The organism is Candidatus Fukatsuia endosymbiont of Tuberolachnus salignus, from assembly GCF_964030845.1.
Lineage (GTDB): Bacteria > Pseudomonadota > Gammaproteobacteria > Enterobacterales > Enterobacteriaceae > Fukatsuia > Fukatsuia symbiotica.
The window spans coordinates 1,268,440-1,383,782 of record NZ_OZ034983.1 but is presented as its reverse complement, the minus strand read 5'-3'; the positions used below and the strand labels follow the sequence as shown (position 1 = coordinate 1,383,782).

General features: G+C 44.3%; 114 protein-coding genes, 1 tRNA gene and 12 pseudogenes (2 of these 127 only partly in view). 75 read left to right on the top strand and 52 right to left on the bottom strand.

The genetic code is table 11. The features are described 5' to 3' along the window. From AAHH42_RS06840 to AAHH42_RS06825, 5 genes are all read left to right on the top strand, one after another. On the top strand, nucleotides 1-615 hold the 3' portion of the coding sequence (locus tag AAHH42_RS06840) for a helix-turn-helix transcriptional regulator (protein ID WP_342221217.1). The gene continues 72 nt to the left of window position 1, outside the view; the window shows 615 of its 687 coding nt (coding positions 73-687); its start codon lies beyond the left edge, outside the window; the stop codon is at nucleotides 613-615. 155 nt (nucleotides 616-770) lie between these two features. After that, entirely contained in the window at nucleotides 771-2,015 is a 1,245-nt protein-coding gene (locus tag AAHH42_RS06835) for an IS256 family transposase (RefSeq protein ID WP_342221106.1), read from the top strand. Between the two features lie 210 nt (nucleotides 2,016-2,225). Continuing rightward, nucleotides 2,226-2,423, top strand: a complete 198-nt coding sequence (locus AAHH42_RS06830; RefSeq protein ID WP_342221216.1) for a hypothetical protein — start codon at nucleotides 2,226-2,228, stop codon at nucleotides 2,421-2,423. A 205-nt stretch (nucleotides 2,424-2,628) separates the two neighbouring features. Continuing rightward, on the top strand, nucleotides 2,629-3,015 hold the full coding sequence (locus tag AAHH42_RS14785; protein WP_072551071.1) for a helix-turn-helix domain-containing protein: 387 nt from the start codon (nucleotides 2,629-2,631) through the stop codon (nucleotides 3,013-3,015). Continuing rightward, nucleotides 2,904-4,037, top strand: a complete 1,134-nt coding sequence (locus AAHH42_RS06825) for a tyrosine-type recombinase/integrase (protein WP_425286328.1) — start codon at nucleotides 2,904-2,906, stop codon at nucleotides 4,035-4,037. Before AAHH42_RS14785 ends, AAHH42_RS06825 begins: the two co-directional genes overlap by 112 nt. A gap of 32 nt (nucleotides 4,038-4,069) precedes the next feature. Here AAHH42_RS06825 and AAHH42_RS06820 read toward each other — a convergent pair. Together AAHH42_RS06820 and AAHH42_RS06815 are read right to left on the bottom strand one after the other, a co-directional pair. Continuing rightward, a tRNA-Ser gene (locus tag AAHH42_RS06820) sits at nucleotides 4,070-4,166 on the bottom strand. Between the two features lie 234 nt (nucleotides 4,167-4,400). Continuing rightward, nucleotides 4,401-4,586: a hypothetical protein gene (locus AAHH42_RS06815; protein WP_119797379.1), complete on the bottom strand. Its 186-nt coding sequence runs from the start codon at nucleotides 4,584-4,586 to the stop codon at nucleotides 4,401-4,403. A gap of 382 nt (nucleotides 4,587-4,968) precedes the next feature. On the opposite strand from AAHH42_RS06815, the gene AAHH42_RS06810 reads away from it, so the two are divergent. Further along, nucleotides 4,969-6,270 (top strand): YopT-type cysteine protease domain-containing protein, encoded by a 1,302-nt coding sequence (locus AAHH42_RS06810; protein ID WP_342221293.1) that lies wholly within the window; start codon nucleotides 4,969-4,971, stop codon nucleotides 6,268-6,270. A 164-nt stretch (nucleotides 6,271-6,434) separates the two neighbouring features. Here AAHH42_RS06810 and AAHH42_RS06805 read toward each other — a convergent pair. The 5 genes and pseudogenes from AAHH42_RS06805 to AAHH42_RS06785 all read right to left on the bottom strand — a co-directional run bounded on the left by AAHH42_RS06805 (nucleotide 6,435) and on the right by AAHH42_RS06785 (nucleotide 9,929). Then, nucleotides 6,435-7,258, bottom strand: a pseudogene (locus tag AAHH42_RS06805) (IS5 family transposase). A gap of 236 nt (nucleotides 7,259-7,494) precedes the next feature. Further along, nucleotides 7,495-8,145, bottom strand: a complete 651-nt coding sequence (locus AAHH42_RS06800) for a hypothetical protein (protein WP_342221138.1) — start codon at nucleotides 8,143-8,145, stop codon at nucleotides 7,495-7,497. Next, nucleotides 8,142-8,555: a type III secretion system chaperone gene (locus AAHH42_RS06795; RefSeq protein ID WP_119797086.1), complete on the bottom strand. Its 414-nt coding sequence runs from the start codon at nucleotides 8,553-8,555 to the stop codon at nucleotides 8,142-8,144. Before AAHH42_RS06795 ends, AAHH42_RS06800 begins: the two co-directional genes overlap by 4 nt. A 153-nt stretch (nucleotides 8,556-8,708) precedes the next feature. Beyond that, the gene (locus AAHH42_RS06790; RefSeq protein ID WP_119797087.1) at nucleotides 8,709-9,362 is read right to left on the bottom strand and encodes a hypothetical protein; all 654 of its coding nucleotides are present in this window, start codon (nucleotides 9,360-9,362) and stop codon (nucleotides 8,709-8,711) included. 393 nt (nucleotides 9,363-9,755) lie between these two features. Continuing rightward, nucleotides 9,756-9,929 (bottom strand): hypothetical protein, encoded by a 174-nt coding sequence (locus AAHH42_RS06785; RefSeq protein WP_162859951.1) that lies wholly within the window; start codon nucleotides 9,927-9,929, stop codon nucleotides 9,756-9,758. Nucleotides 9,930-10,040: 111 nt separating this feature from the next. Between AAHH42_RS06785 and AAHH42_RS06780 the strand changes: the two genes are divergently transcribed. After that, a complete protein-coding gene (locus AAHH42_RS06780; RefSeq protein ID WP_119797088.1) occupies nucleotides 10,041-10,502 on the top strand; it encodes a hypothetical protein in 462 nt (153 codons plus the stop codon). A 417-nt stretch (nucleotides 10,503-10,919) separates the two neighbouring features. On the opposite strand, the gene AAHH42_RS06775 is transcribed toward AAHH42_RS06780, so the two are convergent. The 6 genes and pseudogenes from AAHH42_RS06775 to AAHH42_RS06750 form a co-directional block, all read right to left on the bottom strand. After that, complete coding sequence (locus AAHH42_RS06775; protein ID WP_342221030.1) at nucleotides 10,920-11,186, bottom strand: hypothetical protein; 267 nt, start codon at nucleotides 11,184-11,186, stop codon at nucleotides 10,920-10,922. 248 nt (nucleotides 11,187-11,434) lie between these two features. Next, nucleotides 11,435-14,890 (bottom strand): annotated as a pseudogene (locus AAHH42_RS06770) (phage tail protein); the annotation flags it as partial. A 74-nt stretch (nucleotides 14,891-14,964) separates the two neighbouring features. Then, on the bottom strand, nucleotides 14,965-15,987 hold the full coding sequence (locus AAHH42_RS06765; protein WP_119797033.1) for an IS630 family transposase: 1,023 nt from the start codon (nucleotides 15,985-15,987) through the stop codon (nucleotides 14,965-14,967). 120 nt (nucleotides 15,988-16,107) lie between these two features. Further along, on the bottom strand, nucleotides 16,108-17,250 hold the full coding sequence (locus tag AAHH42_RS06760; RefSeq protein ID WP_342221929.1) for a P22 phage major capsid protein family protein: 1,143 nt from the start codon (nucleotides 17,248-17,250) through the stop codon (nucleotides 16,108-16,110). Between the two features lie 29 nt (nucleotides 17,251-17,279). Then, nucleotides 17,280-18,032 carry a DUF6651 domain-containing protein gene (locus AAHH42_RS06755; RefSeq protein ID WP_342221928.1) on the bottom strand — a complete coding sequence of 251 codons (753 nt, stop codon included), beginning with the start codon at nucleotides 18,030-18,032 and terminating at the stop codon, nucleotides 17,280-17,282. A gap of 251 nt (nucleotides 18,033-18,283) precedes the next feature. Continuing rightward, the gene (locus tag AAHH42_RS06750; RefSeq protein WP_072551162.1) at nucleotides 18,284-18,745 is read right to left on the bottom strand and encodes a DUF3757 domain-containing protein; all 462 of its coding nucleotides are present in this window, start codon (nucleotides 18,743-18,745) and stop codon (nucleotides 18,284-18,286) included. A 236-nt stretch (nucleotides 18,746-18,981) separates the two neighbouring features. Between AAHH42_RS06750 and AAHH42_RS06745 the strand changes: the two genes are divergently transcribed. Further along, on the top strand, nucleotides 18,982-19,185 hold the full coding sequence (locus AAHH42_RS06745; RefSeq protein ID WP_072551163.1) for a hypothetical protein: 204 nt from the start codon (nucleotides 18,982-18,984) through the stop codon (nucleotides 19,183-19,185). 117 nt (nucleotides 19,186-19,302) lie between these two features. On the opposite strand, the gene AAHH42_RS06740 is transcribed toward AAHH42_RS06745, so the two are convergent. Next, nucleotides 19,303-20,397: a hypothetical protein gene (locus AAHH42_RS06740; RefSeq protein ID WP_342221927.1), complete on the bottom strand. Its 1,095-nt coding sequence runs from the start codon at nucleotides 20,395-20,397 to the stop codon at nucleotides 19,303-19,305. A 94-nt stretch (nucleotides 20,398-20,491) separates the two neighbouring features. Beyond that, nucleotides 20,492-21,316, bottom strand: a pseudogene (locus AAHH42_RS06735) (DUF4055 domain-containing protein); the annotation flags it as partial. A 36-nt stretch (nucleotides 21,317-21,352) separates the two neighbouring features. Between AAHH42_RS06735 and AAHH42_RS06730 the strand changes: the two are divergent. Then, nucleotides 21,353-21,721, top strand: a complete 369-nt coding sequence (locus AAHH42_RS06730) for an IS630 transposase-related protein (protein WP_119797707.1) — start codon at nucleotides 21,353-21,355, stop codon at nucleotides 21,719-21,721. A gap of 265 nt (nucleotides 21,722-21,986) precedes the next feature. After that, complete coding sequence (locus tag AAHH42_RS06725; protein WP_342222031.1) at nucleotides 21,987-22,235, top strand: transposase; 249 nt, start codon at nucleotides 21,987-21,989, stop codon at nucleotides 22,233-22,235. Here AAHH42_RS06725 and AAHH42_RS06720 read toward each other — a convergent pair. Beyond that, nucleotides 22,186-22,755 (bottom strand): annotated as a pseudogene (locus AAHH42_RS06720) (DUF4055 domain-containing protein); the annotation flags it as partial. The gene AAHH42_RS06725 and the pseudogene AAHH42_RS06720 overlap by 50 nt on opposite strands. 98 nt (nucleotides 22,756-22,853) lie before the next feature. Here AAHH42_RS06720 and AAHH42_RS06715 point away from each other — a divergent pair. Both AAHH42_RS06715 and AAHH42_RS06710 read left to right on the top strand, forming a co-directional pair. Continuing rightward, complete coding sequence (locus tag AAHH42_RS06715; protein ID WP_119797199.1) at nucleotides 22,854-23,165, top strand: type II toxin-antitoxin system RelE/ParE family toxin; 312 nt, start codon at nucleotides 22,854-22,856, stop codon at nucleotides 23,163-23,165. A 2-nt stretch (nucleotides 23,166-23,167) separates the two neighbouring features. After that, complete coding sequence (locus tag AAHH42_RS06710; protein ID WP_119797198.1) at nucleotides 23,168-23,458, top strand: helix-turn-helix domain-containing protein; 291 nt, start codon at nucleotides 23,168-23,170, stop codon at nucleotides 23,456-23,458. 26 nt (nucleotides 23,459-23,484) lie between these two features. Here the strand turns inward: AAHH42_RS06710 and AAHH42_RS06705 are convergent. Beyond that, nucleotides 23,485-24,015, bottom strand: a pseudogene (locus AAHH42_RS06705) (terminase); the annotation flags it as partial. A 29-nt stretch (nucleotides 24,016-24,044) separates the two neighbouring features. Between AAHH42_RS06705 and AAHH42_RS06700 the strand changes: the two are divergent. The 7 genes and pseudogenes from AAHH42_RS06700 (at nucleotide 24,045) to AAHH42_RS06675 (ending at nucleotide 27,710) form a co-directional block, all read left to right on the top strand. Beyond that, entirely contained in the window at nucleotides 24,045-24,413 is a 369-nt protein-coding gene (locus AAHH42_RS06700; RefSeq protein WP_072549715.1) for an IS630 transposase-related protein, read from the top strand. Between the two features lie 265 nt (nucleotides 24,414-24,678). Beyond that, nucleotides 24,679-24,870 carry a transposase gene (locus AAHH42_RS06695; RefSeq protein ID WP_342221998.1) on the top strand — a complete coding sequence of 64 codons (192 nt, stop codon included), beginning with the start codon at nucleotides 24,679-24,681 and terminating at the stop codon, nucleotides 24,868-24,870. A 32-nt stretch (nucleotides 24,871-24,902) separates the two neighbouring features. Further along, nucleotides 24,903-25,061, top strand: a complete 159-nt coding sequence (locus AAHH42_RS14780; protein ID WP_323586526.1) for a phage antirepressor KilAC domain-containing protein — start codon at nucleotides 24,903-24,905, stop codon at nucleotides 25,059-25,061. 10 nt (nucleotides 25,062-25,071) lie between these two features. Next, nucleotides 25,072-25,950: a helix-turn-helix domain-containing protein gene (locus AAHH42_RS06690; RefSeq protein ID WP_119797011.1), complete on the top strand. Its 879-nt coding sequence runs from the start codon at nucleotides 25,072-25,074 to the stop codon at nucleotides 25,948-25,950. Next, nucleotides 25,862-26,827, top strand: coding sequence for an ATP-binding protein (locus tag AAHH42_RS06685; RefSeq protein WP_342221124.1), 966 nt, complete (start codon nucleotides 25,862-25,864; stop codon nucleotides 26,825-26,827). The genes AAHH42_RS06690 and AAHH42_RS06685 overlap by 89 nt, the downstream gene beginning before the upstream one ends. A gap of 34 nt (nucleotides 26,828-26,861) precedes the next feature. Beyond that, nucleotides 26,862-27,225: pseudogene (locus tag AAHH42_RS06680) on the top strand (RusA family crossover junction endodeoxyribonuclease). Then, entirely contained in the window at nucleotides 27,222-27,710 is a 489-nt protein-coding gene (locus tag AAHH42_RS06675) for an antiterminator Q family protein (RefSeq protein ID WP_342221926.1), read from the top strand. Before AAHH42_RS06680 ends, AAHH42_RS06675 begins: the two are co-directional and overlap by 4 nt. Nucleotides 27,711-28,016: 306 nt before the next feature. Here the strand turns inward: AAHH42_RS06675 and AAHH42_RS06670 are convergent, their stop codons facing one another. Then, nucleotides 28,017-29,075: a hypothetical protein gene (locus AAHH42_RS06670; protein ID WP_342221925.1), complete on the bottom strand. Its 1,059-nt coding sequence runs from the start codon at nucleotides 29,073-29,075 to the stop codon at nucleotides 28,017-28,019. 747 nt (nucleotides 29,076-29,822) lie between these two features. Between AAHH42_RS06670 and AAHH42_RS06665 the strand changes: the two genes are divergently transcribed. The 19 genes from AAHH42_RS06665 to AAHH42_RS06575 all read left to right on the top strand — a co-directional run bounded on the left by AAHH42_RS06665 (nucleotide 29,823) and on the right by AAHH42_RS06575 (nucleotide 42,394). Beyond that, nucleotides 29,823-30,026 carry a class II holin family protein gene (locus AAHH42_RS06665; protein WP_425286317.1) on the top strand — a complete coding sequence of 68 codons (204 nt, stop codon included), beginning with the start codon at nucleotides 29,823-29,825 and terminating at the stop codon, nucleotides 30,024-30,026. Then, nucleotides 30,023-30,541, top strand: coding sequence for a lysozyme (locus AAHH42_RS06660; protein ID WP_342221923.1), 519 nt, complete (start codon nucleotides 30,023-30,025; stop codon nucleotides 30,539-30,541). The genes AAHH42_RS06665 and AAHH42_RS06660 overlap by 4 nt, the downstream gene beginning before the upstream one ends. Beyond that, nucleotides 30,534-30,992, top strand: coding sequence for a lysis protein (locus tag AAHH42_RS06655; protein WP_342221922.1), 459 nt, complete (start codon nucleotides 30,534-30,536; stop codon nucleotides 30,990-30,992). The genes AAHH42_RS06660 and AAHH42_RS06655 overlap by 8 nt, the downstream gene beginning before the upstream one ends. Before the next feature lie 172 nt (nucleotides 30,993-31,164). Then, nucleotides 31,165-31,377: a hypothetical protein gene (locus AAHH42_RS06650; protein ID WP_342221921.1), complete on the top strand. Its 213-nt coding sequence runs from the start codon at nucleotides 31,165-31,167 to the stop codon at nucleotides 31,375-31,377. Between the two features lie 17 nt (nucleotides 31,378-31,394). After that, nucleotides 31,395-31,955, top strand: coding sequence for a hypothetical protein (locus AAHH42_RS06645; protein WP_342221919.1), 561 nt, complete (start codon nucleotides 31,395-31,397; stop codon nucleotides 31,953-31,955). Further along, nucleotides 31,918-33,408 (top strand): terminase, encoded by a 1,491-nt coding sequence (locus tag AAHH42_RS06640; RefSeq protein ID WP_342221050.1) that lies wholly within the window; start codon nucleotides 31,918-31,920, stop codon nucleotides 33,406-33,408. The genes AAHH42_RS06645 and AAHH42_RS06640 overlap by 38 nt, the downstream gene beginning before the upstream one ends. Nucleotides 33,409-33,450: 42 nt before the next feature. After that, nucleotides 33,451-34,827: a DUF4055 domain-containing protein gene (locus tag AAHH42_RS06635; protein WP_342221049.1), complete on the top strand. Its 1,377-nt coding sequence runs from the start codon at nucleotides 33,451-33,453 to the stop codon at nucleotides 34,825-34,827. A 94-nt stretch (nucleotides 34,828-34,921) separates the two neighbouring features. Next, on the top strand, nucleotides 34,922-36,016 hold the full coding sequence (locus AAHH42_RS06630; RefSeq protein WP_342221048.1) for a hypothetical protein: 1,095 nt from the start codon (nucleotides 34,922-34,924) through the stop codon (nucleotides 36,014-36,016). A 201-nt stretch (nucleotides 36,017-36,217) separates the two neighbouring features. Continuing rightward, on the top strand, nucleotides 36,218-36,970 hold the full coding sequence (locus AAHH42_RS06625; protein WP_342221047.1) for a DUF6651 domain-containing protein: 753 nt from the start codon (nucleotides 36,218-36,220) through the stop codon (nucleotides 36,968-36,970). 34 nt (nucleotides 36,971-37,004) lie between these two features. Continuing rightward, nucleotides 37,005-38,030 carry a P22 phage major capsid protein family protein gene (locus AAHH42_RS06620; protein WP_342221858.1) on the top strand — a complete coding sequence of 342 codons (1,026 nt, stop codon included), beginning with the start codon at nucleotides 37,005-37,007 and terminating at the stop codon, nucleotides 38,028-38,030. A gap of 513 nt (nucleotides 38,031-38,543) precedes the next feature. Continuing rightward, nucleotides 38,544-38,717 (top strand): hypothetical protein, encoded by a 174-nt coding sequence (locus AAHH42_RS06615; protein ID WP_342221860.1) that lies wholly within the window; start codon nucleotides 38,544-38,546, stop codon nucleotides 38,715-38,717. 1 nt (nucleotide 38,718) lies between these two features. Continuing rightward, the gene (locus tag AAHH42_RS06610) at nucleotides 38,719-39,198 is read left to right on the top strand and encodes a DnaT-like ssDNA-binding protein (protein WP_342221861.1); all 480 of its coding nucleotides are present in this window, start codon (nucleotides 38,719-38,721) and stop codon (nucleotides 39,196-39,198) included. A gap of 4 nt (nucleotides 39,199-39,202) precedes the next feature. Next, on the top strand, nucleotides 39,203-39,553 hold the full coding sequence (locus AAHH42_RS06605; protein ID WP_342221845.1) for a hypothetical protein: 351 nt from the start codon (nucleotides 39,203-39,205) through the stop codon (nucleotides 39,551-39,553). Between the two features lie 144 nt (nucleotides 39,554-39,697). Next, nucleotides 39,698-40,153, top strand: coding sequence for a hypothetical protein (locus tag AAHH42_RS06600; RefSeq protein WP_119797405.1), 456 nt, complete (start codon nucleotides 39,698-39,700; stop codon nucleotides 40,151-40,153). Then, nucleotides 40,150-40,557: a phage tail terminator-like protein gene (locus AAHH42_RS06595; RefSeq protein WP_342221846.1), complete on the top strand. Its 408-nt coding sequence runs from the start codon at nucleotides 40,150-40,152 to the stop codon at nucleotides 40,555-40,557. The genes AAHH42_RS06600 and AAHH42_RS06595 overlap by 4 nt, the downstream gene beginning before the upstream one ends. 143 nt (nucleotides 40,558-40,700) lie before the next feature. Beyond that, complete coding sequence (locus tag AAHH42_RS06590) at nucleotides 40,701-40,955, top strand: AbrB/MazE/SpoVT family DNA-binding domain-containing protein (protein ID WP_119797406.1); 255 nt, start codon at nucleotides 40,701-40,703, stop codon at nucleotides 40,953-40,955. Continuing rightward, nucleotides 40,952-41,302 (top strand): type II toxin-antitoxin system ChpB family toxin, encoded by a 351-nt coding sequence (locus AAHH42_RS06585; protein ID WP_162860101.1) that lies wholly within the window; start codon nucleotides 40,952-40,954, stop codon nucleotides 41,300-41,302. The genes AAHH42_RS06590 and AAHH42_RS06585 overlap by 4 nt, the downstream gene beginning before the upstream one ends. A 202-nt stretch (nucleotides 41,303-41,504) precedes the next feature. Further along, nucleotides 41,505-42,071, top strand: coding sequence for a phage tail protein (locus AAHH42_RS06580; RefSeq protein WP_342221862.1), 567 nt, complete (start codon nucleotides 41,505-41,507; stop codon nucleotides 42,069-42,071). 11 nt (nucleotides 42,072-42,082) lie between these two features. Further along, complete coding sequence (locus tag AAHH42_RS06575) at nucleotides 42,083-42,394, top strand: phage tail assembly chaperone (protein ID WP_072551181.1); 312 nt, start codon at nucleotides 42,083-42,085, stop codon at nucleotides 42,392-42,394. Between the two features lie 19 nt (nucleotides 42,395-42,413). On the opposite strand, the gene AAHH42_RS14775 is transcribed toward AAHH42_RS06575, so the two are convergent. After that, nucleotides 42,414-42,536 (bottom strand): hypothetical protein, encoded by a 123-nt coding sequence (locus tag AAHH42_RS14775; protein ID WP_425286316.1) that lies wholly within the window; start codon nucleotides 42,534-42,536, stop codon nucleotides 42,414-42,416. Here AAHH42_RS14775 and AAHH42_RS14770 point away from each other — a divergent pair. Continuing rightward, on the top strand, nucleotides 42,493-42,606 hold the full coding sequence (locus AAHH42_RS14770) for a DUF1799 domain-containing protein (protein WP_425286327.1): 114 nt from the start codon (nucleotides 42,493-42,495) through the stop codon (nucleotides 42,604-42,606). The two genes, AAHH42_RS14775 and AAHH42_RS14770, sit on opposite strands and share 44 nt — an antisense overlap. Nucleotide 42,607: 1 nt before the next feature. Here AAHH42_RS14770 and AAHH42_RS06565 read toward each other — a convergent pair whose 3' ends face one another. Both AAHH42_RS06565 and AAHH42_RS06560 read right to left on the bottom strand, forming a co-directional pair. Further along, entirely contained in the window at nucleotides 42,608-42,799 is a 192-nt protein-coding gene (locus AAHH42_RS06565; RefSeq protein ID WP_342221998.1) for a transposase, read from the bottom strand. A gap of 265 nt (nucleotides 42,800-43,064) precedes the next feature. Then, on the bottom strand, nucleotides 43,065-43,433 hold the full coding sequence (locus tag AAHH42_RS06560) for an IS630 transposase-related protein (RefSeq protein WP_072549715.1): 369 nt from the start codon (nucleotides 43,431-43,433) through the stop codon (nucleotides 43,065-43,067). Between the two features lie 155 nt (nucleotides 43,434-43,588). Here AAHH42_RS06560 and AAHH42_RS06555 point away from each other — a divergent pair, with 155 nt between their 5' ends. From AAHH42_RS06555 to AAHH42_RS06495, 13 genes and pseudogenes are all read left to right on the top strand, one after another. Further along, nucleotides 43,589-46,372 carry a phage tail tape measure protein gene (locus AAHH42_RS06555; protein WP_342221918.1) on the top strand — a complete coding sequence of 928 codons (2,784 nt, stop codon included), beginning with the start codon at nucleotides 43,589-43,591 and terminating at the stop codon, nucleotides 46,370-46,372. Nucleotides 46,373-46,578: 206 nt separating this feature from the next. Further along, nucleotides 46,579-47,553: an IS110 family transposase gene (locus AAHH42_RS06550; protein ID WP_342221038.1), complete on the top strand. Its 975-nt coding sequence runs from the start codon at nucleotides 46,579-46,581 to the stop codon at nucleotides 47,551-47,553. An 18-nt stretch (nucleotides 47,554-47,571) separates the two neighbouring features. Beyond that, complete coding sequence (locus tag AAHH42_RS06545) at nucleotides 47,572-47,847, top strand: hypothetical protein (RefSeq protein ID WP_342221917.1); 276 nt, start codon at nucleotides 47,572-47,574, stop codon at nucleotides 47,845-47,847. A 21-nt stretch (nucleotides 47,848-47,868) separates the two neighbouring features. Continuing rightward, on the top strand, nucleotides 47,869-48,210 hold the full coding sequence (locus AAHH42_RS06540) for a phage tail protein (protein ID WP_342221916.1): 342 nt from the start codon (nucleotides 47,869-47,871) through the stop codon (nucleotides 48,208-48,210). Between the two features lie 30 nt (nucleotides 48,211-48,240). Continuing rightward, nucleotides 48,241-48,993 carry a phage minor tail protein L gene (locus AAHH42_RS06535; RefSeq protein ID WP_342221034.1) on the top strand — a complete coding sequence of 251 codons (753 nt, stop codon included), beginning with the start codon at nucleotides 48,241-48,243 and terminating at the stop codon, nucleotides 48,991-48,993. 2 nt (nucleotides 48,994-48,995) lie between these two features. Then, nucleotides 48,996-49,715 (top strand): annotated as a pseudogene (locus AAHH42_RS06530) (C40 family peptidase). 72 nt (nucleotides 49,716-49,787) lie between these two features. Further along, nucleotides 49,788-50,771 carry a hypothetical protein gene (locus AAHH42_RS06525; RefSeq protein ID WP_342221033.1) on the top strand — a complete coding sequence of 328 codons (984 nt, stop codon included), beginning with the start codon at nucleotides 49,788-49,790 and terminating at the stop codon, nucleotides 50,769-50,771. 586 nt (nucleotides 50,772-51,357) lie between these two features. Continuing rightward, nucleotides 51,358-52,674 (top strand): hypothetical protein, encoded by a 1,317-nt coding sequence (locus AAHH42_RS06520; RefSeq protein ID WP_342221915.1) that lies wholly within the window; start codon nucleotides 51,358-51,360, stop codon nucleotides 52,672-52,674. Between the two features lie 88 nt (nucleotides 52,675-52,762). Further along, nucleotides 52,763-53,341, top strand: a complete 579-nt coding sequence (locus AAHH42_RS06515; protein WP_342221913.1) for a tail assembly protein — start codon at nucleotides 52,763-52,765, stop codon at nucleotides 53,339-53,341. 61 nt (nucleotides 53,342-53,402) lie between these two features. After that, nucleotides 53,403-56,858: pseudogene (locus AAHH42_RS06510) on the top strand (phage tail protein); the annotation flags it as partial. A gap of 248 nt (nucleotides 56,859-57,106) precedes the next feature. Continuing rightward, nucleotides 57,107-57,373 carry a hypothetical protein gene (locus AAHH42_RS06505; protein ID WP_342221030.1) on the top strand — a complete coding sequence of 89 codons (267 nt, stop codon included), beginning with the start codon at nucleotides 57,107-57,109 and terminating at the stop codon, nucleotides 57,371-57,373. 339 nt (nucleotides 57,374-57,712) lie between these two features. Beyond that, nucleotides 57,713-57,926: pseudogene (locus AAHH42_RS06500) on the top strand (IS110 family transposase); the annotation flags it as partial. 339 nt (nucleotides 57,927-58,265) lie between these two features. Next, complete coding sequence (locus AAHH42_RS06495) at nucleotides 58,266-60,827, top strand: hypothetical protein (protein WP_342221912.1); 2,562 nt, start codon at nucleotides 58,266-58,268, stop codon at nucleotides 60,825-60,827. 531 nt (nucleotides 60,828-61,358) lie between these two features. Here the strand turns inward: AAHH42_RS06495 and AAHH42_RS06490 are convergent. The 8 genes from AAHH42_RS06490 to AAHH42_RS06455 all read right to left on the bottom strand — a co-directional run bounded on the left by AAHH42_RS06490 (nucleotide 61,359) and on the right by AAHH42_RS06455 (nucleotide 70,874). Beyond that, complete coding sequence (locus tag AAHH42_RS06490) at nucleotides 61,359-61,730, bottom strand: hypothetical protein (protein WP_205411457.1); 372 nt, start codon at nucleotides 61,728-61,730, stop codon at nucleotides 61,359-61,361. Next, nucleotides 61,727-62,626, bottom strand: coding sequence for a hypothetical protein (locus AAHH42_RS06485; RefSeq protein ID WP_342221911.1), 900 nt, complete (start codon nucleotides 62,624-62,626; stop codon nucleotides 61,727-61,729). The genes AAHH42_RS06490 and AAHH42_RS06485 overlap by 4 nt, the downstream gene beginning before the upstream one ends. Nucleotides 62,627-62,764: 138 nt before the next feature. Then, complete coding sequence (locus tag AAHH42_RS06480; RefSeq protein WP_342221648.1) at nucleotides 62,765-64,441, bottom strand: hypothetical protein; 1,677 nt, start codon at nucleotides 64,439-64,441, stop codon at nucleotides 62,765-62,767. A 753-nt stretch (nucleotides 64,442-65,194) separates the two neighbouring features. Further along, on the bottom strand, nucleotides 65,195-65,377 hold the full coding sequence (locus AAHH42_RS06475; RefSeq protein ID WP_342222030.1) for an endonuclease: 183 nt from the start codon (nucleotides 65,375-65,377) through the stop codon (nucleotides 65,195-65,197). Between the two features lie 423 nt (nucleotides 65,378-65,800). Beyond that, nucleotides 65,801-66,703 carry an amidohydrolase family protein gene (locus tag AAHH42_RS06470; protein WP_072551159.1) on the bottom strand — a complete coding sequence of 301 codons (903 nt, stop codon included), beginning with the start codon at nucleotides 66,701-66,703 and terminating at the stop codon, nucleotides 65,801-65,803. A 935-nt stretch (nucleotides 66,704-67,638) separates the two neighbouring features. Then, nucleotides 67,639-69,135 (bottom strand): SH3 domain-containing protein, encoded by a 1,497-nt coding sequence (locus AAHH42_RS06465; protein ID WP_342221910.1) that lies wholly within the window; start codon nucleotides 69,133-69,135, stop codon nucleotides 67,639-67,641. Between the two features lie 356 nt (nucleotides 69,136-69,491). Further along, the gene (locus AAHH42_RS06460) at nucleotides 69,492-69,758 is read right to left on the bottom strand and encodes a hypothetical protein (protein WP_323586467.1); all 267 of its coding nucleotides are present in this window, start codon (nucleotides 69,756-69,758) and stop codon (nucleotides 69,492-69,494) included. 93 nt (nucleotides 69,759-69,851) lie between these two features. Next, nucleotides 69,852-70,874 carry an IS630 family transposase gene (locus tag AAHH42_RS06455; RefSeq protein ID WP_342221999.1) on the bottom strand — a complete coding sequence of 341 codons (1,023 nt, stop codon included), beginning with the start codon at nucleotides 70,872-70,874 and terminating at the stop codon, nucleotides 69,852-69,854. A gap of 425 nt (nucleotides 70,875-71,299) precedes the next feature. On the opposite strand from AAHH42_RS06455, the gene AAHH42_RS06450 reads away from it, so the two are divergent. From AAHH42_RS06450 to AAHH42_RS06415, 8 genes are all read left to right on the top strand, one after another. Beyond that, on the top strand, nucleotides 71,300-72,265 hold the full coding sequence (locus AAHH42_RS06450; protein ID WP_342221909.1) for an Rpn family recombination-promoting nuclease/putative transposase: 966 nt from the start codon (nucleotides 71,300-71,302) through the stop codon (nucleotides 72,263-72,265). Nucleotides 72,266-72,726: 461 nt separating this feature from the next. Continuing rightward, entirely contained in the window at nucleotides 72,727-73,491 is a 765-nt protein-coding gene (locus tag AAHH42_RS06445) for a Rha family transcriptional regulator (protein ID WP_342221908.1), read from the top strand. A 167-nt stretch (nucleotides 73,492-73,658) separates the two neighbouring features. After that, a complete protein-coding gene (locus AAHH42_RS06440; RefSeq protein ID WP_342221025.1) occupies nucleotides 73,659-73,925 on the top strand; it encodes a transcriptional regulator in 267 nt (88 codons plus the stop codon). A gap of 153 nt (nucleotides 73,926-74,078) precedes the next feature. Next, a complete protein-coding gene (locus AAHH42_RS06435) occupies nucleotides 74,079-74,495 on the top strand; it encodes a PAS domain-containing protein (RefSeq protein ID WP_342221907.1) in 417 nt (138 codons plus the stop codon). Beyond that, entirely contained in the window at nucleotides 74,456-74,764 is a 309-nt protein-coding gene (locus tag AAHH42_RS06430) for a hypothetical protein (protein ID WP_342221027.1), read from the top strand. The genes AAHH42_RS06435 and AAHH42_RS06430 overlap by 40 nt, the downstream gene beginning before the upstream one ends. 11 nt (nucleotides 74,765-74,775) lie before the next feature. Next, nucleotides 74,776-74,919: a hypothetical protein gene (locus AAHH42_RS06425; protein ID WP_162920473.1), complete on the top strand. Its 144-nt coding sequence runs from the start codon at nucleotides 74,776-74,778 to the stop codon at nucleotides 74,917-74,919. 369 nt (nucleotides 74,920-75,288) lie between these two features. Continuing rightward, nucleotides 75,289-75,519: an excisionase gene (locus AAHH42_RS06420; RefSeq protein WP_119797137.1), complete on the top strand. Its 231-nt coding sequence runs from the start codon at nucleotides 75,289-75,291 to the stop codon at nucleotides 75,517-75,519. After that, entirely contained in the window at nucleotides 75,494-76,552 is a 1,059-nt protein-coding gene (locus AAHH42_RS06415; protein WP_342221906.1) for a tyrosine-type recombinase/integrase, read from the top strand. Before AAHH42_RS06420 ends, AAHH42_RS06415 begins: the two co-directional genes overlap by 26 nt. Nucleotides 76,553-76,666: 114 nt before the next feature. Here AAHH42_RS06415 and AAHH42_RS06410 read toward each other — a convergent pair whose 3' ends face one another. Then, nucleotides 76,667-78,073: a TcfC E-set like domain-containing protein gene (locus AAHH42_RS06410; RefSeq protein ID WP_342221905.1), complete on the bottom strand. Its 1,407-nt coding sequence runs from the start codon at nucleotides 78,071-78,073 to the stop codon at nucleotides 76,667-76,669. A 253-nt stretch (nucleotides 78,074-78,326) separates the two neighbouring features. After that, nucleotides 78,327-78,914 (bottom strand): hypothetical protein, encoded by a 588-nt coding sequence (locus tag AAHH42_RS06405; protein WP_342221904.1) that lies wholly within the window; start codon nucleotides 78,912-78,914, stop codon nucleotides 78,327-78,329. A gap of 481 nt (nucleotides 78,915-79,395) precedes the next feature. On the opposite strand from AAHH42_RS06405, the gene ybfF reads away from it, so the two are divergent. The 5 genes and pseudogenes from ybfF to AAHH42_RS06380 all read left to right on the top strand — a co-directional run bounded on the left by ybfF (nucleotide 79,396) and on the right by AAHH42_RS06380 (nucleotide 85,292). Continuing rightward, entirely contained in the window at nucleotides 79,396-80,136 is a 741-nt protein-coding gene (ybfF, locus tag AAHH42_RS06400) for an esterase (protein ID WP_119797702.1), read from the top strand. A 174-nt stretch (nucleotides 80,137-80,310) separates the two neighbouring features. Next, nucleotides 80,311-82,395: pseudogene (locus tag AAHH42_RS06395) on the top strand (TonB-dependent hemoglobin/transferrin/lactoferrin family receptor). A 16-nt stretch (nucleotides 82,396-82,411) separates the two neighbouring features. Further along, the gene (locus AAHH42_RS06390; protein WP_342221902.1) at nucleotides 82,412-83,482 is read left to right on the top strand and encodes a hemin-degrading factor; all 1,071 of its coding nucleotides are present in this window, start codon (nucleotides 82,412-82,414) and stop codon (nucleotides 83,480-83,482) included. Next, nucleotides 83,479-84,312, top strand: a complete 834-nt coding sequence (locus AAHH42_RS06385) for a heme/hemin ABC transporter substrate-binding protein (protein WP_342221901.1) — start codon at nucleotides 83,479-83,481, stop codon at nucleotides 84,310-84,312. Before AAHH42_RS06390 ends, AAHH42_RS06385 begins: the two co-directional genes overlap by 4 nt. Then, on the top strand, nucleotides 84,309-85,292 hold the full coding sequence (locus tag AAHH42_RS06380) for an iron ABC transporter permease (protein ID WP_342221900.1): 984 nt from the start codon (nucleotides 84,309-84,311) through the stop codon (nucleotides 85,290-85,292). Before AAHH42_RS06385 ends, AAHH42_RS06380 begins: the two co-directional genes overlap by 4 nt. 506 nt (nucleotides 85,293-85,798) lie before the next feature. Here the strand turns inward: AAHH42_RS06380 and AAHH42_RS06375 are convergent. The 3 genes from AAHH42_RS06375 to AAHH42_RS06365 form a co-directional block, all read right to left on the bottom strand. Next, nucleotides 85,799-86,179, bottom strand: coding sequence for a transposase (locus AAHH42_RS06375; protein WP_342221899.1), 381 nt, complete (start codon nucleotides 86,177-86,179; stop codon nucleotides 85,799-85,801). Between the two features lie 91 nt (nucleotides 86,180-86,270). Then, entirely contained in the window at nucleotides 86,271-86,624 is a 354-nt protein-coding gene (locus tag AAHH42_RS06370) for an IS630 transposase-related protein (RefSeq protein WP_342221898.1), read from the bottom strand. A 596-nt stretch (nucleotides 86,625-87,220) separates the two neighbouring features. Beyond that, the gene (locus AAHH42_RS06365; protein ID WP_342221897.1) at nucleotides 87,221-87,394 is read right to left on the bottom strand and encodes a hypothetical protein; all 174 of its coding nucleotides are present in this window, start codon (nucleotides 87,392-87,394) and stop codon (nucleotides 87,221-87,223) included. A 111-nt stretch (nucleotides 87,395-87,505) separates the two neighbouring features. Between AAHH42_RS06365 and AAHH42_RS06360 the strand changes: the two genes are divergently transcribed. Continuing rightward, nucleotides 87,506-87,967: a hypothetical protein gene (locus tag AAHH42_RS06360; protein WP_342221896.1), complete on the top strand. Its 462-nt coding sequence runs from the start codon at nucleotides 87,506-87,508 to the stop codon at nucleotides 87,965-87,967. Nucleotides 87,968-88,275: 308 nt separating this feature from the next. Here AAHH42_RS06360 and AAHH42_RS06355 read toward each other — a convergent pair whose 3' ends face one another. Next, nucleotides 88,276-88,596 (bottom strand): IS4 family transposase, encoded by a 321-nt coding sequence (locus AAHH42_RS06355; RefSeq protein ID WP_342221895.1) that lies wholly within the window; start codon nucleotides 88,594-88,596, stop codon nucleotides 88,276-88,278. 93 nt (nucleotides 88,597-88,689) lie between these two features. Between AAHH42_RS06355 and AAHH42_RS06350 the strand changes: the two are divergent. From AAHH42_RS06350 to AAHH42_RS06340, 3 genes and pseudogenes are all read left to right on the top strand, one after another. After that, a pseudogene (locus AAHH42_RS06350) lies at nucleotides 88,690-89,025 on the top strand (helix-turn-helix domain-containing protein); the annotation flags it as partial. A gap of 219 nt (nucleotides 89,026-89,244) precedes the next feature. After that, on the top strand, nucleotides 89,245-90,219 hold the full coding sequence (locus AAHH42_RS06345; RefSeq protein WP_342221038.1) for an IS110 family transposase: 975 nt from the start codon (nucleotides 89,245-89,247) through the stop codon (nucleotides 90,217-90,219). Between the two features lie 17 nt (nucleotides 90,220-90,236). Then, nucleotides 90,237-90,980: pseudogene (locus AAHH42_RS06340) on the top strand (integrase core domain-containing protein); the annotation flags it as partial. Nucleotides 90,981-91,065: 85 nt separating this feature from the next. On the opposite strand, the gene mutS reads toward AAHH42_RS06340, so the two are convergent. The 3 genes from mutS to AAHH42_RS06325 all read right to left on the bottom strand — a co-directional run bounded on the left by mutS (nucleotide 91,066) and on the right by AAHH42_RS06325 (nucleotide 95,976). Further along, the gene (mutS, locus tag AAHH42_RS06335; RefSeq protein ID WP_342221894.1) at nucleotides 91,066-93,630 is read right to left on the bottom strand and encodes a DNA mismatch repair protein MutS; all 2,565 of its coding nucleotides are present in this window, start codon (nucleotides 93,628-93,630) and stop codon (nucleotides 91,066-91,068) included. Nucleotides 93,631-93,867: 237 nt separating this feature from the next. Then, entirely contained in the window at nucleotides 93,868-94,881 is a 1,014-nt protein-coding gene (locus tag AAHH42_RS06330; protein WP_342221113.1) for an IS630 family transposase, read from the bottom strand. 72 nt (nucleotides 94,882-94,953) lie between these two features. Then, nucleotides 94,954-95,976 carry an IS630 family transposase gene (locus tag AAHH42_RS06325; protein WP_342222029.1) on the bottom strand — a complete coding sequence of 341 codons (1,023 nt, stop codon included), beginning with the start codon at nucleotides 95,974-95,976 and terminating at the stop codon, nucleotides 94,954-94,956. Nucleotides 95,977-96,379: 403 nt separating this feature from the next. On the opposite strand from AAHH42_RS06325, the gene yaaA reads away from it, so the two are divergent. From yaaA to AAHH42_RS06305, 4 genes are all read left to right on the top strand, one after another. Continuing rightward, nucleotides 96,380-97,219 (top strand): peroxide stress protein YaaA, encoded by an 840-nt coding sequence (yaaA, locus tag AAHH42_RS06320; RefSeq protein ID WP_083429680.1) that lies wholly within the window; start codon nucleotides 96,380-96,382, stop codon nucleotides 97,217-97,219. A 128-nt stretch (nucleotides 97,220-97,347) separates the two neighbouring features. After that, nucleotides 97,348-98,171, top strand: a protein-coding gene (locus AAHH42_RS06315) for an IS5 family transposase (RefSeq protein ID WP_342221893.1) whose coding sequence is annotated in 2 segments (ribosomal slippage) — nucleotides 97,348-97,735 and nucleotides 97,735-98,171 — 825 coding nt in all. Because the reading frame shifts where the segments join, the coding sequence is not laid out codon by codon here. A gap of 139 nt (nucleotides 98,172-98,310) precedes the next feature. Then, complete coding sequence (locus tag AAHH42_RS06310; RefSeq protein WP_342221892.1) at nucleotides 98,311-98,676, top strand: IS630 transposase-related protein; 366 nt, start codon at nucleotides 98,311-98,313, stop codon at nucleotides 98,674-98,676. After that, on the top strand, nucleotides 98,600-99,133 hold the full coding sequence (locus tag AAHH42_RS06305; protein ID WP_342222028.1) for an IS630 family transposase: 534 nt from the start codon (nucleotides 98,600-98,602) through the stop codon (nucleotides 99,131-99,133). Before AAHH42_RS06310 ends, AAHH42_RS06305 begins: the two co-directional genes overlap by 77 nt. A gap of 188 nt (nucleotides 99,134-99,321) precedes the next feature. On the opposite strand, the gene thrC is transcribed toward AAHH42_RS06305, so the two are convergent. From thrC to thrA, 3 genes are read right to left on the bottom strand one after another with little or no spacing between them, the layout of a single operon-like run. After that, nucleotides 99,322-100,638, bottom strand: coding sequence for a threonine synthase (gene thrC / locus AAHH42_RS06300; RefSeq protein ID WP_342221891.1), 1,317 nt, complete (start codon nucleotides 100,636-100,638; stop codon nucleotides 99,322-99,324). A 3-nt stretch (nucleotides 100,639-100,641) separates the two neighbouring features. Further along, complete coding sequence (thrB, locus tag AAHH42_RS06295; RefSeq protein ID WP_342221890.1) at nucleotides 100,642-101,571, bottom strand: homoserine kinase; 930 nt, start codon at nucleotides 101,569-101,571, stop codon at nucleotides 100,642-100,644. 2 nt (nucleotides 101,572-101,573) lie between these two features. Next, nucleotides 101,574-104,042 carry a bifunctional aspartate kinase/homoserine dehydrogenase I gene (gene thrA / locus AAHH42_RS06290; protein WP_342221888.1) on the bottom strand — a complete coding sequence of 823 codons (2,469 nt, stop codon included), beginning with the start codon at nucleotides 104,040-104,042 and terminating at the stop codon, nucleotides 101,574-101,576. A 504-nt stretch (nucleotides 104,043-104,546) separates the two neighbouring features. On the opposite strand from thrA, the gene arcA reads away from it, so the two are divergent. Continuing rightward, on the top strand, nucleotides 104,547-105,263 hold the full coding sequence (arcA, locus tag AAHH42_RS06285) for a two-component system response regulator ArcA (protein ID WP_342221887.1): 717 nt from the start codon (nucleotides 104,547-104,549) through the stop codon (nucleotides 105,261-105,263). Nucleotides 105,264-105,275: 12 nt separating this feature from the next. On the opposite strand, the gene gpmB is transcribed toward arcA, so the two are convergent. From gpmB to AAHH42_RS06230, 11 genes are all read right to left on the bottom strand, one after another. Beyond that, complete coding sequence (gpmB, locus tag AAHH42_RS06280) at nucleotides 105,276-105,914, bottom strand: 2,3-diphosphoglycerate-dependent phosphoglycerate mutase GpmB (RefSeq protein WP_342221886.1); 639 nt, start codon at nucleotides 105,912-105,914, stop codon at nucleotides 105,276-105,278. 78 nt (nucleotides 105,915-105,992) lie between these two features. Then, complete coding sequence (gene trpR / locus AAHH42_RS06275; RefSeq protein WP_342221885.1) at nucleotides 105,993-106,301, bottom strand: trp operon repressor; 309 nt, start codon at nucleotides 106,299-106,301, stop codon at nucleotides 105,993-105,995. After that, entirely contained in the window at nucleotides 106,298-106,873 is a 576-nt protein-coding gene (locus tag AAHH42_RS06270) for a UbiX family flavin prenyltransferase (RefSeq protein WP_072550340.1), read from the bottom strand. The genes trpR and AAHH42_RS06270 overlap by 4 nt, the downstream gene beginning before the upstream one ends. A gap of 253 nt (nucleotides 106,874-107,126) precedes the next feature. After that, nucleotides 107,127-108,644 carry an amidophosphoribosyltransferase gene (gene purF, locus AAHH42_RS06265; protein ID WP_072550339.1) on the bottom strand — a complete coding sequence of 506 codons (1,518 nt, stop codon included), beginning with the start codon at nucleotides 108,642-108,644 and terminating at the stop codon, nucleotides 107,127-107,129. Between the two features lie 52 nt (nucleotides 108,645-108,696). After that, entirely contained in the window at nucleotides 108,697-109,185 is a 489-nt protein-coding gene (cvpA, locus tag AAHH42_RS06260) for a colicin V production protein (RefSeq protein ID WP_072550338.1), read from the bottom strand. Beyond that, nucleotides 109,172-109,681, bottom strand: coding sequence for an SPOR domain-containing protein (locus tag AAHH42_RS06255; protein ID WP_072550337.1), 510 nt, complete (start codon nucleotides 109,679-109,681; stop codon nucleotides 109,172-109,174). The genes cvpA and AAHH42_RS06255 overlap by 14 nt, the downstream gene beginning before the upstream one ends. Nucleotides 109,682-109,757: 76 nt before the next feature. Further along, the gene (gene folC / locus AAHH42_RS06250; RefSeq protein ID WP_342221884.1) at nucleotides 109,758-111,038 is read right to left on the bottom strand and encodes a bifunctional tetrahydrofolate synthase/dihydrofolate synthase; all 1,281 of its coding nucleotides are present in this window, start codon (nucleotides 111,036-111,038) and stop codon (nucleotides 109,758-109,760) included. Next, a complete protein-coding gene (gene accD, locus AAHH42_RS06245; protein WP_072550335.1) occupies nucleotides 111,031-111,936 on the bottom strand; it encodes an acetyl-CoA carboxylase, carboxyltransferase subunit beta in 906 nt (301 codons plus the stop codon). Before accD ends, folC begins: the two co-directional genes overlap by 8 nt. Before the next feature lie 65 nt (nucleotides 111,937-112,001). Then, nucleotides 112,002-112,679 carry a DedA family protein gene (locus AAHH42_RS06240; protein WP_072550334.1) on the bottom strand — a complete coding sequence of 226 codons (678 nt, stop codon included), beginning with the start codon at nucleotides 112,677-112,679 and terminating at the stop codon, nucleotides 112,002-112,004. Nucleotides 112,680-112,877: 198 nt separating this feature from the next. Continuing rightward, nucleotides 112,878-113,672, bottom strand: a complete 795-nt coding sequence (gene truA / locus AAHH42_RS06235) for a tRNA pseudouridine(38-40) synthase TruA (protein ID WP_072550333.1) — start codon at nucleotides 113,670-113,672, stop codon at nucleotides 112,878-112,880. Between the two features lie 11 nt (nucleotides 113,673-113,683). After that, entirely contained in the window at nucleotides 113,684-114,811 is a 1,128-nt protein-coding gene (locus tag AAHH42_RS06230; protein WP_072550352.1) for a DUF3410 domain-containing protein, read from the bottom strand. Nucleotides 114,812-115,032: 221 nt separating this feature from the next. Here AAHH42_RS06230 and guaB point away from each other — a divergent pair, with 221 nt between their 5' ends. Then, nucleotides 115,033-115,343, top strand: partial view of an IMP dehydrogenase gene (gene guaB, locus AAHH42_RS06225; protein ID WP_342221883.1) — the start only. The gene runs 1,159 nt beyond the window's last position; only the first 311 of its 1,470 coding nucleotides appear in the window; the start codon lies at nucleotides 115,033-115,035; its stop codon lies off the right edge, out of view.

Sequence of the window (115,343 nt, the reverse complement as noted above, 5' to 3'; positions counted from 1 at the left end):
TGGGGAATAAAAGACTGTGACTCACGTTTTATTTATACCAATCGTGCTTTTCTTGACTTTTTAAATTTGCCACAAGGATTTGATGTGATAGGGCGGCGTGATGATGAACTTCCTACGTGTATTTTAGAATTTACTTTAATCATTCAAAAACTGGAAAGAGAGGTTATAAAAAGCGGGCAAAAAATCACCCTCATTAAAACGCATTTCTTTGGTCGTGAACAGAAACTGCAACCTTATTTATACGAAACCTTTCCGTTGCATAATAAAAGAAACAAGTGCATCGGCACAGTTTTTTATGGCAGAAAACTGGCTATTATTTCACTGTCCCACTACGTAGATAAGCTAACTGCCACGCTATTATTGGACCCTCCCTCGACTCTATTTACGCAATCTGAACTGAGGATAATCTTTTATTTATTACGCACGATGAGTGCCAAGGAAATAGGTAAAAAATTGGCACGCTCCCATCGCACAATAGAAAACAGAATTCGTATTCTATACCAAAAAGCGAAAGTGCATTCATTGCGAGACTTTAAACACTTTTGTCATCAAACCGGATTTGATCGCATTGTTCCCCAAGCGTTTATACGCCCCGGGATACAGTTTATTGAGTAGGAGGTTTTCTTATGAGCAACAGACAGAGCAGAGCGAGAAAACGTGCGCTTCGTGAGCGGGAACGGGAAGCGAAAAGAAATGAAAAGAAAAATGAGCCTGTCCTGAAAATTGTGTAATTGCCTATATTTAAACAATTTGTGAATAGGATATAGACAATGGTAAGAAAGAATAAATTACCGGATACCCCGCAACAATCTCAGCTACGTCAGGTAGCTCAGGCGCTGGTAAAAGACATTAAAACTGAATCTGATCTAAACAAGATACTCAATGAATTCGTTAAGATGACAGTAGAAGCGGCATTAGGTGCTGAAATGGAACATCACCTAGGTTATGCCAAAAATGCGGCTGAAGGACGTGGCAGCGGTAATAGTCGTAATGGCTATTCTGCAAAAAATATTACCTCTCAGTACGGTGAATTAGCGATAGAAACGCCCCGTGACCGTAACGGCGAGTTTTCCCCGATAATGGTTGAAAAAGGGCAAACTCGGCTGACCCATTTTGACGATCACATTTTAGCGTTTTACGCTCAAGGCATGACCACACGGGAAATTACCGAAACCTTTAAAAAAATCTATGATGCTGAGGTATCGCCAACCTTGATATCTAAAGTCACTGATGCGGTAATTGACCGAGTAACCACCTGGCGTAGTCGCCCACTGGACAATCTGTATCCGATTGTTTATCTGGATTGTATTGTCGTTAAAGTTCACCAGGATAAGCGGGTTATCAATAAATCTGTCTATATCGCGCTAGGCATCAATATGGAAGGACATAAGGAATGCCTTGGCTTGTGGATAGCGGAGACGGAAGGAGCAAAGACCTGGTTATCGATTCTGACCGAGTTAAAGAATCGGGGCTTAAATGATATATTAATTGCTTGTATGGATGGTTTAACCGGGTTTCCTGAGGCTGTCAACACGGTCTATCCTGAGACAAAAATCCAGCTTTGCATTGTCCATTTAGTCCGTAATTCGGTCAAATACGTCAGTTGGAAAGATCGACAAGCACTCTGTGCCGACCTAAAACTCATTTACCGTTCCGCTACAGAAGAAAATGCTTTGCAAGAGCTTGATAGTTTTGAAGGACGCTGGGGTGAAAAATACCCAACACTGGTACAAATTTGGCGCAGAAATTGGGATAACCTATCCACATTTTTTACTTATCCCGACGAAATTCGCAAGGTGATTTATACAACAAATGCGATAGAATCACTCAATAGTGTGATACGTAAAGCCATAAAAAAACGCAAAATATTTGCACATGATGGGTCTGCATTAAAAGTGATTTATCTGGCAATAGAATCTGCATCAGAAAAGTGGACAATGCCGATACCAAACTGGCGTCAGGCTCTCAATCACTTTATGATCGAATACCCTGAACGGTTATCAGTGTATTTATGAGGAATCGGCAGTTACACAGAATCTTGTACAGGCTCAGAAAAATTGGTTTAACCGATTAAGAAGCTGGTTCAAGAAGAGAAAAAAGCCTAAACATCGATTGCCATAAAACCATTTTATTGCTTCTTCGAAAAACAATGCGTTTAACGTAGGGCTTCGTCTTATCAATACAAGTGGAGTACTTACATATTATCTCTAAAAAAAGGAAGCGTTATGTTACAAGACGTGATGAAAGAACCGTCAGAGAGGATTTATATTGGCGCAACCCTCTACCAAGCACTTGACACCTTTGCCGCTTCTATCAGTGCTCACTCTGAGTATAAAATCACTGCATCTCATTTTGCTCAATACCTTATCGACCACTATGGTGAAATAGCCAAAGACACAATTATTGCCACATTGAAAAATTAACAAGGTATTGACCGTCATCATGATGTTGTAATAATAGGTTTTCTAAGAACCCCAACGCGTTATAATTTTTATTATCCGCGTTTATTTATATTTATTATCCCTTCCTTTATTTTCATCACTGACAGCTTTCTCTTAGCAGAGAGAGCCTGTCATTATTTTTTATGCTTGAAATGACTTTATCTCACGCCCCCATGTGGACGGCGTGATGACGTTTTTAACCAATAAGAAGAGAGCCAGGATGAGTGAAGAAATCTTCACACTGAAAGAAGCCTGCAGATTCATGAAACTCAGTGAAAACACGCTAAAAGAGTGGATTAGAGCGGGCAGGCTGCCCTGTAACAGGACAGGCCACGATGGAAAAAGTGGGGGTTACAGAATATTAAAAACAGCGTGTATTGAATCAGTCCGTCGCAGGAATAACGACATAATCGTGAAGGCGACTGGCACACACAATGAGGAACAACGGGTATGTCAATCAAAATGCGGCACGGTGGGTGGCACTGTGATTTCGTTACGCCGGACGGTAAAAGAATTAGGCAATCTCTTGGAACAACGGACAAGCGGAAAGCACAGGAGCTGTACGATAGCTTAAAAGCTAACGCATGGAGAGAGAGTAAACTGGGCGAAATGCCACACAAAACATTTGAGGAGGCTTGTGTAAGGTGGATCAACGAAAAACAACATAAGCGATCGCTTGACGATGATAAAACGAAAATCGGGTTTTTCTTGCTGCATTTTTCAGGAAGAAATCTATCGAGTATCAATGAAGAGGAGGTGATAGAGGTGGTTTCAACCATGAAAAACCGGCGACACCGGCAACGGTGGGAATTAACCCAGAAAGCGTCATTAAAAAAGGGGAATGAGACCCCTGATTTCAAAGAAAAGCCGCCCTCGCAAGCCACCCGTAGCCAATACCTTTCTTTTATACGAGGTCTGATGCGGATTGCAGCAAATGAATGGGGATGGTTAGAAAAGCCTCTGAATTTGAAAGCCCGCAAGCCGAATGACAAGCGTGTTCGCTGGTTATCTCACGAAGAAGCCAACCGTCTGATTGCCGTGATGCATGAAAATTTCAGGCCGATAGTGGTGTTTGCGTTAGCAACCGGATTACGTCGGTCGAATATTATTAATTTAGAGTGGGACCAAATAGATATGGCAAGACAGGTTGCCTGGATCCCCCCTGAAAAGGCCAAGGCAGGCAAAGCGATAGGGGTGGCACTGAATGAAACAGCCTGTGCTGTTCTACGGGAACAGCGGGAGAGACATTCACGCTGGGTCTTCGTCAGGAGAAAAAAAGTGCCAGGTAGTGAGGGGAAAGACACGGCGATAATAACCAAATTTAGAGTCGATGATAATCGCGCGTGGCAAACTGGCTTAAAGCGCGCGGGGATCAGTGATTTCCGTTTTCATGATTTGCGGCACACCTGGGCCAGTTGGTTGGTTCAATCGGGTGTTCCCCTGTCAGCACTCCAGGAAATGGGAGGCTGGGAAAGTGTCGAGATGGTGCGTCGTTATGCTCATTTATCTCCCACTCATTTAACGGAACATGCTAAAAAGTTGGATGAGGTGATCACAATGCATGGCACGTTTCTGGCACGTGGCAAAAATAGGTAAGAAAAAAAAGGGTGCTAACCTATTGATTTACTTGGTGCGCCCTACAGGATTCGAACCTGTGACCTACGGCTTAGAAGGCCGTTGGTAAAATTATAATATATTGATTTAAAACAAAATAACTGCATTCGCAATATAACAAACCATCAAAAAACATCAATAACCATCAGTCTCCCTCAAATCGCCGTGGCACGTTTATGGCACGTAATATAATTCCCTATCATTGCACTTCCACAGACTTCCCCTCTTCGTTTTTGATTTCCCAGCCAGACTCACTCCATAAAAGTTTCCCTTTTCACTTACTATTTTTGCCGAGATTTTTACCACTTAGTTCAAAATATAAAATTCGTACTCGTCTGAGTATTCTCACAACGATTTCAAATTAACCTCCAAGACTGTATCCTCTGGCGTAGGCAATATCGACAGACTTACCTTCACATCAATAATACCAACCGGCGGTTTTTTCCAATAGGATTTAATATCCCGATGATGCGATGATGCGATGATGCGATGATGCGATGATGCGATGGTCTGATTGGCACTGACCATCATTCTGGCAGTGTCACCGGTGATGCCGAAAAAACTGTAGATTTTCGACTTAACTACAACTGTAGTATTTTGCCAAAGAAGGGCAACTGCACTGGGTAGTGTGAAGCCTGTTCCTGTAAGTCGACTCAAGAAGGCCTAGTCCTATCTCTAGTACAGCACCATAACTTACGTTCATGTTCGTGACACACATTAATTTAGTAAAACCTACTTATTATTAACCATAAAATTTATGGTATTAAATTTAATCGTGACTAATTTAATATTATATTGTGGCTTTGCCATTGTTATTCATCATATTCTTATCAGGATCATTTGTTCTCTCCTCTATTATAGTAGGCAGTAATTAATTAACCATAGATAATTTACAGTATATATCGTAAATAACATGCCAATAACAGACAATAATTTTTCATTAGCCAGAAAAGAAACAAATAAGGTATTAAGTAATCAACATCATACCTCTAAAAGTACTTTGCAAAGAATTGTTGAAGTTTCTCAAAGTGTGGAGGAACTTACAAAAAATTTAATACAAAAAGTGAAAGAAAATCCGCAACAAGATATATCCATTACAGAATATCAGGAAAATAGCCATTATCTTGATAAAGAAACTATTGCTTCTCTTAAAAAACTGGCGGAACGTTATAATGGATTCTACAAAATGGCATTTTGTCAGGCTGATTTTACTAGTCGTTCTTTAAAAAATCTAGAGCTAGCAACGCGCGGGGTGTGTTCTCCACTTGTGGAGACTTGGTTAGGTATGCGTGATCCGTTGCTGCAAAATAATTTTTTCAATTTTATAAAAACAGAAGATGGAGCTAAAAAAATAGCACAACTAAATATAAAAACATTAATTACATTCACTAAAAATGAAACACAGGATGAATATGAACTTAGATATTTTTCTGAAGACAATAGAAAATTAATTGAATTGATTAAATATTTCGGTGAGAATGATAGCGATATAATTGAATTAGCAAAAGAAAATGTTTTTATAAAAAATAAAGAAAGTATTAGAGAGCTAGTCAGTATTTTTAATAAAAATCATAAAGAATTTGTTGAGTTTGTTAAAATCATAGCCCAAGATGATAGTTTCATAAATAAATTAGTAAATAAACATAATATTATAAATGATGAAAAAATAACTGAATCATTAGTTCAATATTATAGTCTACACAAGTCAGAAATACATGATTTGGTACTAGAAGCTTACCTTACAAAAGAAGATATAATTGGATCAGCAGTTCAATATTGTTCTGATCATAATGAAAAAATAGTTAACTTATTAAAGCGATATAATAGAAATAGCAATCCAGGTGATAAAAAAATACATATAAAACACAATATAATAGATGGAATGTATGAAATAGACGAAAAAAAATACTGTTTTAGCCATATTAACGATCTAGAATCAAAATTGGGTAAGAACGCAATAGCAACATTAGAGCTACCCATTAGCGATGGTAGATATTACCTTACAATCCGTCCTTATAATGAAAAGGGACTTCATGCTGTTGGAATGTATATTGATATAAAGTCCAACACTTTTCAATTTTTTGATCCTAATTTTGGAGAATTTTTGTTTAGTTCTATTAATGATATGCAAAAATTTTTCAGGACCTTTACTATGCATAATGATACATACGACCTATCTGATTTAACTGTACAAACCTTTAGCCCGATAAACTAACCATAGGCGTTGCTGCCTGGCTCACCTTCAAAGCAACGTATTACGCTAAAAGTTCTGTCTACAACAGTCGATAATCCTTTACCTAGTAGTACATAATCTACGTAACCTGTTACTTTGTTTTTCAACTTGCTTATTCTTCAGTAGACCTCTTCGGAAACTCTCATTTATCTAATTTCCATGTTATAAATTGCTGCAATCAGATTAAATCTTAATCCAAACCGTTTTCGCCTGTTTTGATAACGATCTGATACAATTTTAAATCGTTTAATCATACCAATGACATTTTCGTTTAATACACGCAGGCTTGATAACTTACGATTGTTGCGTTTATCTTCTTGTGTTAAAGGATTTTTCTTTGTCTTTTTCTTAGGCAACGCCGAGTTTGAATGAATCTTGCCAAGCCCTTGGTAACCTGTATCTGTCACTGTTTTGATTTCAGGATGTATTCGCACACCAGACTCCTTGAACAACCTAAAATCATGGCGCCTCCCATTAGTAAATGGTTGTACAGATGACTGCGTCGCTTTTTTTATCGACGATCACTTGGGTTTTTAAGGTGGGTCGTTTCTTTTTTCCTGAGTAAAACTGCTTTTATTTTTTTTGGACGTTCAATCGGCGTTTCTGTGGCATCAATAAGAACGAGCTCATACTCCCTATCACTTTTTAATAAAGCTTTGTGTCCAGGTAGGGCAAAATCAGGATGCTTTATTAGCGTATTCTCTATCCATTTAATCGTTTCATAGCATGTGCTATCACTCACCCCATCGCTTTGGCTGACAGGAAAATAAGTGCGATATTCCCGTAGATACTCAAGGGCCATTAATAAGCGCTCTTCTAAACACAGCTTAGGTTTCCGACCTCCTTTTCCTTGCTTACACTTATCTGCTTCATTCAATATCTTTATCATCTTTTCAAATGTACTGCGTTTAATTCCGGTTAAGCGCCGAAATTTTTCCTCTTCCAGTACCTTGAGTCCCTCATATTTCATAGGGGCTCCTTGTTCAGGAGATTTTTAACAAAATTCCTACATGAATGCTAGTTTCCGAAGAAGTCTAGTGAATCCAGCGTTGTGACTTCTCTTGCAGAAGAGCTTCCTACCAACAAACTATCTACCTGCTAGTAAAAAATACAGTGGTAGCACGTTGTTACTCAGAACTCACATGATTGCCAATAAGCAATCATGTAATATTCTGCTTTTTAATTTATTTTAAAATGGAAAATAAATTAGGCGTATTGACCAGGAGGCACAGCATGTGAAGCTGGTTTTATTCCTGACGTGTTCCCTTTGGGCCAAGGGTAAACATTTCTTCCACTATTTTGGCGATTTTCAATTTGTGGACTAGAGCTTTCAGATTTTTTAACATCTTTTGCTTGACCATTACATCCAACACCATGTTGTTCGTGGAAACATTTATGAGAACGATGTCCGTTTTTTATATAGAATTCTGCTGCAGCGGCATGATCAACCATATATGGAAATTCTGAGGATCCCTTTTCCAACTGTGAAGGTGCTTTTTCTTGGGACATAGCTAAATAAGCAGTCTCTTGCGGAATGTTTGCAACATTAGGTATCTTAGAGGTGTTTTGCAAACTTCTCTTTTCGAGTACTGTTTGTTTTGTAGAGTATCCACTACTACTAGCTTGCTCTGAGCTAATTTTAGGTTTGGCTGTAAGTAGTGAAAAAGGCAAGTTATAAGCTCTTATCATCACCCTTTTCAGGTTTTCTTTGGAGGATGACTTTTTTTCATCATGACTGACTTTTATCTCAACACCGCCTGAAGATAAACGAGTCTTAGCACTGCTTTCAACACTTCTTCTTTCTGTAGTCTGCGAGCTAGAAGAACCTACTATTTCGCTAGCTGAACCGGTTTTCATAATCTTATTCCTCTAATATCTTGTCGTTTATGTGGGATGGGAGGGTTATCCATATAGGTACGCCAACCCTCGGTCACTTCTAGCAGTGATTCCAATACTTTTTTAATGTCCTTATTTTCATCGTCAATGACCTGAGCAACCAGTGATCGGCTCTCTGGATCAAACGCCAGGGTACATCCTTGAGTCGATTTCCAATACAGATTGGCCGCCAGTAATTTAGCGAAAAAATCAGCTTCAGTATTTTCCGGCAATTCAGCGATATAAATTGTCATCACCAAGCGGTCATCAATCGTTTGAAAATTAATCGGGATACCATCGAAAGTAACGATGCAACAGCCTTCTTCATCAAACACTAAGCTGGGTAGTTGTAATACATCTTTAAGATAATCAAGTCTGCTTTCGGGGTTCATTGTTAACCATTAATGCCATCATAAATTAATAGGCAGTAGATAATGTGTAGCCAAAATGCCAGAAGATGAAAGAGGCAATATTTATCTTTATTTTCTAGCACTAATGGATGCTAAGAATTAATAACATTCAGTGTTTATTTAGCGCTCATTTTTTTACCGATTGTAATGACGGAGATGAGTAAAATCTGCATGGTTGTCAACTCCTTGACGGCTAACTGGAGGGTATGACCGTTTGGGGTTATTGGTTACACATCCAGGAGGTGCCTCTTCTTCCCGAGTACAGTGTTTAGTGCTTAAAGGCATAGAAGCGGTTTCATTTTTAGCCTTAAAAATAACTACTTTCTTCTCTTCTGTACCAACTTGCTGACTTCCTCTTTCAGAAGTAGACAGCAAGGGTAGTAGAGCCTGAGCCTGACTTCCCACTAAGGCACGACAACTAGCATATTCACTGTGTGATAATTCTTCTTCCATCTTGAAAGGTTGTATTGCTAATGTTTTTAGACTTTTTCTTTGATTTTCTAGAAGGACATAAATTGTAGCGGGGGATCGATGAAATGTTGGTGCCTGGCGAATAATATTAGACGAAACTTGAGCAGTATCACGATGTGCTGTTCTACTCACACTAAGTAAATTTGCCACACCGTTATGCCCAAATGCATGACGCCATTTTTTCTCTCTTGCAAAGTCTAACAGAGAAAAAGAACGATCAGTGGACCCCTTTCTTAAGGATATCCGAGAGCTTTGAAACTTTGGAGTGTCTTGATGAGATTGGGGGTGAGTAACTTCAGAGGAAACAGGTGCTACCACGGTTCGTTCCTTTAATGCTTTGTTGGTCGTTAAACATCCATTAGCGTCGTGCAATAAAATGAGCTAATAGCTTAATGTATAAAAAACACATTCATCGTTTCTGTACGTATCAAATCGTCTTATTTATCGTCAAAAAGTATTTTATACTCTATTTTAATTTGCTAAGATAATTATTTATTTTTTAATGATAATTATTATGAATAGATAATAGAATAATAATATATATTAAAATAGGTTAATACTAAATTTTAAAAAATTTTTTCCCATGCTTGTTGCTTAAGGCTAGTATCGCTACTGCCAGCCTTAATGGTTCCACGGTGTAACAGCTGACCGATGGGGATCCCCATAAGTGGTCGTAACTAGCAACCAATCTACCTGTTTCAGCCAAGATGCCTACGCGACACACATGGTCATAAATTCCATGTGTTGAATGTCGGTGAAGGGCTGCTTGTTAATCGAATAGTTAATCAAGGTCAGTTTGTGAGTGGTAATAATAAACACATTTCGCAGTTGACCCGCTGTGGTGGCAAGTTTTTTTCTTCTACTGTCCATTCCTTGCCGTTCCATTTATATCAGCTCTAACGGTAACAGTTGACAATCAAGATGGTAGCTTATTACATTAATCTAGTGATGGATCACTATGCAAATGAGGGATAACTTACTAATATGGAACCTATTATGAAACTAAAGAAAATGTCTTATCTTGCCATCGTACTTTTCGCTCTCACCAATACTGCATTTGCAACTACATCCGAGGAACTTGCTCAACAACGTCAGGAAGTCGTTAAAAAATACGTTAATGGTTTGGGAGCAGCAAAGTATCAAGAAATCGCTACAATTTTTACTAAAGAGTCCGTCGTTTTCTCAACAGGTAAAGGTAAATTCAACGCCCAAGAATTCTTTAAAGATTTTTTACCAAAGGTTCGTTCTGCTAGTACTAAATTTAAGCAATATTTCATCAACACAGAGGATACTGATCGTGTTGCAGCCAGATTTTATTTAGCTTTTACTTTGAAAGAAGGTGATGGAGAGAGGCATGAAGGTGAGTATATGGATGAGTTTGTATTTGAAAAAAATTCAGATAAATTATTAGCAGTTTATATGTTTGAGAATCTTAAAGCATATAATCAGCTCAAATGACGAAAAGGCGACTTACGTAAAAGTAAGCCCCTATAAATAGTGATGTTACATATACTCATTTGACCAGAAGATACTGGTTTTTGTGTTTAGAATAATATTATAAATTTTTCATAAAAATTATAATTTCACATATTATTTAGTAATCTAATTTTTCCAGTGTTTCGAATGATAATGAATACATACAGCACCTACTATAGGTTTAGGGAATATTTAAGGACTTATTTTTCCCGTCAGTAGGGAAGGCTAAATACAGTCGTATGTATTCCATGCTTATCTTGACGAACGATACTCTATATCAGACCATCTTTATTTTCGTAATTTGTGTGGTTATTTGTCATCTGTTTTTATATAAAATTTTAGATGACAGAAAACGTCATCTTACATACGGTAAAATTCATAGGCGGGTAGTTATTTTAATCAGGCTATTTTGATACTGGCTGCGTTTTTCATGGTGTAGATATCACCGCTTGCCGTCCAGTTGAACATTCTAAGCTTACCCCGTGTAGATTGTAATCTTAAACCAATTAATACCTCCCCTTCACCTGCCGGGAGGGTGATATCAATATCTTCGTTGACAGCGTTAACATACTCTCCTAATAGCCCCGCCCCGGCTTTCCCAAGGTATTGCACATCCATGCCATCACGGGTTATCGTTGCTCTAACCCAATCGGGTGATACGCTCAAGGCTATCCCTTTCTCTTTTCTCCCTAATAGCAACACTCTTCGTGGTGAGGCTGTTTTTTTATATAAAACAAAGGGAATATTACAGATTGGCTATCGGGAATGCTGCCTTTTTTTGTTTTAAAAAAATTAGGAGACATGTCCAGAATATCCCCTTCTATTTTATCCGCAGACACCGTCCCTTTAAACCAGCCATCGGTGGCATATATTGTCCCTCTGAAGGTAGCATCGTTAAACTCGGCGTTGCCGGCTTTCTCTATTTTCCATCCTGAACGGCCTGCTGCCCAGTTGGTCGACTGGAGAGGTCCACCAATTTTTGTATTAGTGATGGCGGCCTCTTTTATTTTAGCCGTGTCAATGGTCGCATCTTGAATAAAGCCCTCACGTATAAAGACCTGATTATTTTTTACCGCAAAGGGCGAGAACTTTTTGCCATTTTGCCCACTTAATAAAATAAAATTATCGGCATTAAAACCTATCTGTGATTTTACACTCCCGTTACGGGTTTCCACGCCGACCACCATGCCCGCATCATAATATTTGCCCTGGTGATGAATGCCCGCTTTTATGCTGTACAGGGCGTTACCGCCTGATGAGGTAAATTGTGTTGTGGCTTTGGTTTCAATGGCAGCGTCGTTGTCACGGAATCGCGCGGCAATCATGTTTTGATATTCCGCTAACGCCTGGGTCGCCGTGGTTTGAGCGCGTTTGACCCGGCTTATCGCCGTTTCATTTTTGCCGAATCGGGCACTTATCCGGTTTTGATAGTCGGCCAGGGCCTGGGTCGCCGTGGCGTGCGCCGTGTGGATGTCGGTTATTAACGCGTCATTTTTATCAAAGCGGGCAGTGATATCCAGGCGGTAAAGGCTGAACGCCTGCTGCGCATCGGATTGAGCCTGTCTGAGTGCCAGCATATCCGCGTTAGCACGGTCAAATTGCGTGTCCATCTCCTCTTTGTAGGTGACAAATGCGGTATCCAGATGCGTGGCGGTCTTTTGCACGTCTTGTGTTTGTAATTGGCTTATTTTGAAGCGGGATTTAAGTCCCTGGTTATACCGTTGCAATGTTTTGTCTTGTCGCTCTAGTCGTTCATTCACCTGCAGCAGCGTTTCTTCTACCCGGTCTTTGACCTCCTTTTGGAGTGTGATACGACTGTGTTCCTGTTTTCTTTCATTGGCTTGGCTGGTTTTTATGAGGGTATCGAGTTGAGAGGTGAGTCTTTTACCGGCCTGCGTGGTCATGATGTCATCACGAATGTGATCGAGCACAATATCTGCATCGTCACTCGATGTCCCCTGGACCCACGGTGTCCAGGCACCTTGATTGCCCAGTCGATCGACCAGACGGGCACGAAAGTAAAAGGTTTTCCCCGCAGCCAGACCCTGCATCGTGTAATGACGCTGCGGGTAGGCAATGTCAATCAGTGGCTTCTGATGGGCGTCATGAGCAAAACGGCTGCATTCCACCTCGGTTTTTAAGGTATCTTCAGCGCCCGCAGGAAAGGCCCAATTGAGTGTGATGCCAAACACAATTGGCGTGGTGGTCAAGCTAACCGGTTGGGGTGGCGGGTTTGCTTTCCCCTGGAGAGGGATTTCTGGCGTCGTGACCCACAGGCTAGCCATGCCTGCTGCGTTAATGGCCCTCACCCGTGCTTGATACTGTCCCGCAGTGCTGTTGGGGACCTCAAAGCCGCAAGTCAATACCCGCAGTAGCGGCGTCCAGTTGCCCTTGTCCCGCCGCCATTGTGCGTCGTAAGCGGTCGCACCGCTGGCTGCCTGCCAATTAACCTGTAAAGTGGTGACGGCTAAACCTTGAGCAATCACCGCATGGCTGGTCAACGTGATGTGTGTCGGAGGGGGTTGAAGGGTCAACGGAATCACACTGATAGGCCGCTCGTCGAGGCGCGTGCCGCTGTCGATACGTTCATATTTATCAGGGTCATGTTGGACAGCATTAATGCGATAAGTGTTGTCGTTATTGTCCTCGATACGGGTCACCCGGTAGTGCTGAAGGGCTACGTCATCGGCCTCCGCCGACCAAATCGCCTCCGGTTGCGGCGTTTCACTGTAAGCCACACTGACGGTGATAAGTTGACCGTTAACCGCGTGGACGGTGCGTGCTTGGGCGGACCCACGGGGTAAGTTGACGATAAGTCGATCGCCGGGTTTGACGTCAGCGGGTCTATCTAAGGTAATGTCGCAGCCTGCGGCTTGATTGATGCGCCCCCCGATTTTTCTTCCTGATAACATTTCATCGGCAACCGCAATGATGTGCCCTGGTAACGGAATCGCGCCATCTAAGCCAACATCAAAGGTCACCAAGCGGTCTTTGGCATTGGTGAGCAGCGCCCAACGACCACGCCGGTGGGCTTCTGTCTGACGGATACAACCGATTGCCGTGGTACTCAGTTGATTGATGCCATAGCGTCGCACCAAGGCTTCATCCGAGACCGCTTCAAGGGTATCCTGATAGCCGTTAGCCGGGTCGCTCCAGCTGACCATTGCCGTACTGTAGCGGCTTTTTTCTGAGCTGCTGGCGTAGGAAAAACGTCCCTCAATGACATTGGCGCGGGTGTACAGGTAATCTCGGTCACGGGGCATGTCGGCCAGGGCACAGAGTTGATTATTCGCCCAGTAGGTCATGCCGCGGAATATCGCCGCCAAATCCCGCAGTACGATAAAGGCTTCAGCCTGGGATTGGATATACACATCACACAGAAAGCGCGGTTCGGTCCCGTTACCCCCTTTGCCATCGGGGACGAATTGGTCACAGTATTGCGCGATGCGATACAGCTCCCATTTATCCACCTGTGCAGCGGTTAAGCGATGGCCGAGGCCAAAGCGCTCGGCAAGCAAAATATCATAGAACACCCAGGCCGGATTATTGCTGTACGCCCATTTGAAAGTGCCATCCCACGTGCCCTTATACGTCCTCGTTGCGGGGCCGTAGGTCGTGGGCACCCGTATTATCCGCATCTTGGGCTCACAGGCAATCACGGGAATGTGCTGAAACTGGCTGGCATCAAATTCGATATACAGCAGAGCGGTGTTGGGATAACGCAACTTGGCATCAATGATTTCGGCCAATGCCTCAATGTGCATGTTATCGGCGAGTCGGTTACTGGTGCTGTTCGGTGTCAGACGACGGACACGGAGTTGCCAACCGGTTTTCGCGTCAGGCAAGTTAATACGGTGTGAACGCTGATACCCTGTACTGGTTTTGCCCTCCACTGCGGTCTTGAGGACAGTATGGTAAGCCCCGCCATCGGTCGCCATCTCTATCTCATACTCAACGCGAGTGCCGTTAACATCGCCGTTATCAGTCTGACGTTGCAGCGCCGGCCAGCTAAATCGAATACGCAGCGCAGATAACTGGGTGTTGCTGATAGCCCGCACCCACGGGGTGTCGGCCTTTAACTCGGTGTTGACCGTAACTTCATTTTCAACGTTCGGCATCCCGGGAATGTAGTCTTGCGATGGGGTGCCGGGGCGGTAGTCCCAGGTGACACCGGTAAAATTAGCGCTGCCGTCTGCATTATTAAGCGGGGTGCCATCCAAATAAATACGGGTGCCGTCTAATTCGCTCGCAAATTCCCCTTCACCCAGGGCCAATAATATTTTAGCTTTGGCGGTAGAATGCAGGCTGTCCGGGGATTCTGTGGGCGTAGGTGGCCGCTGGCTACCGCCTTTGTTTCCTGTGATGACCATAGTTTACCCATAAAAAAAGATCGCCTTGGCGACCTGGATTGTGTTCGCTGTTCTGGTATTATACCCAAGTGAAATCAAGATGCAGGATTTAGCGCCTGGAAATTATCGTTTAAGCGAGATACCAGAGAACTTGCCATTTGTGGTAGCTTCACTTCAAAGAAGTTTAAGATATCGTTCTTAAAACTCTGTTTAGATGGGTAATATCTATTGTTTCGTGTTTGCTCATTCATCACCTTCCACAATCGCTCTATCGGGTTTAGATTCGGGCTATACGGCGGAAGGTAATGAAGCTGGATATTCAACGTAAGCGCGGCGTCTTGCACAAGCTGTGAACGGTGATAGCCTGCACCCTCGAGGATCACATGTGCCGTTGTCGTGATGGGATAATGCGCGCGAATGGCAGACAGGAAGTGAACCACATTTTCGCTGTTAATCGTCTCATCATCACGGATTATGGGGTTAGCCACATTCTGGATGTTCAAGGCTCCCATGATATTCAACCGCGTTCTGCTCCCGGTGGTCTCTATCGTTTTATCCTGGCCTTTTCGTATCCAGCCGTAGCTTATTTTGGTGGCTTGTGTCGGATGAACGGCATCAATAAACAGTATGGGGTCATTACCCGCGGCGTCTTTCAATTCGCTGTAGGTCTTTATAAATTGCTGCTGTTTCTCAACGGCAAATTTATGCGGAACACCTTTCGGCTTTTTATAGCTAAAGCCATGCTGCTTCAACCCTTTATACAGACCTGATACGGTAAAGGTGATGTTCCAGCGTCCAGCGATATACGCCACAATTTGGTGATTGTGGTGGTAGAGCGGCTGGGTGAGATGTTCAACCAGCGACGTGGTCTGTTCCGCATTGAGATAGCCATCGGAGCCGCCATTTTCAGGCTTGAGCTTGTTGAGTTTATGATAGTCTGTAAGGTGGCGCCGCACCGTGGTTTCATTAATGAGCTGTGAGTGAGCAATCATAGGGGGAGTCCAGCCGTCTGCGGACAACAAAACACACCGGATCCTGTCACAGACACGGCGGTCATGGCTTTGACGATGTTGGGCTTCGAGGGTAATTTTCTGGTCAGCAGTCAGCTCTATTTTCATGGCTATGAGCATGATCCTTATCGACTTCAAAATCAAGCATCTTCATTGATCACGGGTATATGAGTTAGACTTATGCTTATCTCTATTCAGTTAAAATAAAGCGGCTATCACGCCGCGGTCTTAGCCTAAAATCAGCGCACTGTGCTCCGGTTTCACTGCCGTGACACCCCAGGCTAGCCCGACTTCATAGCGTATCTGATGATACTGACGGTAGAGCGCCACCTGGAAAGTCATGCCGGAGACCGGATCGGTGACATTCATCACATCATCGGCGATATCCCCGCCTTGAGGCATCGCCGGTGTCCGCGACGCCAGCAGGAATGCATTGCGATCGAATGCCATGTTAGCGGTGTAGTGACCAACCAGCGTGACAGCGGTGTTGTCCGCCAGGTCTTGCAACAAGCCCGGTGCAGACAGGGTGATAGTCGAGGCGCTGGCCGCGGCCACCACGTATTGATGCGTATCGCCGGTAAAGGTGACAATATCCCCTCGGTTTACTGTGCCAGTTCCACTGTCTACGGTAATGAGCTGATTGCCGACGTGATAACCGCCCGCTTTGTTGACCAGAAAACCACTGCCGGTCCCTGCTGTGACCCGTTTGATGCCCGCGGAATTGTGCAAATTAAAGCCTTCGATACGCCCGATGGTCCCTTCCCGCAACAGGGCTTCGCTGCCTGCTTCGTTGACTTTAAACAAGACGGATTGTTTGCCGCGAATGTTGGAAATAGCGGCGGAACCCAAGACCATTTGCAAATCGGTGGTCGGGGCCCCGTTATCTTCCAGCACGCGACGCGCATCAGCAAAATCGGCCAGGTCTTCTTTAACGTCAAAGGGGGTGCTCCTTGCTTTGCCAACAGCCCGTGCCGAGCCGGTGTACAGTGCGCCAAGATCGTGATCGACTTCGTTCGCTAAAGCGCGGAAAGCCTGTTTGAACTGGTCGGCCAACAGCAGGTTATAAGTACCGGCAGACCCGATAGCCATTTGTTCTTCGCCGTTCCATTGCACCGGTGCCATTTTAGATTTGCTGATTTTAACTTCCACTGTACTGATGGTTTGTTCCGCACTGCCTGCCGCCGTGGGACCGGGTACGATATCCACCGTTTTGGCTATCGGTGCCACCGGTGCGGTGATATTTTGATCGAGAGCGGCGGCTTCCGCTTTGCTGTTACGGGCAACGGCGGGAATAAAACCGACTTGCTCACGGGAAACGCTGTCTAATGCGGTATAAATCGTGGGGATCAACCCCGTTAAGGTATTTGCCATGCTATTGCTCCAGGGTAACGTGTGTAAAATTAATCGACGATCGAGATACCGTCTTTGAGTGCGGCTTGTTTGCTGCCGATGTCCAAGGCATCAAAGGCGCTGCGTTTGAGTGTTTTTTGTCCGTGCTGCTGGGGTGTGGGTTGTGAGCCGCCGCCACGGTGGCCGGAGGCTTTCAGAATGTGGTCTTTGTGCGGATACTGTTCGATGAGGTATTCTAAGGCTTCCTCAAACTCCGCGATTTCCCCGGGCTGACGGCGTGAGAATACCTTGTTGCCTGCCGCATCCGTGGCGACCACTTTACCTGCGTCAATGCTGAATGCGTGACCGAACCGGGCTTGCACCAAATCCGCCGGGATCGCCAGGTTATCCTGGATAAACGTCGAGCTGCTGAAACGTCCGCCAATCATCTCTTGATACAACTGGGCTTCCAGGGTTTTATTTTTGCTGCTGGCCTCGTCAAGCTGAGTTTGAAAAGCTTGAGTGATTTGTGCTTTCACCTGGTCGACCGCACCGGCCTCGATTAATTTCTTTTGATCGATGTGGGTGAGCGTTTGCAGTGCTTCACGGGCTTTCGCCGGGTCGTCAATGCCGGCAAACGCCTTGAGCTTGGCTTCGAGTGCTTCCTTGGCCTCACGGTGGCTTTTGGCTTCCCCATTGAGGGCGCTAATTTTGTTCAAGGCTGCCACCGCATCAAAGGGGATCGCTTTGCCGTCCTCATGCAAATACACCGGCATGCCGTTTTCCAGTACTGCTTTTCCTTCTGTATCGAGGTGCAATTTCATCGCTATTGTCTCCGCCCGCAGGCTGGGTTAATAGGTCATCCGACCCGGGCGCTGTGTCGCCTCCGCTCACAGCTGTTCATAAAAAAAGCCACCCTGGGGTGGCCTGTGTAAAGTTGAGTGGTGTTCACTAATCTATCCCGTGGTAACCTGACATCCCCTATTTAATGCGAACTACCCAATAGTTTTTTGCTCAATTTCGTCACTACTATTCAATAAAATTATCACTTAACATCCGTTTTTCCAGACGCATATTATTTAATTTCATCGGTAGTAAGCAGTGTAAACGAACAATCTTCTAATTTCTCTTTATTACATTTGTATTCATTCTTGTCTATTGTTTCCCAATCTTTCTGCCTCGTTAATGAAACATAAGGATCGATGTTGCTTTTATTACTTACAAGAAATAAAAACATTTCTTTATTTTTTTTATTATTTCTAGTGTTTTCCAAAGTATAACGACATGCAGGAATACCTTTCCCTTTATCAGAGTATGACACTTCTTTTAACTTCATAGTGTTAAAAGTTACTTGACTCGATAAAGTGCCAAGCCACTGAAATTTATTATCGATTTCTGCTGTATAAGTTAGACCTTCTTTTTTTATATTTTTATATTTCGGACAGGTTATAAAATCATTTTTCGATACGGATTGCGCCAATACTGACTGTGCCGATAACAATAAAAAACAGGTAAAAAGTAGATTAATTTTTTTCATTTAATACCTCATAGTGAAAAAACAGGTACAAAAAATCACACTAATAAATTAATGTGCAGAAATATTACGATAACACGATGAAAAATAACTCATTATGTCAAATAATAATACGGTCTTGTTTATCTCTGTTTGCAACACTCCACTCTATTATTCACTCTGTTTCAAAAATGATGGGAGGGTTAGGTTGCTGTACATAATTATTTACCGATATATTTGACAACAAAATAAGTGAAATAATGAATTCTTCTACAGGCTCCGCTAATAAAATTTTTACTGAAATGGAAGTAGCACTGTTGATTTTATGGTTACAATCTCCTGAAGATTTCAATCGAAAATTTGAGCATCGTTCTCCTCGTTCAGTACAGGAAAAGGTGATGGATACAATCGCAAAAATATCCAAACCTCCCGGGGCTGTTCCTCCTGTAGATTTTATGGTGTGACACGAGGTTATTCCTGTGATTTTTTCAGCGAGTCAATGATGTCAACGCTACTTTAATCTGTCCGGTTTTTGATACTTCAGGCAAACACAGGTTAAGTTGTGCTGACATGTTGATTTTTTACTCTGTTTGGGTGATTTTACGCAGCTGTTCCAAGGTGAGCCATTCTCCTTTGTCGCTGAAAAAGTCATCGGGACGCCGTCCCTCCTCTCGCAGCATTTTTGCGCGGGTTTTACCTAGGACTTGGATTTGCCGCGCGTAGGGTTGTTGCTGTAACCAGTCAGAATAGGTGGTATCCGCAGGGACTTGCCCGTCCAGGCTGGCCCGTGTGCCTGTGTCCAGCTCATCCAAGTCAATGCCCAGGGCACGCCAGGATTTGATGACCAGTGTCTCCGTTGAGCGACAGCAAAAGTGCAGGCGTCCCGGTCCTTGCAGATAGGGGATTTTGTGGCCGAGTGGCTGGCCGGCTAGGGTGTAGCACAAACGGTCACGGATAACACAGGGTGATGAGGTTTTGTTATCCAGCGTACTGAGCCACTGTTTTCTGTCTATCATTGCGGCGTTATTTTCAGCAAATTTATCCCGTGCTACCGCTGAAACATGGTTAACAGCGGTTTTGACCACACTGGTGAGATTTTTGCGACTGATGTCCAGTACCCCATCTTGATACTGTTTTGCCCTGCTCCCGCGTACTTTGCGTGTAATTTGCTCGACGGTATCACCCAAGAGAAACCCGTTTTTTACCGCGTTGTTGATACGCTGAAAGCGATCGCTTTCCAGATGACTGACCCAGTCGCGCAGTAAACGCCCTTGAAAGGGCTGCGCCATCGCTGCCGCGTAAACCTGTTCTGCGGTGATAATCGCTAAGGGATAGCGGTGTAGCACCCCATCAGGCAGCAGGGTATCAAAGAGACGGCAGTGATAACCCGCTTCGTGCTCAGCAAAGGCTAGCAATTCCTCGCTGAGCGATAAATACAGGGTACTCATTGCCTGCTGATTCACCTCTTGGACACAGGCTAACAAGCGGGCTAACTGTTTGACTTCGATGTGTTGCGGATTAACCTTCTCCAATTTCCCGAAAAGTCGGGCGGTTAGTTCAGCATCATATTGGTTGAGTAGTGCCACCTTTTCTTTAACCACCCCGAGAGCATAGCGTGATTGAAACAGACTGTGTGCCAGGGCTTCATCACGCAGACGTTGGTTGACTGTGGACATGGTAACCCCTTAATAGAAAAACCGGTTTGATGGCATGAGGATAACGGGGTGTTTTTATACAGCCTGCGCGTCACCTCACGATGCCACGCGGGCGTTACAGTAAATCCGGTGGCAAATTGTTAAGTTCATCACACAGGGTTTCCGGGTTGGCATCGGCATCAATAAGGTTCAGTGCCTGTAAGGCGCGGATGGCATCCACCTGACGAATATCCCCGCCTTGCCGCAGTGCCTGTATCGCCAGGGCGGCCGGGGCATTGAAGGCTTGCTGGGTGGTTTCAAGCTCGGTGCGAATGTCCACCTTGCCGCCGTCTTTTTCGCCTGACCAGTCTGCCATCAGTTGCAACAGGGTATCGAGGGCATCTTCTAGCGAGTTAGACAGGGTGTAGAGCGGGGATTGTTCTTGTAGGCGCTCTTCGCTCACTTGGTCGAGGGTCTTGGTGCTACTGTTTTGACTGCGCAACAGCTTGCCACCGGCTTGACGCATCTGCTCGACCAAATCCGTCAGTGCCTCTTTGCCTGCTCCTACGGCGGCGCCCGAATGTTCGGTGTACGCACTGCCCTGTTTGGTGCGGTCAGTAAAGTGTGTCGCGCTTGAGGCACCAATGGTCAACTTTTCGCCGGTTTCAAGACCAAACACATTGAGGATGGGCACCCGGGCCACATGCAAAATATTGTCTTGCTCACTCTGACTTTGCCAATGTTTGATATTGAGTAACGCCAGATTCAATAGCGGCGGGGCGCCACACATAAAACCGGTGCGTTTGCTGTACAACGTGACCAGCGGAATACGCGGGCAAGAGGTGGCCCAGCTGTCGTGCAGTATCCAGGTTTCCCTGCCATCGGCTTGCCTGATTTTACGGTAGAGTTCAACCCGACCGGGCGTCAGTTTGCGGATTTGTGCGATTTTCTGTTGGCGGTATAGCGTAGGCTGTATAAATTGATGTATAATTTCAAGATGACTTATCCATTAAAATTTCGCCAACATGTATTGGCTATTAAAGAGCAAGAAAAGCTTACATATGCCCAAACGGCCACACGTTTTTGTATTGGGACCGCAAGTCTGATGCGCTGGGCTAAACGAATAGAACCTTGTCTGACACGTGATAAACCCGCCAGTAAAATAGCTCGAGCGGCGTTGATTCTTGATGTGGAAACCTACCCTGACGCGTCTCAATACGAGCGAGCCCAACGTATGGGAGTGAGCGCTAGAGGTATCTGCCATGCGTTGAAACGGGCAGGGTTTAGCTATAAAAAAAACATTTTATCATCCAAAAGCCAACGCCCAATCCCGAGAAGATTTTCAGGTCAAGATCCAGGCCTATGAAGCCAGCGAGACCCCTATTATTTACGTTGATGAAAGCGGTTTTGCTCATGACATGCCCCGCCTCTACGGCTATTGAGCTAAAGGTAAGCGGTGTTACGGTCAACATGATTGGCACGCTAAAGCATGTACCAATGTCATTGGCGCTCAGCTTAACGGAAAATTAACCACCGTTTGTGCCTTTGAATACAATATCAATAGCGATATTTTTCATGCGTGGGTAACCCAAGACTGACTGCCAAAAATCCCTCAAGGGGCTGTTATCGTGATGGATAATGTGAGCTTTCACAAACGCCAGGATATCCAGTCTACTAGACAAAAATCTGGTTTTATTCTGGAATATCTCCCGACGTATTCTCCTGACCTCAACCCGATTGAGCACAAATGGGCTCAGGCTAAAGCCCTTCGTAGGAAACGACAATGCGATATCGACACTCTCTTTTCTGACCCTTTGTTTTTAATCAATTTATACGGCTACAGCCATAAGGGGCGGTCTCGACGACAATCTCTTCTTTAATCCGCAGTTCTGTCAGCTGGACCGGCCCTCCCTGGTGGCTGGATTGCCAGCCGATGACCTGACGGGGATTAATCAACACCGCATAGGGACGGGCGCCACGGGCTTTTTCCTCAGCACGGGTTTTCAATGCTTCCACACGGGGGTAGTCAACCAGCGCATGTGCCACGCCGTATTGCAGCGCCAGACTAAAATACGCTTGCGCCCAGACATCCAGTCGGTTGCCCAGCAAATCTATATCCTGGCAGTACTCGACCATCACGACCGGGGTGGACTCACTCAATTGGGTGGGTTCTGAAAAAACACGACCTAAGTTATTTTTGAGGGTTTCCTCGTAAGCCGGCAGCAGCGTGGCGACGGAGAGACGTTGCTGATAGCTGTGTTTATCTTCATTCGTCCAGCGCGGTAAATAAGTTTCACCCTGTTGCCGTAGGCATAACGTGCCACCCATCAGGGCATCGTTAATATCCCAGGCGGCCAGCAGGCTGGGGTAGTCGAGATGGGGGGTGGAAATATCGAACATAATAGCTTTCCAGAGAATAAAATAGCGCCATATATCGGATTGACGTCGTCATTTTAATCTGTACACTGTGTTTACAGTACACCAATGACGTATAAACAATGATTTTTATTGAAACCGATATATTCACAGAAGATTGCAAAGCATTACTTCGCGACGATGAGTATCGGGAATTACAACAATATCTTACTGATAATCCAGAAGTCGGCGATGTCATTACACATACTGGCGGATTACGTAAAGTACGCTGGGCGGCAAAAGGTAAAGGTAAGCGCAGTGGTGTTAGAATTATTTACTATCATAAGGTCGCTGTGTCTCACATCAGGTTGTTGCTGATTTACAAAAAAGGGATAAAAGACGACTTAAGTACGGATGAAAAAAAAGTATTACGTATTCTGAATGAAAGGTGGTAACAATGGATAAAAAACTCTTTTCTCGATTAACCGAAAGCATGAAGCAGATGAACAACATTATCGAGGGTAATGCCTCTCCTTCTCGTGAAACTGTTTGCAGTAATGTCAAGGTAAAAACTATCAGACAGGCAACCGGTTTGACTCAAAGCGGGTTTGCTCGGTTACTGGCTGTTAATGTGGGCACGTTACGTAACTGGGAACAGGGACGACGTGAACCCACAGGCCCAGCTAAAGCTTTATTACGAGCCATTGATAACGATCCGACGCATGTACTAAAAGCACTGTCAGCCTGATGATACCGCGCTAATGGTATTCTCCTCTACATTCTTAATGGTGTCACTTGCCCCCGAAGCTGACGGTGATTTCTTTTGGCGACGGCAAAATAACGAAAGGCATCGGCGGCGTGGGAACTGGCATCGTGCAACGGTTTGTCTTTCCAGCAGCCGTACTGGTTATCCCAGGCTTTGCGGTAGCGCTCCAGGTGGCTGAGGCCTTGTTCACAGGTCACGCTATCAAACGCACAACGTGGCAGGATTTCGCGTACCGATTCAATGCCTTCATCGACACGCAATCGGGGGACTACCTTGAAATTGATGCGGTAAATGTCACCGTCCAGCGCATAACCTTCGTAAGCCAGTTGCCGACGGCTTTTGCCGTCGCCAGCCAATTCTCGATTATCAATATCGTGTGGTGCCCAATGTTCACCGTAGTGATAGGCGCGGGCTTTCAATACCTGCATGTAATGCCGTAGGCCTTCGCCACTGTTTTCGTAATAATCCATCAGGTGAAATTCACTGCCGACTTCACGGACAAACCAGATAACCGTGGCATCGCCTACTCCTATAGCGTAGGCTGTATAAATTGATGTATAATTTCAAGATGACTTATCCATTAAAATTTCGCCAACATGTATTGGCTATTAAAGAGCAAGAAAAGCTTACATATGCCCAAACGGCCACACGTTTTTGTATTGGGACCGCAAGTCTGATGCGCTGGGCTAAACGAATAGAACCTTGTCTGACACGTGATAAACCCGCCAGTAAAATAGCTCGAGCGGCGTTGATTCTTGATGTGGAAACCTACCCTGACGCGTCTCAATACGAGCGAGCCCAACGTATGGGAGTGAGCGCTAGAGGTATCTGCCATGCGTTGAAACGGGCAGGGTTTAGCTATAAAAAAAACATTTTATCATCCAAAAGCCAACGCCCAATCCCGAGAAGATTTTCAGATCAAGATCCAGGCCTATGAAGCCAGCGAGACCCCTATTATTTACGTTGATGAAAGCGGTTTTGCTCATGACATGCCCCGCCTCTACGGCTATTGAGCTAAAGGTAAGCGGTGTTACGGTCAACATGATTGGCACGCTAAAGCATGTACCAATGTCATTGGCGCTCAGCTTAACGGAAAATTAACCACCGTTTGTGCCTTTGAATACAATATCAATAGCGATATTTTTCATGCGTGGGTAACCCAAGACTGACTGCCAAAAATCCCTCAAGGGGCTGTTATCGTGATGGATAATGTGAGCTTTCACAAACGCCAGGATATCCAGTCTACTAGACAAAAATCTGGTTTTATTCTGGAATATCTCCCGACGTATTCTCCTGACCTCAACCCGATTGAGCACAAATGGGCTCAGGCTAAAGCCCTTCGTAGGAAACGACAATGCGATATCGACACTCTCTTTTCTGACCCTTTATTTTGAATCAATTTATACGGCTACAGCCATAGGAGTACCTGGAGCGGGACTATTTCACCTTCAGAGAAACGCCCATCGAGACGGAGCACGGGATGAAAATCACCTTCACCCCGCTACTGACCGGCAAGGGCCAAGCGTGGCTAACAAAAAAGCTATGTGAAGCAGGCTTATTGAAAACGATCACAAACGCGGCATAGGGAATAGACAATGAGTATGAAATTAATGACACACGCCATGAGTATCAAAGTGGGGAATCCGCTGAGAAAACTGATTTTACTCAAATTGGCTGATAATGCCAACGACCAAGGCGAATGCTGGCCGTCAGTGCCCTATATCGCTCATCAGTGTGAAATGACAGATCGCTCGGTACAAAAACATCTTCACCAGTTGGCAGTAGACGGCTTGCTGTGGATTGAATATCGTAAAAATGAGCAGGGCGTGAATAAATCGAATGTTTATCATTTGACGTTAAACAATGCCCCAAAAGTGAAGGGTGAAAATAAGTCACCCGGGGAGGATACAGGTTCACCTCCTGGTGAATCAAGAACGCTGGGTGGAGTATCTGGCACACGGGGTAGCGCATCTGGAACACCAGGAAGGGGTGAATCAGGAACACCCAGAATCAGTCATTCTTTTGAACCAGTCATAGAACCTGTCATAGAACCTAACACCCCAACTGCGAGCAAAATTTGTGCAATCAAAGTCGATGAGTGTCCTGCCAAGCGAGAAGACCCCATCCCCCACCCTGACTGTTTTCCTGCTCAGCGTAATTCCCCTCACGTTGACACTCAGACCAGCCTAGCGAGCCGTTACGCCTTCGAAGGGAAGATAATCCGCCTGACCCCGCAAGATTTCGACAGCTGGCAAACGCTATTCCCGCATTTGGACTTGGTCTACGAGCTGACACGATTGGATTTAGAGTTTCGTCACGACACGCCTAAAAGCTGGTTTTGCACCGCCAGTCAGAAACTGAATTACCAGAACAAACGGGCAGTGGATGGCACCACCTTCAAACGGGTTTCTGGCGACCGCTTCGCCAAAAAAGACTACGGCACCACGGTATTTCCGGCGTGGATGGAAGGGTAATGTGATGAATGTCATTGAAAAAATAGAAAATTCGCGTCAGCAGCAAGACCTCACTTTTCTTGAAGACCGGTTGAAAAGTGCCCGTGCCCCGCTGAAGGAAATAGCAGGGGTTCGGGTTGATGTAGCAGAGGTCCTCTGCCCACAACACGGGGCTTTTGAACAACGCTGTCGAACCCTGCAGGGCTTTGCCAACGTGCAACAGAAAACGGACTGTCCGGCGTGTTTACACGAAAAAATCACCGTATTGAAAAAGAATATCGCCTCAGACCAGCAGCGAAATCAGGCCCAATTGATTAAAAATTTGCTGAGCCAGACGGGTATCCCTGCGCGCTTTACCACTGCCAGTTTTGAGTCTTATCAGCCGATTAATGCTGAATCCTTGCGTTGCCAGAAGGTATGCCAGGCCTATGCACAAAAATGGCATGAGCGTTTAGCGCAAGGCGGTGGGTTGGTGATGTGCGGCAAACCCGGGACAGGAAAAAATCATCTGGCGGTTGCGATTGCTAAACACATCATTACGACACACCACGCCTCGGTTGTTCTGACATCCGCGCTACGTATTACTCGAGAGGTCAAGAGCACCTGGGCGAAAGACGCCACCCAAACCGAATCCGAGGTGATTAAGCACTACACCGGTGTCGACATGTTGATTATCGATGAAATCGGTGTGCAGTTTGGCAGTGAGGCCGAAAAGCTGATTTTATTTGAAATCATCAACACCCGCTATGAAAACATGAAACCGACGCTGCTGCTGAGCAATTTGCCGAAAGAAGACTTAACGACTTACCTCGGTGAGCGAGTACTGGACAGAATGAACGAAGGTGGCGGTTGTACTTTGGCGTTTACCTGGGAGAGCTATCGGGTCAGGACGGCATAACACATCAACCGGCGCCAGTAGAGACAGATGAAACATGAATGAATATCGAATAGTGCTGCCTTACCCGCCGACAGTGAATACCTATTGGCGACATGCCAGAGGCCGACATTACATCAGCAAACAGGGCAGGCAGTACCGTACCGAGGTTATTGCGTTAATTGTACGTAAGGGGCTTACCCTGTGCCTAAAAAGTAAACTTCGTGTCAAGGGTACGAGTTCATGTCCCAGACCGTAGGAAACGCGATTTAGATAACCTGCTAAAGGCACCGCTGGATGCGTTAGTACACGCAGGCATGATTGCCGATGACAGTGTGATTGATGACCTACACATCATTCGGGGTGAACAGGTAAAAGGCGGCAGGATGGAAATAATCATAACGGAACAGGAGGCAGCATGAACGTCACACAACTTAGGCTCAATAATGAGCAGTATCACTGGGTTAACAGCTGGTTGGAATGCTGGGGAGCCTGGGTATACAGCGGTCGATTGGAGAAGCCACAGAGCAGCCTCATCGCCCACTGTATGGCGACAAAAAAGCCACAAGAAAGTCCTACCAGGCCAATGTGTAATGATGATGACGGGTTGTTGATTTCTCGGGTGGTGGATACGGTGATACCGGTGGATAACCAGGCTTTTGGCATCCTGCTCAGTTACTACGTACAACGCCTTTCCCGTTATTCGATAGCGGTTTATAGCCAGAAAGCCGCTATACCGCGCAATATCAGCACACGAGGGGGCAACCGATTTAAAACCCCCTCACTGGCTACCTGCCGTAGGGAAATTGATCAAATACTCGAAGAAAGTCTGTATCTACTCCATCCTTCCCTCGAACAGGCATTTAAAAGTCGTAAACGTGTCGATAAAATTAAAAAAGTGGCGTAATGCTATTGACTGAAAAGAGCAAATGAGCAATGATTGCAGGGTACCCTGCCGTGTCTATGTATTGATAACGAACAACCGTAAAACCCTGACCTTCGCTGTCGGGGTTTTCGCCTTTGATTATAATAAGTACTCGGAGCGACATTGATCTCGTAACCGTGAAATCGGCTACCGAGATTGGTAGCTCGGATATCAACAGAAAAAACGAACGTGTAAAATGTTTTTTACTCTCACATCACGGCCACATTTCGAGAAAGAGTAACTATCTACTTACTCTATAATGCCTTAATTCCAGTCAAAAGGATTAATTTATATATAGAATTGTCCACTATTGTAACTGTGGAATAATATTTCGGCAGAATTCTCTTTCTCTCTAGATACACCTAAATAGAATGCCATCTTGGTAAAGGATGGAATGTTTTTTTCTGTTAATTTGCAAAAAAATAACTTAAATAGGGTTGGAGATGTAATTATATCTAGATTACGTCCATCCTGACACTTAATAATTTCCTGAGACCAGTCTTTCAAAATACTGAATTGCTCTTCTAGACTGTACGCATTCAAACTTTCATTCATCTTAGGAATTTTCTGAGATAGTATCTGCTCTTCATCTTGTCCTTTCGGCAATTCAGCTATTAATTCATCTCTACTTGAGCGGCTCGTTAAATAATTCTCAAATTCTTTACACAGGACTGATGGTTCCTTTCCACCCCTTTTCGCAAGTTCTAAAAAAATAGTGTTTAATTTATCAGACCCCAACGGCAACAATTCTTTTGGATCTAGGTTATTAGCTAGTAATTTATTTATAACATTGTTTATATTATCCTCCGTTAATACTGCTTCCCTGGGGAGTACTTGTTTAGTATTTCCTTGACAAAGAGATTGTTTTTTTATATCCAAGATTTTTAATGCCATAGAACTGATTCTATCTTTTTTACACTGTTCCAATTCCTGGACCTTTGATAAACCTTTAAAAGGTTCATCTAGAGTTTTAGAAACCATATTCCCGGATTCATTTTGCTTTGGGGTAGTTGTCTCTACCGTATATAAGGAACTGGTTTGTAGATCATGTGTGTGTGGATTTGCCACTTGAGACACAAAACGTAGCGATCTACTATAAGGATGATAACGATAATCTCCGTGCGTACTCGATCCTACAAAACCTTTATGAAAAGCAGGTACATCTGTTGCACTAGTTTGATAATCTGTAGGAAGACAGGGATATATTTGAGTATTCTCATTATTATTATTTGTAAAAATGGTTGATGAAATTTCTTCAGACCTTCTAGAAAGTTCTTTAACAATTATGGTTAGCGTCTCGGCTCCTAAAGATAGAAAATATTCCGATTTGAAGTTATCAACTACCAATAGTTATATAACCTCCTCTGTCGTTAATGCTTTTAATTTGATTTCCTTTTGTACGGTATAATTTGTTTGGTCCGAGGAGTAAGCTTTATCGTTAAGTTTTCTTATTATATTTATTAAGTTGCATGCAATCATTTGCATTTTAATAGGAAGGCGAATACCGTTAACAACACTTGGATGGTCTCGATGGAAAGTAGCCATGGATTCCGGTGAGAGTGGTGTATTATCTACGGACCGGAATTCTTGTGAAAATGGCAGTTTGTCAGATTGCCTCTCCGACGAAGAAGAGAAATTTTGTATATGATTAGTTTGGGATGAATGTGATACGTTACCTGGCATTTTACTCTTCTCTATTGTAATTTAATGAACGTGAACGATAAATTTTTATGTAGTTAAATGAAAAAATTAATTGCCTTTATTTATTCGATGATAATTAAAGATATTTAAAAATAGCAATCCAACCGAGCATAATTGATAAAACTCTTCTTTCAAATAGCATATTTACGTTTGGAGATGTAATAATTACGTATCTTTACATATTAATACAAAGAAACGTTATACAGAATATTTTTGTAACATGCTTGCAAAAAACGCTTATTTAAGGCTGTGCATCACGTGGCCTTTTTCATTTTAGCGCCTACCCAAAATACCCATCAGTGCTCAACCCTTTTATTCACAGGGAGGTGACGCTATTTCTATGACACCCCCCCGACCCCTAGCGGGAAACGGTATCCCCACTCAGAGACGAGAATGAGCATGGAAAAACTGACCACCGGCGTTGCCTATGGTGCTTCCGCCGGTAGCATCCTGAATGGTTTGCTAAACAGCTACAGCCCGGAACAATGGAACGCCATTGGCGTGCTCGCGGGCGTCTCTCTGGCGGTGCTGACCTATTTGACCAATCTGTATTTCAAAATTAAAGAAGACAGACGCAAGAGCGGGACACGCCAATGAGTAAGTTAAGCAAACCCATGCTGGGACTGATTTTGGCAGGTGCCACTGCAACCGCTCTTCTTACGCAATTTCTGCATGAAAAAGAAGGTAATCGGCTGACGGCCTATCGAGATGGCGCGAATGTGTGGATAATTTGCCGCGGTGCGACACGAGTTGATGACAAGCCAGTGGTGCAAGGCCTGCAACTCAGCGCTGAAAAATGCGAGCAGGTTAACAAATTTGAGGTGAATAAGGCGATTGCCTGGGTAGAACACCATGTTCAGGTACCGTTAACCGACGCACAGAAAGCCGGTATTGCTTCATTTTGTCCGTATAACATCGGTGCAGGCAAATGCCTTTCCTCTACCTTTTATCGCAAACTCAATGCCGGTGACTACCGTGGGGCCTGTACTGAAATCAAACGCTGGCTATTTGATGGTGGTAAAGATTGTCGCATTCGAGCTAATAACTGTGCGGGTCAAGTGATGAGACGCGCGCAAGAAAGTGAACTCACCTGTTGGGGACTCGATGTTTAATCGCTTATTTTTTATCCTGATGAGTTTCATTCTGCTCGTCAGTCTGGTGGCGCTTTATTACCACACTGAATCAGTAAAAAAAGACAACATCATCAAAACGATAAGGGATGAGCGCGATAACCTCTTTATCACGCTCCAAACAACGCAAAAGCAACACCAACAAATAGCCGTGCTCGATAACAAACACACCCAGGAATTAACCGATGCTAAAACTCAGCTCGCTGTCCTTGAACGTGATGTTCTTGTTGGCAAGCGTCGGGTGCAGCTCGCTGCCCGCTGTGAAACATTGCCCGCCACCCCCACGGCCACCCGCCTGGATGATGCTGCCGGTGCCCGACTTGACGACGCCGTTGTCAACGATTATTTCCGTCTCCGAAAAGGCATTGAAATAGTCACGCAGCAAATTGCAGGCTTGCAGGCGTACGTTACCCAGGTCTGTTTGGCTCAATAAATAATCAAGAAGATGAAGTTGGGTTACGGTGTTAACGTCATGTGCATTTGAAATGCCGAGGGTAAATTCACCCGTAATAACCATGATTCAAGCTATTTCTTCATGTTCATGAAATTCACTTTTATCGACATAACACGACGACATGTCGATCGCATCAACACAGGAGCACCCTATGTACACCATCAAAGTTAATTTCGGCAACGGTCAAGGCGAAGTTGGCTATCCGAGCGCCCATTGGGGCTGGAACCGCAATGCTCAACGCCTTGATATCGCCTCCAACGGTATCAGTGATGCCATTCATCTTGCCTCCTCTGATACTGCCTTTGTGCTGAACGCCGCAGGCCAGACGGTAGCGACCTATACCCATCTCGATAAATCCCCCTAACCCAAGGAATGCTCATCATGGCAAAACCTGACTGGGAGGCCATCGAATCGGCTTACCGCGCGGGTGTGTTGTCTGTCCGTGCGATAGCAAAACGCTATCAGGTACCTGAATCGACCCTCAGGAAATTTGCAGTAAGAAACGCGTGGCAAAGAGACCTGACCGAGAAAGTGGCGGCGGCCACAAAAGATAAAGTGGTGCGCAGTGCGGCTGTGCGCACTTTTTCTACTAAAAATACTGTGCGCACCGACCACGATATTATTGAACAAGCTTCGGATGAAGCTTTGTCTGTCGTTTTATCCCATCGTGTGGCCTTAGCCGGTTGGCGGCAGATTGCTAACCATCTGAAAGCCTTCCTCAGCAGTACCGTTATCACCGAAGACAACCATGCTGCTCTTGCGAGAACGCTCAGCGCCGGGGTGGATGCCCAGCTGAAACTGATTAAAGGTGAGCGCGATGCCTATGGCTTGAACAACGAGACGGCGCCAGGGGCCGAGAAAGAGTTGGCACAATGGATGAAAGACCTCGCGGAAGGCAACGCCCATGGCATTCGATCCAACGCTGAAAACAAAATTAGCTGATCGCTTTTGGCGCTTAAACCACCTGTATTTTATTACCGATAAACACGGACGTAAAATCCGTTTTACGATGACGGCGCAGCAGCGTGCCTATTTCACGGGGATGCATACACGCAATCTGATTTTGAAAGCCCGTCAGCTGGGCTTTACCACCGAGGTGTGCCTTATCCAACTGGATGCCGCACTCTTTGAGTCAGCCAAATGTGCCTTGATTGCACATACCTTAAACGATGCCAAACGCCTGTTCCGCGAGAAAGTGAAATACGCCTACGACCATTTGCCTGACCTTCTTAAACGTGCTAATCCCGCCCGCAATGATTCCGCAGGCGAATTGGTGTTTCACAACGGCGGCTCACTGTACATCAGCACCTCCTTTCGCGGTGGCACCTTGCGCTATTTGCATATTTCCGAATTCGGCAAGCTGTGTGCCAAATTTCCTGAGAAAGCCCGTGAAATCGTCACTGGTGCCTTTGAAGCGGTCGCCACAGACTGCGTGGTCACCATTGAATCGACGGCAGAGGGCCGTGCGGGGTATTTTTTCGATTACTGCCAAACGGCGGAAAAAGCCTTACTCAGCAACAAACCCTTAGGCCCATTGGATTGGAAGTTCTTCTTCTTTTCCTGGTGGAACAATCCGCAGTATGCCTTGCCGGTGAGCAGTCCGTTGCCGCCGCGCTTGCAAGCCTACTTTAGCGAGCTGCAAACCAAACAGTCGATTAGGCTAACGGCGGAACAAAAAGCCTGGTATTACGCCAAAGAAAGCACACTGGGTGACGACATGAAACGCGAGTATCCGTCAATCCCGAGCGAGGCCTTTCAGCAATCGATTGAGGGCGCATATTACGCCAATCAGTTCCGTTATCTCTATGAGAATCAGCGCATTGGTACCTTACCGGCTAATCCGCACCTGCCGGTGCACACCTTTTGGGATTTAGGAGTAGGCGATGCCACGGTTATCTGGTTTGTCCGTGAGGTCGGCAGTGAATTTCACCTGATGGATTATTACGAAAACAGTGGCGAAGGCCTGCGGCATTACATGCAGGTATTGAAAGCCCGCGCCTATCACTATGGCGAACACTGGGCCCCGCACGATATTGATAATCGAGAATTAGCGGGCGACGGCAAAAGCCGTCGGCAACTGGCTTATGAAGGTTATGCGCTGGACGGTGACATTTACCGCATCAATTTCAAGGTGGTCCCCCGATTGCGTGTCGATGAAGGCATTGAGTCGGTACGGGAAATCCTGCCGCGCTGTGCCTTTGATAGCGTGACCTGTGAACAAGGCCTCAGTCATTTGGAGCGCTACCGCAAAGCCTGGGATAACCAGTACGGCTGCTGGAAAGACAAACCGCTGCACGATGCCAGTTCCCACGCCGCCGATGCCTTTCGTTATTTTGCCGTCGCCAAAAGAAATCACCGTCAGCTTCGGGGGCAGGTAACCCCCTTAAGACTGTAACGGCCCTCTACAGTCGCGTTAACAACCCATGAGAGTCAAACCATGTCCGATATTTCCACGCCCCATCTTGACTACAACAGCCTGCTAGCTGCCTGGGACATCAATGACGCCCTGATGGGCGGCACCTTATGCCTACGGCAACAGGGCGAAACCTATTTACCGCGCTGGACGAATGAAGATAAACACAGCTATCAGCAACGTCTCTCCGTCGCCACGCTGCTGCCGGCTTACGAGGAAACCCTCAAAAATAACTTAGGTCGTGTCTTTTCAGAACCGACCCAATTGAGTGAGTCCACCCCCGCCGTGATTGTCGAGTACTGCCAGGATATGGATTTGCTGGGCAACCGGCTGGATGTTTGGGCGCAAGCGTATTTCAGCCTGGCGCTGCAATACGGCGTGGCGCATGCGCTGGTTGACTACCCCCGTGTGGAAGCATTGAAAACCCGTGCTGAGGAAAAAGCCCGTGGCGCCCGTCCCTATGCGGTGTTGATTAACCCCCGCCAGGTCATCGGCTGGCAATCCAGCCACCAAGGAGGGCCGGTCCAGCTGACAGAATTGCGAATTAGAGAAGAGATTGTCGTCGAGACCGCCCCTTACCGCCAACAGAAAATCGCGCAAATCCGCAAGTTGACGCCCGGTCGGGTTGAACTCTACCGTAAAATCAGGCAAGCCGATGGCAGGGAAACCTGGATACTGCACGACAGCTGGGCAACCTCCTGCCCTCGCATTCCGTTGGTGACATTGTACAGCAAACGCACCGGTTTTATGTGTGGCGCCCCGCCGCTATTGAATCTGGCGTTACTCAATATCAAACATTGGCAAAGCCAGAGTGAGCAAGACAATATTTTGCATGTGGCCCGGGTGCCCATCCTCAATGTGTTTGGTCTTGAAACCGGCGAAAAGTTGACCATTGGTGCCTCAAGCGCGACACACTTTACTGACCGCACCAAACAGGGCAGTGCGTACACCGAACATTCGGGCGCCGCCGTAGGAGCAGGCAAAGAGGCACTGACGGATTTGGTCGAGCAGATGCGTCAAGCCGGTGGCAAGCTGTTGCGCAGTCAAAACAGTAGCACCAAGACCCTCGACCAAGTGAGCGAAGAGCGCCTACAAGAACAATCCCCGCTCTACACCCTGTCTAACTCGCTAGAAGATGCCCTCGATACCCTGTTGCAACTGATGGCAGACTGGTCAGGCGAAAAAGACGGCGGCAAGGTGGACATTCGCACCGAGCTTGAAACCACCCAGCAAGCCTTCAATGCCCCGGCCGCCCTGGCGATACAGGCACTGCGGCAAGGCGGGGATATTCGTCAGGTGGATGCCATCCGCGCCTTACAGGCACTGAACCTTATTGATGCCGATGCCAACCCGGAAACCCTGTGTGATGAACTTAACAATTTGCCACCGGATTTACTGTAACGCCCGCGTGGCATCGTGAGGTGACGCGCAGGCTGTATAAAAACACCCCGTTATCCTCATGCCATCAAACCGGTTTTTCTATTAAGGGGTTACCATGTCCACAGTCAACCAACGTCTGCGTGATGAAGCCCTGGCACACAGTCTGTTTCAATCACGCTATGCTCTCGGGGTGGTTAAAGAAAAGGTGGCACTACTCAACCAATATGATGCTGAACTAACCGCCCGACTTTTCGGGAAATTGGAGAAGGTTAATCCGCAACACATCGAAGTCAAACAGTTAGCCCGCTTGTTAGCCTGTGTCCAAGAGGTGAATCAGCAGGCAATGAGTACCCTGTATTTATCGCTCAGCGAGGAATTGCTAGCCTTTGCTGAGCACGAAGCGGGTTATCACTGCCGTCTCTTTGATACCCTGCTGCCTGATGGGGTGCTACACCGCTATCCCTTAGCGATTATCACCGCAGAACAGGTTTACGCGGCAGCGATGGCGCAGCCCTTTCAAGGGCGTTTACTGCGCGACTGGGTCAGTCATCTGGAAAGCGATCGCTTTCAGCGTATCAACAACGCGGTAAAAAACGGGTTTCTCTTGGGTGATACCGTCGAGCAAATTACACGCAAAGTACGCGGGAGCAGGGCAAAACAGTATCAAGATGGGGTACTGGACATCAGTCGCAAAAATCTCACCAGTGTGGTCAAAACCGCTGTTAACCATGTTTCAGCGGTAGCACGGGATAAATTTGCTGAAAATAACGCCGCAATGATAGACAGAAAACAGTGGCTCAGTACGCTGGATAACAAAACCTCATCACCCTGTGTTATCCGTGACCGTTTGTGCTACACCCTAGCCGGCCAGCCACTCGGCCACAAAATCCCCTATCTGCAAGGACCGGGACGCCTGCACTTTTGCTGTCGCTCAACGGAGACACTGGTCATCAAATCCTGGCGCGCCCTGGGCATTGACTTAGATGAGCTGGACCCGGGCACACGCGCCAGCCTGGACGGGCAAGTGCCTGCGGATACCACGTATTCTGACTGGTTACAGCAACAACCTTACGCGCGGCAAATCCAAGTCCTGGGTAAAACCCGCGCTAAAATGCTGCGAGAGGAGGGACGGCGTCCCGACGCATTTTTTAGCGACAAAGGGGAATGGCTCACGTTAGAACAGCTGCGCGAAACCCTCCATATAGAGTAAAAAATCAACATGTCAGCACAACTTAACATGTTCTCTCATCACGTAAAGTAGCAAAAACTGGACATTTTAAAATAGCGTTGATAACCAACTTCACACAGGCCACCCCAGGGTGGCTTTTTTTATGAACAGCTGTGAGCGGAAGCGACACAGCGCCCGGGTCGGATGACCGGTTAACCCAGCCTGCGGGCGGAGACAATAGCAATGAAATTGCACCTCGATACAGAAGGAAAAGCGGTACTGGAAAACGGCATGCCGGTGTATTTGCATGAGGACGGCAAAGCGATCCCCTTTGATGCGGTGGCAGCCTTGAACAAAATTAGCGCCCTCAATGGGGAAGCCAAAAGCCACCGTGAGGCCAAGGAAGCACTCGAAGCCAAGCTCAAGGCGTTTGCCGGCATTGACGACCCAGCGAAAGCCCGTGAAGCACTGCAAACGCTCACCCACATCGATCAAAAGAAATTAATCGAGGCCGGTGCGGTCGACCAGGTGAAAGCACAAATCACTCAAGCTTTTCAAACTCAGCTTGACGAGGCCAGCAGCAAAAATAAAACCCTGGAAGCCCAGTTGTATCAAGAGATGATTGGCGGACGTTTCAGCAGCTCGACGTTTATCCAGGATAACCTGGCGATCCCGGCGGATTTGGTGCAAGCCCGGTTCGGTCACGCATTCAGCATTGACGCAGGTAAAGTGGTCGCCACGGATGCGGCAGGCAACAAGGTATTCTCACGCCGTCAGCCCGGGGAAATCGCGGAGTTTGAGGAAGCCTTAGAATACCTCATCGAACAGTATCCGCACAAAGACCACATTCTGAAAGCCTCCGGCCACCGTGGCGGCGGTTCACAACCCACACCCCAGCAGCACGGACACAAAACACTCAAACGCAGCGCCTTTGATGCCTTGGACATCGGCAGCAAACAGGCCGCACTCAAAGACGGTATCTCGATCGTCGATTAATTACACACCTTACCCTTAACCCTGGAGCAACAGCATGGCAGGCAATACCTTAACGGGGTTGATCCCCACCATTTATACCGCATTAGACAGCGTTTCCCGTGAGCAAGTCGGTTTTATTCCCGCCGTCGCCCGTAACAGCAAAGCGGAAACCGCCGCCCTCGATCAAAATATCACCGCACCGGTGGCCCCCATCGCTAAAACGGTGGACATCGTGCCCGGTCCCACGGCGGCAGGCAGTGCGGAACAAACACTCAGTACGGTGGAAGTTAAAATCAGCAAATCCAAAATGGCGCCCGTGCAATGGAACGGGGAAGAACAACTGGCTGTCGGAAAGGCAGGGAGCACTCCCTTTGGCGTCAAAGAAGACCTGGCCGATTTTGCCGATGCGCGTCGCGTGCTGGAAGATAACGGGGCCCCGACCACCGATTTGCAAATGGTCTTGGGGTCAGCGGCTATTTCCAACATTCGTGGCAAACAATCCGTCTTGTTTAAAGTCAACGAAGCGGGCAGCGAAGCCCTGTTACGTGAAGGCACCATCGGGCGTATCGAAGGCTTTAATTTGCACAATTCCGCGGGCATCAAACGGGTCACAGCAGGGACGGGTAGCGGGTTTCTGGTCAACAAAGCGGGCGGTTATCACGTCGGCAATCAGCTCATTGCCGTAGACAGTGGAAGCGGCACGATAAACCGAGGGGATATTGTCACCTTTACCGGCGATACGCATCAATACGTGGTGGCAGCAGCCAGCGCCTCGACTATCACCTTGTCTGCACCGGGCTTGTTGCAAGACCTGGCGGACAACACCGCTGTCACGCTGGTTGGTCACTACACCGCTAACATGGCATTCGATCGCAATGCATTCCTGCTGGCGTCACGGACACCGGCGATGCCTCAAGGCGGGGATATCGCCGATGATGTGATGAATGTCACCGATCCGGTCTCCGGCATGACTTTCCAGGTGGCGCTCTACCGTCAGTATCATCAGATACGCTATGAAGTCGGGCTAGCCTGGGGTGTCGCGGCAGTGAAACCGGAGCACAGTGCGCTGATTTTAGGCTAAGACAGCGGCGTGATAGCCGCTTTATTTTAACTGAATAGAGATAAGCATAAGTCTAACTCATATACAAAAAAGCGGGTCACCCGATTCTTGGGGGCATCATGATATCCTGTCGATCAGTAATCTGTTGAGATAAAGGACACGAGGGGGTTGTTTTCTGTTGAGAACAAACGAGCAGGCGTGAAAGCCACGGACCTTCAGGTACCATCCAAACTTTACAACCCGCAGGAACCGCAGCAGGGGAAGCAAAGGTAAACATTGGCGATAATAAAATTGGTAATAGTGTCAAAAGTTTCTTGGTCCTTTTCATGTAAATATCCTTTTTTTCCGTAACAATCCAAATGTTGTATTTAATGTCACTGTACCATGATGCAATATAAACAGGGTTGCAAGTAAAGGTACGTAATTAAAATACACGACTAACATATTGATTGTAAAGTATATTTTGTGTGAATATGTGGTCTACTTAGTGAGGCTTATGCTTATCCCGAATCGAGGTTATGTTAGGAAAAAAGCATGACGAAAAACAAAAAAGACAATACAGCAGTAACACCACCGCCTTCAGCACTTATCCCGATGATGCATCCTTCCCCTCTTCACCCTGATGATCCGATAACCGCCAATGTGCATCCCGATGAAATCACCCGCTGGCTGGATGAAGGCTGGCAACACAGTGAACAGGAAAAATAACATGCTCATCACGGATATCAATTCACCCGAAAGGGAAAGTTATGCCCGTGTCGCCGATTTGCGACGACTCGCCAGCAAACGAGGTGAGCCGCTCCCCGAGGAGGACATTGCCTGTGAAACCTTGTTGATAAAAGCTCTGGATTACCTGGCGGGACTGAACTGGCAAGGCGAACGGACCACCGCTTCTCAGCCCCTGGCCTGGCCGCGCTCAGGGGTTATCTTCGATGGCTATTTATTGCCCAAAGAGTGCATTCCATCACAAGTCCTTCAGGCGCAATGCCGTCTGGCGTTGGCCGCACAGGCTATCGATTTGACGCCGTCGTTTTCAGGTGGCAAGGAAGTTATTCAGGAAAGTGTTTCAGGGGCAATCAGTGTGACCTATGCGTCGGGGTCTGCTTCGTCACCTCATTTTAGCTGGTTGCCTGGCTTACTGCACGGCCTGCTCATCAGCAGCTGCCAAATCCAGCTCGTCAGGGGGTGATGACATGGCGATCAATGATGCAGGCTTACGCCGTGCTGCCGACCGTTTATTGCGTGACAATGGTGTCCCTTATACCCTACAGCGAGGCGGGGGTGTTCAGGTCATCAAAGGCGTTGAAATCGCTGTTCCGCTAGAAAATCACAGGCTGACGGGTGTCATGGCGCGTTACACCACCGGTGAAATTGATGGCACGCTTATCCAACAAGGTGACAGTAAAATGATGGCAACCGCTGAGACGGAAATTTATCAGGGCGATCGCCTTCTTATCGAGGGCAAAGCCCATCGGGTGATACAGGTCACTCCCGTGAAACCTGCTGCATTGCTGCTGTGTTATCAATTGCAACTGAGAGCCTAAGAACCTGTTCTAAATCTCTTGTGCTTGCTGATACTTCGTCAAAAACGCGCTCAAAATGCTCATTTACTCTCTGTAAACTGCGCTTTTTCACACGTTTTTTCCTCGTCTGAGCGTCGCTCAAGAAGATTTGGAACAGGCTCTAAGATGACGGATAACAAACCTTTTATGGCCTCCATGACTGCCTTTATTAACCAGAGTAAACAGGCGCATCAGGCACTCCCCCAGGTGCTGGGCATGAAAATATTGGCAAGATTGGTGACAATGTCGCCAGTGGGTAACGCGGACACCTGGCAAGGCAAAGCGCCACCCGGCTATACCGGTGGTCGATTTCGCGGCAATTGGCAGGTGACCTTTGATGTGCCCGCAGAAACAGAAACCGGACGCATTGACCCCCGTGGCAATCTGACGCTAACGGAGGGAATGCAGCAATTAACGCAGTTTACGCCGGGTACGCAGGCCATCTATTTCAGCAACACCGTGCCCTATGCCTATCGGCTGGAGTTCGGTCACTCGAAACAGGCGCCCAACGGTATGGTTCGTGTCACCGCGGAAGCATTCCAGACGCTGTTTAACCAGGCGGTTAAGGAGATGAAAAAATGAGCACGGGACGTATCATGGCGCTACTTGAGCACCATCTGGGCACCTGGGCAGCAAAAAAAGGGGTTCCCGTCGCCAGTCAAAACGTGCAGTTTAGTGACACCGGCAGCCTGTATCTGCAATCGTATCTCTTGCCTGCCACCACAGAATGCCTGGATTTAGCGCAAGTTTCCCGGGTTTATCACGGGGTCTATCAAATGACCCTCTGTGTCCCGACGGGTAGCGGCCAGGCTCAAGTTCAAGCTGTCGCTGATGACCTCATCAATCTGTTTGATTTGGGCACCACGTTAACCGATGGCCTTATCCGCTGTGCAATCATTAGTGTCCTCACAGTATTTGCGGGTATCACGCACTGTCACACCTACAGTCTGCCCCTCAGTCTGCGCTATCGGGCGCATATGATTTGATCGGCGACTACCCCGTAGTGAATTGTTAGAGTGCTTCACATTTGTCAGAGGGTATCTTCACATATAATGTATAGACTAAATATAATTATTGACTTCTTCTGTCACTATTATACGCTGTATAAACATCAATGTTCGGAGGTCTTATGACAGTAGCCATCAAAAAATGGGGCAATAGCAACGGTATCGTCATACCGGCGCTCTTTCTGAAAAAAATTGGGGTCTCTGTAGGTCAAGAACTGGATCTGGAAATCAAAGACGGCACCTTGGTTCTGACGCCCAAACCTAAGCGTTACACCCTGGCCGAACTGATTAAACAATGTGATGCCAGTGCCCCACTTGAAACGGAAGAAAGTGTATGGGGTGACGATCACTCCCCCGTAGGGGAAGAAATATGGTGACACGTAGAAAAGGATTTTCGCGCGGTGATATCGTATTGTTAACACTCAACCCGACTCGAGGAAAAGAACAGCAAGGTGACAGACGACCAGTATTGGTACTCTCTCCTAAAAACTTCAATGATCTTGGCATGGTTTTGATTGCCCCGATCACACAAGGCGGTGCTTTCTCAAGGTATCAGGGTTTCACGGTAACATTATCAGGGAGTGGCGCGCAAACCCAAGGCGTCGTGTTATTAAATCAAAGCAGAATGGTTGATATCACTGCCCGAGACGGTGAATTCATTGAAAAAGCTGATCACATCGTGATTGAAGAAGCGCTCATTAAACTACACACCCTCATCGAATAAAAAAGTCGGACAGCGACCTTATCTTGATCAACTGCCCTCGAAAATTATTTCGTTATCAATTTATTTCTAAACATCCTCTTATTCTCTCAACACTCGGAGACAGCTTATGGGCTTTGCCTTACCAAATGGTGCCCAGGTTTACCTGGCCTCAGACTACGAAACCGCGCTACCGTTTACGGCTATCACGAATGCTGCCCATGCGGTGCTCACGGTGGTCGGCAACGACAAAATTAAAAAGGATGACCTTGTTCACCTGTCTTCCGGCTGGACGGGGCTCAATGAACGGGTTGCTCGCGTGTCGGCGGCGACGGCAACCAGCCTCACCCTGGAAAATATCGACACCCGCCAGACCACACAATTTGTTGCCGGTGGCGGCGCGGGCAGTCTGCGCAAAATAAAAACCTGGACAGAAATCCCGCAAATCAAAGAGGTTGCCAGTTCTGGCGGCGATCAACAAACGGTCAGCCTGCAATTTTTATCCGATACCGTGCAACGCAATATCAACACCGTGAAAGCCCCGCGCACCCTGACCTATACCTTGGGACATGATCCTGCTTTGGCGATTTATCCGCTATTACGGGAGACCGATCAGCGTCAGGACGTGGTCGCCTTCTCGATGTTCGTGCCGCAGGCCAAAGAAAAGCGCTACTGGTCAGCGACGGTGGCTTTTAACGAGGTGCCTCATACTGAAGTTAACGCCGTGGAAACGGTCTCATTGGTACTGAATATGCAGAGTCCCGCCATGACATTTTACAAAGAACCCGCTTAAGGAGACACCGTATGTCGATCGAATTTACGTTGCAACCTCAGCCCAGATTTAAAGCCGATGTGGCGATTCCACGCGCGGGCCTGGAGGCAGGTATCGTGACCTTTACCTTCAAACATGTGCCACTCAACGAGATGGCGGAGCGGGAAAAACGCAAAAACCAAACGGGATTGGATTTTGTTGAGCACATTACCGCCGCCTGGGCGCTGCCCGATGAGTTAAATCGTGACAATCTGACCAAGCTGGCGAATAACTATCCCCAAGCCATTGAAGCTATCATTCACACCTTTTACCGTGAGCTCCTGGGTCAACGCGAAAAAAACTGAGGGCGGTTGCGACGGCGCTCTACACCCCAGCGCCTTGTGCGGAAGAATTAGCCAGCGCAGGCTTACGCCCTGAGGATTTTTCCCCGCAGCCTCTTGAGATTTGGCCTGACATCTGGCCGTCTTTCCTCGTCATGCGTGCCATGTCAACCCAATGGCGCACGGGGATGGCGGGTCCGACTGGCCTGGATTATGGCTGTAGCCGTATAAATTGATTCAAAATAAAGGGTCAGAAAAGAGAGTGTCGATATCGCATTGTCGTTTCCTACGAAGGGCTTTAGCCTGAGCCCATTTGTGCTCAATCGGGTTGAGGTCAGGAGAATACGTCGGGAGATATTCCAGAATAAAACCAGATTTTTGTCTAGTAGACTGGATATCCTGGCGTTTGTGAAAGCTCACATTATCCATCACGATAACAGCACCTTGAGGGATTTTTGGCAGTCAGTCTTGGGTTACCCACGCATGAAAAATATCGCTATTGATATTGTATTCAAAGGCACAAACGGTGGTTAATTTTCCGTTAAGCTGAGCGCCAATGACATTGGTACGTGCTTTAGCGTGCCAATCATGTTGACCGTAACACCGCTTACCTTTAGCTCAATAGCCGTAGAGGCGGGGCATGTCATGAGCAAAACCGCTTTCATCAACGTAAATAATAGGGGTCTCGCTGGCTTCATAGGCCTGGATCTTGATCTGAAAATCTTCTCGGGATTGGGCGTTGGCTTTTGGATGATAAAATGTTTTTTTTATAGCTAAACCCTGCCCGTTTCAACGCATGGCAGATACCTCTAGCGCTCACTCCCATACGTTGGGCTCGCTCGTATTGAGACGCGTCAGGGTAGGTTTCCACATCAAGAATCAACGCCGCTCGAGCTATTTTACTGGCGGGTTTATCACGTGTCAGACAAGGTTCTATTCGTTTAGCCCAGCGCATCAGACTTGCGGTCCCAATACAAAAACGTGTGGCCGTTTGGGCATATGTAAGCTTTTCTTGCTCTTTAATAGCCAATACATGTTGGCGAAATTTTAATGGATAAGTCATCTTGAAATTATACATCAATTTATACAGCCTACGCTATATGGCTGCCTACTCCACGTGATGACTCTACTAGGCGTAGAACCCCGCGCAACCGTTTTTGACGATATTCGCACCCTGGAAAGTATCGCCTTGTCCCTGATCCACTCACGGAGTGCCACATGACAGAGATTGCAACGATTTCGCTACGTGTCGACACCTCAAACCTGGAAAAAGGGGACAGGGCACTGGCTCACTTTGGCGACACGGCCGCGCGTACTGCCGCGCAAGCCGAGGATTTCAATTCATCGTTTACACCGGCCACCCGTACGCTCAATGCGTTCGGCCATCAAACACATCAAGCCAATCTTAGCCTGCAACAACAGCGTGATGAGCTGCACCGCTTATTGGGTAAAATTCATCCGGTCACCGCGGCCTTTGGCAAGCTTGATGAGAGGGAAGCGCAGCTCAGGCGGTATAAAAACTTGCCGTTCCTTGACAAGGACACCTTTGACCAAGCCGCCCGGGCAATTCATCAGGCGCGTGATGAACTCGCTCAAGCTGCCCAAGCGAGAACCGCTGAAGGTCGTGCCGCGGCGGCGCAAGCCGCTGCAGACAAAGTCGCCGCTCAGGCAAAAAACGCCTTTATTGCTAAACTGCGTGAACAAAGTGAATGTCAGGGGAAAACCACTGCGGAGATTTTGGCCTACAAAGCCGCACAATTGGGCGTCACCCAACAGGCTGCACCTTTCATTGCCACACTCAGGGAACAAGAAAACAGCTGGAAAAAAGGCACGATATCGGCGGGTCAATACCGGATGGCATTACGTCAATTGCCGATGCAGTTTACCGACATTGCGACCTCGATTGCCGGGGGGATGCCGCTGTACCTGATTGCCATTCAGCAAGGAGGACAAATCCGGGACAGCTTTGGTGGCATCGCCAATGCACTCAAAGCCATGGGACAGTGGCTGACACCGACCAAAATCCTGCTCGGGGGCGCCGCGACCGCGCTGGCAAGCGTCGGACTGGCCTACTACCGGGGTGCACAAGAAAGCAGCACCTTCAATAAGCAGCTGATTTTGACCGGCCAGTATGCGGGCAAAACCGCCACTCAATTACAACAGTTGGCTAAACGACTCTCCGGTGACGGGTTAACCCAATCGGCGTTATCGGCAGCTCTGGCACAGGTGGTGGGCAGCGGCGCGTTTGACAGCACACAAATTGAACAGGTCAGCGTGGCGGCCGCCAAAATGGCGGCGGCAACGGGACAATCCGTCGATGACACCGTCAAACATTTTACCCGCTTACAGGAGGAACCGCTTACTGCGGTCAAAGCGCTCGACAAGCAATTGCATTTTCTGACGGCTTCCGAGTATGAACAGATAGCCGCCCTGGAACGCGCGGGCAATACCTTGGGTGCCGCACGTCTGGCGATGGAGGCCTATGCCAATGCCCTGAAAACCCGGGCGGATGACATCGTCGCTAATCTGGGCACGATGGAAAAAGCCTGGTACAGCCTGAAAAACACGGCCAAGAGCGCCTGGAATGCCATGCTGGATATCGGCAGAGACAAAACGATACAGGATGAACTGGCCCTGGCGGAGGCGCATTTAAATGCGGCGCGCAAAGGGTTTTTTAATCGCACCCGTATCAAAGAGCTGGAAAATAAAAAAACGGCCTTACTGGAAAAGCAATTTCAGGATGAATTAACCGCGGCGCGTAAAAAAGCCCATCACACCACCGAAGCAATCGAAAAAGCGGCGCTGCAACGCCGTGACCACTGGCGTGAACGCTATGCCAACCAAGCCCAGCAGCGCAGCAAAGAGCTGAAAAAATTTAACGAGATTGCTACCCGATTCAGCCCGCAGGAACAAGTGCGTATCCGTGCGGCTATCGAAGCACGATTTCCCGACGAGAAGCGCAAAAAATCACCCAACATCCGCCAGGCAACAGGCCGTCCAGCCGCAGTCTATCGCGATGATGCTGCCACCCGTGCTTTACTGGAAAGCCGTCAGCGGGTCGCGATGTTACGTGAACAGGCAACGCTCACGGCTTCAATGAATGAGCAGGAAAAGCAGCAGGTGAGATTCACACAGCAGATAGCGGATTTAAAAACCAAATCGTTATTGACTGCTGACCAACAATCTCTGTTAGCCCGTGCCAAAGAAATCAATGCCAGCCTGCAACTGGAAGCTCAGTTATCCCGTGAGAACAGCCAGCGCCAAAAAGCGCTCGCCGCACTCAAACAGATGGAAGACACCAGCCAGTCTCTTGCCCGTCGTAACGCTCAGCAGCAGGCTAGATTTGGACTCACCGATAAACAGGCAAAACGCGTTGACCAGACCTTTCAGCTGGATAATACCTATCAGAAACAAAAAGAAGGCATCACCGATGCCGAGCAACTAGAAAAAATCACCGCCGCCTATCTCAGGGCAAAACAAGAATTACATACCGGTTTTCATCAGGAAAAAATGAACGAGGGCAACTGGCTGGCGGGCATGAAACAAGGAATAACCGAATACGGTGAAACCGCCACTCACGTCTTCGCGGCAACACAAAAACTCGCCAATCACACCCTGGGCAACTTGTCCTCGATGATGACCGAATTGACCACCACCGGTCAGGCCAATCTAAAAAGCTTTGCCACGGCGTTTTTGACAAATATCGTCGATATCATTAATCGCCTATTAATTGCCCAAGCGATACAAGCGGCTATGGGCTGGATAGGGGGGGCGTTTACAACTCACCCTGTAAATGCAGCCAGTAGCAATGCACTGGGAACCGGTGTTATGGGCATAAATACTCGCTGGAGCAGTAATGTGCCCAGTCATGCGAAGGGTGGCTACACCGGTGAAGGCGACAAATACCAGCCTGCGGGTATCGTCCACAAAGGCGAATTTGTGATGACTAAAGACGCCACCGAGCGTATTGGCGTCGATAATCTTTATGCCCTTATATCTTGATTATTAACTTTCAAAGGTTGATGATCCCCAACTGATCATTGGGATGTCACCGGAGAGTTTGTTTGCGCCCTTAGGCTTAAAGCTTGTGCAGTCAGATAAAACCCCGGTGACATATTTATCGTCGCCTGTAAGACCGAACGGTATCTTGTGCTAAGAGCACGTATTTATAAGGAAGGTCGGGGCGATCATTTAATTATCTGTTTTTCATGGGAGAATCAGCCATGGACAAGACCGCAGTGGGTATTGATGTTGCCAAATTAAAATTCGATGTTGCAGTGTGGGTAGAGAGAAAAAAGTATAAAACAAAAGCATTCCCGAATACCCCCTCTGGATTTAGCCAACTACTGAAATGGCTTATCCCTTACGGGGATTGTCATATTTGTCTCGAAGCCACAGGGAGTTACAGTGTTCCACTGGCTATGTTCTTAGTTGATAATGGCATTGACGTCAGCCTAGAAAACCCATCACGTATTCATGCCTTTGGTGAGAGTGAACTGAGTCGGAACAAGACGGATCAGGGGGATGCAAAAATGATAGTGCGCTACTGCGCACTGCATACACCTGTCCTCTGGACTCCTCCTCCCTTGAGCGAACGTCAATTAACCGCGCTAGTACGCCATCTAAAGAGTTTAGAGGAAATGAGGCAAATGCAAGAAAATCGGCAATCAGTGGCTGACGATGTCGTTCAATCCTCACTGCTTGAAATCATTTCTGCACTTAAACAACAAATCCAGGCCACCAAAGAAAAAATAAAAAACCATATCGATAACGATCCTGACTTAAAGAAAAATAAAGCGTTGCTGGAGAGTATTCCTGGTATCGGTGAAATACTAAGTGCCAGTTTGCTGGCGTATGTGGGTAATGTGTCAAAATTCACTAACAGTAAGGCAGTGGTGGCCTATGCCGGGCTTAACCCAAAACTTTGTGAATCAGGTTTATTTAAAGGACGGAGCCGCCTATCAAAACGGGGTCATACCGAGCTCAGGAAAGCGTTGTATATGCCCGCTCTGGCTGCCCTTTCTTGTAATCCGATAGTGAAAGCACAGTGGCAACGACTCGTATCACGCCATAAAGGGGGTAAAATGGGCGTCTGTGCGGCAATGCGCAAATTACTCCAACTGGCGTATGGTGTGCTGAAATCAGGCATCCCATTCGATACAAAAATAGCACTTGCATCATGATGGGCAAGACGGTATCTGATGCGCGGTTATGCGGAAGGGGGCTTGGTCAGTCATCGCCAAACAAAATCGCCGTGCCTCCCTTCATTGGGGAGGCAAGGGAAAGCTACAGCGGTAGCAATCAACGTGGGGGATATTAATATTTTGAATCAAGGGATGGGACAGCAATCCAGCCCAAGCACACAGGATAGCGCTGCCCTGCGAAAACAAATCAAAACAGCGATTACCACGACTATCAGTGAACAGCTTAGCAAGCCCGGTACGCCTTTATGGATGGCGATGCACGGGCGGGGGTGATTAAATAATCAGGATACAATTATGGCAATCGATACCTTCACCTGGCGTACTCAGGGTACCCCGGAGGGCAGTTTTTTACATCGCGTCAGGGTGGCGCAGTTCGGTGATGGCTACAAACAGGTTGCGGGCGACGGAATCAATCCCGAAAGCCAATCTTGGCCGCTAACCTTTCAGGGCACTGAAAAAAACATGCTGCCGTTACTCACCTTTATTCGCCAGCACTGCACACAATCTTGCTTATGGACGCCACCCTATGGGGTGCTGGGTCTCTACCGCGTGGCAGCAGATTCCATCAGAGTCACTCCCTTAGGTGGCAATATCCTGTCCATCAGCTTTACCTTTGAGCAAACCTTCCAGCCTTAGTAGCACATAACCCCACTAGCGAGTAACACCATGACAACCCACATTGACCTGCAACGTCTGTTGCCAGGCAATCGCATTCGTCTGTTCGAAGTCGATGGCACGGCGTTCCAGGCAACTATTTTACGCTTCCACGCGGATACCTTAGCCCATACACCGGAAGAACTGACCACCGCTGCAGCTGATGAAACCAAGCTCAACGCAAAATCCATCTGGTGGCAAGGTAAGGAATATGCTCCCTGGCCGGTACAGATAGAAGGACTGGAAACCGCCAGTGATGGACAACAAGCACAGCCCAGATTAACCGTTGCCAACCTCGATGGCAGCATCACTGCGCTGTGCCTGAAATTTGACGACATGGTACAAGCCAAGGTGATTATTCACGACACCTTCAAACATTATCTGGATGCGCGTAATTTTCCACAAGGCAATCCTGAAGACGATCCGACACAAGAAAAAGTCCAGGTCTACACCATTGACAGTAAATCCATGGAAACCAGCGAGATGGTTGAGTTTACCCTCTCCAGCCCGGCGGATTTGCAAGGGTTGTTAATTCCTACACGGCAAATTCATTCGCTGTGCACCTGGGCGATGCGTGGTGACTACCGCAGCGGCAGCGGCTGTGATTATGCGGGTAGCCAGTATTTTGATGAGCAGGGTGATCCCACCGATGATCTGACCCAGGACAGATGCACTGGCCGGTTAGTGGAATGTAAAAACCGTTTCGGCAGACATAATCCGTTACCTTTTGGCGGGTTTCCAGGCTCCGCGCTGATCAAGAGGTGAGGATGCGTAAAAAAACGCTACAGGCGATGCTGGCTCATGCTGCTGCCGCTTATCCTTTTGAGTGTTGTGGTGTCATCGCACAGCAATCACGGCGAGAACGTTATTTTCCTTGCCGCAATTTAGCCGCTAAACCAACAGAACAGTTTTATCTCGATCCTCAGGGTTACATGGAGGCCGAAAATTGGGGCACCGTCATGGCGATCGTGCACAGTCATCCCGATGCCACGAGTCAACCCTAGGAGCTGGACAGAGCACAATGTGACCATACCGAACTGCCCTGGCATATCGTCAGTTGGCCCGAAGGCGATGTGCGCACCATTCAGCCACGGGGTGAGCTACCACTGGTAGGGCGTGAATTTGTCCTTGGGCATACCGACTGTTGGGGGTTGATACTGTCTTATTTTCGCCAGACGCATGGCATTGAATTGCATGATTATCGGGTAGATCACCCTTGGTGGGAATCAGGTCAGGAAAACAGGTATCTGGATAATTGGTATCAATGTGGATTTCGTGAATTTAGCGGAGAATACCAGCCAGGTGATGTAGTGATGATGCAGGTATCCGCACCGGTCGCCAATCATGCGGGAATTTTGCTGGCAGACGGCATGTTACTGCATCATCTGTATGGTAAACCCAGCCAGCGCGTGCCTTACGGCGGGTATTGGCAAGAGCGTACGGTGAAAGTGGTGAGGCATCGGACACTGCAACATCATTTAGCGTGAATTATATTGCATGTAGTATGCTAGATTGGATATTATCATATCTTATATCATATTGAATTAAAAGAGATTAAAATGCATCAATCACCTAGTTGTTCTTTTCAACCCCAGCCCCCCGGCAATACCTCAACTAATCAACTTCTTCCTCGTCTTCCTGCTAGCCTAAGGAATATTGAGAGTATTGGTAATCAAAATATAAACTTAACACCGCCTGGTCTAACGGTTGTATCGACAAGCAATTTTCAATTACAGGAGGGCGAATTGGGCGAATTGATTGCAAATGTCGCTTTGGCTAATTATTCCTATATGAGAAGTGAGGGAGACTTAAAAGATTATGGTCCAAACTGGACACTGCAAAAAGAACTTGCCAACAGTTTGGCTACAAAGGAACTAACGTTTAACGCTGCTAACGGCATGTTAATGGATAAAAGTTCAGGATTGGTTGCTTATGTGTTTTATAACAAAAATGATAAAGAAATACGCGTTGTTTTTGGTGGTTCCAGTAGTGGTGAAACTGCTGGAGAAATTTTAACACGCTCTTGGGGCAATGCGGTGAGCACCTCACAACAATGGATAAACAACATAACCAACGCAATAGACAACAAAATGCCTAGAAGCTATTGTCAAGCAGCAATCTTAACAGGAAGGCTTATCAATATCTTGAATACGGATCCTCGATATGAAGGTTTCAATGTATCGACGTCAGGCCATTCTAAAGGAGGTGGAGAAGCTGCTTATGCTGCGGTGATGAACTATACAGAGGGAAAACCAATAAAAGCAGAATGTTTTTGTAGCGCAAAATGGGGTACGGCTACTCAGAAAGAAGTGTGCAGGAAATTGGGGACTCTAGACCACGCTAAAAAAGGGACAGCGAAGATAAGACATTATCTGATCGAGGGAGATGTAATAAATACTGTTCAGCGATGGTTTAGTTGGTTAATTCATGTAGGTAACAATACTACTTTGCAGACGAACGTTTCTAGGAAAAACGCGGGGGCAGCTCGTCACGTTCATTTTTTTGAACACGTTCTATCATATAGCAGGGGCCGTATAAGTTGATTATAAAAATCAGCAATAACATATTGATATTAAATAATATTTATTAACAAAAGAGATCACGTTACATGGCGCCTGCTATATGGTGTCGTCAATGGGATTTAGATACGATTACCTTGATATAGCTGTAAGATTTAATTTTGATTTCTTAACGGATACATTGAGGATTAAATCTACAGAGTGGCTCATATTTGTATGCCAATTAAAATTAAATCGTGCCGCTATATCAATACCCGCGTGTTTTGCCTGTGGAACAAATTGAATCATTGTCACTCTTTGACAGTGAAACTTATGCGGCTTTTAAAGTTAACAAACCAGCTTTACCTATCGTGGCAAGTAAGACAGAGTAAACAGCGTCTCCCTACCTGATATTCAAGTGTTCTCGCTGAGGGTTCTGTAACATTCGTTATATTTTATTACGTAATTCTATTGTACATAATATGATCAAACAGGGCATTATTGTTGATAATCCATACAATTAAGAGAGATTAACATTTTGCCTTTTTCTACTATTGCACCTACTGCATCTACTACACCCCCCAACCCCTCAAGCTCGAGTAGTGAACAGGGAAATGGCCCCTTAGGGGACGTGAGAGAAACTGGTAATATTAATGATGAGCCAACAACCAGTACGCTTGCCCCCAAAAAAAGACATATGCAAAGATATATGATTAATCATCCCGGACAGCGACAGGATGGCGGCAGTATAGGAGTTCAAGCTTTCTCTCAGACTCCACCTGCTCCGCATGGTGCATGTTTAGTTGGTACTTCAGAAAGTAACGGAAATCCCTCCGGTCAAAGAGCAAACACTCTATCATCACACCAACCAGTTGGGCAGGTTGAAGAACAGCGTCCAATTGTAAAAGCGAATTTAAGGTTGAACAGGCTCCTTGGTCCTGAATTTTCACATCCACCTGAAAAGGGTGAATGTGCGCTTTTTGTCTCAACAAATATAATGACAAGGTCGAAACTGACTTTGGTTAGCAAGCCAAATAATCATAGTTCAGCTACATCTTCCAACCCATATCGTGTTGCTAATAGTAACTTAAAACTGCACAGCAAGTGCACGCCAAAGAATCCGGAAACCACCACACTTTTAAAGGCTAAACGACAATTAGACATATTAAATAAACTGCCACCTGAAAAACAAGCTGACGTAGAGTCTACGCTAAATGAAATAAGCCTACTATTAGTGGAGAAATCTAAAACCAAGTCTAGATTTTATTCCAAAGATATCAAAACTAAAATCGCTACACTCCTGAAGAACCATAACATAATTCCGTCAGAGCTTGCAGAGCTCTATAATATACCCTTCTCTACTATCAATTCCTGTGTAACTACATTTGCTCAAAATCCAGGATTTGCTATATCTTCAGCTAGTGCAAAGAGACGATTGAGAGATCATATATTGGCTAAAGGTAATCACACTTTACCAAGACCACAACACGGTACTGAAGAGGGATCTCCATTATCTAAACGTGTTAGATTTGAGCAAGCTCCCCATCAAATTACCCTTGGTGCAGATGGTCGTGCTCCTCATGGCCCATTAGAATTGGAGAGAGGTAATAATATCAGTGATTCACTAGCTGGGGTTTCTACTCCACTAACAAGAACTCTAAATACTTATTTAATATCTCAAATAAAAGATACATACCACGAAGAACACCCTGAAATAGATAAAAGAATAACAAAAATAGAAATATTATTGGGTAAAGATGATCAGACGGTTAGTGATAATGCAACACATCACGCTCGAGATGTTTACAAGCCACCTCATTCCTCCGATACAAAAAAGGAAATATGCGACTTCATCACGCGTTATAAAGTATTAGGTGTGCCATTCTATGCATGCTTATTCTGGATAGAGGACGATGATCTCAATGATTGGCTAAAATATAACCAATAGACTGAAAACTGTCAGAATTAATATTATCTTTTTTTTAAAACCCTTCCGGCTGCCCCTGCAGCCTTTTTTATTATCAGGAGCCAATAACATGGCAGTATTCCACCAACCGTTACGAACAATCCGTCTGTACGGAAAACTCGGGCACCTGTTTGGCCGTGTGCATCAACTCGCGGTCGAGACCCCCAGAGAAGCGATAAAAGCGCTGTCGGTTATCCTGCCTGGGTTTGAGCAATTTATGTTACGCAGTCAAGCACAAGGCCTGACCTTTGCAGTATTTAACGGCCAGCACAATATTAGCAGAGAAGAATTAGCCAGCGCCCACGGCAGCCAGGATATTCGCATTGCCCCGGTGATTATCGGCAGCAAACGGGGTGGCGTGTTTCAAACCATTATCGGTGCGATGTTAGTGGCAGCATCCTTCATTCCTAGTGCTCAATTTTTGGCCCCTGTTGGCATTTCCATGATGGTCGGCGGGGTTATCCAAATGCTATCCCCACAACAAAGTGGGTTATCACGCCGTGAGGACCCTGATAACAAGCCCAGCTACGCCTTCGGGGAGCCCGTCAATTCCACCGCACAAGGCAATCCGGTGCCGATTGGCTACGGCAAGCGGCGTATCGGGGGTGCAGTGATTTCGGCGGGCATTTACGCGGAAGACCAGATGTAAAAATAACAGAACAGCGAACACAATCCAGGTCGCCAAGGCGATCTTTTTTTATGGGTAAACTATGGTCATCACAGGAAACAAAGGCGGTAGCCAGCGGCCACCTACGCCCACAGAATCCCCGGACAGCCTGCATTCTACCGCCAAAGCTAAAATATTATTGGCCCTGGGTGAAGGGGAATTTGCGAGCGAATTAGACGGCACCCGTATTTATTTGGATGGCACCCCGCTTAATAATGCAGACGGCAGCGCTAATTTTACCGGTGTCACCTGGGACTACCGCCCCGGCACCCCATCGCAAGACTACATTCCCGGGATGCCGAACGTTGAAAATGAAGTTACGGTCAACACCGAGTTAAAGGCCGACACCCCGTGGGTGCGGGCTATCAGCAACACCCAGTTATCTGCGCTGCGTATTCGATTTAGCTGGCCGGCGCTGCAACGTCAGACTGATAACGGCGATGTTAACGGCACTCGCGTTGAGTATGAGATAGAGATGGCGACCGATGGCGGGGCTTACCATACTGTCCTCAAGACCGCAGTGGAGGGCAAAACCAGTACAGGGTATCAGCGTTCACACCGTATTAACTTGCCTGACGCGAAAACCGGTTGGCAACTCCGTGTCCGTCGTCTGACACCGAACAGCACCAGTAACCGACTCGCCGATAACATGCACATTGAGGCATTGGCCGAAATCATTGATGCCAAGTTGCGTTATCCCAACACCGCTCTGCTGTATATCGAATTTGATGCCAGCCAGTTTCAGCACATTCCCGTGATTGCCTGTGAGCCCAAGATGCGGATAATACGGGTGCCCACGACCTACGGCCCCGCAACGAGGACGTATAAGGGCACGTGGGATGGCACTTTCAAATGGGCGTACAGCAATAATCCGGCCTGGGTGTTCTATGATATTTTGCTTGCCGAGCGCTTTGGCCTCGGCCATCGCTTAACCGCTGCACAGGTGGATAAATGGGAGCTGTATCGCATCGCGCAATACTGTGACCAATTCGTCCCCGATGGCAAAGGGGGTAACGGGACCGAACCGCGCTTTCTGTGTGATGTGTATATCCAATCCCAGGCTGAAGCCTTTATCGTACTGCGGGATTTGGCGGCGATATTCCGCGGCATGACCTACTGGGCGAATAATCAACTCTGTGCCCTGGCCGACATGCCCCGTGACCGAGATTACCTGTACACCCGCGCCAATGTCATTGAGGGACGTTTTTCCTACGCCAGCAGCTCAGAAAAAAGCCGCTACAGTACGGCAATGGTCAGCTGGAGCGACCCGGCTAACGGCTATCAGGATACCCTTGAAGCGGTCTCGGATGAAGCCTTGGTGCGACGCTATGGCATCAATCAACTGAGTACCACGGCAATCGGTTGTATCCGTCAGACAGAAGCCCACCGGCGTGGTCGTTGGGCGCTGCTCACCAATGCCAAAGACCGCTTGGTGACCTTTGATGTTGGCTTAGATGGCGCGATTCCGTTACCAGGGCACATCATTGCGGTTGCCGATGAAATGTTATCAGGAAGAAAAATCGGGGGGCGCATCAATCAAGCCGCAGGCTGCGACATTACCTTAGATAGACCCGCTGACGTCAAACCCGGCGATCGACTTATCGTCAACTTACCCCGTGGGTCCGCCCAAGCACGCACCGTCCACGCGGTTAACGGTCAACTTATCACCGTCAGTGTGGCTTACAGTGAAACGCCGCAACCGGAGGCGATTTGGTCGGCGGAGGCCGATGACGTAGCCCTTCAGCACTACCGGGTGACCCGTATCGAGGACAATAACGACAACACTTATCGCATTAATGCTGTCCAACATGACCCTGATAAATATGAACGTATCGACAGCGGCACGCGCCTCGACGAGCGGCCTATCAGTGTGATTCCGTTGACCCTTCAACCCCCTCCGACACACATCACGTTGACCAGCCATGCGGTGATTGCTCAAGGTTTAGCCGTCACCACTTTACAGGTTAATTGGCAGGCAGCCAGCGGTGCGACCGCTTACGACGCACAATGGCGGCGGGACAAGGGCAACTGGACGCCGCTACTGCGGGTATTGACTTGCGGCTTTGAGGTCCCCAACAGCACTGCGGGACAGTATCAAGCACGGGTGAGGGCCATTAACGCAGCAGGCATGGCTAGCCTGTGGGTCACGACGCCAGAAATCCCTCTCCAGGGGAAAGCAAACCCGCCACCCCAACCGGTTAGCTTGACCACCACGCCAATTGTGTTTGGCATCACACTCAATTGGGCCTTTCCTGCGGGCGCTGAAGATACCTTAAAAACCGAGGTGGAATGCAGCCGTTTTGCTCATGACGCCCATCAGAAGCCACTGATTGACATTGCCTACCCGCAGCGTCATTACACGATGCAGGGTCTGGCTGCGGGGAAAACCTTTTACTTTCGTGCCCGTCTGGTCGATCGACTGGGCAATCAAGGTGCCTGGACACCGTGGGTCCAGGGGACATCGAGTGACGATGCAGATATTGTGCTCGATCACATTCGTGATGACATCATGACCACGCAGGCCGGTAAAAGACTCACCTCTCAACTCGATACCCTCATAAAAACCAGCCAAGCCAATGAAAGAAAACAGGAACACAGTCGTATCACACTCCAAAAGGAGGTCAAAGACCGGGTAGAAGAAACGCTGCTGCAGGTGAATGAACGACTAGAGCGACAAGACAAAACATTGCAACGGTATAACCAGGGACTTAAATCCCGCTTCAAAATAAGCCAATTACAAACACAAGACGTGCAAAAGACCGCCACGCATCTGGATACCGCATTTGTCACCTACAAAGAGGAGATGGACACGCAATTTGACCGTGCTAACGCGGATATGCTGGCACTCAGACAGGCTCAATCCGATGCGCAGCAGGCGTTCAGCCTTTACCGCCTGGATATCACTGCCCGCTTTGATAAAAATGACGCGTTAATAACCGACATCCACACGGCGCACGCCACGGCGACCCAGGCCCTGGCCGACTATCAAAACCGGATAAGTGCCCGATTCGGCAAAAATGAAACGGCGATAAGCCGGGTCAAACGCGCTCAAACCACGGCGACCCAGGCGTTAGCGGAATATCAAAACATGATTGCCGCGCGATTCCGTGACAACGACGCTGCCATTGAAACCAAAGCCACAACACAATTTACCTCATCAGGCGGTAACGCCCTGTACAGCATAAAAGCGGGCATTCATCACCAGGGCAAATATTATGATGCGGGCATGGTGGTCGGCGTGGAAACCCGTAACGGGAGTGTAAAATCACAGATAGGTTTTAATGCCGATAATTTTATTTTATTAAGTGGGCAAAATGGCAAAAAGTTCTCGCCCTTTGCGGTAAAAAATAATCAGGTCTTTATACGTGAGGGCTTTATTCAAGATGCGACCATTGACACGGCTAAAATAAAAGAGGCCGCCATCACTAATACAAAAATTGGTGGACCTCTCCAGTCGACCAACTGGGCAGCAGGCCGTTCAGGATGGAAAATAGAGAAAGCCGGCAACGCCGAGTTTAACGATGCTACCTTCAGAGGGACAATATATGCCACCGATGGCTGGTTTAAAGGGACGGTGTCTGCGGATAAAATAGAAGGGGATATTCTGGACATGTCTCCTAATTTTTTTAAAACAAAAAAAGGCAGCATTCCCGATAGCCAATCTGTAATATTCCCTTTGTTTTATATAAAAAAACAGCCTCACCACGAAGAGTGTTGCTATTAGGGAGAAAAGAGAAAGGGATAGCCTTGAGCGTATCACCCGATTGGGTCAGAGCAACGATAACCCGTGATGGCATGGATGTGCAATACCTTGGGAAAGCCGGGGCGGGGCTATTAGGAGAGTATGTTAACGCTGTCAACGAAGATATTGATATCACCCTCCCGGCAGGTGAAGGGGAGGTATTAATTGGTTTAAGATTACAATCTACACGGGGTAAGCTTAGAATGTTCAACTGGACGGCAAGCGGTGATATCTACACCATGAAAAACGCAGCCAGTATCAAAATAGCCTGATTAAAATAACTACCCGCCTATGAATTTTATCGTAGGTTAACAAATAGGAATAATTTTCCTTCGCATCATACAATACTCTCCCGACCTGTTGGCTCATGGGTGTCTTGCACATCCTGTTAGCTATTAACTGTATTCAAACTCAAATCTGATTAGCAAGAAAATTAAGCCATGCTAATCGGTCATTTCGGTGGAGCTAGTATTGAAGCTATCTTTTGATATGGAAAGATAATTCTCTCATTGAAATTAAATGATATTAAATCAATGAGTTATTTTTTAACATAAATGGAGACCTAGCTTAGGTTCCTTGCTAATCAGGAAATTAAATTGTATAGCTATATCAAAGCAGGCCCCTCAGAAATTCTTGCAAAATTGTACATAGCGGAATTGAGCGCTATTCGCTTTAATCCCCATGTTAAAGCACAATATGGAGCGTTTATTGCTGCGTGGTAAGGCCAAAATATCAGTGTTAGGGGCAGCAATGCGCAAACTGGTACATCTTTGTTATGGCGTTTTACATAACCAGTACTCATATAGCAGGTGCCATGTAACGTGATCACTTTTGTTAATAAATATTATTTAATATCAATATGTTATTGCTTGTTTTTATAATCAACTTATACGGCCTCTGCTATACGATGTAAATTATAACCGTAACGATTAACAATCAAGACGGTAGCTTTCGCCCTGACAGCTATAGTACTAAATCAAGGTAGAAATATGTCTAAAAAACGGTCATGATTTCGCCTAGTTTCAAACGTAGATGAATTTACGAAATATTTATTGTTACAAATTTTTCGATTCTATTTTATGAAAAATGCTTTTTCTGAAAGAATTTCATTCTTTTTTTTCTTACAATTCCTTATCTTAAAATAAAAAATTTAATGGGATAATTATGCCGTTAGTACATCCTTCTCCTACTATTGGTCTTACGCTGAGTCAATCTAATATACGTTTTAATATGACCGGTAACGGAGGTGTCAAATTTGAATTGACTTCTTGGGATACTCTTCAAGATTTTTTTCGTCGTCTATATGACATGTTGAGGGGAACAAACAGTTCACCAGGTAACCTCCAGGAGCAGCTCAATAAATTACAAACGCGTTTAGATAATCCTCATTTAGAGATATCTCATAATCCATTTAAAGGAGTATTTGATCCATTTATTGATCTAAAAAATCTGCTTCCAGGAAAGATGCAAAAAGAATTTTCTGTAATCATTGACTATAATCAAACGGATCTTTCTGCTGGTAAGATTTCTGTCAGTATAAAATATGATAATTACCTATTAAAGACAATTGTAGTAGAGAATGCTGTACGCTTAAATAACGATGATATTAAAGAATATATTGAAGAGCATTTCAATGTCGTGACATCTGAATATAATTTTTCTGGAAACTTTCCTATTGAAAATGCTAATACTGATTTAGAGGGAATAAGAAAACGATCTGAACAGTATTTAGAGAAAAGTAAAGAAAAGCACATGTCAGTACCCGATCAGATATTACAAGATCACAAGAACCTGAGAAAAGACATCTGCCAATTTCTTTTACGCTTTCGTATGGATACTAATATATTAATTAGGTCTCAGTCATCTCTTTCTAGAGTCGAACAGATAGAACTAGAAAACGAAATTCAAGTTTATTTATTTCAGGTGGAAGAAGATTTTTCTAGAAAATTAGATAACATTTTGAATGTTAAGGAAGCTATAGAATCGGGCATACCTAATAAAGAATTAATCGAATGTATTAAAGAGGTTAATCAAATACAAATTTCTTTTTTTAAAGAAAAATTAAATAACTCGATAATAAATGAAAAAGATTCGGATCCTATAGATAAATTCGTTGAAGTTCTTTCTGAAAAAAATAGACTTTATATGTGTATAGATTCTACTCTCCTTTTAGAAGAGATAGATAAAAAGACAATACTCTCTAAGATTCAAAATGAAATAGATTCTCTTGCTATCTGTATTTTTAAAAGAAATTTATTTAAATTTAAACCAGATAAAGAAGATAAAGAAGATAAAGAAGAATACATGTATTCCTCAATATTAAAATTATCTGATAATCTTGTTGCAGCATTTGAAAATAAAAATTTAAGTGAAAAAACAAAAAATGAAATGCTAAATCTTGCTCAACAAGAAATACTTCATATATGTACAATTGTGGATCCCTCTACAATAGAAGAATATAGAGTATTATTAGATACATTAATAAAATGTCGTATATCCATACATAAGAATATGTCATTAAATGACGCTGATAAAGATAAACTTAAAAATATTTTTAACGAAGAAATAAAGACTACAGCTCGCAAGATTTTTGATGAACAATCACGTATATCACCAAGGAAAGATGACGATACTATAGAAGATCTTGTTTCTTGGCATATTGCATTTAATGAATATATAAAATCTGCATCTTGTATAATTCATGATCCTCGTTTAGAGGAAGGCATTAAAGAAATTCTTAGTTCTGATATTGATGAAATTAATGCAATAACATTAAAGTTTATTCTATCTAAAGTGAGAGATAAACTAGAAAATGCCAAGGCAGCCGAAGATTATAATGCTTTATGGAAAACCTATGAGAAACTCTTTAAGTATCCAGCACCAATAGAAATTACAAATAAGTACTTAGAAATAAAGGGCGAGATACTTGAGCATATTTTCAAACCTTTTCAATTTTTACCCATAATGGAAGAAAAAGAAGCAACACCAAAACATATTGGCTGGTTAGACCGTTACATTACAATGTTGGGCAAGAATACTATTATTAACTATCCAAATTTAGGTGAGAATATAAAGCATTTTATTGATATTAAAAAGAAAGAAATAGTTAGTGATAGATGGAGTTCTATTCTCAATAGAATACAAAACGAAGTAGAAAAAACAAGTAGTATAGACGATCTTAATCATTTGAGAAAACAATGTAATGACTGTATTCAGTTTATAGAAAATGATAGTATTACTCGTCTAATCAAAAAAATAGAAGAAACTATAATTGGCCGTGAAATTTATCTTATCTTTCTAAAGAAATTAGATAAAAAAGAAACTGATCAAATAATTTTTAAAAAATTCATAAAAGGAAGTGAATATTTTTTTGCACAACTCAATCAGGATATTGACGCCTTACTTCAACGGAATAGTAATAAATCGAAAATAGACTCCGCCATAGGGATACAACATTTCATTGATAATATTTTAAAAACATCCCCCTCCGCAGACTCGAGGATAAGATCTTATCAAGAGTCTCTCTATAAATTGTGGAAAACATTGAAAAATACAATAGTGGAAATCAGTGGTCACTCTGAAGAGTATGAAGACAATATCTTATGTAGTATGCAAATAACAATGAAGGCAATGAATCAACGTATAGAGGAGTACCGTATGGAAGAGTCTAAATTTAGTGCTACTTATCAGCAACATGGTGAAAGATATACACCCATATTGACTTGAAGATGCTAGTTTTTTAGAGAGTGTTGATAGTTTTGCGTCAGGATAAATTGCTAGGATCATAGTAAGGTTATTATTGAGTCTTCATTAAAAGTCAATTGCGACAATGCCAAATTCTGTTCATGAATCGGCATTGTCTCTTTTTTTTTGAGCATTAAGGAAACCCGAATTAAAGATAATATGGCTTTGTGAAAATGTCTAAGTGTAGAAAATGACTGTGTCGTATTTGTGTCGTCACTGAACCGCGTTGAATGCCGTTCAAGGGCATTAGAGTGCACTTAATGACAAAAACCAAGAAGCAAAAGATAGCATTACCGATGTCTATGAAACAGGTTTCAAACAAGGCTACCTTGGATGCTGGGAAAGTGAGTTATTTTACGATGAATGACAGAAAGGAACCTTCGCTCGGTGCAAGACGACAGGTCGAAATGAAGAGGCAACGTATTGATAAATAGTGACTGAAAAGTTGTGCTTTGTCGTGTTTTGTCGCCTATTATATAAGCAATAATATTTTATCTTTTTGTTTTTAATGGGTTATTTTATCACAGGGGTAATATATAGGCGATATAACGTTTCCTGTATTGGCACGGTCAAGGGAGACAAATTAATATTGCGTTCCTGTTTTGCTCCTAAAGTAATACGAATCGGATTGAACATCATTTCAGGTTTTTGGATCCGCCCTATCGGCGTTTTGCGTTCTGGATCCTGTCCCGGATTTTCAATACGTTCTAATGTCACTGTTAAATAGAGTGGTGTATCACCTTTGTTGATCACCCTGATTATTTGATCTGTCTGTAATGCTTCTACAGTAGTGCGAGTTGGCATCACCAGTAGTTGTGTCTGTACCTTTGTAGTAAAAAAAAGTAATAGTGTAATACTAAGTAATAACCCTTTGAGTTTCATCATTTTTCCTTCTGTTTTTCAGTAAATGTATCAGGTTGACAAAAATAATAATGGCCAGATTGTTGACTCATATCACAGAGATAAAACGCCGATTTATGCTTAATTGTGAGGTATTTCAATACGAGGTCAGAATTGATGGAAAACATGCCATTGGGATAAACAATATCGCCTGTCTCTTGGACAATACCCTCTATCGGCTGACGATTGGCATCAACAAAAAAACCATAATAAAGCAGACTTAATTTGACGTTAGCTGCTACCGAAAATACCTGGCCCGGGTGAGCTTGCACGATATTTGCGGGGAGCTGCACCGCTATATCATGCAAGCTTCCCTCGCTCTGCGTACGGACAAAGGCGTGATCCTGGTAGCGAGAGATTGGCACCGCATAGGTTCCACCATTTGCAACTGGAGAACCTTCAACGTTGAAGCTATAAGCGGTTCCTGCCAAACGGGGTACTTTCACCAGCATTGCCACGCCACTGTAATTGCTACGCCCCAAGGCAATACCACTGGTATTGGCTGCCAATATACTACCGTAATGAAAACTGCTACTGGCTACCTGGTTATTGAGAGCAACTCGTAGTCCTACATTTCCTCGGGTACCATTGCGGTGAATATCACTGCTAAAATAATAATCGCGCTCCAGGGTTTCACTCTCGACATTGAGAGTAGTAACACCATAGTTATCGTTGAATTGCCGCTGATATTGGGTATGAGTTGCCACTTGTTTATCTCTGTACAGGGTATCAATGCTCAAATCACTGTGATTAAAGGTCAGTCTGGCATTGGCAAATAGAGAATAATTCGCGCCGTTTTTCTCTGCTCTGACAGTAAACACCGTATTGAAAGCCGGTTGCATCCATTGCCAACTGCTCTCTATACTCTGTTGTAGTGACACCAAAATTAAATAACCCATTAAAAACAAATAGATAAAATATTTTTGCTTATATAATAGGCAACAAAACACGACAAAACACAACTTTTCAGTCACTATTTATCAATATGTTGCCTCTTCATTTCGACCTGTTCTTCTATGCTAAAAGTTCTGTACAAATTGACCATTCTGAATGGATAGCATGTCGGCTAAATATTTTCGATCAGGTGATTCATCTGCAGCTTTAGCAGGGTTTGTTAAAAATTTTTTAACATGCTCACGAAATTCAAGTTGTACATAATGATCGATCCAATCCGAAATAATATCTTGGTTTTTATAATTCATTATTCCATGATGGTTCCATTTCTCTCCAACGTTACTAGGTGATGGACTACGAAAAACACGATCTCCTGTAGTAGATTGCATCATACATATAAGAATAGCATATTCGTCCGCTACTCTTAGATAGTGATAATTACTATCATGCATTTCTTCACTGTTTGGGTCAACTCGCTCAGTACAATAAGAATATACTTGAACAGTAACATATCTGTTAGTGTGTCCTATTTTTTTGTGCTTTTCTCCTTTTCTAACCCTATTTTGTACATCAATCATTCTAACTTCTTCACTTTTTTCATCATAGGTCAAATTTCCAAGTTTAATATCTGTTATATAAATACCGTTGGTATGCAATTTTTTTAATTCGAATAACACATTCGTAAAACTCATAATACCAATAATAATTTTATCATCGAATATTAATCTATATAAGTTATCACCTGCATTACGCATAATTATCAAACCATGATCTACCACTAAACCATCTATTATGGCATTTAGCTCTGATAACTCGTTATAATATTTATTATTCTCATGTTTGAATTCGTTAAAATGACCAAGGTCAGAAGAATTATCAGGAAGGTTATCTTGAGATTCTAAGTTAGGGATTAACGTCACAAATCGGTGATCCATTTTTTTTACCTGTTTAGACTTTCCTGTTAATTTACTTTCTGGCTCTGTACCTGGTGCATAAATAACACTCTTACAATACTTTTTCTCCACATCATAATAATATATTATACCCTCATGTTTAAGATAAGTACCGGCATATACTAATTTCACAAATTCCTTCATAGTATTGATAGCATGATTTTTTATTTCTACTAATCTTTTTCCATACGGGATGAAATAATTTCTAATTTTTTCATCCATTATTTTTTTGATTGGTATTATTAATTCTTCTGTATCTAGCATAGTTTGATTAAAGCCTAAAAGACTATTTTGGATAAATTGACTAGAATGCTCTGAGATAGACTCAGTATGAATAGACACTCCAGAAATGGAAAACACCATTTTACCCTCTCTTACAGAGACCATAAATTTATCTTTTTTATTATGAGGAGCTAAATCTCTTATTTGAGAAAAAATCATTACATTACATATATTTCTAAACGTTACTATTTTAAATTTATTTTCATTTTTTTTATGTAGCTTATTATATAATAAATTAAATTCTTCTAATTTATTAGCATCTTTTATAAGATATGAATCAGAATTTGGGATGGATAAATTATGTTCTAAAAAAATATTTAGTATTATGGCATGAGAAGTATTATCAATAACCTGACTGAAAATAGATTTTCCATTGATATAGAATATTATTCCTCCATGATTATTTAGAAAAACTGTACATTTGTCTTTTTTATCATTTGTAGCCATATTGATCATAGCTGAAAAAATTATTAATTTTTCGATACTATCGTCTTCTCTCCCCTCCGAATTTTTATGTAATTTATCATATAATTGCTCAAGTTTCGCTTTTCCGCTTTCATATTCCAAATAAATCAAAAAAATCAAAAAGAAAATTCATATGCATAGCTTTTTCTGTATTGCCACTCAGACTACCCTCTAGTCCTTCATAGCTTACTTCTACAAATGTACTTCTACTCCTAATCATGTCTGCCTTCTATTAAACTATTTGTCACAAAAACCATCTCATTATTAATTAGACTCTTCTTGAAAAAATTATCTTCTAATAAAATGTAATTTATTTTATTTATAGTAAATTTTTTTCATTTTGCAGGTCAATGAACTATTCAGAGTGAGAGTACGAGTTGGCAAAAAATGAACAAATTGATTAATATTTAATCTAACTAGCACCTAAGAAGTCATGCTGTCTTCCATTTAACTGAATTAATAAAATGTAAATTATGCGTATTTTTAGATTAAAAAACATTCGTGCTCTCACCCTGATTCAATTGTGTAACTACCTATTCATCATAAATACTTTTATACTTGTTATAAGTATTGCGTGCCTGACGCACGTTTTATACGGGCGGTGACTATTATATGTACGATTGAAAAGGTTATTTTAAGCAATAGTCAGCGAAAAAATTTGAAAAGTTAAATCAATAGACTTGTTGCCTAATAAAAAAAGAACGGTTTTTAGGCATTTTTTGCATTACCTTGTGCGAAAAAATCGCGTAGAAGCCCTTCTATGGTGCCTATTGTTGCTTAACAAGCAACAAGTTTGCTGTTCCCAATCAGAAACAGAGTCTTGCCTGTGCCACTTTAGCAACGTGCAGAGTTTTCCTAATTCATTATAGCTAGGCGACGACAACTAGTACCTATTAAGCTCAAATTACCCACTTTGGAATCAACGTCTCCTTGATAGCGTACATCCATATAAAACAGCATTCGACTGACATCACCTTTGACATTATCGGCAGGCTCAAAACTGTCGCGATCTATTTTATTCTCCGGTGACTCTGCCAAGGGGGGGGGCCGCCCCAATCAAAATCCTTGTTCCAGCGTGTATTATTCACGCTGATATCAGCCGGTCGTAAATGGTGAATATCAGTATAAGCAAATTGATTGGGTTTAGGTGCCCTACCATCTTCAAAAGGCTCACAGTATATGTAACAGACAGCACACTCACTCGTTCCGTGGATGGAGGCAGGACTGACTAAAATGCTTTTTTATTAGACAAACAGCGGCAATATTGACGTATAATGGCACAAATGACAGGTCAAAATGAAAAGGCAACGTATTGATAAATAGTGAATTAAAAATCGTGTTTTGTCGTCTTTTATTGCCTGCCATTTAAGCAAAAAATATTTTATCTGATTGTTTTCAATGTGCTATTTAATATTGTGGTTACTAAATAGATTTAGTTCCTGGACGATTAGCCATGGGCATTTAAAAGCCGTACAGGCAAGCGGGATTATCAACAAGGATTTTTTTACGTATTTCTTTTGAGGGAACCCATTCTTGCAATAATCTCAAGATATACTGATCGTCGACAACCCTAAACGGACTTGGCTCTGTCGTTGAATTTCCACATGTTCGACGGGTATGCGGCCAGTCACTTGCCCACAGCATACGATCAGGATGTGCCTCAATAAATGCACTTGCAAAAGGTAACACGTCGGAATAATCAGGAACAGCTTGTGAAATACGATAGGGGGCGGAAAGTTTCACATACACTTTACCGGTTTGTACAAGTTCAAGAATAGACAAAAAATCAGGCTGGTTAAGCCCTTTTTTCGGCTGAATCATAGCGAAATGATCCAAAACAACGTGCACCGGAAGCGTCGAAATCTGGTTTATAGAAGCAGCGATTACATGCGACGATGCATAGATTTGAATATGCCATCCATAAGGCGCGATGCGTGTAGCAAGTGAATTTAGCTCACGGTGTGCAGCTTGTGGGCTGCGTACACCAATCGATTCCAAGTTCATCCGTACCCCGCGTACACCATTTATGGTGAGCATTGAAAGCTCTTTATCGGAAGTTTTTTCATCAATAACTACGACACCACGTGCGATATTTCCGAGCTGTTGTAGTGCGGCAACCAGACAGCGATTATCTGATCCATAGAAACTGGGTTGAATTAGTACAACACGCGACATGTGTAGTGTAGACAAATGCGCCTGTAAATCCGCAACCTGTGCTTCTGGTGGTGTATAAGCACGAGAGGATAGCATAGGGTAGCGATCTTGTGACCCTATGACATGAACATGAGAATCACATGCATCCCAGGGAATCAGAAATCTCTTTTTATGATCTAATGTTGTTTCTTGAGGTGTTGGTATTGGCATGGTGATTCTCAAAATTAAAGGCAATATCATTAATTTCTGATGATGGCATAAAATAAACTAGATCCATTGATAAAGAACAATATTTTACAAAAGTAAGTGATTCCAATTCTTTAGCCAAGCTAAGCAGCATTTTATCAGAAAGATTTGCTTTTACATCAAAAAAATCAGAAAATTGTTCGAATAGAGGGCTAAATTCAGTCTGTTTTTTGATATCTTTATGAGTTAAAGCTTTGAACTAATTTTATTCTATCCTTCCATTTTGTATAAACAGGAACTGCATGCGGTGATTTTTTTTGTAAGGTTTGCAGATAATTAATTCATTGGGAAAAAACATCACACTAAGAATGTTACTTTTTCACTGTCTAGTTTTAGTCCTCCTTTTAGATTATTCTGGCCCAATAAATTTGGACACTAGAAAAGGCAAACACTTTCCTGTAAAGACAAATTATCAGAAGGTGTCTACAGAAGAATCTAGCACGAGTTTCGCACTGAGCCAGTGGTATTAGGCTAATAGTAATATTGTATGGTCAATAATGGCGTATTTGGTGACATTCCATTTTTTCTGATAAGCATGTAGTAACTCAAACTTAATCTGACAGACACAGATTAAGTTTGAGTTACTACACTAATTGGCGTTTAACCTCGAGCCGACATCCTTGATAACGATAGTCGCGCAAAAATGTTTTTGTGTGACAATGAGTACTGCGACAACGATAACACTGAATCTCTCGTATGTACCCGGATTTCATAATGTCGTCTCCATTGCAGGCAGGACAGATAACTTTTTCGTAACAGGCCATCTCTAAAATCTACCAAATACAAATGAATGTACCACGGATAAATTACAGATCTAGCCCACTACCAAAATTCGATTACCGACCACATTAGGTTATTCGTAACCTATCCCACATGGGGCTCGTATCTTAAACAATACATTAATCAAGATAGATGAGTTTAAATAATTCTTTACTCGCAAATGATTCTAATGACGGATCTTCTGGATAAATACTCAAAAGTGGTAAAAATACAGAACCACCGATAATACTTCTGCTCTCTTCCTTTTCTGGCTTGATCCCCCAGACATTTTGATATGTCATAGGTGTAACTTTACCATTAACTTTAGCATTGCCCGTATACAACATCACGTGCCCCTTTATATATATGATGGTAGTAAATGGTTTTCCGTTTCTTACCAGATATGCCAATCTGCCTGCACTATCGTAGTGGCTAAGGTCTATTTGTCGTCCTACCTTAGCCTGATTAGTCGAGCTTCTAGGAAAAAACACACCAAAAGGCAGCATCAGATTACGAATTTCTGCAGAACAATCGTTATTTAAATAAAGGTTTCCCCAACCATAGGGTTTTCCATGCATAGATTTAATCAATTTGGCAAAATTTTTAGGGGTTGTTTTTATTGGCATAAGTGAAAACGCGTCTTCTGTAACAACAGAATAAGCTATTTTTGCATAACCTTCTTCATTTCTAATCGGTATCACTACCAAATTACCCTTTGTCTCATCACTCTTTATTGGAAGTAGTGTCCCTATCTTCGCAATAAATCTAAAATGACCTTGTAAATCATTGACTGATACAGGCTCTTTTGTAAAAGCCCCCAATGCTTGTTCAGCATAAGCTCTCCACTGTGAGATAAATTTTTCGTCTGTTTTAGCTAAATCATTATTCTTCACCCAGCCTGTAACCGATGGAGAAATAATCAGTTTCCATGCTTTATCTTTACTTTCGCCGAAAATATAAACTGGTGTACCAGGCTTAACAGATGAAATCTGCAGCATATCAAATGGATAGCCCTCTCCTGCCTTTTTGAAATCATCAAATGCTGGCGTTTCAGTCGGAAGTATTCTTACTGAAGACTCGGTAATCATTATCGCTCTGTTGTGGGAATTAAATTGCTTATCAATATCAATACTTGCATTTTCTCTTAACCATTGTTTCCAAGAATTTGTCCTTTTTCTAAAGTTTTCTCCATAAACATGACTATTATTATTTGTGAATTTTTCAATAGATTTTTCCACGTCATTTTTTATTTTATTTTCACCCACGATGCCTAATTCTTTTGTAATAAAAGTAGGATTCCATGGCGACTCATCGTTTTCTGTAATACCAAAATAACGTGATTTAAGATAGGAAAAATACAAATTTTGGGATTTATCCATTAATATGGGGATATGGTAATTTTTTGCATTAGGGGGTATCCACGAATCAATATTTTGATCATATCCATCCAAAGGAAAAATTCTTTTTGTGGGATCTACGACATTATAGTTATAAACTGCTTTAGAATTGTGATCTTTTTCATCAATTCTGAGGCGTTGAATTTGAAAGATATAGCCAATCAACGCTAAAAATAAAATTATAGAAATAATTTTTTTCATAATTTTTACCAAATTTTTTATTAAACCAAAAGCATTCATAATGCTCTAAACACAATCATTCTGTCGTATTTTTTCACAGCACAAAATGATATATTGTGTAGCATAACCTGAGTTTCGAATAAGATGCTAATGTTTAATTAATGCGATTTGAGGCTTTGTCGAATTATTGGCCTGAATCACAGGTAACAAAAATAACAAAATAAGAATTGTTCTAAATATTTATCAATTAATTATCTTTTAATTTTGACCTGTTATTCACATCCTAGTGTTGTCAATATTGCTATAGTAAACGTCATGTGACGTGATGGTTTTTGTTAATAAATATTAATTTATATCAATATGTTATTATTAACTTCCATAATCAACTTATACGGTGCTTGTTATGAGCCTATTAATCAGGCCAGTTTTATACTGGCTGCGTTTTTCATGGTGTAGATATCACCGCTTGCCGTCCAGTTGAACATTCTAAGCTTACCCCTTGTAGATTGTAATCTTAAGCCAATTAATACCTCCCCTTCACCCGCCGGGATGGTGATATCAATATCTTCGTTGACAGCGTTAACATACTCTCCTAATAGCCCCGCCCCGGCTTTCCCAAGGTATTGCACATCCATGCCATCACGGGTTATCGTTGCTCTGACCCAATCAGGTGATACGTTCAAAGATATCCCTTTCCCTTCTCTTCCTAATAGCAATACTCTTCTCGGTGAATGTGATTTTTTTACATAAAACAAAGGGAATATACCCAAGTGAAATCAAGATGCAGGATTTAGCGCCTGGCAATTATCGTTTAAGCGAGATACCAGAGAACTTGCCATTTGTGGTAGCTTCACTTCAAAGAAGTTTAAGATATCGTTCTTAAAACTCTGTTTAGATGGGTAATATCTATTGTTTCGTGTTTGCTCATTCATCACCTTCCACAATCGCTCTATCGGGTTTAGATTCGGGCTATACGGCGGAAGGTAATGAAGCTGGATATTCAACGTAAGCGCGGCGTCTTGCACAAGCTGTGAACGGTGATAGCCTGCACCCTCGAGGATCACATGTGCCGTTGTCGTGATGGGATAATGCGCGCGAATGGCAGACAGGAAGTGAACCACATTTTCGCTGTTAATCGTCTCATCATCACGGATTATGGGGTTAGCCACATTCTGGATGTTCAAGGCTCCCATGATATTCAACCGCGTTCTGCTCCCGGTGGTCTCTATCGTTTTATCCTGGCCTTTTCGTATCCAGCCGTAGCTTATTTTGGTGGCTTGTGTCGGATGAACGGCATCAATAAACAGTATGGGGTCATTACCCGCGGCGTCTTTCAATTCGCTGTAGGTCTTTATAAATTGCTGCTGTTTCTCAACGGCAAATTTATGCGGAACACCTTTCGGCTTTTTATAGCTAAAGCCATGCTGCTTCAACCCTTTATACAGACCTGATACGGTAAAGGTGATGTTCCAGCGTCCAGCGATATACGCCACAATTTGGTGATTGTGGTGGTAGAGCGGCTGGGTGAGATGTTCAACCAGCGACGTGGTCTGTTCCGCATTGAGATAGCCATCGGAGCCGCCATTTTCAGGCTTGAGCTTGTTGAGTTTATGATAGTCTGTAAGGTGGCGCCGCACCGTGGTTTCATTAATGAGCTGTGAGTGAGCAATCATAGGGGGAGTCCAGCCGTCTGCGGACAACAAAACACACCGGATCCTGTCACAGACACGGCGGTCATGGCTTTGACGATGTTGGGCTTCGAGGGTAATTTTCTGGTCAGCAGTCAGCTCTATTTTCATGGCTATGAGCATGATCCTTATCGACTTCAAAATCAAGCATCTTCATTGATCACGGGTATAGAGCAAATCTGTAAAAATAGCCCTACCTCCCTACGCGCCATTTTATGTGATAACGCTATCTCTGACGCTAGAAAAGAAAATTGTATCATTTATAGCGTATATCGTGACCAGATCCCACTCAACGAAGTGAGAGAACATTTATTATCCTAAAAAAAATGAGACGCCTTACCGTAGATTACTGTGTCTTTATGATTATAAGATATCAAGTCAAATCCAAAGCGCCCGTTGAGCATTAAAACCCTATGGAAAAGTGGCATGAAGATAACGCCACTGAAAAAAGTGATCGTCTACCGGATGAAATACGCGTAGAGTTGCCTGTCGATAATATCGACGCCACATTGTAGAGAGAACCACAGGGAGAGACCGTGCCTGACATATCGAAGCCTCATGACAAATTATTTAAAGGGACCCTACAGCATCAACAGATTACGTTGGATTGGTTGAAGGCACATCTTCCAAAGAGGATCCTGAAGTTAATTGATATCTCCACGTTAAAGATGGTACCCAACGAGTTATCCCCTAAATGGCCTGATACACTGTATAGCGATGTGGTTTTCAGTTGTAAGATTAAAGGCCAACTGAGCTACATCTATATTTTGGCGGAACATCAAAGCAGTGATGATGAAATGATGGCATTTCGTATCCTCTGTTACGTTGTCGAGTTGATGAACTACCACTTAAAGCAGGGTCATAAAAAATTGCCGATTGTGTTGCCCTTAGTGCTCTATCACGGAGAAAAATCGCCTTATCCCCACTCACGAGCAATCTGGGAATGTTTTGAGGAGCCAAAATTAGCAAAAAAATTGGCCCTGAAGCCCTTTCAATTGATTGATTTAACAGTCATGTCAGATGAAGAGATAAATCGACATGGTTTAGCGTCAGTGATGGAAATCTTATTCAAACACTACCGTGAAAAGCAATCTCCCCTCACCTGGTTAGAGGCGTTGTTATCTGAAGAGAAAATGACTACAATTTACACACAAGTGAGCCGTGACTATTTCAAAGACGTACTGAGGTACTTTATTGAAATATGTGGTAGAGCCAGTGATTTGGCAGAATCAGATGAGCTGGACAAGTCATTAGCACTGTGGCTTAATTCCGTTCCACAAGCAAAGGAAGACATTATGACATTTGCACAACAACTCGAAAAACGGGGCGAAAAACGGGGTATAGAACAGGGAATACAACAGGGCATGCAACAGGGAGAAAAACAAGCATCCTTAAAAATTGCGAAAGAACTTCTCTCTCGAGGGATAAATCGCGATGTAATTAAAACGTCTACTGGACTTTCTGACCAAGATATTAAAGATATTGAAGTATTGCTACATTAAGGTGTCTTAACACCTGCTATACCCGGACGGGCTGAATGATGATCCAGCCTCGGGGAATATTTCGTTAAAGGTGTTAAATACCTTTAACTAGCGAATGCCGCATACGCAAGTAGTGCGGTTTTTTTACGCCCATAGCGTGTAATGGTCAGATAGTGAACAACTATACGCCTTCAATAAAACTATAGCAGGGGCCGTATAAGTTGATTGTAAAAATTTACACTAAATATTGATATTAAATAATATTTACTGGTCAAGTAAATCATGTTACATGGCCCCTGCTATAAATTCACCTTTAGCCTGCCGTCTTTGTGACTGTTTCAAAGATGGGATGGTATTCGTTAATTTTGTTAATAGAAGCAAAGCCCAACCTCCCGCTGACGCAACATCAAAGCTTAATTAATCTTCTGCTCCGGTAACATACCGGAGGTCATTAATCGCAATTCACTTGCAAGGAATTCTCCATGTCAAATGTCATCACTCTCTATCAACAGGTAAAAATGTCTAGCCGTGAAATTGCTCGACTAACGGATAAACAACATAAACATGTTCTCGATGATTGTCGCAAAATGTTCGAATCGATCAACATTCAATCGGCCGAGTTTTCGGCTGATTATAAAGACACCAGTGGTCGCACCTATCAAGAGTATTTGCTTGACCAGGATTTAACCATGACACTGGTCATGGGTTACAGTATTCCATTTCGCCATAGAGTTGCCACTCGCTGGCGGGAGCTGGAGGAGAAAACAACACAGCCTGTCTGTGTATTGCCTAATTTCGAAGACCCCCCTGTTGCGGCTATGGCATGGGCAGAGCAGTTTCGTGAAAAAACCAAGTTGGCTTTAGTAAACAAAGAACAGGAAGCGGAATTACAGGAGTTGAAAAACCTGTTTAAGGAAGGAATAACGACGACTCAGTTTTGCAAAATGCTCAACGGTATTAACACACAACAGATTAATCACTGTTTAGCGGACAGAAATTGGCTCTATAACGAAAGTAAATCCCATATCCGCTGGCGTGCAACCTCTTATGCACGTGACCGATATTTGACGGAACATCAACATAAAATCAGCATTCATAGCGGTGATGACTTTATCAAATACCAACCGGTTTTACTACGCAAAGGGGCAATCCGATTATTTGACCTCTACCGCAAAAATAAGCTGCCGATGAAAACCCATTGGGACGGGCAATTCACCCACGCCAAAGAACTCAACATTGCGTCATAAATCATAAACCAACGGAGTCATACACCATGAAAACATAAATAGCCACAACAACTTACAAATAGCGACGGTGACGCAATCACCGTTTACATCACTTAACCCTAGCGCTAACAGCGGTGGCGTGAACCACCCCTGTCAGCTAACCACCATAACCTCTCTCGGAGGCTACAATGGCTAACATCGATATTACCCAATTTCCTGAATTACGGGAAGTGTTTCCTGAATTAACACCGGTGCAATTTGAAACGGCGATGCTTTTCGCGTTAGGCGTGTCACAAAAAGACATCGCCTTATTACGTTCTGTGTCCTATCCCGCAGTGAAACAGACGTTGGCAAGTGCAAAACTCAAATTTGAACCGTATTCGCTGCATGGTCTGTTTACCGTATTTCATGTCCGCCTTGCGCTTTTTGCTTTGAAGGGATGTAGAAAGCGATAGCGTCTAGCATGATAAAAATAGAAAAGAGAGTCTCTCTCGTGGAGACTATTCCATTTTATTTTTCTAATTAGACTTTCACACTGACTAAGTAATTTACCCTCATCCTAGATGGGCGTCATCCACGATGAAAGGGACTGAATAGGGTTAGGACAGATGATGAAAAAAATAACAAAGGTATCACGTTCATTACCTCTGACATCTATGATGGAAAATAGTCAAGATGTTTGGGGAATAAAAGACTGTGACTCACGTTTTATTTATACCAATCGTGCTTTTCTTGACTTTTTAAATTTGCCACAAGGATTTGATGTGATAGGGCGGCGTGATGATGAACTTCCTACGTGTATTGCAGAATTTGCTTTAATAATTCAAAAACTGGAAAGAGAGGTTATAAAAAGCGGACAGAAAATTACCCTCATTAAAACGCATTTCTTTGGTCGTGAGCAGAAACTGCAACCTTATTTATACGAAACCTTTCCGTTGCATAATAAAGAAAGAAATGCATCGGCACCGTTTTTTATGGCAGAAAATTGGCTATTATTTCACTGCCACACTACGTGGATAAGCTGACTGCCACGCTATTATTGGAACCGCCCTCGAATCTCTTCACACAATCTGAACTGAGGATAGTCTTTTATTTATTACGCACGATGAGTGCCAAGGAAATAGGTAAAAAATTGGCACGTTCTCATCGCACAATAGAAAATAGAATTCGTATTCTATACCAAAAAGCGAAAGTGCATTCATTGCTGGACTTTAAACATTTTTGTCATCAAACCGGCTTTGACCGCACTGTTCCCCACGCGTTTATACGCCCCGGGATACAGTTTATTGAGTAGGAGGTTTTCTTATGAGCAACAGACAGAGCAGAGCGAGAAAAAAAGAGTTAAAAAATAAGCTCTTGGAAGCTAAGAGAAATGAAAATAAAAATTGGTTTAATCGATTAAGAAGTTGGTTCAAGAAGAGAAAAAAGCCTGCACGCAGATTACCATAAATATATTTTATTGATGCTTCATAAAATAATGGGTTTAACATAGCCAAAGACACGATTATTGCCACATTGAAAAATTAAAAATGGATTTTATTACAGAATCAATAAAATAGAATAGCCTTCCTCGTCAAGGCTATTTTTTTTGGATAAATTTTATATGATTGCCTCATTATTAGGACTATGAAGAGAGGACCCTATTTTAATACTACCCCTCATAACAATGAAAGACGCTATTATTTATTGATATTGATTATCCCTCTCATTATTTTTTATTCTTAAAATAAAGTTATTCACATGACCCTCTATAACTCTTCCGTCTAAAACACGGACGCCGTGATGACATTTTTAACGTTTGATAAGGAAAGCACTGCTATGGAAATCAGCCTCAAGCAATGGAATCAAAACCAGCCTCGCCCGCGTTGCATGGAACAAGTACGTCGATGGGTCCGCTCTGGCGTCATCCAACCGCCACCGCGTCGCGATGGCCGAGAATATCTTGTCGAGGCGCATGCCGTAAAAATTGACCCAACAAACCCCGCCAGTTACGCCGGAAAACGCTTAATGGAGAGACTGTATCATGGCACGCAAAAGAAAGCCGGCTAACCGAGACCTGCCGCCCAATCTGTATGTCCGTAATAACGGCTACTATTGCTACCGAGACCCCCGCACAGGTAAGGAATACGGCGTAGGGAGCGTGAAACGTATCGCGATTAACGAAGCGATTGCCATGAACATGCAGATTTTTGACCAACGTGATAGTTTAATAAACAGAATCAACGAGGTTAATACGTTGTCGGTGACAGAATGGGTTGTTAAATTTACGGAAAAATTGCATCAACGCGGCCTTCGTCCTAAGACATTCTCAGACTACCAATCAAGATTAGCCGTCATCACCCGTGCTTTTCCTGGTAAGGCGCTCAATTCCCTCACAACCAAAGAGATTGCTGAATTTCTAAATAGTTACAGTAATCAAGGTAAAACGACCACCGCCAAATTAATCCGCAATTCTTTGATAGATATGTTTAAAGAAGCCATTGCAGAAGGGCATTTGACAACTAATCCGGTTACAGCGACGAGGAACCCTCGCATACAGATACAGCGAGAACGCTTATCGCTGGAAAATTTTCTGGTGATCAGAGAGGTAGCAAACCAGCAGCAACCGTGGGTGGGATTAAGCATGGATTTAGCCTTGCTCACTGGTCAAAGAGTAGGGGATATTCAACGGATGCGGTGGCAAGATATTTATGAGGGGAAATGGTGGGTAGAGCAACAGAAGACCGGGATGAAATTGGCGATACCCTTAACCTTAAGTTTGGAGATAATTAATAAAGACCTTGCAGGCATTCTCAATGATTGTCGGCAACAAATAAGGGGTGAAGAGTCCGTATTTATAGGGAAGAAAAAAACTCACCTCAGTTCTAAAAGCTTGTCTCGAGGCTTTGCAGGGTCAAGAGAAAAATCCGGTTTGGAATGGCAGGGTAAACCGCCTTCATTTCACGAAATCAGAAGTTTATCCGCGAGGCTACACAGTGAAGCCAGAGGTAAGGATTTTGCACAGAAATTACTGGGACACAAATCCGCTATCATGACGGACAAATACCGTGATAGCAGAGGGAGTGAGTGGGACGAAATTTGATACAAAGTATGATTTTTTGCGTTATCGAGTAAGACGTTAAGAGATGAGATAATCCCTTGGCATTGTGACCTAATTTCGATCGATTGTGACTTTTTGTTTTTAATTTATTGATTTTTATGACAAATAAAATACGTTCACTATACTCTGTTGTAGACGACGGTTAGTGTCGTTTAAGCGATAATTCAGCTGGACTGAACCGACATTGCGGCTGTAAGAAAGATGGCTATTTTGCCGTCCAGATACGTAGATAGAAATATCAGGGTGTTGGTAATGGGATAAGGTCAGATAACCTAGGGTCCGATTACCGCTGCGCAAATGGCCATAGCCGCCGCTGTTTTTTTCGCCTGAAAGCACCCCAAAAGTTGGGCTGAACTTGATGCCATTGGCTTCCATTGGACGCGATATATTACCTTCAGTTGCCCATTGGTGATCACTATTACCAACCAATGTAAAATTGTATTGGAAATAACGCGTATTTATACTCTGACCAAACTGTAATAGATTTTCTGCGTGCTGTCCGCGACCGCTGGTAATGAACCAACCTTGACTACCTTGATAATCGATATTACTGATGGCAATCTTCTCTTGGCTAACTTGGTGACCGATACTATCTATTAAACGGATATCGAGATCGTAATATCCGCCAGGTAACTGATCATAATCAATGGTATTACGTCCTACTTGAGCAGGAATACGGTGAATTAAACGCCCCTCGTGATAAAATTCATAATCACCTGAGCTAACGGCATAAAGCACTAAGGTATTGTTTACAGGTTTATCCTGTGTAAAATAATGCTGGCTACCCAAGGTAATAAACTGGTCCAACCAGGGATTGACCAGGGTATGAACAACACTTGCTTGGCTATCCAGATTATTTTTCTGTCCCAGTCGAAGATAAGTTCGTGGAAAATTTTTTTGTAAATACCAATTACTAATGCCCTGACGAGTAAAATTATTATTTTCTTGATGCGTCCTGTTATAAAACCAGTTGATATAACTAAAAGACTGTGCAGGTAGACCAATATAACCCTGACCATTGATTGACATAGCGCGATAATGATTAGTAGCAGCACCTAAATAAATAGATTGATTATGAACGAATCCCCAAGTAGTCGCTGGCATTACAATTTCGTGGGTACCATCGATGATATTCAGCGATTGATTAATTTTGTCTAGGGTAATACGATAACCAATTAACATATAGTCACAGCCATTTACACATTGCATATAAGGTAATTGAGATAATATTCTTTCTAATAATTGTATCGTGGATTCACTGATAGCATTATCACGATAAAGTTGTGTATTGAAACTCAGCCTTTTTAATTCTTCTGAAAAATAAAATGGACCAGGCAAAGCTTTGCCGTTTAGCATCACAAATAATTTCATGTCAATATTTTGTTCAGCGGCAGAAAATCCATCTGGCACCAAATATTCAATATCTATTTCTTTTGCATTAATATTAACAGTTAGCATATAGAATAAAAAAACCAGCACTATTTTATATCTATACCTAGCCATGAAACATCCATTTCATTATTTATCCTTATAATAGACTTCTTGCATAACCTGCTGCGTGGTGTGAATTCGGTGTTACGTGGTGCTCGCAGCACCGTGCAGTCTACTGCGCGTCAGGTGCTTTGACTTCACATAACGAACGATGGTTTTGCAAAAAGTCTAATCAATATTATTTTAAAAGAGATACAGCAAGAAATATGTATACCTTCTGTATCTATACAGCACTATTTAAGTGGATTTTATCTGTGATCAGTGATTAAGCCACTTCTTCTAGTTGCAGTACTAAGTCACCTTTAAAAACGCCTTTTTTGGTATTATTAGACGCCCAAGCATCGATTTTCAATAAACCAGTGACCTTGTTTTCTACCGGATCATAATTTACTGGATTAGCAACGCTCAATTTTTTGTTATCAAAGAAAACACCCACTCTCGTTAATTGCTGATCGTCATGGCTGAGTTCCAGTTCTTTTCCTAGAGATACCTTTAATTGATTATTCATGCCTAAGGTCGTTATTTCTATGTTTTGGTAAAATGAATAATGACCTAAATTTTGAGCGTTAGGTAACATTTTAATTTTAGTGATGGGTCTACCATCGGTAGTCGTCATTTTTATGTCTACAGATGAATTTACTTTTACTTCTATGGGTATAACTTGTTCTTTTATTATATTTTCTGCGTAAACAGAAGTTGTTATCAAAGCAGCAGAAATTAAAGAAAAAGTCATTAATTTTTTCATCGTTAATATTTCATGTATTTTTTCATAAATGAATTCCTTATTTAGTGGAGAATACATTGCGATTACTGCCGGCTTAAAAATAATACATTTTTGGTCTTTTTTTTTCAATTAGATATTATAAAGTGAAGCACGCTAAAATATAGTTATACTCTTTCTTTTCTACTGACATTCAACTAATAAAATATTAATGAGCTATCAGTTACAAATTAATTTTCACGCCAAGTAAACATTTTATTAGGAAATTATTTTTATATTTTAAATAACGAGTAATATAATTCGTGTGATCATGGAGATACACAGCATCATCTGCTTATGATACCCTTTGCTTTTGTTTATTAGACTTCTTGCATAACCTACTGGAGTGGTGTGAATTCGGCGTTACGCGGTGCTCGCAATCCTCATGTATTCGTATGTACCGCGCGATTACTGCGCGCCAGGCACTTTGACTTCACACCACTGGTTATACGGTTTGGCAAGAAGTCTGTTGTATAAATCTGGCGATAATATTAGCTTTATGAAATTAAATTTCCGCTCACAAAATATGCAAGATACCCTGTCAACCCAAAGTACTGTGCCAGTACAGGGTACGATGCCTGCGGCATCAATACGACCAGTGGTACTGATCCACGGTCTGTTTGGCAACCTTGATAATCTCGGCGTTCTGGCGCGGGATTTACAAAAAAATCATCCGGTTATACAGCTTGACCTACGCAACCACGGTCTTTCTCCACGTTCGCCACAGATGAATTATCCCGCTATGGCGCAAGATGTGGTGCAATTATTGACGCAGCTAGAGATAGAGAAAGCGATTGTTATTGGTCATTCTATGGGCGGCAAAGTAGCGATGGCAATGACAGCTATCGCTCCACAACGTGTCGAAAAACTCATCGTCATTGATATTGCCCCAGTGGCTTATCAGGAGCACCGCCATGACCAAATATTTTTAGCACTTAAGGAAGTCACAGCTGCTGGCATTAAGCAACGTCAAGCCGCTGCCAGTCTGATGCATGAATTTATAACAGAAGAACAAGATATCATTCCCTTTTTAGTGAAATCCTTTCACGATGGAGAGTGGCGTTTTGACGTCCCGATACTCTGTGATCAATATAGTCATATCGCTGGCTGGCAACCGGTTCCGATGTGGCCACATCCTGTCTTATTTATTCGTGGTGAATCGTCGCCTTATATTCAAGATAGTTACCGCGCGGACATTGTTCGACAGTTCCCGCAAGCACGTGTCCATGTTATCTCAGGTTGCGGTCATGCAGTACATGCCGAAAAACCCGATGCCGTATTACGTGCTATCCACCGTTTTATTTACCACCGATAGCCCAAAAGCTGTACCACAAAATTTCGCTTGATGTGATCATAATAATTAAATAATAATAGTTATAAAATTGATAATTATTATCATTAATAGTAGATTGTATCGCAGGTGTTGTGTTAACCAATGCAACAGATCTTGAACAGATTATATATTTCACCACAACGGAGAAATGGCACCATGCCTTCTGTTTTATCCAAACTATTGCGTGTTTCATCTTTAAGTCTAGCGTTTGTTTGTGCATTACCATCACTTGCTAATGTTACAAACGATCTCCTTAACAAGGGTTCTAACAGCAGCAGTAGCTCTCCTGAAGAGAAGAAAAAAGCTCGGTATAAAAATGAAACCATGACGGTAATTTCCACCGGTAATGCTCGTGACAGTTTCAGTGTACCTATGATGGTGACAGTGATTGCAGGTGATGTGTCAACGAGTCAAGGTGTTTCTTCCGCTGCTAACATGCTGCGCCCGATACCCGGGATCACTCTTGCGGGAGGAGGGCGTACTAATGGTCAAGATGTCAGTATGCGTGGTTATGATAATCGCGGTGTATTAACGCTCGTAGACGGCGTCCGTCAAGGGATTGGAGCCGGTCATAGCAGCAGCATTTTTCTTGATCCTAGCTTGATAAAACAGGCAGAGATCGTACGTGGTCCTTTAGCATTACTGTATGGCGGAGGGGCATTGGGTGGGGTGGTGTCATATTAAACCGTTGATGCCGCCGATCTGTTGCGTCCCGATAAAAATATTGGCTATCGGGTATTTAGCTTGGCGGCCAGTGGCAATCATAGCCTAGGGATGGGAGCCGCTGTATTCGGCAAAACCGCCGATTTAGACGGTTTAATTGCCTTTAGCAGTCGTGATGTTGGCAATATCAATCAAGGTAATGGTTTTGCGGCACCAAACGATGAAGCTATCAATAACTTGATGACCAAAGGAACCTGGGTTATTGATGATCATCAGGCTCTCAGTGCCAACCTGCGTTACTACAATAACCGCTCACGAGAACCGGAAGATCCGCGAAAACCTGAAGTCACATTAAAAAGTCCAATGACCAAGCGCTCCACCATTCAACGTGATGCACAAGTGAACTATCGCTTAAATCCGCAGGATTTAGCCTGGTTGGATGCCACGACAACATTGTACTACTCCGATATTAATATTAATGATGATGTGGAAAAAAAAGCCAAGGGAGGATATAAACAAACCACCCATGACATAAAATTGGAAAACCGCAGTCGATTGTTGGCTAACAGCCCGACAACACATTTATTAACCTACGGTGCCGAGACCTATCATCAGCGACAAGACCCAAGTGGTGCAGCAAAAAGTTTTCCACAAGCGAAAATTGACGTTCGCTCTGCCTGGGCGCAGGACGAAATCACCGTACGCGATTTACCGGTATCTCTGTTGTTGGGCACGCGTTTTGATAGCTATCACGCTGAAAATCCCAAAAATCCCGATGTATCAGCAGATAAATGGTCATCACGTGGTGCAATCACTGTCACCCCTCGTGATTGGTTGATGATATTTGGTTCTTACGCTCAGGCTTTCCGCGCTCCCACAATAGGCGAGATGTATAATGATGATAAACATCGTCCTATTATCAAACGTGGTAGAGTAGTAGGTTGGCACATGTGGCAGCCTAATCCTAATTTGAAACCAGAAACCAATGCGACCCAAGAATACGGTTTCGGATTACAGTTCGACGATGTATTGGCTAACAGTGATGCCTTACAGTTTAAAACCAGTTACTTTGATACCCAAGCGAAAGATTACATTGTTCCTCATGTGTCTGGGCATGATACAAAAATGAGCTACATAAATATTAAGCGCGCTAAAATATGGGGCTGGGATATTATGATGGATTACCAAACGGACTGGTTTGGCTGGAATCTGGCTTACAACCGTACCCGAGGCAAAAATCAAAATGATGGTAACTACATCTCCAGTATCAATCCCGACACCGTGACTAGCACGCTGGATCTTCCCATTGCACAAACCGGCTTTTCTGCCGGTTGGGTGGTCACCATGGCGCAAAATAACCATTTTATGGCCACTCCTCCAAAAGTCAAACCCGAGATAAAACCGCAAGCAGGCTACGGCGTTAATGATTTTTATCTAAGTTATAAAGGCCGAGGTAGCTTTCAGGGAATGACCACCACTGTAGTGTTAGCGAATGCTTTCGACAAAGAATACTACTCACCCCAGGGTATCTCACAAGATGGCCGTAGCGCTAAATTGTTTGTCAGCTATCAATGGTAACGAAAAGGAAATAACGATGGAATCGTCACTATATCAACAGTATCTTCAGGCAAAACAAAACAATCCGCACCTGTTGACACGAGATATCGCCAACATGCTCAAAGTGAAAGAAGTCGAACTCACTCATTCCCGTGTAGGGTATGATGCACAACGACTGCAAGTCGATGCCTTAACTTTATTAACCAAGTTAGAAACTGTAGGTTTCGTCAAATCTGTTACCGCTAACCAATATGCAATACATCAGTTAATAGGGCGTTATCAGAATCAAAAATTTACGGCTCATGGAGGGTTAATACTCAATCCTCGTGAATTGGATCTACGTCTATTTTTAGCTAAGTGGGACAGCATCTTTAGTGTGCGAGAATACGATGAGACACAAGGTGAGCAACACAGTATTCATTTCTACGATTTACAAGGCAATGCCGCGCATGAGGTTTATCCAATGAATGAAACGGATCAACTGAATTGGCAGTCATTGATAAAAGAATACGCCAGTGATGATAATCCCGAGCTAGTACTACAACCCGTCCTGGCACCTCGAGAGGATACGGATAACAACTTGCTGATCAACAATGCTGCACAAATTGAAGATGAATGGCGCAAGATGACAGATATTCACCAATTTTTCAGATTACTGGAGCGATATAATGCGACCCGTCAGCAATTATTTCGTGTGGTCGCCGACGATCTTGCCTATCAAGTCAACAACTCAGCGTTGACCCAAATCCTCAATGCTGCCCATCAAAACCAGAACGAGGTTATGATTTTCGTCAGTAATGGTGCCTGTGTGCAGATTTTTACCGGTCTAATTGAGCAAAGCGTCTTACTGCAGGAAACAACAAAAGATAATTGGATTAAGGTTGATAATCGGCGCTTTACTCTGCAGCTTAACGAAAGTGCTATCGCTGAAAGCTGGATCACGCGCAAACCGACAAGAGATGGCTTTGTTACCAGTTTGAAATTATTCTCCACGGAGGGTATACAGATCGCGCAACTATTCGGACAGCGCACGGAAGGGCAACCGGAGCAAAATCAATGGCGTGAGCAGTTGGCAGCACTGGCAGTCAAAAAGGATGTCGCCGTATGAAAACCTGGCTGCTGTCATTCATATTGGCATTGCTGCTGTTCAACATTACGACGGTTGGCATTGCCAAGGAGCGTATCGTTACTATCGGAGGTGATGTTTCTGAGATTAGCTATGCGCTCGGCGTGGGTGAAAAGATAGTCGGCCGTGACAGCACTAGCTTACAACCTTCAGCAATCAGGGCACTGCCGGATATTGGTTATATGCGTCAAATCAATGCGGAAGGAATCTTAGCAATGAAACCGACACTGGTGCTTAGCAGTGCGCTGGCTGAACCGTCATTAGTCTTGCAACAAATCGCCGACAGTGGTGTCGAGGTGGTCTCCATTCCTGGAGATGCGACGTTAGATACCGTGCCTAAAAAGATTGCGGCCATCGCAGCTGCCATCGATCAGTTTGATAAAGGACTGCAACTCACGCAAACCTATCGGCAAAAAATAGCCGCGATTGACAATCATCCGCTTGCCGTGCATGTACTCTGTATTATGAGTCACGGTGGCAATTCTCCACTGGCGGCAGGGCAACATACCGCCGCTGACGCCATGATACGAGCGGCAGGTGCTAAAAATGCAATGCAAGGATTTAACCGCTATCAACCGTTGTCTCAAGAAGGTGCGATTGCCAGTGCTCCAGATTTGTTATTAGTCACCACCGACGGGGTGAAATCGCTCGGAGGGGTGGATAAAATCTGGCAACTACCCGGGATCGCGCTGACACCAGCAGGCAAACATCGGCGGATATTAGTGCTGGATGATATGGCGCTACTTGGCTTTGGTCTGCAGACGCCAGACGTTCTCGGGCAATTACGTCACGCTGCGGAACAAAGCTTATGAGATACCTTGCGCCCAATTATGCACTGGGCGGTTTGCTAGCATTATTAATTTTCCTCATCATAGGGTCAGTCAATTTGGGTGCGCTGACTCTCTCTTTTCATACCTTATGGTACAGTTCATTCGATGATATCCCTTGGCAAATTTGGTTACAGATCCGTTTACCGCGCGTACTACTGGCTATTTTAGTAGGTTGTGCACTAGCGACATCCGGAGCCGTGATGCAAGGACTGTTCCGTAACCCCTTGGCTGATCCCAGTTTATTAGGTATCAGTAGTGGTGCAGCATTGTTAGTCGCACTGGTTATTATTATGCCGTGTACTTTACCGACAGCCTTGAGCTTTTACTCGCATATTATTGCTGCTTTTATCGGTAGTCTGCTAATTTCTTTCCTTATCTTATCGCTAAGCCGTGTAAGTCATGGCAATCTATCACGCTTGTTGTTAGCGGGCATCGCCATCAATGCCCTTTGTGGTGCCGCTATCGGTATACTAAATTATCTCAGTAGTGATCAACAGCTGCGACAATTTTCTTTGTGGATGATGGGGAGCCTAAGCCAGGTACAGTGGTCGACACTATTGGTTGCAGCGGCATTAATTATTCCTGCCACGATGATGACGCTATTGCAAGCACGCAAACTGAATTTATTGCAACTCGGTGATGAAGAGGCTCATTACCTTGGTATCGATGTCCAGCGGACTAAAAAACTCCTACTATTACTCAGTGCGTTATTAGTCGCTGCTGCCGTGGCATTAAGCGGTGTTATTGGTTTCATCGGCCTGGTTATTCCACATTTGATCCGTATGAATTTAGGAGCCGATCATCGTTGGCTATTGCCAGGTGCGGCCTTAGGTGGGGCTTGCTTGTTACTCAGCGCCGACACGCTGGCACGAACATTGGTCGCTCCGGCAGAAATGCCAGTCGGCCTGATCACCAGCTTGATAGGAGGTCCTTATTTTCTATGGCTAGTATTACGTCAATAGGATGCATATTTTATTTATCATAAAAATCAATAAATTAAAAACAAAAGGTCACAACCGATCGAAATTAGGTCAAAATGCCGAATGGATTCTCTCGTCTCTAACGTCTCATTCGATAACCCAAGGATCATAAATTGGTATCAGATTTCGTCCCATTCACTCCCTCTGCTGTCACTGTATTTATCCGTCATGACAGAGGATTTGCGTCCCAGTCATTTTTGTGCAAAATCCTTACCTCTAGCTTCACTATGCCGCCTCGCTGATGAACTTCTACTTCTGATTTCGTGAAAAGAAGGCGCCGTACCCTGCCATTTCAAACCGAATTTTTTTCTTGATCCTGTAAAACTCCGAGATAAGCTTTTAGGACTGCGGTGAGTTTTTTCTTCTCTATAAATACATACTCTTCACCCCTTATTCGTTGCCGACAATCATTGAGAGCACCTTCAAAGTTCTTATCAATCGCTTTCAGACTCAAGGTTAAGGGTATGGCATAGGCAGTATAAATTGATTTAAAATAAAGGGTCAGAAAACAAGGTATCGATATCACATTGCCGCTTTCTGCGAAGGGCTTTAGCTTGAGCCCATTTGTGCTCAATGGAGTTCATATCAGGAGAATAAGTAGGAAGATATTCCAGAATAAAGCCGGCTTTCTGTCTAGCAGACTGGATGTCTTGGCGTTTATGCAAACTCACATTATCCATCACAAGGACCGCGCCTGGAGGGGATTTTGGCAGTAAATCTTGGGTGACCCAGGCATAAAAAATATCGCTGTTGATATGGCAGTCGAAGGTACAAACCGTGGTTAATGTTCCGTTAAGCTGGGCGCCAATGACGTTAGTACGCGCTTTGGCATGCCAATCGTGTTGGCCGTAACAGCGCTTACCTTTCACTCAATAACCATAAAGACGCGGCATATCATGGGCAAAACCGCTTTCATCCACGTAAATTATCGGGGTACCACAGGCTTCATAAGCCTGTATCTTAGTCTGAAAATCTTTTCGTGCTTGGACGTCGATTTTGGGATGATAAAATGTTTTTTTTATAGCTAAACCCAGCCCGTTTTAACGCATCGCCTATCCCTCGAGCACTGACCCCCATACGTTGAGCGCGTTCGTATTGAGACGCGTCAGGATAGGTTTCCACATCAAGGAGCAACGCGGCGCGATTTATTTTGGTCGCCGGTTTATCACGAGTTAGGCAAGGGTCGATACGTTTAGCCCAGCGCATTAGGCTCGCTATCCCCACACAAAAACGGGTGGCTGTTTCGGCATAGGTGAGCTTTTCTTGCTCTTTAATAGTCAACACATGTTGGCGGAATTTTAAGGGATAAGTCATCTATAGAAAGTGAAACTTTAATGGAGAGTTCATCTCAACAGTATAAATCAATTTATACTGCCGATGCTATATCGTTATTTGTTACATGATAATCTATTTTTTATTACGTGACGACACTATTTAAGGATACCTGAGATCTTTGAAACTCTGGAGTGTCTTGATGAGATTGGTTGTGAGTAATTTCAGAGGAAACAGGTGCAATCACGGTTCGTTCCTTTCATGCTTTGTTGGTCGTTAAACATCCATTAGCGTCGTGCAATAAAATGAGCTAACAGCTTAATGCACAAAAACACATTCATCGCTTCTGTACGTATCAAATCGTCTTATTTATCGTCAAAGAGTATTTTATACTCTATTTTAATTTGCTAAGCTAATTATTCATTTTTAATGATAATTATTATGAATAGATAATAGAATAATAATATATATTGAAATAGGTTAATGCTAAATTTTAAAAATTTTTTTCCCATGCTTGTTGCTTAAGGCTGGTATCACTACTGCCAGCCTTAATGGTTCCACGGTGTAACAGCTGACCGATGGGGATCCCCATAAGTGGTCGTAACTAGCAACCAATCTACCTGTTTCAGCCAAGACGCCTACGAGACACGCATGGTCATAAATTCCATGTGTTGAATGTCGGTGAAGGGTTGCTCGTTAATCACGTAGTCAATCAAGGTCAGTTTGTGAGTGGTGATAATAAACACATTTCGCAGTTGACCCGCTGTGGTGGCAAGTTTTTTTCTTCTACTATCCATTCCTTGCCCTTCCATTTATATCAGCTCTAACGGTAACAGTTGACAATCAAGATGGTAGCTTATTACATTAACCTAGTGATGGATCACTATGAAAATGAGGGATAACTTACTAATATGGAACCTATTATGAAACTAAAGAAAATGTCTTATCTTGCCATCGTACTTTTCGCTCTCACCAATACTGCATTTGCAACTACATCCGAGGAACTTGCTCAACAACGTGAGAAAGTCGTTAAAAAATACGTTAATGGTTTGGGAGCAGCAAAGTATCAAGAAATCACTACAATTTTTACTAAAGAGTCTGTCGTTTTCTCAACAGGTAAAGGTAAATTCAACGCCCAAGAATTCTTTAAAGATTTTTTACCAAAGGTTCGTTCTGCTAGTACTGAATTTAAGCAATATTTCATTAACACACAGGATGCTGATCGTGTTGCAGCCAGATTTTATTTAGCTTTTACTTTGAAAGAAGGTAATGGTGAGAAACATGAAGGTGAGTATATGGATGAGTTTGTATTTGAAAAAAATTCAGATAAATTATTAGCAGTTTATATGTTTGAGAATCTTAAAACATATAATCAGCTCAAATGACAAAAAGGGGACTTACATAAAAGTAAGCCCCTAATAAATAATGATGTTACATATACTCATTTGACCCGCAAATGCTGGTTTTTGTGTTTAGAAGAATATTATCAATTTTTCATAAAAATCATAATTTTGTGCACTATTAAATAATCTGATTTTTCCAGTGTTTTGAGCGATGATGAGTATATATATGAAAGACACAATAATAATCACATCATATATTCTGAAAATAAGGTATCGATGTCACAATTGAGGTCTTTTTTCTTACTTTTAGCCTGAGCCCATTGATGTTCAATGGGATTGAGGTCTTACTTTTACCCACAATTTTTGTTATTAAGAATAATGAACAATCTCACATTTTCTTGTAGGATCTCATACCCTCGCCAAAGCGACATGATTCCCGGTAAACCCTCGGCACGTCGGTTAAGAAATCCTCCCAATTGACCCAGCCATGTTATTGCCTGAAGCACTGTGGGGGGATGCTCGGGAAGGCGGCTTGTTGTCTGTATTCTACAATACAACGTTTGCCATTCTATCTTTGACAACACATCGGTGCAGGTAGCCTCAGGACACAACGCTGCCATTTTGGTCATATGCATCAGTTTGAAGGCGATAATGCTTTTGAGTGTGATCATTTTCGTTAATTGGGTTGCCGTATTTAAAATGTAAAAGTTTGAATTTAATCTGACATTTCAATATATTTAATATGAAATGAAGGCGTGTTAGAAATGAATCAAACAGCAAAAATAATCAAACCGAAACTCGGCTTACTTGACCTGGCAAAACAGCTGTGTAATGTTCAGTCAGCGTGTAAAGTCATGGGCTACAGCAGAGACAGTTATTAGCGTTTTAAAAAGCTGTATGAGCAGGGAGGTGAGCCAGCCTTGGTGGAAATAAGCCGTAAAAAACCACTCGAAAAAAATCGAGTGGAGCCGCATATAGAACAAGCGGTGGTGAATATGGCTTACGACTATCCTGCTTATGGTCAGCACCGTGTGGCGAATGAACTTAACCGACAGGGGATAATGATTTCCGGCAGTGGTGTTCGCTCGGTTTGGTTGCGCCCTTATATCTTGATTATTAACTTTCAAAGGTTGATGATCCCCAACTGATCATTGGGATGTCACCGGAGAGTTTGTTTGCGCCCTTAGGCTTAAAGCTTGTGCAGTCAGATAAAACCCCGGTGACATATTTATCGTCGCCTGTAAGACCGAACGGTATCTTGTGCTAAGAGCACGTATTTATAAGGAAGGTCGGGGCGATCATTTAATTATCTGTTTTTCATGGGAGAATCAGCCATGGACAAGACCGCAGTGGGTATTGATGTTGCCAAATTAAAATTCGATGTTGCAGTGTGGGTAGAGAGAAAAAAGTATAAAACAAAAGCATTCCCGAATACCCCCTCTGGATTTAGCCAACTACTGAAATGGCTTATCCCTTACGGGGATTGTCATATTTGTCTCGAAGCCACAGGGAGTTACAGTGTTCCACTGGCTATGTTCTTAGTTGATAATGGCATTGACGTCAGCCTAGAAAACCCATCACGTATTCATGCCTTTGGTGAGAGTGAACTGAGTCGGAACAAGACGGATCAGGGGGATGCAAAAATGATAGTGCGCTACTGCGCACTGCATACACCTGTCCTCTGGACTCCTCCTCCCTTGAGCGAACGTCAATTAACCGCGCTAGTACGCCATCTAAAGAGTTTAGAGGAAATGAGGCAAATGCAAGAAAATCGGCAATCAGTGGCTGACGATGTCGTTCAATCCTCACTGCTTGAAATCATTTCTGCACTTAAACAACAAATCCAGGCCACCAAAGAAAAAATAAAAAACCATATCGATAACGATCCTGACTTAAAGAAAAATAAAGCGTTGCTGGAGAGTATTCCTGGTATCGGTGAAATACTAAGTGCCAGTTTGCTGGCGTATGTGGGTAATGTGTCAAAATTCACTAACAGTAAGGCAGTGGTGGCCTATGCCGGGCTTAACCCAAAACTTTGTGAATCAGGTTTATTTAAAGGACGGAGCCGCCTATCAAAACGGGGTCATACCGAGCTCAGGAAAGCGTTGTATATGCCCGCTCTGGCTGCCCTTTCTTGTAATCCGATAGTGAAAGCACAGTGGCAACGACTCGTATCACGCCATAAAGGGGGTAAAATGGGCGTCTGTGCGGCAATGCGCAAATTACTCCAACTGGCGTATGGTGTGCTGAAATCAGGCATCCCATTCGATACAAAAATAGCACTTGCATCATGATGGGCAAGACGGTATCTGACCTGGAAAATATCAAGAAACGCCTTTCTGCCTTGGAAGCCAAAGTAGCGCAGGAGGGGTACTTACTGACGGAAGCCCAACTGCAAGCATTAGAAAAAGTGCAGGATAAACGAGAAGCTCATGGACAAATTGAAACGCAACATCCGGGCTATCTCGGCTCTCAGGATACTTACTACGTGGGGCACATTAAAGGTGTGGGTAAAATTTATCAGCAGACCTTTGTTGATACCTATTCCAAAGTCGCTTTTGCCAAGGTCTATACAGAGAAAAATGCCTTGGTTGCCGCAGATATGTTAAACGATCAGGTGCTGCCATTATATGATGAGCAAGCGGTTCCCTTATTGCGTATCCTGACCGACAGAGGGTCAGAATACTCGGGGAAAAAGGAAACCCATGCGTATCAGCTTTACCTGGAGCTAGAAGATATCGAGCATACGCGGACCAAGGCATACAGCCCGCAGACTAATGGTATCTGTGAGCGGTTTCATAAGACGATGAAAAATGAAGGCTATGACGTGATGTTTCGGCGTAAAATTTATTCATCATTGGAAGACATTCAGCAAGACATCGATAAATGGCTCGCATTCTACAACAGAGAGCGACCTCATTCAGGCTGGTATTGTTATGGCAAAACCCCCTGGGAAACTTGGATTGCATCAAAAGAGTTAGTAAAAGAAAAACAACTCGATAATTTATTTGAACCATCGCACACTCAGACTACTCTGACAAATTCGATCGCTTAGCTTGTGTCTGCCAGGTTAAGTTTGAGCTACTACAATTATACCGCATGGTACTAGCCACACACCTGGTGTATGCCCAAAATCTATTTCATTCAATCATGTTTTTCAAGCGATATAGCCATTCTAAAGCTTGACGAGGGTTTAATATATCTGGATCTAAATCTTCGAGTGCTTTTAGCGCTGGGGAAACTTCCTCGTTTAATAAAATCGCAGGAGAGCTGTCGATACTATTTACTGTGGCATTATTGGTAAGCGATTCCAGCTCTTTTAACTTTTGCCGTGCACGCTTTACTACTTCACGTGGTACACCCGCTAAGGCAGCCACTGCCAGACCATAACTTTTACTGGCGGCACCCTCCTGTACACTGTGCATAAAAGCGATAGTCTCACCGTGCTCTCTGGCGTCAAGATGAATATTCACTACAGCTGCCGTTTTTTCTGGCAAAGTTGTTAGCTCAAAATAATGAGTAGCAAACAATGTCATTGCTTGAATACGGTTGGCGAGGTCTTCTGCGCAGGCCCAAGCGAGAGATAAACCATCATAGGTCGATGTTCCACGACCAATTTCATCCATTAATACCAAGCTTTGCTGCGTTGCATTATGCAGGATATTTGCTGTTTCCGTCATTTCTACCATAAAGGTTGAACGCCCAGACGCGAGATCATCTGCTGCGCCAACGCGCGTGAAAATACGATCTATGGATCCAATGGTCGCCTGTTCTGCGGGAACAAAACTACCTATATGGGCAAGCAGCACTATCAGCGCAGTTTGACGCATATAGGTACTTTTCCCTCCCATATTAGGCCCGGTAATAATCAGCATGCGACGTTGTGGAGAAAGTAATAGAGGGTTGGAAATAAAAGGTTCTTTTAATACTTGCTCAACAACAGGATGGCGCCCAGCGATAATAGTAATCTCCGGCTTATTGCTCAAAATCGGGCAAACATAATTGAGTGTTTCCGCTCTTTCAGCCAGATTGGTCAATACATCTAATTCAGCTAGGGCACCAGCACTACATTGCAGTGCAGCCAAATAGAGCAATAAAAGATCGAAAATTTCTTCATATAAGCTTTTTTCAATGGCTAACGCTTTACTTTTGGCGGTTAACACTTTGTCTTCGTATTCTTTCAATTCAGGAATGATATAACGTTCCGCATTTTTGAGTGTTTGTCTACGCACATAATGAATGGGAACCGCATGGCTTTGGGCACGGCTAACCTGAATATAATAGCCATGCACACCGTTAAAACCCACTTTAAGCGTATCTAGTCCTAGTTTTTCACGTTCACGGATCTCCAAGCGATCCAAATAGTCAGTAGCACCATCTGCTAGTGCTCGCCATTCATCTAATTCAACGTTGTAGCCGGGCGCAATAACACCGCCATCACGCACTAATACCGGCGGTGTTTCAACGATAGCATGTTCCAATAAAGCCAGTAAATCATCAAATTGACCAATTTTTGATCGTAGGGTCTGTATATGAGGCACTTCAATTAATGCTAACGAAAGATGGATCCCAGGAAACTGCTGGAAGGCATGGCGTATTCTTGCTAGATCTCGTGGTCGAGCGGTACACAATGCCAAACGAGCTAAGATACGTTCTAAATCGCCTACCTGGCGCAGAAGCGGTTGCAAATCAGCAGTAATATTTTGTAATCCACTGATAGCCTGCTGGCGATGAGTTAACACTTCGCTATCTCTAATCGGCATATGTAACCAACGTTTCAGCATCCGACTACCCATTGGAGTGACACTACAATCCACAATAGCGGCGAGCGTATTCTCGCTACCACCGGATAAATTTTGTGTGATTTCCAGATTACGACGAGTAGCAGCATCCATAATAATGCCATCTTGCTGACGCACCATAATAAGATCGCGGATATGTGGTAAAGCAGTCAGTTGCGTACTTTTGACATATTGTAACAAGCAGCCCGCTGCCCGTAGTGCCAGAGGAGCTTGCTCTACACCAAAACCGTTTAGATCTTGCGTACCAAATTGTTGGTTTAGCTGTTGCCGTGCCGTCGCAAGCCCAAACTCCCATGCGGGACGACGACGTAACCCGTGGTGATTTTCTATCAACCACATTGCTTTTTGTGAAAAATCTTCAGAATATAATAATTCAGCCGGATTTGTGCGCTGCAACTCTGCGGCTACAGTCGTAGCGTCTACCAGTTCAGTCAACAAAAATTGACCCGAGCTAATGTCTAATGTGGCATAACCAAAACCTTGTGCATCCTGCCAAATAGCTGCCAATAAATTATCTTGTCGTTCTGGTAACAAAGCTTCGTCACTGATTGTGCCCGGAGTAACAATACGAACGACTTTGCGTTCTAGCGGCCCCTTACTCGTCGAAGGATCGCCCATTTGTTCACAGATAGCGACGGATTCACCTAATTGAACCAGCTTTGCTAAATAATTTTCTACCGCATGATAAGGTACACCCGCCATAGGGATGGGATCACCCGCAGATTGACCCCGTTTGGTCAGTGAAATATCTAACAGTTTCGATGCCCGTTTAGCGTCGTCATAAAATAGTTCATAAAAATCTCCCATACGGTAAAACAATAATATCTCAGGATGTTTCGCTTTTAAACGAAGGTACTGTTGCATCATAGGTGTGTGAGCATCTAATTTTTTATTATTATTCATAAGGTTATTTTATCTAATCCATTGAATTTAAAATTAACTGCAATTTTTTAGTACAACCTGCAATGTTATCCTAGTGATTAGTAAACTAACACCGGAAAAAATGCGAAATTTCTCGCAAATTTCGTTTGTAACAACGAATCATGTTGTAGGAGCCTATTTTTGACGACGTATCAGCGAGCACAAGAGATTTCAAACAGGCTCATAGGCATTTATACTCATTCAACTTGAAGGTCTGGATTAGATGGTTTGGAAATTATCGTTAATTCTGCCCCTGAGAAAGGGAGCAATTTTTGCCAATGTACTATCAAAAAATTCGGCTATAGCCCCACGAAACTCTTTGGCTGAAGAGAAAAATCGGTTGTTTCTGACACGCTCGTTCATGACCTTCCATAATCGCTCGATGGGATTAAGATTAGGGCTATAAGGGGGTAAATAATGGAGTACGATAGCCTTCTCTAATGCGGCGTCTTTGACTCGCTGACGGCAATGATAGCCAGAATTATCTAAAATAATGTGTATCTTTTGTGCATCAGGATAAGCAGCTTTGAGCTGCTCAAAAAAAGCGACGGTGGTTTCTGAATTCACCTGCTCAGGACGGGCACTGACCACCTTCATGGTGCTCAATTCAATGGCTCCCATGACATTAACCCGTGTTTTTGCCCCTGTTTTGACCAGCGGCTTATCTTTGCCTTTCCTTATCCAACCGCAGACCACTTTAGTAGCCATCGTTGGAGGGGCTGAATCCATAAAAACAATCGGTTCATTCTTAAGAGCACTCTCTAGCAAAGTGAAATAAGACGCGATAAACGCTTCTTGCTGAGCAACATCCACTTTAACCGGCGTCGCTTTGGGCTGCTTATAGCTAAAACAATGCGCTTTCAGCCATTTTGTCATGCCAGATACGGTGTAACAGACGCCAAATTGGGTTTCCACATAAGCACAGATATCGATGACACGGCTATAAGTCGTGCTTTCAATGTGTTTTTCAAGCAATAAAGATTCATGCACGCTCAACTTACTATACGAGCCGCCATTTTCAGGCTTTAATTTTTCGTCTGAAAGCCAATCTGTTACATGTTGCCTCACTGTTTCTTCATGAATACGTAATGCTTGGGCAATCGCTTTGTTATTCCAGCCTTCATTTTTCAACAACACCGCTTTGATTCGATCTCGAACACGGCCATCGTGTTCGTAACGATTAAGGCGTTCCAAATCTTGTTTTTGAGAGGCTGTCAGTGAGTTTATTTTCATGACCTTATTTTTAATCTAGTTGAGCAAATTTTCCAGTGGTTTTAATGGCGATGGGTATATACCCAAGTGAAATCAAGATGCAGGATTTAGCGCCTGGAAATTATCGTTTAAGCGAGATACCAGAGAACTTGCCATTTGTGGTAGCTTCACCTCAAAGAAGTTTAAGATATCGTTCTTAAAACTCTGTTTAGATGGGTAATATCTATTGTTTCGTGTTTGCTCATTCATCACCTTCCACAATCGCTCTATCAGGTTTAGATTCGGGCTATACGGCGGAAGGTAATGAAGCTGGATATTCAACGTAAGCGCGGCGTCTTGCACAAGCTGTGAACGGTGATAGCCTGCACCCTCGAGGATCACATGTGCCGTTGTCGTGATGGGATAATGCGCGCGAATGGCAGACAGGAAGTGAACCACATTTTCGCTGTTAATCGTCTCATCATCACGGATTATGGGGTTAGCCACATTCTGGATGTTCAAGGCTCCCATGATATTCAACCGCGTTCTGCTCCCGGTGGTCTCTATCGTTTTATCCTGGCCTTTTCGTATCCAGCCGTAGCTTATTTTGGTGGCTTGTGTCGGATGAACGGCATCAATAAACAGTATGGGGTCATTACCCGCGGCGTCTTTCAATTCGCTGTAGGTCTTTATAAATTGCTGCTGTTTCTCAACGGCAAATTTATGCGGAACACCTTTCGGCTTTTTATAGCTAAAGCCATGCTGCTTCAACCCTTTATACAGACCTGATACGGTAAAGGTGATGTTCCAGCGTCCAGCGATATAGGCCACAATTTGGTGATTGTGGTGGTAGAGCGGCTGGGTGAGATGTTCAACCAGCGACGTGGTCTGTTCCGCATTGAGATAGCCATCGGAGCCGCCATTTTCAGGCTTGAGCTTGTTGAGTTTATGATAGTCTGTAAGGTGGCGCCGCACCGTGGTTTCATTAATGAGCTGTGAGTGAGCAATCATAGGGGGAGTCCAGCCGTCTGCGGACAACAAAACACACCGGATCCTGTCACAGACACGGCGGTCATGGCTTTGACGATGTTGGGCTTCGAGGGTAATTTTCTGGTCAGCAGTCAGCTCTATTTTCATGGCTATGAGCATGATCCTTATCGACTTCAAAATCAAGCATCTTCATTGATCACGGGTATATATAGCAGGTGCCGTATAAGTTGATTATGAAAGTTAACAATAATATATTGATTTTAATGAATATTTGTTAACAAAATCGCTCAGGTTACATGGCGCCTGCTATACCTAATGAATTTCGAGTTACGGCAAGGCGGCAATCAATCGAATCCCAGGAGTGTACAGACTGGAATGAGTGCGGGCAGCCAACGCCGCCGTAACTTGAAAGGCGAAGGGTATAGGGTACAAAAAATTATTGATGCGAAGCAGTTCAGGCATGTTGTTGCATGGAGAACAGGGTGCAACTACCTATTCTTGTCGACTGTTTGCTACAGTGTCCTCTTATGTTGATCAACTGGATGTTATTATGCTAATTATTATTTCTCCGGCAAAAACGCTTGATTATCAAAGCCCGTTAGCCACCGATAAATTTACTCAACCTCAATTGCTGGATCAATCCCAGGCGTTAATCAAAATTTGCCGTACACTAACACCGTCACAAATCGCCAGTCTAATGGGGATAAGTGATAAACTCGCCACGTTAAATACTGTCCGTTTTAATGAGTGGCATCCTGAATTTACCTTGGAAAACGCACGTCAAGCTATTTTGGCTTTTAAAGGCGATCTGTATAGCGGTCTCCAGGCTATAGACTTTACTGACGCTGATTTTGGTTTCGCGCAAAGCCATCTGCGTATATTGTCTGGATTATACGGTTTATTGCGTCCACTCGATCTAATGCAACCTTATCGTCTTGAAATGGGGACTAAACTGACAAACCCGCGAGGTAAAGATCTGTACGCTTTCTGGAGATATAGCCTAAACGAACAATTAAATCAGGCGTTAGAACAGCAAGGAGATGATGTGCTGATTAATCTCGCCTCTGATGAATATTTTAAAGCGGTGGATACGAAAAAATTGACAGGAAAATTGATCAAACCCGTGTTTCTTGATGAAAAGAGTGGTAAATACAAAGTCATCAGTTTTTACGCAAAAAAAGCCCGTGGATTGATGAGCCGTTTTATTATCCAAAATCGCTTGAGTAAAGTAGAACAACTCCTCGATTTTGATTTGCAGGGTTATCGCTTTGATCCCTTGTTGTCGCTAGAAAATCAGCTGGTATTTAAACGACCTGAACACAGATCACTTGCTACGATTTCAAATACATTAGACCTCTTCGGAAACTATAGCAGGCGCCATGTAACGTGATCACTTTTGTTAATAAATATTAATTAATATCAATATGTTATTTCTGATTTTCATAATCAACTGATACGGCGCCTGCTATAGCATTCATGTAGGAATGTTGTTAAAAATCTCCTGAACAAGGAGCCCCCATGAAATATGAACAAATAAAGGTATTGGAAGAGGAAAAATTTCGGCGCTTAACCGGAGTTAAACGCAGTACATTTGAAAAGATGATAAAGATATTGAATGAAGCAGATAAATGTAAGCAAGGGAACGGAGGTCGGAAAACCAAGCTGGGTTTAGAAGATCGCTTATTAATGGCCCTTGAGTATCTACGGGAATATCGCACTTATTTTCATGTTAGCCGAAGCGATGGGGTGAGTGAGAGCACCTGCTATGAAACGATTAAATGGATAGAAAATACGCTAATAAAGCATCCTGATTTTGCACTCCCTGGACGCAAAGCTTTATTAAAAAGTGATAGGGAGTATGAGCTCGTTCTTATTGATGCCACAGAAACGCCGATTGAACGTCCCCAAAAAAACAAAAGCAGTTTTACTCAGGAAAAAAGAAACGACCCACCTTAAAAACCCAAGTGATCGTCGATAAAAAAAGCAAAGCAGTCATCTGTACAAGCTTTACTCATGGGAGGCGTCATGATTTTAGGTTGTTCAAAGAGTCTGGCGTGCGAATACATCCTGAAATCAAAACAGTGACAGATACAGGTTACCAAGGGCTTGGCAAGATCCATTCAAACTCGGCGTTGCCTAAGAAAAAGACAAAGAAAAATCCCTTAACACAAGAAGATAAACGCAACAATCGTGAGTTATCAAGCCAGCGTGTATTAAACGAAAATGTCATTGGTATGATTAAACGATTTAAAATCGTATCAGATCGTTATCGAAACAGGCGAAAACGTTTTGGATTACGATTTAATCTGATTGCAGCAATTTATAACATGGAAATTAGATAAATCAGAGTTTCCGAAGAGGTCTATTCTAATAAAAAAACCGCGCCACCGGGAGCTACCCAGGTGGCGCGCTTGCTTTTATAGCGTAACGTATTAATTTTGATTACAATGTATAGCTAAATTATTTAACAGGGAGTTAGCGATGAGCCACTCTGTCGATTTTCGCCGTAAAGTTCTGGGTATTCGAGAGCAAGAAAAATTGAGTATCAGAGAGACCGCTAAACGCTTCCACATTGGTTCAGCTTCCGTTACTCGCTGGCTCAGTCGTATCGAGGTTAAACCTTCTTCCCCCCGTCGGCGTAAGCTTGATAAAGTGGCGTTAGCTGAAGATGTTGCACTTTATCCCGATGCTTACCAACGGGAACGGGCGGCGCGCTTTCAGGTGTGCCAGAAAGCCATTTGGCAGGCACTGAAAAACCTGGGCGTCACCTATAAAAAAAACCCTGCGTCATCCCAAGGCAGACGAAGAGACACGGCGTGCCTTCCAGGACACGATAGCCTGCTATAAAAAGCAGGGAAAACCGGTCGTTTATCTGGATGAAAGCGGTTTCGCACACGATAGGCCACGAACCCACGGTTATGCTGCACGAGGTCAACGCTGTTGGGGTACCCAGGATTGGCAGGCCAAGGGCCGAACAAATGTCATTGGCGCGTTACTGGGAACCGTCCTGATGGCGGTCGGATTATTTTTTTGTTCCATTAACAGTGATGTTTTTTACGCCTGGGTTACCCAGCGCCTTTTGCCTACTCTTCCTCCTCATTGTGTCATCGTGATGGATAACGCCAGTTTCCACAAACGTCTCGACATTCAGCAGGCTATCAGTAAAGCCGGGCATCGGATTGAATATCTCCCTCCCTACCCACCTGATCTCAATCCCATTGAACATAAATGGGCACAAGCCAAAAGCAAAAGAAGGGACTTAAATTGCAGCCTTGACGCCTTATTCTCTCAATATAGTGCATAATCATTATTATGTCGTTCATCCATATTACACTCTGGCAATAGACTCCTCGCATAACCCGCTTGCGTAGTGTGAATTCGGCGTTACGCGGTGCTCGCAATCCTCATATACTCGTATGTACCCTGTCATTACTGTGCTTCAGATGCCTTGACTTCACATAGCGAATTACCGTTTTGCAAGAAGTCTAGTATCTATTTTTTTATCGATTCCGTTGATGTTGCCGATGCCAGCAGGAAGGCCCGTAATTGGGTATATTTTGCGGGCAAATGGTGAGAAAGCAATGGCAAAGTTGCCCGTGTTTCCAAGGCTTGCGGTAATGGCAGCGTTTGTTGCAAAATGTCTTCGACGCTTTCTTTGAATTTCGCCGGATGCGCGGTACCGAGAAACAAACCAAACTCTCCTTCCTGTAGCTGATCACGCAATACGCGGTAAGCAATGGCCGTATGAGGTTCAGAGATATACCCCAAATCGGCAAGCTCACGCATTGTTTCTTTGGTTTCTTGATCGCTAACAGTACCATGCGCTAAATCTTTTAAGCGCCAAATTTTACGGTGAAATAACTCTTCAATGCGCGGCCAGTTATTGGGTGAACTGACATCCATAGCGTTAGATAAAGTGGCAACCGTCTGGTTAGGCTGCCATTGTCCGCTCTTTAAGAAACGCGGGACAGTGTCGTTGGCGTTGGTGGCGGCAATAAAACGTCTGATCGGCAGCCCCAGTGATTTTGCGAGTAGTCCGGCAGTTAAATTGCCAAAGTTGCCACTGGGCACGGAGATAACCAATTGTTTACGTGCTTCAACCGGTAATTGTGCTACTGCTTCAAAGTAATAACAGATTTGTGCCAGTAACCGGCTGATATTGATCGAATTTGCTGAATTAAGACTGAGTGTCTCCTTAACTTCTGTATCATCAAAAGCTTGCTTGACTAACGCTTGGCAAGCATCAAAATCACCGTCGATAGCGACAGTATGAATATTACCACCCAATGTACAAAATAGTTTTTCCTGTAATGGACTGATTTTACCTCGAGGATAGAGGATCACCACGCGTACATTTTTCAAGCCATAAAAAGCATGAGCGCCCGCCGCACCAGTATCACCGGATGTCGCCGTTAAAATGGTGACGGGCTGATCAGTTGCCACTTCAGCCAGCATCTGTGCCATAAAACGGGCACCAAAGTCCTTAAATGCCAGTGTAGGACCGTGAAACAATTCCAGTGCCGCAACATCTTGATCTTTCCCTATCATGACCAGAGGCGCAGGAAACGTAAAGGCTGCTTCAACTCTTTTGGTCATCACTTGCGAAACAATTTCATCACCGATAAAGGCAGAGAGGATACGACTACTGCGGGTAATAAAATCCTGTTTTAATAGATCCTCGATTTCTGTCAAGGTAAATTCAGGCAGTTCTAGTGGGAAAAATAACCCCTGCTGCTTGCCAAGACCCTGTTGCAGTGCCTCTATGAAGCTAACATGTTGTTTGTGATCTTTCAGATTATACAGTTTCATACCTTATCCCAGTAATCGTGCGCCTTTTTTGTCCAGACGGCAAATATGAATAAAACCTTCCTCGTTGTTTTGCAGATAGACTTCTTGCAGGCAGTCTGCAACACATTTTGCTGTTTCTTTGTCACGACAAACGGCAAACATAGTTGAGCCAGAGCCAGAAATTCCACAGGCCAGAGCACCTTTAGCCTGTGCGGCCTGACGTGCCTTAATAAAATTAGGCAGCAACTCGGTGCGGTAGGGTTCGGCAATCACATCTTTCATTAATTTAACAGCTAAATCCGTGTTCTTGCTATGACAGGCATGGATAAAACCGGCAAGATGACGTCCATGATTGATACAATCTTGCAGTTTGTATTTCTCCGGTAAAACGCCCCGTGCGGCAGCAGTAGAAACTTTGATTCCCGGATAGGCCATTACCCAAAACCAATCTAAATCAGGAACCTGTTCGATAATGTCGCCGTCTTCTTCCAATATCAATTGCATGCCACCGAGATAACAGGGGGCAACATTGTCGTAGTGAACACCGTTAGAAATTTTTCCTTCCAGTGCGCCCATCATGGTGAGTAGTGTCATTTTATCGAATCGCTGACCACAATATTCATTCAGTGCCATCAGCGCCGCCACTATTGAACAAGCACTCGAACCCAGCCCAGATCCGATTGGCATGTTTTTTTCCAATATTATTTCTACCGCTATGTCTTTGCCGATTTTTTGACAAAAACTCTGCCAACACCGATAGACGATATTTTCTTGCATTTCTTGTGGCAGCTTAGCTGCAAAGCGTCCTGTATTAAATAAGCTGAATTTGTCGGCCGCTTTGACCGTGACGCAATCACCGAGCAGAGTACCATCAATGGGCGAGACTGCGGCACCCAAAACATCAAAACCCACGCTGACATTACCTATTGACGCTGGCGCAAAGACTCTAACCATGATTAATTTCCTTGTTTCCAGGATAAGGTACGTAAAAGATCGGCAAAGACCCCCGCGGCGGTAACGTTATTGCCAGCACCATAGCCACGCAATACCAAGGGTAAAGGTTGATAGTAACGGCTATAAAATGCTAATGCATTTTCACCATTTTTGACTTTATACAGCGGATCATTGCTATCAACCGCCTCAATCTTTACCTGGCAGCAACCCTTCTCGATAACACCGACATAACGCAATACTTTACCCTGTTGCCGCGCTTCTGTTATTTTTTTGTTAAAATCTTCATCCAGTGATGGCAAACGATCCAAAAAGGTTGCTACATCTCCCGACGCATCAAAGCTAGCGGGTAACACCGATTCAACGACGATATCGCACAATTCTAATTGATAACCCGCTTCTCTAGCAATAATCAGTAGCTTACGGGCAACATCCATACCTGACAGATCGTCACGTGGATCCGGCTCGGTGTAGCCTTGCTTCTGTGCTGCTAGGGTGGCGGCAGACAAGGTCATGCCTTCTTCATCTAATTGGCCGAAAATAAAGGAAAGCGAGCCGGATAAAATACCGCAGAATCGCTCCAATTGATCACCGGCATTGAGCAGATTTTGCAAATTTTCGATAACCGGTAAGCTAGCACCGACATTGGTATCGTACAGAAATTTACGGCAGGATTGCGCTGCTGTCGTCCGCAACTGGCGGTAATAATCCATTGAAGCAGTATTGGCTTTTTTATTCGCTGTCACTACATGGCAACCTGCAGCCAGAAAATCGGCATATTGCTTGGCAACAACCTCACTGGAAGTACAATCGACAATGACCGGGTTGAGCAGATAATTTGTTTTCACTAGATGAATCAACTGGCTCATGTTAAAAAGTTGTAGAGAGAGCTTGAGTTGCTCTCTCCAGCCAGTCAGATCGATGCCTCGGATATCCGTCAACATGCTTTTGGAGTTGGCGATACCACACACCCGTAAGTCAATATGTTTTTGTTTCAACCAACGTTGCTGACGACAAATTTGCTCGACTAACGCACCGCCGACACCGCCAGCACCAATGACAAAAACTTCAATCACTTGATCAGTATTGAACATCATTTGGTGACAAATACGCACGGCAGTGGTTGCCATATCGTTATTGATCACCGCAGAAATAGATCGTTCAGAAGAACCTTGCGCGATAGCAATAATATTAATGTTGGCATGCGCCAGTGCCGAGAAAAAGCGGGCGGAAATACCACGTTGTGTACGCATACCATCGCCGATGACCGAAATAATGCTGAGTTGTTCCACTATCGCCAGTGGATCCAGCACTCCCTGTTTGCGTTCCAAATAAAATTCTTCCTGCAGAGCATTATCGGCGCGTAATAATTCACTCTGTGGCACACAAAAACTGATGCTATATTCAGAGGATGATTGCGTTATTAAAGCCACGGAGATACCGCTGCGTGACATGGCAGAAAATACCCGTGCTGCCATGCCAACCATCCCTTTCATGCCTGAGCCGGATACATTAATCATCACCATATTACTGAGATTAGTGATCCCTTTTACTAAATGACCATCATCACTTTTTTTACCGCTAATCAGTGTGCCAGGTGCCTCGGGATTAGTGGTATTTTTGATCAAACAGGGGATCTCAAATTGAGCAATGGGAGTGATGGTACGCGGGTGCAAAACTTTGGCACCGAAATAAGATAGTTCCATTGCTTCCTGATATGACAGTGATTGCAGTAATTTTGCATCTGGTACTGTCTGCGGATCACAGGTGTAGATGCCATCGACATCCGTCCAGATTTCACAACCTTCCGCTTTTAAGCAGGCAGCGAGTACAGCCGCTGAATAATCCGAACCGTTGCGGCCCAGTAGCACCAATTCACCTTTATCATTACCCGCGATAAAACCCGCCATCAAAATAATATGATCACAGGGTATTTTGTGTACGTTAATGCGTAAGGTCGATGCCGCAATGTCAACGGTCGATCCAAGATAGTGCCCACGTGCCAGTAAGTTTTCAACAGGGTTGATAACGGTGACGAGACAATCTTCCGTTCGTAATAATGCGGCCATGATGGCGACAGAAAGTTTTTCACCACGGCTGATAATGGCGGCATTAATGGCTGCTGGACACTGCCCTAGTAAAGAGATGCCACGTAACAGTTGGTTAAGTTGATCGAATTCTTGTTTTAGCAAGTCGTTTAATGGCTCTTTAGCAAGCTTTGGCTGTGCTTCAGTCAGGCCACACAATAAATCAGAAAAAATTTGTTGCGTCTCTCCGATCATCAGAGAAATATCTTGTTCAGGTTTGGCGATGGCACTCTCGATCATCGCAACCAGGTGATTGGTGATTTTTGCCGGTGCAGATAATACACTCGCGATCTGTTCCTGACCCGCCCTGTCTTCAATAATCTTAGCAACGGACATAAACCGTTTTGCATTCGCCACCGAGGTTCCGCCAAATTTCAGCACTCGCATTTTCCATTTCCTCCTGTATTAATTTGAACCACGAGTATCATGGCATTGTTAACCTATAATTTATAACTAGTTGATAAATATACGCACTATTAATATTGCTTACCAGAAAAATAAGTATATATTTCAGATTGTTAATTTTATATACTAACAGCGCCATAATAATTAGCTTGCTATAAACATTATCTAGCCATTTATTAGACTGCTTGCATAACCGTCATTCGTTCTGTGAAGTCAGGGGCGCCCGGCAACCGCCGTGTACGTACGAGTACATGAGTATTACGATCACTGCGTAACGCCGAGTTCACATCACGCGGAGGTTATGCAAGCGATTTATTTTATTTTCCTCGTCTGAACGTCATTGATGGCGATTTGGAACAGGTTCTAAGTGTTTTTCACCAAAGTGTTCACGTGCTACAATTCAACTTCCTCTCGTTCTGTTATATTACCGTTAACACAGTGAAGGGTCGCGCTTTTTTATTTTGTTGGCAATTTTAGGTCGTAAACATGCAAACCCCGCACATTTTGATTGTAGAAGACGAGTTGATCACTCGTGATACCTTAAAGAGCATTTTCGGAGCGGAGGGCTATGTCGTTCACGAGGCCAATGATGGTGTAGAAATGCACCGTATTCTGTCTGAAAATCTCATCAATCTGGTTATCATGGACATCAACCTGCCAGGTAAGAATGGGCTGCTACTCGCTCGGGAATTGCGTGAACAAGTCAGTGTCGCCTTAATTTTTCTGACCGGTCGCGATAATGAAATCGATAAGATCCTCGGTTTAGAAATTGGTGCTGATGACTACATCACCAAGCCTTTTAATCCGCGCGAGTTGACCATTCGTGCTCGTAATCTGCTCTCACGAACCATGAACTTGAGCAGCGTCCGTGAAGAACCAAAGCAGGTAGAAAGTTATAAGTTCAATGGCTGGGAGCTAGATATTAACAGCCGTTCGCTGATAGATCCCACCGGCGAACACTACAAACTACCACGCAGCGAATTTCGTGCCATCCTGCATTTTTGTGAAAATCCGGGAAAAATCCAATCTCGCGACGAATTATTGAAAAAAATGACGGGGCGTGAACTCAAACCTCATGATCGCACCGTTGATGTCACTATCCGCCGTATTCGTAAGCATTTTGAGTCGATGTCAGGTACACCAGAAATCATTACCACCGTTCATGGTGAGGGCTATCGCTTTTGTGGTGATCTGGCGGGATAAGCCAATATTAATTTAGTGGCCAGAGATAGGTGAGAAATGCGCAACGTCTCCGGTGCTTTCAACAATCCAGCCGTCAGCAAGCCACAAACTTTGTTGGTAATCAACCCGGGACAGTGAGCCATTGCGTAAACGCAAGCGGCGCTCAGAGTGAGCCGGTAACCCGAGCAGGGTGTTTATCAGGCAGCTCAACGCGATACCATGACTAACCAGCAATGGCCGACTACCCGGCGGTAGGTTGTGGCAACTGTCCAGTGCGCTGCGCATCCGTGACGCTAATTCTGCCATCGACTCACCGCCCCCGGGAACCCGGGCATCAACAGTGCCATCCACCATATGCCGACGCCATGATTCTTGTTCTTTTGTTAGGCTGTCAATTGTACACCCTTCCAGTTCTCCCATGCGCAGCTCACGCAGACGAGAATCAAAACTAAGCTCGCAACGGCAGATATTAGCAATAATTTCTGCGGTTTGCTTGGTGCGTCCTAAATCACTGCTGATAACATGAGTTATGCCTTCAGAGCGAACCCTTTCAGCCACCGAGTTGATCTGATTTTTACCTTGGATGGTTAGTGGGCTATCAGAGCAGCCCTGAATACGGCCATCGGTATTAAATTCCGTTTCGCCGTGACGAACGAGATATACCTGTAGCATTTCTGTTTCCCGTTATAGTGCATCAAATAAGCTTTCTAATTCATTATGTATCATGTTGTGGTTGCCTGCTAGCTCTGTTCATAGTAAATGAATCGCAAGCCATTCTTTAAGCTCAGACGAAGCTGCCTTGAGGCTATGAGATCCTCGAGTTATGGTGGCAATCCCTGCACCCAGTTGATCTTTTAATTCACGTTGGCTCAGATCACCGTTAATTAACTCTCCAATAATACGCACACGCGTACCCAAAGCAGCACGTTCATCTTCCGTCAGCATCAATTCTAGTAGCGCTTGATGGCAGTCTTGCTGCACTGCATGTTTCAATAGCGTAACAAAATCTACCCAGTTTTTATCCTCTCCAGGGGAAGATCTAGGGTCAGTTTGCATCATAGTCCACTACCTTGCCAACGCTGAAAGAGATCATTGGGTAACTCGATGTCGAATTGATCAATGACTCGGTTGACATTTTGATTGATGATCTCGTCTATAGTCTGTGGCCGATGATAGAAAGCGGGTAGCGGTGGCATAATAACAGCACCTAATTCAGCTGCCTGTACCATCAAACGTAAATGCCCCAGATGCAATGGTGTTTCTCGCAAACCGAGCACTAAGGGACGTCGCTCTTTCAATATTATATCCGCCGCACGGATCAATAAATTATCAGTATAACCATGAACAATGCCTGATAGCGTTTTAATCGAGCAGGGTAATATTACCATCCCCGCAGTTCTAAACGAACCCGAAGAAAGCGAAGCGGCAAGGTTGCGCACATCATGTACCATATTGGCCAAGGATTGTACATCTTTTAAGCAAATATCGGTTTCTGAAGCAAGTGTCCGCCGCGCCGCATTGCTAATAATTAAATGCGTTTCTATTTCGGAAACATTTTTTAATATCTCTAACAAGCGGATACCGTAAATTGCCCCGCTAGCACCTGAAATACCAATAATAAGTCGTTTCATGATACATTGCCTCAATAGACCTCTTTCCAAACCCTAGCGAGTGATACGAAGTCAAGGCGCACGGCGCACAGCAACCTTCGTTAACACACAGTACATGAGGATTGCGCGCACCGGGGGCAACGCAGGATTCGAGTCACGCAGCAGGTTTGGAAAGAGGTCTAATGTCAGATTGCCTCAAACCGGCCAAATACACGACCATCGAAAGCGGGGATGCCCCTATTTGAGTTTAAAAACGTTAATCCGCGAAAAAAAATTAGCCTTCGTTGTACATTTCAAGATTTTCTGCTTCATTTTGGCGATGTAATGCCTGAGCATCATCACGGCGTAGTAATGCAAGAGAATCCAGATAATTCTGATCGACATCTTTGGTGATGTAACTGCCATCGAACACTGAGCACTCAAATTGAGTAATATTGGGATCATTTTCTCTCACCGCATCGATAAGATCAGCCAGGTCCTGAAAAATCAACCCATCTGCGCCTATTAGCTCCCTGATTTTATCCACTTCACGACCATGAGCGATAAGTTCATTGACACTTGGCATATCAATACCATACACATTAGGAAAACGGATTTCTGGCGCCGCTGAGGCAAAATAAACCTGTGTCGCGCCCGCGTCACGTGCCATTGTCACAATTTGTTCTGAAGTAGTACCACGTACAATAGAATCATCCACCAATAATACTTTTTTATCTTTAAACTCTGCCCGATTAACATTCAGCTTACGGCGTACTGATTTACGGCGCTCCTGTTGACCTGGCATAATAAAAGTGCGACCTACATAACGGTTTTTTACAAATCCCTGACGGTAGGGCTTATCTAGAATACGCGCGATTTCTAACGCGATATCACAGGAGGTCTCAGGGATAGGAATAACCACGTCAATGTCTAACTCTGCCCATTTATCAGCGATTTTTTTACCCAGCCTCTGTCCCATACGCACCCGAGCACTGTAGACAGAAATGTTATCCATATAAGAATCTGGGCGAGCAAAGTAAACGTACTCAAACAGGCAAGGATGATACTGAGGATCAGCAGCACATTGGCGAGTAAATAACCCGCCTTTTTCAGTGATGTATACTGCTTCACCTGGTGCGAGATCGCGCAATAATTTGAAGCCTAATGTATCAAGAGCGACGCTTTCTGAGGCGACCATGTATTCAATGCGATCATCTTCTAAAATGCGGTTACCCATCACCAAGGGTCGTATGCCATTAGGATCACGAAAAGCGACCATGCCATGACCGATGATCATCGCCACGCAAGCATAGGCACCCTTTACCAACTCGTGAGTTCTGGTTACGGCGGCAAAAATATCCTCCTCTGTTAAAGGATAGTTCTGCGAGCTATCCAGTGCACTGGCAAAAATATTCAATAAAACTTCTGAATCAGAAGTAGTATTCACATGACGACGCTTTTTTTTGAATAGGTATTCTCTCATTTCCTTCGCGTTAGTTAGATTGCCATTGTGCGCCAAGGTAATGCCAAATGGGGAATTCACGTAAAAAGGCTGTGCTTCTGAAACGCTGGCACAGCCCGCCGTTGGATAACGTACATGACCCAGCCCCATAGTACCCTGTAAGCGCAGCATGTGGCGGATTTCAAAGACATCCTTCACTAAACCATTAGCTTTACGCAAACGGAACCTATTATTGGCGTCAAGGGTAACGATGCCAGCAGCATCTTGCCCCCGGTGCTGAAGCACCATCAAGGCATCGTAAATCGACTGGTTTACCGGTGTAAAACCAGTGATGCCGACAATACCGCACATATTGTTTTTCCTTATCAGCGTTAACGGATCCTTACAAGGTTACGTACGAGCTTTACCGATCCGGCAAGAAATTCGACGTGTTCTGCAAGTAGTTAAAGAACCCTCTGATTATATCACTGAACTGCGGGATTAATTGTGACTGTTTCCACTCTATGCTTTGCGCAAAGTCGGTGAAGGTATCCACAAAGAATAATATGGCGGCGACGATGAGAACACCACGTAACGCCCCGAAGCATACGCCAAGCACCCTATCGGTTCCTGATAATCCGGTGCGTACAACCAGGCAGCTCATCACCGAGTTAACAACAGCACCGATAATTAAGGTAGCGATGAACAGGATACCGATGGCAGTACCGTTGCGAATCAATTCATTCTCAAAAGAGGTGAAATAAACTGCAAGGTAGGGATAAAAATGACGAGCGATAAAAAATGCACATCCCCATATCACCAGCGATAACGCCTCACGGACAAATCCCCGGTTCAGGCTGACCAAAGCTGAAAATACGATAATGCCGATAATAACGTAATCAATCCAGACCATGATAAGACTCCAATGCTTTTACCTGGCCGTTGAGGCCACTAAGCGCATTAAGCTCAGGTAGCGCTGCCTGTAATTTCTGTTTCGAATTATTTACCTCTACCATAATACGGGTTATTTGACCGTTCACCGGTGTAGGTGGCAAGGTATAGACGTGATAGCCCGATAAGCGTAATTTCGCGACAATTTCGTTGACATTAGCGGCGTTCTTCAAGGCACCCAATTGCACCACATAAGCGGCACCTCGCTCTGATTTCTCCTCCCGTTGCAGTTTGGCGGCGTTGGCGGCACCCTCCGGTGGTTGCACCGGTAAGGATTGGTTAAGCGGCATTCCCACATCGATTTCTTCGGGATCACCGGGTCTGGATACCAGTGGAATAGCGGCAAATTGATCCTCGTAATGCTTCTTTTTACCGTCAAATAACATCGGCAGTACTGTGATCCCCACAGCGACCAAAATGACAGTACCAACCAAACGGTTCTGAAATTGACTTGCCACTCACCCCCCTCACAGCTAAAAAAGTGTTTACCGCCTGTTGTGTTCGATAAATTACCAATTTTGATGACGACGGCCATTAAACCGTTTTTAACGCTGTCATGACATAAGCAACAGTGTGAAAGGATCCGCAGACAATAATGACATCCTGTGGATCTGCATCCTGCATTGCCTGATGCCAGGCATGGGTAACATCAGCAAATAAACAAGGCACATCTTGATTTGCACGTTGCTCTGGTAAATGTTGTGCTAACCATTCCACGGATGCACCGCGCAGATCGGTTAATGATGCACAGTACCATTTATCGACTTGTTGAGATAAGCAAGCGAGGGTCGCCGCAATATCTTTATCAGCTAGCATCGCCACAACAGCACGTACTTTACCTAATCTTTCTGGCAACTGAGCAAGCCGTCGAGCCAGATAAGCAGCTGCATGAGGATTATGGGCAACATCCAGGATCAACATGGGTTGTTCACTGACGATCTGAAAACGCCCTGGCAAATAAGCGGCCTGCAAACCTTGATGAATAGCTAACTCACTGATCGAAAAAGTAGAATAATGCAGTACCGCCAATGCCGTCGCGGCATTTTGTAGGGGTACTTTGGGCAAAGGCAAATTGGCTAATCGGTATGAGCCACTCTGCCAGCACCAACCGTTATCCTGTTGGCTAAATTGCCAAGCGTCATGACAGCGATAAAGCCTAGCCCCTAACGTTGTGGCAACTGTCTCAATGGAATGAAGCCTATCAGGTTCACCCACTATTGCCGGTTTATCGCGGCGGAATATCCCCGATTTCTCACGCGCAATACTTTCTCGATCAGTGCCTAACCGATCAGTATGATCAAGACCGATACTGGTGATCGCAGCGACGTCGGAATCAATAATATTGGTGGCGTCTAAACGTCCGCCAAGTCCAACTTCTAGGATAACGACATCAAGTGCTGCCTGTTTAAACAGATGCAACGCTGACAAAGTGCCAAATTCAAAATAAGTCAATGAAATATCACCGCGTGCCGCTTCAATCTCAGCGAAAGAGTAACAGTGTGCTGTTTCACTGAGTTCCCGCCCCTGAATACGCACACGCTCGGTGTAACGTAAAAGATGCGGTGAACTGTAGACTCCTACCCGTAAACCTGCAGCAAGTAGAATCTTCTCCAATACGCAGCAGGTTGTACCCTTACCGTTGGTACCCGCGATAGTGAATACATGAGTTGCAGGCTTTAGCAGATCGATACGTTCGGCAACCTTTTTGATGCGTTCCAGGCCTAAATCAATCTCCTGATGGTGCAATGATCCTACATAGGACAACCAGGTTGCCAGAGAAGAAGTCGGCTGAGGGAGAGGAGGAGGATTATTCATTTGGCATCACTGCAAGCTGTTCAACGTTAGCGGCAGTGATGACTGGCTGCGGTTGATGAGTAAGTTTAGATAGGAGACTTGCCAGGGTTTGGCGCATTTGCAGGCGATGCACGATCATATCAATCGCCCCTGTTTCGATCAAAAATTCGCTGCGTTGAAAACCAGAGGGTAATACTTCTCTTACTGTTTGTTCAATCACCCTGGGGCCAGCAAAACCGATCAGTGCTTTTGGCTCCGCGATATTAATATCACCTAGCATTCCCAGACTAGCAGAAACGCCTCCCATCGTTGGATCGGTCAGTACCGAAATATACGGCAGGCCCGCTTCTTGCATTTTGGCCAGCGCGGCGCTGGTCTTTGCCATTTGCATCAGTGACATCAACGCTTCTTGCATACGTGCGCCACCACTGGAAGAAAAACAGACTAATGGGCAGTGATCTTGCAACGCCTGTTCAACCGCGCGCACAAAACGTGCTCCAACGACAGATCCCATCGACCCTCCCATAAAAGAGAACTCAAAACAGGCCGCCACGAGAGGCATAGTAAACAAGGTTCCTTTCATGACGACGAGAGCATCTTTCTCATTGGTTGCTTTTTGTGCCGCAGTATATCTGTCACTGTATTTTTTAATATCTTTGAATTTTAAAGTATCCTTTGGCGTCAGTTCTTCTCCCAGCTCTATCATATCGCTATCTTTGTCCAGGAAGGCGAGTAAACGCACACGTGCGGAAATACGCATATGATGATTACAATTAGGACAAACTTCCAGATTATGCGTCAATTCGATACGGTAGAGAACTTTCTCGCAACCGCTGCATTTGGTCCATACCCCTTCAGGAATATTCGCTTTACGGGAGAATGCAATTTTATTAGTAAGAATTCGTTCAATCCAGCTCATCGTTAATTTCCTATCACAATATTGCTTATAAAACCGCTCCGGGCGTACCGGTTTCACAGCACAAGCTACGGTTTCGCAAAAGGTTTATTTTTTTGATGTATTGCTGCGCGCCGATGTCGATAAATTTCAAGCACCGCCGGCAGAATTGAAAACACAATAATCATAACAATTAATAACTTAAGATTTTTCTGTACTATCGGCAAATGACCAAAAAGATAACCAGCATAGGTAAATGACAGCACCCATACTAGCGCCCCAATCAGGTTGTAGGCAGTAAAGCGACGATAGGACATTTTGCCCATTCCGGCGACAAAAGGAGCAAACGTACGAATTATAGGCGCAAAACGTGCCAAAATGATGGTTTTCCCACCGTATTTTTTATAAAAATCATGGGTTTTATCCAGGTAAGCCTGGCGAAATAGTTTGGAATGGGGGTCACTGAAAAGTTTTTTGCCGAATAAATGACCAATAGTGTAGTTGAGTGCATCACCTGCAATAGCCGCAATGACCATCAAAGCAACCATCAGATGGACATTCAAATCATTAGAAGGCAGTGTCGCCAGCGCGCCAGCGGCAAACAATAATGAGTCCCCCGGCAGAAAAGGTGTCACTACCAGGCCGGTTTCACAAAACAGGATCAAAAAAAGTATAGCGTAGACCCAAAGGCCGTATTGCGTCACTAGCTCCGCCAGATGGACATCAATATGTAAAATAAAATTGATCACTAAGCCTATAAATTCCATGTGCTACTCTCAGGTTAAATAAACGCTCGTCGAATAGACCTCTTGCATAATCTACTGCGTGGTATGAATTCGGCGTTACCTGGTGCTCGCAATCTTCATGTACTCGTATATTAACGAAGGTTGTAGTGCACCAGCGCCTTAACTTCACATAACGAACGCCGGTTTTCAAGAAGTCTAATGAATCAATTATCGCTACCGTTAGCCATAAAAAAAGGGTACTGATGTGCTTTGTGGCAACGCAAATCTCGTTGGATAATCAACACCCACTAAATACAGGCCATTTGCTTTTGCCGTCGCGGCAGCTTGGGTACGATCTTTTAACATGAGTAGCTGTGCTAACCAATTCTCATTTTTATGACCCACACCAATTTCTATTAAACTACCAACGATATTACGCACCATATGATGTAAAAACGCGTTAGCTTTGATATCTATCATAATATAATCACCATAGCGACTTACTATGACATGTTTCACCTCCCGTCGCGCAGTTTTCGCTTGGCATTGTAACGCTCTAAATGAGGTGAAATCATGCTCTCCCAACAGATATTGTGCTGCGCGTGCCATTTTTTGTGCATCGAGTGATTTCGGGTAATGGGTAACCCCGTGCGCAAGAATAGCGGGACGATAGCGATGATTAAAAATAATATAATGATAACGTCGAGCGTTGGCACTAAAACGGGCATGAAAATCTTCAGTGACAGTTTTCATCCAGCGAACGGTAATATCTGCAGGCAGATGCGTATTAGTTCCTATCGTCCAGGCAGATTCTTCACGTGAAGTCGTAGTGACAAAATGAACCACTTGACCTGTAGCATGGACACCTGCATCAGTGCGCCCAGCACAAAATACGTTTATTGATTGATCAGCGATCTTGGATAAAGCCGCCTCAAGACAACCCTGTATGCTGGCACTCTGTTTTTGGCGTTGCCAACCATGATAGCCGTTGCCATTATATTCAATTCCCAAGGCAATATTATAGTGCTTAGACATGTTGCTTAAAATTATTCCAGTTGAGTATTAAAACCCAGTCGTTGCAAAAGGTCAGCGCTAGCAGCGTCGTCACACTGCACACAGAGAGATGACCATTCCCGTCGCTCCTGATAGTGTTTTCGTAAGCTATCAAACTGAGAAACGTCCCCCGTTATGCGGCACAAAGCACTATCGTCAAGGCGCACATCATACACTAAGTGCATTAATCGTCTTAATTTGCTTTCATCCAATACCGCATGAAGCCGTAGCAGATTCAGCTTTGCGGGCGGTAATAAAGAGGTCAAGGCAATCGACTGGGCCTGACCACAATAATGGCTAAAGGCTTCGAAAAGTTGCGTGGTTCCTCGGGTCTTACCTTCCAAAGTGTAACCGGCAATGTGAGGTGTACCGATATCTACTCGGGCTAGCAAGGGTAAGGAAAGTTGCGGCTCATTTTCCCAAACATCCAAGACCACACTGAGTTTTTTACCTTTTTGTAAGGCCTGTAACAGTGCATTGTTATCTACTACAGCACCACGACAGCTGTTAATCAAAATACGGTTATCCGGTAGTGCTGCCAACAACTCGTGATCAACCAGGTGCAGGCTACGGTAAGCGCCATCTTTATGCAACGGAGTATGAAAGGTAAGTATATCGGCTTCACACACCAGTTTTTCTAGTGGTAGGAACGTTCCCTTATCTCCACGATCAGCACGTGGTGGATCACACAATAAGGTAGTAACACCCCATGCATTGAGGCGTGCATTCAACCGCGATCCCACATTGCCAACACCGATAATACCGACCGTTTTATCTCGTAATGCGAAACCATCACGCTCCGCCAGTGCCATGAGCGCAGAGAAAACGTATTCTACCACTGCAATAGCATTACAACCTGGTGCAGAGGCAAAGTGGATCTCTTGCTGATGTAACCAACTCTCATCCACATGATCCGTACCGGCAGTGGCAGTTCCAACAAATTGGATCTTGGTGTTCTGCAGTAGTTCCGCATTGACTGTCGTCACTGAACGTACCATCAAAGCATCAGCGTCAACCAATGCTGATTGTGGTATCGGACGACCGGGCACAGTCTCAACAACACCCATGCGCTGAAACAAGGGTTTTGCATATGGCATATTTTCATCAACTACAATTTTCACTTTATGCTCCAACAAGATACTGCTTGCTCGATAGATAACGGGGAAACCATTTTGCCACGCCATGAGCGGAAACCCAATCGTCCTACTAAACTCCACAGCACAGCCTTATTTTGGGATCCGTAAAAAATTATATAAAAATGCTGGAGGCAACAGGTGACGCTCTGTATAATGCCACGGCAATATTTTGTCTTTTCTACCTCCACTCTGGTGAGATATTGCCCATGTTGCGTATTTTGAAAGAAGCACTAACCTTTGATGACCTTCTCCTGGTTCCCGCCCATTCGACTGTTTTACCTAATAACGCGAAGCTTGAGACTCAGCTAACCCAAACCATCCAATTGAATATTCCTATGCTCTCCGCGGCTATGGATACCGTCACCGAGTCTCGTCTCGCCATTGCATTAGCACAAGAAGGCGGTTTGGGCTTTATCCATAAAAATATGTCTATTGAACGGCAGGCTGAAGAAGTCCGCCACGTGAAAAAACACGAAAGCGGTGTGGTCACTGAACCGCAAACCGTCACCCCAACAAC

Excerpts from the sequence above, each read along its gene's own strand:
- AAHH42_RS06835 (WP_342221106.1), top strand. The coding sequence starts at position 771 with ATGGTAAGAAAGAATAAATTACCGGATACCCCGCAACAATCTCAGCTA.
- AAHH42_RS06830 (WP_342221216.1), top strand. The coding sequence starts at position 2,226 with ATGTTACAAGACGTGATGAAAGAACCGTCAGAGAGGATTTATATTGGC.
- AAHH42_RS14785 (WP_072551071.1), top strand. The coding sequence starts at position 2,629 with ATGACGTTTTTAACCAATAAGAAGAGAGCCAGGATGAGTGAAGAAATC.
- AAHH42_RS06825 (WP_425286328.1), top strand. The coding sequence starts at position 2,904 with ATGCGGCACGGTGGGTGGCACTGTGATTTCGTTACGCCGGACGGTAAA.
- AAHH42_RS06815 (WP_119797379.1), bottom strand. The coding sequence starts at position 4,586 with ATGATGGTCAGTGCCAATCAGACCATCGCATCATCGCATCATCGCATC.
- AAHH42_RS06810 (WP_342221293.1), top strand. The coding sequence starts at position 4,969 with ATGCCAATAACAGACAATAATTTTTCATTAGCCAGAAAAGAAACAAAT.
- AAHH42_RS06800 (WP_342221138.1), bottom strand. The coding sequence starts at position 8,145 with ATGAAAACCGGTTCAGCTAGCGAAATAGTAGGTTCTTCTAGCTCGCAG.
- AAHH42_RS06795 (WP_119797086.1), bottom strand. The coding sequence starts at position 8,555 with ATGAACCCCGAAAGCAGACTTGATTATCTTAAAGATGTATTACAACTA.
- AAHH42_RS06785 (WP_162859951.1), bottom strand. The coding sequence starts at position 9,929 with ATGGAACGGCAAGGAATGGACAGTAGAAGAAAAAAACTTGCCACCACA.
- AAHH42_RS06780 (WP_119797088.1), top strand. The coding sequence starts at position 10,041 with ATGAAACTAAAGAAAATGTCTTATCTTGCCATCGTACTTTTCGCTCTC.
- AAHH42_RS06765 (WP_119797033.1), bottom strand. The coding sequence starts at position 15,987 with ATGAAAATAGAGCTGACTGCTGACCAGAAAATTACCCTCGAAGCCCAA.
- AAHH42_RS06760 (WP_342221929.1), bottom strand. The coding sequence starts at position 17,250 with ATGGCAAATACCTTAACGGGGTTGATCCCCACGATTTATACCGCATTA.
- AAHH42_RS06755 (WP_342221928.1), bottom strand. The coding sequence starts at position 18,032 with ATGAAATTGCACCTCGATACAGAAGGAAAAGCAGTACTGGAAAACGGC.
- AAHH42_RS06750 (WP_072551162.1), bottom strand. The coding sequence starts at position 18,745 with ATGAAAAAAATTAATCTACTTTTTACCTGTTTTTTATTGTTATCGGCA.
- AAHH42_RS06745 (WP_072551163.1), top strand. The coding sequence starts at position 18,982 with ATGAATTCTTCTACAGGCTCCGCTAATAAAATTTTTACTGAAATGGAA.
- AAHH42_RS06740 (WP_342221927.1), bottom strand. The coding sequence starts at position 20,397 with ATGTCCACAGTCAACCAACGTCTGCGTGATGAAGCCCTGGCACACAGT.
- AAHH42_RS06730 (WP_119797707.1), top strand. The coding sequence starts at position 21,353 with ATGACTTATCCATTAAAATTTCGCCAACATGTATTGGCTATTAAAGAG.
- AAHH42_RS06725 (WP_342222031.1), top strand. The coding sequence starts at position 21,987 with ATGGATAATGTGAGCTTTCACAAACGCCAGGATATCCAGTCTACTAGA.
- AAHH42_RS06715 (WP_119797199.1), top strand. The coding sequence starts at position 22,854 with ATGATTTTTATTGAAACCGATATATTCACAGAAGATTGCAAAGCATTA.
- AAHH42_RS06710 (WP_119797198.1), top strand. The coding sequence starts at position 23,168 with ATGGATAAAAAACTCTTTTCTCGATTAACCGAAAGCATGAAGCAGATG.
- AAHH42_RS06700 (WP_072549715.1), top strand. The coding sequence starts at position 24,045 with ATGACTTATCCATTAAAATTTCGCCAACATGTATTGGCTATTAAAGAG.
- AAHH42_RS06695 (WP_342221998.1), top strand. The coding sequence starts at position 24,679 with ATGGATAATGTGAGCTTTCACAAACGCCAGGATATCCAGTCTACTAGA.
- AAHH42_RS06690 (WP_119797011.1), top strand. The coding sequence starts at position 25,072 with ATGAGTATGAAATTAATGACACACGCCATGAGTATCAAAGTGGGGAAT.
- AAHH42_RS06685 (WP_342221124.1), top strand. The coding sequence starts at position 25,862 with ATGGCACCACCTTCAAACGGGTTTCTGGCGACCGCTTCGCCAAAAAAG.
- AAHH42_RS06675 (WP_342221926.1), top strand. The coding sequence starts at position 27,222 with ATGAACGTCACACAACTTAGGCTCAATAATGAGCAGTATCACTGGGTT.
- AAHH42_RS06665 (WP_425286317.1), top strand. The coding sequence starts at position 29,823 with ATGAGCATGGAAAAACTGACCACCGGCGTTGCCTATGGTGCTTCCGCC.
- AAHH42_RS06660 (WP_342221923.1), top strand. The coding sequence starts at position 30,023 with ATGAGTAAGTTAAGCAAACCCATGCTGGGACTGATTTTGGCAGGTGCC.
- AAHH42_RS06655 (WP_342221922.1), top strand. The coding sequence starts at position 30,534 with ATGTTTAATCGCTTATTTTTTATCCTGATGAGTTTCATTCTGCTCGTC.
- AAHH42_RS06650 (WP_342221921.1), top strand. The coding sequence starts at position 31,165 with ATGTACACCATCAAAGTTAATTTCGGCAACGGTCAAGGCGAAGTTGGC.
- AAHH42_RS06645 (WP_342221919.1), top strand. The coding sequence starts at position 31,395 with ATGGCAAAACCTGACTGGGAGGCCATCGAATCGGCTTACCGCGCGGGT.
- AAHH42_RS06640 (WP_342221050.1), top strand. The coding sequence starts at position 31,918 with ATGGCATTCGATCCAACGCTGAAAACAAAATTAGCTGATCGCTTTTGG.
- AAHH42_RS06635 (WP_342221049.1), top strand. The coding sequence starts at position 33,451 with ATGTCCGATATTTCCACGCCCCATCTTGACTACAACAGCCTGCTAGCT.
- AAHH42_RS06630 (WP_342221048.1), top strand. The coding sequence starts at position 34,922 with ATGTCCACAGTCAACCAACGTCTGCGTGATGAAGCCCTGGCACACAGT.
- AAHH42_RS06625 (WP_342221047.1), top strand. The coding sequence starts at position 36,218 with ATGAAATTGCACCTCGATACAGAAGGAAAAGCGGTACTGGAAAACGGC.
- AAHH42_RS06620 (WP_342221858.1), top strand. The coding sequence starts at position 37,005 with ATGGCAGGCAATACCTTAACGGGGTTGATCCCCACCATTTATACCGCA.
- AAHH42_RS06615 (WP_342221860.1), top strand. The coding sequence starts at position 38,544 with ATGACGAAAAACAAAAAAGACAATACAGCAGTAACACCACCGCCTTCA.
- AAHH42_RS06610 (WP_342221861.1), top strand. The coding sequence starts at position 38,719 with ATGCTCATCACGGATATCAATTCACCCGAAAGGGAAAGTTATGCCCGT.
- AAHH42_RS06605 (WP_342221845.1), top strand. The coding sequence starts at position 39,203 with ATGGCGATCAATGATGCAGGCTTACGCCGTGCTGCCGACCGTTTATTG.
- AAHH42_RS06600 (WP_119797405.1), top strand. The coding sequence starts at position 39,698 with ATGACGGATAACAAACCTTTTATGGCCTCCATGACTGCCTTTATTAAC.
- AAHH42_RS06595 (WP_342221846.1), top strand. The coding sequence starts at position 40,150 with ATGAGCACGGGACGTATCATGGCGCTACTTGAGCACCATCTGGGCACC.
- AAHH42_RS06590 (WP_119797406.1), top strand. The coding sequence starts at position 40,701 with ATGACAGTAGCCATCAAAAAATGGGGCAATAGCAACGGTATCGTCATA.
- AAHH42_RS06575 (WP_072551181.1), top strand. The coding sequence starts at position 42,083 with ATGTCGATCGAATTTACGTTGCAACCTCAGCCCAGATTTAAAGCCGAT.
- AAHH42_RS14775 (WP_425286316.1), bottom strand. The coding sequence starts at position 42,536 with ATGGCACGCATGACGAGGAAAGACGGCCAGATGTCAGGCCAAATCTCA.
- AAHH42_RS06565 (WP_342221998.1), bottom strand. The coding sequence starts at position 42,799 with ATGGATAATGTGAGCTTTCACAAACGCCAGGATATCCAGTCTACTAGA.
- AAHH42_RS06560 (WP_072549715.1), bottom strand. The coding sequence starts at position 43,433 with ATGACTTATCCATTAAAATTTCGCCAACATGTATTGGCTATTAAAGAG.
- AAHH42_RS06555 (WP_342221918.1), top strand. The coding sequence starts at position 43,589 with ATGACAGAGATTGCAACGATTTCGCTACGTGTCGACACCTCAAACCTG.
- AAHH42_RS06550 (WP_342221038.1), top strand. The coding sequence starts at position 46,579 with ATGGGAGAATCAGCCATGGACAAGACCGCAGTGGGTATTGATGTTGCC.
- AAHH42_RS06545 (WP_342221917.1), top strand. The coding sequence starts at position 47,572 with ATGCGCGGTTATGCGGAAGGGGGCTTGGTCAGTCATCGCCAAACAAAA.
- AAHH42_RS06540 (WP_342221916.1), top strand. The coding sequence starts at position 47,869 with ATGGCAATCGATACCTTCACCTGGCGTACTCAGGGTACCCCGGAGGGC.
- AAHH42_RS06535 (WP_342221034.1), top strand. The coding sequence starts at position 48,241 with ATGACAACCCACATTGACCTGCAACGTCTGTTGCCAGGCAATCGCATT.
- AAHH42_RS06525 (WP_342221033.1), top strand. The coding sequence starts at position 49,788 with ATGCATCAATCACCTAGTTGTTCTTTTCAACCCCAGCCCCCCGGCAAT.
- AAHH42_RS06515 (WP_342221913.1), top strand. The coding sequence starts at position 52,763 with ATGGCAGTATTCCACCAACCGTTACGAACAATCCGTCTGTACGGAAAA.
- AAHH42_RS06495 (WP_342221912.1), top strand. The coding sequence starts at position 58,266 with ATGCCGTTAGTACATCCTTCTCCTACTATTGGTCTTACGCTGAGTCAA.
- AAHH42_RS06490 (WP_205411457.1), bottom strand. The coding sequence starts at position 61,730 with ATGATGAAACTCAAAGGGTTATTACTTAGTATTACACTATTACTTTTT.
- AAHH42_RS06470 (WP_072551159.1), bottom strand. The coding sequence starts at position 66,703 with ATGCCAATACCAACACCTCAAGAAACAACATTAGATCATAAAAAGAGA.
- AAHH42_RS06465 (WP_342221910.1), bottom strand. The coding sequence starts at position 69,135 with ATGAATGCTTTTGGTTTAATAAAAAATTTGGTAAAAATTATGAAAAAA.
- AAHH42_RS06455 (WP_342221999.1), bottom strand. The coding sequence starts at position 70,874 with ATGAAAATAGAGCTGACTGCTGACCAGAAAATTACCCTCGAAGCCCAA.
- AAHH42_RS06445 (WP_342221908.1), top strand. The coding sequence starts at position 72,727 with ATGTCAAATGTCATCACTCTCTATCAACAGGTAAAAATGTCTAGCCGT.
- AAHH42_RS06440 (WP_342221025.1), top strand. The coding sequence starts at position 73,659 with ATGGCTAACATCGATATTACCCAATTTCCTGAATTACGGGAAGTGTTT.
- AAHH42_RS06435 (WP_342221907.1), top strand. The coding sequence starts at position 74,079 with ATGATGAAAAAAATAACAAAGGTATCACGTTCATTACCTCTGACATCT.
- AAHH42_RS06425 (WP_162920473.1), top strand. The coding sequence starts at position 74,776 with ATGAGCAACAGACAGAGCAGAGCGAGAAAAAAAGAGTTAAAAAATAAG.
- AAHH42_RS06420 (WP_119797137.1), top strand. The coding sequence starts at position 75,289 with ATGGAAATCAGCCTCAAGCAATGGAATCAAAACCAGCCTCGCCCGCGT.
- AAHH42_RS06415 (WP_342221906.1), top strand. The coding sequence starts at position 75,494 with ATGGCACGCAAAAGAAAGCCGGCTAACCGAGACCTGCCGCCCAATCTG.
- AAHH42_RS06410 (WP_342221905.1), bottom strand. The coding sequence starts at position 78,073 with ATGGCTAGGTATAGATATAAAATAGTGCTGGTTTTTTTATTCTATATG.
- ybfF (WP_119797702.1), top strand. The coding sequence starts at position 79,396 with ATGCCTGCGGCATCAATACGACCAGTGGTACTGATCCACGGTCTGTTT.
- AAHH42_RS06390 (WP_342221902.1), top strand. The coding sequence starts at position 82,412 with ATGGAATCGTCACTATATCAACAGTATCTTCAGGCAAAACAAAACAAT.
- AAHH42_RS06385 (WP_342221901.1), top strand. The coding sequence starts at position 83,479 with ATGAAAACCTGGCTGCTGTCATTCATATTGGCATTGCTGCTGTTCAAC.
- AAHH42_RS06380 (WP_342221900.1), top strand. The coding sequence starts at position 84,309 with ATGAGATACCTTGCGCCCAATTATGCACTGGGCGGTTTGCTAGCATTA.
- AAHH42_RS06370 (WP_342221898.1), bottom strand. The coding sequence starts at position 86,624 with ATGACTTATCCCTTAAAATTCCGCCAACATGTGTTGACTATTAAAGAG.
- AAHH42_RS06365 (WP_342221897.1), bottom strand. The coding sequence starts at position 87,394 with ATGGAAGGGCAAGGAATGGATAGTAGAAGAAAAAAACTTGCCACCACA.
- AAHH42_RS06360 (WP_342221896.1), top strand. The coding sequence starts at position 87,506 with ATGAAACTAAAGAAAATGTCTTATCTTGCCATCGTACTTTTCGCTCTC.
- AAHH42_RS06355 (WP_342221895.1), bottom strand. The coding sequence starts at position 88,596 with ATGATCACACTCAAAAGCATTATCGCCTTCAAACTGATGCATATGACC.
- AAHH42_RS06345 (WP_342221038.1), top strand. The coding sequence starts at position 89,245 with ATGGGAGAATCAGCCATGGACAAGACCGCAGTGGGTATTGATGTTGCC.
- mutS (WP_342221894.1), bottom strand. The coding sequence starts at position 93,630 with ATGAATAATAATAAAAAATTAGATGCTCACACACCTATGATGCAACAG.
- AAHH42_RS06330 (WP_342221113.1), bottom strand. The coding sequence starts at position 94,881 with ATGAAAATAAACTCACTGACAGCCTCTCAAAAACAAGATTTGGAACGC.
- AAHH42_RS06325 (WP_342222029.1), bottom strand. The coding sequence starts at position 95,976 with ATGAAAATAGAGCTGACTGCTGACCAGAAAATTACCCTCGAAGCCCAA.
- yaaA (WP_083429680.1), top strand. The coding sequence starts at position 96,380 with ATGCTAATTATTATTTCTCCGGCAAAAACGCTTGATTATCAAAGCCCG.
- AAHH42_RS06310 (WP_342221892.1), top strand. The coding sequence starts at position 98,311 with ATGAGCCACTCTGTCGATTTTCGCCGTAAAGTTCTGGGTATTCGAGAG.
- thrC (WP_342221891.1), bottom strand. The coding sequence starts at position 100,638 with ATGAAACTGTATAATCTGAAAGATCACAAACAACATGTTAGCTTCATA.
- thrB (WP_342221890.1), bottom strand. The coding sequence starts at position 101,571 with ATGGTTAGAGTCTTTGCGCCAGCGTCAATAGGTAATGTCAGCGTGGGT.
- thrA (WP_342221888.1), bottom strand. The coding sequence starts at position 104,042 with ATGCGAGTGCTGAAATTTGGCGGAACCTCGGTGGCGAATGCAAAACGG.
- arcA (WP_342221887.1), top strand. The coding sequence starts at position 104,547 with ATGCAAACCCCGCACATTTTGATTGTAGAAGACGAGTTGATCACTCGT.
- gpmB (WP_342221886.1), bottom strand. The coding sequence starts at position 105,914 with ATGCTACAGGTATATCTCGTTCGTCACGGCGAAACGGAATTTAATACC.
- trpR (WP_342221885.1), bottom strand. The coding sequence starts at position 106,301 with ATGATGCAAACTGACCCTAGATCTTCCCCTGGAGAGGATAAAAACTGG.
- AAHH42_RS06270 (WP_072550340.1), bottom strand. The coding sequence starts at position 106,873 with ATGAAACGACTTATTATTGGTATTTCAGGTGCTAGCGGGGCAATTTAC.
- purF (WP_072550339.1), bottom strand. The coding sequence starts at position 108,644 with ATGTGCGGTATTGTCGGCATCACTGGTTTTACACCGGTAAACCAGTCG.
- cvpA (WP_072550338.1), bottom strand. The coding sequence starts at position 109,185 with ATGGTCTGGATTGATTACGTTATTATCGGCATTATCGTATTTTCAGCT.
- folC (WP_342221884.1), bottom strand. The coding sequence starts at position 111,038 with ATGAATAATCCTCCTCCTCTCCCTCAGCCGACTTCTTCTCTGGCAACC.
- accD (WP_072550335.1), bottom strand. The coding sequence starts at position 111,936 with ATGAGCTGGATTGAACGAATTCTTACTAATAAAATTGCATTCTCCCGT.
- AAHH42_RS06240 (WP_072550334.1), bottom strand. The coding sequence starts at position 112,679 with ATGGAATTTATAGGCTTAGTGATCAATTTTATTTTACATATTGATGTC.
- truA (WP_072550333.1), bottom strand. The coding sequence starts at position 113,672 with ATGTCTAAGCACTATAATATTGCCTTGGGAATTGAATATAATGGCAAC.